The organism is Thalassomonas sp. RHCl1 (assembly GCF_947387555.1).
Taxonomy (GTDB): Bacteria; Pseudomonadota; Gammaproteobacteria; order Enterobacterales; family Alteromonadaceae; genus Thalassomonas.
This window is the reverse complement of sequence record NZ_CANDNZ010000003.1, coordinates 173,015-288,357: the sequence shown is the minus strand read 5'-3', so window position 1 is coordinate 288,357 and position 115,343 is coordinate 173,015. Positions and strand designations below refer to the sequence as shown.

The 115,343-nt window shown below is 45.1% G+C and carries 104 protein-coding genes (2 of these 104 running past the window's edge); 58 read left to right on the top strand and 46 right to left on the bottom strand.

Annotation, left to right across the window (positions count from 1 at the left end):
- Positions 1-488, top strand: partial view of an SDR family oxidoreductase gene (locus QL234_RS11665; protein WP_281558013.1) — the 3' portion only. The gene continues 265 nt to the left of window position 1, outside the view; only the last 488 of its 753 coding nucleotides appear in the window; the start codon falls outside the window, past its left edge; the stop codon is at positions 486-488.
- 67 nt (positions 489-555) lie between these two features.
- Here the strand turns inward: QL234_RS11665 and QL234_RS11660 are convergent, their stop codons facing one another.
- The 4 genes from QL234_RS11660 to QL234_RS11645 all read right to left on the bottom strand — a co-directional run bounded on the left by QL234_RS11660 (position 556) and on the right by QL234_RS11645 (position 5,190).
- Entirely contained in the window at positions 556-1,314 is a 759-nt protein-coding gene (locus QL234_RS11660; protein WP_281558012.1) for a zinc-dependent metalloprotease family protein, read from the bottom strand.
- 48 nt (positions 1,315-1,362) lie between these two features.
- Complete coding sequence (locus QL234_RS11655) at positions 1,363-2,115, bottom strand: hypothetical protein (RefSeq protein WP_281558011.1); 753 nt, start codon at positions 2,113-2,115, stop codon at positions 1,363-1,365.
- A gap of 389 nt (positions 2,116-2,504) precedes the next feature.
- Positions 2,505-2,720, bottom strand: coding sequence for a LuxR C-terminal-related transcriptional regulator (locus QL234_RS11650; protein ID WP_281558010.1), 216 nt, complete (start codon positions 2,718-2,720; stop codon positions 2,505-2,507).
- 628 nt (positions 2,721-3,348) lie between these two features.
- Positions 3,349-5,190 carry an alpha/beta hydrolase gene (locus tag QL234_RS11645; protein ID WP_281558009.1) on the bottom strand — a complete coding sequence of 614 codons (1,842 nt, stop codon included), beginning with the start codon at positions 5,188-5,190 and terminating at the stop codon, positions 3,349-3,351.
- A 139-nt stretch (positions 5,191-5,329) separates the two neighbouring features.
- On the opposite strand from QL234_RS11645, the gene QL234_RS11640 reads away from it, so the two are divergent.
- The 4 genes from QL234_RS11640 (at position 5,330) to QL234_RS11625 (ending at position 10,527) form a co-directional block, all read left to right on the top strand.
- Positions 5,330-7,432, top strand: coding sequence for a winged helix-turn-helix domain-containing protein (locus QL234_RS11640; RefSeq protein WP_281558008.1), 2,103 nt, complete (start codon positions 5,330-5,332; stop codon positions 7,430-7,432).
- 141 nt (positions 7,433-7,573) lie between these two features.
- On the top strand, positions 7,574-8,122 hold the full coding sequence (locus QL234_RS11635) for an outer membrane beta-barrel protein (RefSeq protein ID WP_281558007.1): 549 nt from the start codon (positions 7,574-7,576) through the stop codon (positions 8,120-8,122).
- A 51-nt stretch (positions 8,123-8,173) separates the two neighbouring features.
- Entirely contained in the window at positions 8,174-9,463 is a 1,290-nt protein-coding gene (locus QL234_RS11630; protein WP_281558006.1) for an Ig-like domain-containing protein, read from the top strand.
- 152 nt (positions 9,464-9,615) lie between these two features.
- On the top strand, positions 9,616-10,527 hold the full coding sequence (locus tag QL234_RS11625) for a prenyltransferase (RefSeq protein WP_281558005.1): 912 nt from the start codon (positions 9,616-9,618) through the stop codon (positions 10,525-10,527).
- Here QL234_RS11625 and QL234_RS11620 read toward each other — a convergent pair.
- Positions 10,516-11,235: a tRNA (adenine(22)-N(1))-methyltransferase TrmK gene (locus QL234_RS11620; protein WP_281558004.1), complete on the bottom strand. Its 720-nt coding sequence runs from the start codon at positions 11,233-11,235 to the stop codon at positions 10,516-10,518. The genes QL234_RS11625 and QL234_RS11620 overlap by 12 nt on opposite strands.
- Positions 11,236-11,258: 23 nt before the next feature.
- Positions 11,259-13,313 (bottom strand): S9 family peptidase, encoded by a 2,055-nt coding sequence (locus tag QL234_RS11615; RefSeq protein WP_281558003.1) that lies wholly within the window; start codon positions 13,311-13,313, stop codon positions 11,259-11,261.
- A gap of 344 nt (positions 13,314-13,657) precedes the next feature.
- On the opposite strand from QL234_RS11615, the gene QL234_RS11610 reads away from it, so the two are divergent.
- The 6 genes from QL234_RS11610 to QL234_RS11585 all read left to right on the top strand — a co-directional run bounded on the left by QL234_RS11610 (position 13,658) and on the right by QL234_RS11585 (position 19,982).
- Complete coding sequence (locus QL234_RS11610) at positions 13,658-16,351, top strand: CARDB domain-containing protein (protein WP_281558002.1); 2,694 nt, start codon at positions 13,658-13,660, stop codon at positions 16,349-16,351.
- 243 nt (positions 16,352-16,594) lie between these two features.
- Positions 16,595-16,957 carry an SH3 domain-containing protein gene (locus QL234_RS11605; protein ID WP_281558001.1) on the top strand — a complete coding sequence of 121 codons (363 nt, stop codon included), beginning with the start codon at positions 16,595-16,597 and terminating at the stop codon, positions 16,955-16,957.
- Complete coding sequence (locus tag QL234_RS11600; protein ID WP_281558000.1) at positions 16,935-17,450, top strand: ClbS/DfsB family four-helix bundle protein; 516 nt, start codon at positions 16,935-16,937, stop codon at positions 17,448-17,450. The genes QL234_RS11605 and QL234_RS11600 overlap by 23 nt, the downstream gene beginning before the upstream one ends.
- Before the next feature lie 240 nt (positions 17,451-17,690).
- Entirely contained in the window at positions 17,691-18,026 is a 336-nt protein-coding gene (locus QL234_RS11595) for a zinc ribbon domain-containing protein YjdM (RefSeq protein WP_281557999.1), read from the top strand.
- 622 nt (positions 18,027-18,648) lie between these two features.
- A complete protein-coding gene (locus tag QL234_RS11590; protein WP_281557998.1) occupies positions 18,649-19,116 on the top strand; it encodes a hypothetical protein in 468 nt (155 codons plus the stop codon).
- 116 nt (positions 19,117-19,232) lie between these two features.
- On the top strand, positions 19,233-19,982 hold the full coding sequence (locus QL234_RS11585; RefSeq protein WP_281557997.1) for a hypothetical protein: 750 nt from the start codon (positions 19,233-19,235) through the stop codon (positions 19,980-19,982).
- 134 nt (positions 19,983-20,116) lie between these two features.
- On the opposite strand, the gene QL234_RS11580 is transcribed toward QL234_RS11585, so the two are convergent.
- Together QL234_RS11580 and QL234_RS11575 are read right to left on the bottom strand one after the other, a co-directional pair.
- Positions 20,117-20,293, bottom strand: a complete 177-nt coding sequence (locus QL234_RS11580; RefSeq protein WP_169749403.1) for a hypothetical protein — start codon at positions 20,291-20,293, stop codon at positions 20,117-20,119.
- Between the two features lie 644 nt (positions 20,294-20,937).
- Positions 20,938-21,219, bottom strand: a complete 282-nt coding sequence (locus QL234_RS11575) for a hypothetical protein (RefSeq protein ID WP_281557996.1) — start codon at positions 21,217-21,219, stop codon at positions 20,938-20,940.
- Positions 21,220-22,176: 957 nt separating this feature from the next.
- Between QL234_RS11575 and QL234_RS11570 the strand changes: the two genes are divergently transcribed.
- Together QL234_RS11570 and QL234_RS11565 are read left to right on the top strand one after the other, a co-directional pair.
- Entirely contained in the window at positions 22,177-23,964 is a 1,788-nt protein-coding gene (locus tag QL234_RS11570; protein ID WP_281557995.1) for a jacalin-like lectin, read from the top strand.
- Positions 23,965-24,177: 213 nt separating this feature from the next.
- Positions 24,178-25,188 (top strand): helix-turn-helix transcriptional regulator, encoded by a 1,011-nt coding sequence (locus QL234_RS11565; protein ID WP_281557994.1) that lies wholly within the window; start codon positions 24,178-24,180, stop codon positions 25,186-25,188.
- Positions 25,189-25,216: 28 nt separating this feature from the next.
- Here the strand turns inward: QL234_RS11565 and QL234_RS11560 are convergent, their stop codons facing one another.
- The gene (locus QL234_RS11560) at positions 25,217-25,759 is read right to left on the bottom strand and encodes a hypothetical protein (RefSeq protein ID WP_281557993.1); all 543 of its coding nucleotides are present in this window, start codon (positions 25,757-25,759) and stop codon (positions 25,217-25,219) included.
- Positions 25,760-26,417: 658 nt separating this feature from the next.
- On the opposite strand from QL234_RS11560, the gene QL234_RS11555 reads away from it, so the two are divergent.
- Complete coding sequence (locus QL234_RS11555) at positions 26,418-26,762, top strand: hypothetical protein (RefSeq protein WP_281557992.1); 345 nt, start codon at positions 26,418-26,420, stop codon at positions 26,760-26,762.
- Positions 26,763-26,793: 31 nt separating this feature from the next.
- Here the strand turns inward: QL234_RS11555 and QL234_RS11550 are convergent, their stop codons facing one another.
- The 3 genes from QL234_RS11550 to QL234_RS11540 all read right to left on the bottom strand — a co-directional run bounded on the left by QL234_RS11550 (position 26,794) and on the right by QL234_RS11540 (position 31,385).
- On the bottom strand, positions 26,794-27,933 hold the full coding sequence (locus QL234_RS11550; protein WP_281557991.1) for an ABC transporter substrate-binding protein: 1,140 nt from the start codon (positions 27,931-27,933) through the stop codon (positions 26,794-26,796).
- Positions 27,934-28,071: 138 nt separating this feature from the next.
- Positions 28,072-29,157 carry an FAD-dependent monooxygenase gene (locus QL234_RS11545; protein WP_281557990.1) on the bottom strand — a complete coding sequence of 362 codons (1,086 nt, stop codon included), beginning with the start codon at positions 29,155-29,157 and terminating at the stop codon, positions 28,072-28,074.
- On the bottom strand, positions 29,157-31,385 hold the full coding sequence (locus QL234_RS11540) for a LodA/GoxA family CTQ-dependent oxidase (protein ID WP_281557989.1): 2,229 nt from the start codon (positions 31,383-31,385) through the stop codon (positions 29,157-29,159). Before QL234_RS11540 ends, QL234_RS11545 begins: the two co-directional genes overlap by 1 nt.
- Before the next feature lie 454 nt (positions 31,386-31,839).
- Between QL234_RS11540 and QL234_RS11535 the strand changes: the two genes are divergently transcribed.
- Positions 31,840-32,952: an NF038122 family metalloprotease gene (locus QL234_RS11535; protein ID WP_281557988.1), complete on the top strand. Its 1,113-nt coding sequence runs from the start codon at positions 31,840-31,842 to the stop codon at positions 32,950-32,952.
- Between the two features lie 86 nt (positions 32,953-33,038).
- Here the strand turns inward: QL234_RS11535 and QL234_RS11530 are convergent, their stop codons facing one another.
- The 3 genes from QL234_RS11530 to QL234_RS11520 all read right to left on the bottom strand — a co-directional run bounded on the left by QL234_RS11530 (position 33,039) and on the right by QL234_RS11520 (position 36,310).
- Positions 33,039-33,953: an alpha/beta hydrolase gene (locus QL234_RS11530; RefSeq protein ID WP_281557987.1), complete on the bottom strand. Its 915-nt coding sequence runs from the start codon at positions 33,951-33,953 to the stop codon at positions 33,039-33,041.
- 391 nt (positions 33,954-34,344) lie between these two features.
- Complete coding sequence (locus tag QL234_RS11525; RefSeq protein ID WP_281557986.1) at positions 34,345-35,919, bottom strand: peptidoglycan-binding domain-containing protein; 1,575 nt, start codon at positions 35,917-35,919, stop codon at positions 34,345-34,347.
- Positions 35,920-35,950: 31 nt separating this feature from the next.
- A complete protein-coding gene (locus QL234_RS11520; protein ID WP_281557985.1) occupies positions 35,951-36,310 on the bottom strand; it encodes a hypothetical protein in 360 nt (119 codons plus the stop codon).
- A 390-nt stretch (positions 36,311-36,700) separates the two neighbouring features.
- On the opposite strand from QL234_RS11520, the gene QL234_RS11515 reads away from it, so the two are divergent.
- A complete protein-coding gene (locus QL234_RS11515; RefSeq protein WP_281557984.1) occupies positions 36,701-37,279 on the top strand; it encodes a hypothetical protein in 579 nt (192 codons plus the stop codon).
- A gap of 204 nt (positions 37,280-37,483) precedes the next feature.
- Here QL234_RS11515 and QL234_RS11510 read toward each other — a convergent pair whose 3' ends face one another.
- Positions 37,484-38,638, bottom strand: coding sequence for an FAD-dependent oxidoreductase (locus QL234_RS11510; RefSeq protein ID WP_281557983.1), 1,155 nt, complete (start codon positions 38,636-38,638; stop codon positions 37,484-37,486).
- Between the two features lie 591 nt (positions 38,639-39,229).
- On the opposite strand from QL234_RS11510, the gene QL234_RS11505 reads away from it, so the two are divergent.
- The 3 genes from QL234_RS11505 to QL234_RS11495 all read left to right on the top strand — a co-directional run bounded on the left by QL234_RS11505 (position 39,230) and on the right by QL234_RS11495 (position 41,261).
- The gene (locus QL234_RS11505) at positions 39,230-40,108 is read left to right on the top strand and encodes a TIGR02285 family protein (protein ID WP_281557982.1); all 879 of its coding nucleotides are present in this window, start codon (positions 39,230-39,232) and stop codon (positions 40,106-40,108) included.
- 167 nt (positions 40,109-40,275) lie between these two features.
- Positions 40,276-40,638: a hypothetical protein gene (locus tag QL234_RS11500; protein ID WP_281557981.1), complete on the top strand. Its 363-nt coding sequence runs from the start codon at positions 40,276-40,278 to the stop codon at positions 40,636-40,638.
- 155 nt (positions 40,639-40,793) lie between these two features.
- Positions 40,794-41,261 (top strand): GNAT family N-acetyltransferase, encoded by a 468-nt coding sequence (locus QL234_RS11495; RefSeq protein ID WP_281557980.1) that lies wholly within the window; start codon positions 40,794-40,796, stop codon positions 41,259-41,261.
- Between the two features lie 45 nt (positions 41,262-41,306).
- On the opposite strand, the gene QL234_RS11490 is transcribed toward QL234_RS11495, so the two are convergent.
- The 4 genes from QL234_RS11490 to QL234_RS11475 form a co-directional block, all read right to left on the bottom strand.
- Positions 41,307-41,678 carry a GNAT family N-acetyltransferase gene (locus tag QL234_RS11490; protein ID WP_281557979.1) on the bottom strand — a complete coding sequence of 124 codons (372 nt, stop codon included), beginning with the start codon at positions 41,676-41,678 and terminating at the stop codon, positions 41,307-41,309.
- Positions 41,679-41,756: 78 nt separating this feature from the next.
- Complete coding sequence (locus QL234_RS11485; protein WP_281557978.1) at positions 41,757-42,203, bottom strand: YtoQ family protein; 447 nt, start codon at positions 42,201-42,203, stop codon at positions 41,757-41,759.
- Between the two features lie 283 nt (positions 42,204-42,486).
- Positions 42,487-43,419 carry a glutaminase B gene (glsB, locus tag QL234_RS11480; RefSeq protein ID WP_281557977.1) on the bottom strand — a complete coding sequence of 311 codons (933 nt, stop codon included), beginning with the start codon at positions 43,417-43,419 and terminating at the stop codon, positions 42,487-42,489.
- 241 nt (positions 43,420-43,660) lie between these two features.
- Positions 43,661-43,966, bottom strand: a complete 306-nt coding sequence (locus QL234_RS11475; RefSeq protein WP_281557976.1) for a hypothetical protein — start codon at positions 43,964-43,966, stop codon at positions 43,661-43,663.
- A gap of 344 nt (positions 43,967-44,310) precedes the next feature.
- On the opposite strand from QL234_RS11475, the gene QL234_RS11470 reads away from it, so the two are divergent.
- From QL234_RS11470 to QL234_RS11460, 3 genes are all read left to right on the top strand, one after another.
- Positions 44,311-44,943, top strand: coding sequence for a TetR/AcrR family transcriptional regulator (locus tag QL234_RS11470; protein WP_281557975.1), 633 nt, complete (start codon positions 44,311-44,313; stop codon positions 44,941-44,943).
- A 44-nt stretch (positions 44,944-44,987) separates the two neighbouring features.
- A complete protein-coding gene (locus QL234_RS11465) occupies positions 44,988-46,253 on the top strand; it encodes an NADH:flavin oxidoreductase/NADH oxidase family protein (protein ID WP_281557974.1) in 1,266 nt (421 codons plus the stop codon).
- Positions 46,254-46,438: 185 nt separating this feature from the next.
- The gene (locus QL234_RS11460; protein WP_281557973.1) at positions 46,439-46,960 is read left to right on the top strand and encodes a YbaK/EbsC family protein; all 522 of its coding nucleotides are present in this window, start codon (positions 46,439-46,441) and stop codon (positions 46,958-46,960) included.
- A 76-nt stretch (positions 46,961-47,036) separates the two neighbouring features.
- On the opposite strand, the gene QL234_RS11455 is transcribed toward QL234_RS11460, so the two are convergent.
- Positions 47,037-47,798 carry an ABC transporter permease gene (locus tag QL234_RS11455; RefSeq protein ID WP_281557972.1) on the bottom strand — a complete coding sequence of 254 codons (762 nt, stop codon included), beginning with the start codon at positions 47,796-47,798 and terminating at the stop codon, positions 47,037-47,039.
- Positions 47,795-48,721, bottom strand: coding sequence for an ABC transporter ATP-binding protein (locus tag QL234_RS11450; RefSeq protein WP_281557971.1), 927 nt, complete (start codon positions 48,719-48,721; stop codon positions 47,795-47,797). The genes QL234_RS11455 and QL234_RS11450 overlap by 4 nt, the downstream gene beginning before the upstream one ends.
- A 614-nt stretch (positions 48,722-49,335) precedes the next feature.
- Here QL234_RS11450 and QL234_RS11445 point away from each other — a divergent pair.
- Complete coding sequence (locus tag QL234_RS11445) at positions 49,336-50,331, top strand: prolyl oligopeptidase family serine peptidase (RefSeq protein WP_281557970.1); 996 nt, start codon at positions 49,336-49,338, stop codon at positions 50,329-50,331.
- Between the two features lie 135 nt (positions 50,332-50,466).
- A complete protein-coding gene (locus tag QL234_RS11440) occupies positions 50,467-52,386 on the top strand; it encodes a S9 family peptidase (RefSeq protein WP_281557969.1) in 1,920 nt (639 codons plus the stop codon).
- Positions 52,387-52,498: 112 nt separating this feature from the next.
- On the opposite strand, the gene QL234_RS11435 is transcribed toward QL234_RS11440, so the two are convergent.
- The 5 genes from QL234_RS11435 to QL234_RS11415 all read right to left on the bottom strand — a co-directional run bounded on the left by QL234_RS11435 (position 52,499) and on the right by QL234_RS11415 (position 60,586).
- A complete protein-coding gene (locus QL234_RS11435) occupies positions 52,499-52,915 on the bottom strand; it encodes a hypothetical protein (protein WP_281557968.1) in 417 nt (138 codons plus the stop codon).
- A 377-nt stretch (positions 52,916-53,292) separates the two neighbouring features.
- Positions 53,293-55,641: an alkaline phosphatase D family protein gene (locus tag QL234_RS11430; RefSeq protein WP_281557967.1), complete on the bottom strand. Its 2,349-nt coding sequence runs from the start codon at positions 55,639-55,641 to the stop codon at positions 53,293-53,295.
- Between the two features lie 64 nt (positions 55,642-55,705).
- Entirely contained in the window at positions 55,706-57,310 is a 1,605-nt protein-coding gene (locus tag QL234_RS11425; RefSeq protein ID WP_281557966.1) for an FGGY-family carbohydrate kinase, read from the bottom strand.
- A 17-nt stretch (positions 57,311-57,327) separates the two neighbouring features.
- Positions 57,328-58,998: a glycerol-3-phosphate dehydrogenase/oxidase gene (locus tag QL234_RS11420; protein ID WP_281557965.1), complete on the bottom strand. Its 1,671-nt coding sequence runs from the start codon at positions 58,996-58,998 to the stop codon at positions 57,328-57,330.
- Positions 58,991-60,586 (bottom strand): FAD-binding oxidoreductase, encoded by a 1,596-nt coding sequence (locus QL234_RS11415; RefSeq protein WP_281557964.1) that lies wholly within the window; start codon positions 60,584-60,586, stop codon positions 58,991-58,993. The genes QL234_RS11420 and QL234_RS11415 overlap by 8 nt, the downstream gene beginning before the upstream one ends.
- Before the next feature lie 163 nt (positions 60,587-60,749).
- Between QL234_RS11415 and QL234_RS11410 the strand changes: the two genes are divergently transcribed.
- Both QL234_RS11410 and QL234_RS11405 read left to right on the top strand, forming a co-directional pair.
- Positions 60,750-61,769: an AraC family transcriptional regulator gene (locus QL234_RS11410; RefSeq protein WP_281557963.1), complete on the top strand. Its 1,020-nt coding sequence runs from the start codon at positions 60,750-60,752 to the stop codon at positions 61,767-61,769.
- A gap of 120 nt (positions 61,770-61,889) precedes the next feature.
- Positions 61,890-63,503, top strand: a complete 1,614-nt coding sequence (locus QL234_RS11405) for a choline dehydrogenase (RefSeq protein ID WP_281557962.1) — start codon at positions 61,890-61,892, stop codon at positions 63,501-63,503.
- Between the two features lie 547 nt (positions 63,504-64,050).
- Here QL234_RS11405 and QL234_RS11400 read toward each other — a convergent pair.
- The 4 genes from QL234_RS11400 to QL234_RS11385 form a co-directional block, all read right to left on the bottom strand.
- Positions 64,051-64,608, bottom strand: a complete 558-nt coding sequence (locus tag QL234_RS11400; protein ID WP_281557961.1) for a hypothetical protein — start codon at positions 64,606-64,608, stop codon at positions 64,051-64,053.
- A gap of 237 nt (positions 64,609-64,845) precedes the next feature.
- Positions 64,846-65,856, bottom strand: a complete 1,011-nt coding sequence (locus QL234_RS11395) for a fatty acid desaturase (protein WP_281557960.1) — start codon at positions 65,854-65,856, stop codon at positions 64,846-64,848.
- A 233-nt stretch (positions 65,857-66,089) separates the two neighbouring features.
- A complete protein-coding gene (gene sctV, locus QL234_RS11390; protein WP_281557959.1) occupies positions 66,090-68,168 on the bottom strand; it encodes a type III secretion system export apparatus subunit SctV in 2,079 nt (692 codons plus the stop codon).
- Between the two features lie 99 nt (positions 68,169-68,267).
- Positions 68,268-68,582, bottom strand: a complete 315-nt coding sequence (locus tag QL234_RS11385) for an STAS domain-containing protein (protein WP_281557958.1) — start codon at positions 68,580-68,582, stop codon at positions 68,268-68,270.
- Positions 68,583-68,726: 144 nt separating this feature from the next.
- On the opposite strand from QL234_RS11385, the gene QL234_RS11380 reads away from it, so the two are divergent.
- From QL234_RS11380 to QL234_RS11320, 13 genes are all read left to right on the top strand, one after another.
- Positions 68,727-69,923, top strand: a complete 1,197-nt coding sequence (locus tag QL234_RS11380; protein WP_281557957.1) for an SET domain-containing protein — start codon at positions 68,727-68,729, stop codon at positions 69,921-69,923.
- A gap of 303 nt (positions 69,924-70,226) precedes the next feature.
- Positions 70,227-71,366 carry a type III secretion system gatekeeper subunit SctW gene (sctW, locus tag QL234_RS11375; RefSeq protein WP_281557956.1) on the top strand — a complete coding sequence of 380 codons (1,140 nt, stop codon included), beginning with the start codon at positions 70,227-70,229 and terminating at the stop codon, positions 71,364-71,366.
- Positions 71,363-71,725, top strand: coding sequence for a hypothetical protein (locus QL234_RS11370; RefSeq protein ID WP_281557955.1), 363 nt, complete (start codon positions 71,363-71,365; stop codon positions 71,723-71,725). Before sctW ends, QL234_RS11370 begins: the two co-directional genes overlap by 4 nt.
- A 57-nt stretch (positions 71,726-71,782) precedes the next feature.
- Positions 71,783-72,256: a GNAT family N-acetyltransferase gene (locus QL234_RS11365; RefSeq protein ID WP_281557954.1), complete on the top strand. Its 474-nt coding sequence runs from the start codon at positions 71,783-71,785 to the stop codon at positions 72,254-72,256.
- Positions 72,257-72,297: 41 nt separating this feature from the next.
- Positions 72,298-72,558: a hypothetical protein gene (locus QL234_RS11360; RefSeq protein ID WP_281557953.1), complete on the top strand. Its 261-nt coding sequence runs from the start codon at positions 72,298-72,300 to the stop codon at positions 72,556-72,558.
- Positions 72,559-72,643: 85 nt separating this feature from the next.
- The gene (locus QL234_RS11355) at positions 72,644-73,111 is read left to right on the top strand and encodes a YscO family type III secretion system apparatus protein (protein ID WP_281557952.1); all 468 of its coding nucleotides are present in this window, start codon (positions 72,644-72,646) and stop codon (positions 73,109-73,111) included.
- A gap of 196 nt (positions 73,112-73,307) precedes the next feature.
- Positions 73,308-73,670, top strand: a complete 363-nt coding sequence (locus QL234_RS11350) for a hypothetical protein (protein ID WP_281557951.1) — start codon at positions 73,308-73,310, stop codon at positions 73,668-73,670.
- 2 nt (positions 73,671-73,672) lie between these two features.
- Positions 73,673-74,017 carry a hypothetical protein gene (locus QL234_RS11345; protein WP_281557950.1) on the top strand — a complete coding sequence of 115 codons (345 nt, stop codon included), beginning with the start codon at positions 73,673-73,675 and terminating at the stop codon, positions 74,015-74,017.
- A gap of 430 nt (positions 74,018-74,447) precedes the next feature.
- Positions 74,448-74,849: a hypothetical protein gene (locus QL234_RS11340; RefSeq protein ID WP_281557949.1), complete on the top strand. Its 402-nt coding sequence runs from the start codon at positions 74,448-74,450 to the stop codon at positions 74,847-74,849.
- A 368-nt stretch (positions 74,850-75,217) separates the two neighbouring features.
- Positions 75,218-76,513 (top strand): uracil-xanthine permease family protein, encoded by a 1,296-nt coding sequence (locus tag QL234_RS11335; RefSeq protein ID WP_281557948.1) that lies wholly within the window; start codon positions 75,218-75,220, stop codon positions 76,511-76,513.
- 141 nt (positions 76,514-76,654) lie between these two features.
- A complete protein-coding gene (locus QL234_RS11330; RefSeq protein WP_281557947.1) occupies positions 76,655-77,476 on the top strand; it encodes a M90 family metallopeptidase in 822 nt (273 codons plus the stop codon).
- Positions 77,477-77,583: 107 nt separating this feature from the next.
- Positions 77,584-78,348 carry a DNA/RNA non-specific endonuclease gene (locus QL234_RS11325; protein WP_281557946.1) on the top strand — a complete coding sequence of 255 codons (765 nt, stop codon included), beginning with the start codon at positions 77,584-77,586 and terminating at the stop codon, positions 78,346-78,348.
- A gap of 182 nt (positions 78,349-78,530) precedes the next feature.
- A complete protein-coding gene (locus tag QL234_RS11320; RefSeq protein ID WP_281557945.1) occupies positions 78,531-79,307 on the top strand; it encodes a hypothetical protein in 777 nt (258 codons plus the stop codon).
- A gap of 72 nt (positions 79,308-79,379) precedes the next feature.
- On the opposite strand, the gene QL234_RS11315 is transcribed toward QL234_RS11320, so the two are convergent.
- The gene (locus QL234_RS11315; protein WP_281557944.1) at positions 79,380-80,588 is read right to left on the bottom strand and encodes an IS256 family transposase; all 1,209 of its coding nucleotides are present in this window, start codon (positions 80,586-80,588) and stop codon (positions 79,380-79,382) included.
- Positions 80,589-80,735: 147 nt separating this feature from the next.
- Positions 80,736-81,548, bottom strand: coding sequence for an enoyl-CoA hydratase/isomerase family protein (locus QL234_RS11310; protein ID WP_281557943.1), 813 nt, complete (start codon positions 81,546-81,548; stop codon positions 80,736-80,738).
- Between the two features lie 143 nt (positions 81,549-81,691).
- Here QL234_RS11310 and QL234_RS11305 point away from each other — a divergent pair, with 143 nt between their 5' ends.
- Positions 81,692-82,642: a LysR family transcriptional regulator gene (locus tag QL234_RS11305; protein WP_281558239.1), complete on the top strand. Its 951-nt coding sequence runs from the start codon at positions 81,692-81,694 to the stop codon at positions 82,640-82,642.
- A gap of 165 nt (positions 82,643-82,807) precedes the next feature.
- Complete coding sequence (locus QL234_RS11300) at positions 82,808-83,377, top strand: fasciclin domain-containing protein (protein WP_281557942.1); 570 nt, start codon at positions 82,808-82,810, stop codon at positions 83,375-83,377.
- Between the two features lie 360 nt (positions 83,378-83,737).
- On the opposite strand, the gene QL234_RS11295 is transcribed toward QL234_RS11300, so the two are convergent.
- A complete protein-coding gene (locus tag QL234_RS11295; RefSeq protein ID WP_281557941.1) occupies positions 83,738-86,461 on the bottom strand; it encodes a hypothetical protein in 2,724 nt (907 codons plus the stop codon).
- 789 nt (positions 86,462-87,250) lie between these two features.
- Here QL234_RS11295 and QL234_RS11290 point away from each other — a divergent pair.
- Positions 87,251-88,588: a neprosin family prolyl endopeptidase gene (locus QL234_RS11290; RefSeq protein ID WP_281557940.1), complete on the top strand. Its 1,338-nt coding sequence runs from the start codon at positions 87,251-87,253 to the stop codon at positions 88,586-88,588.
- Positions 88,589-88,662: 74 nt separating this feature from the next.
- On the opposite strand, the gene QL234_RS11285 is transcribed toward QL234_RS11290, so the two are convergent.
- Entirely contained in the window at positions 88,663-89,592 is a 930-nt protein-coding gene (locus QL234_RS11285) for a hypothetical protein (RefSeq protein ID WP_281557939.1), read from the bottom strand.
- Positions 89,593-90,073: 481 nt separating this feature from the next.
- On the opposite strand from QL234_RS11285, the gene QL234_RS11280 reads away from it, so the two are divergent.
- Positions 90,074-91,336: a phosphatidylserine decarboxylase gene (locus tag QL234_RS11280; protein WP_281557938.1), complete on the top strand. Its 1,263-nt coding sequence runs from the start codon at positions 90,074-90,076 to the stop codon at positions 91,334-91,336.
- Positions 91,337-91,500: 164 nt separating this feature from the next.
- On the opposite strand, the gene QL234_RS11275 is transcribed toward QL234_RS11280, so the two are convergent.
- The 5 genes from QL234_RS11275 to QL234_RS11255 all read right to left on the bottom strand — a co-directional run bounded on the left by QL234_RS11275 (position 91,501) and on the right by QL234_RS11255 (position 99,635).
- Positions 91,501-92,286, bottom strand: coding sequence for a hypothetical protein (locus QL234_RS11275; RefSeq protein ID WP_281557937.1), 786 nt, complete (start codon positions 92,284-92,286; stop codon positions 91,501-91,503).
- Positions 92,287-92,654: 368 nt separating this feature from the next.
- Complete coding sequence (locus tag QL234_RS11270; protein WP_281557936.1) at positions 92,655-93,041, bottom strand: hypothetical protein; 387 nt, start codon at positions 93,039-93,041, stop codon at positions 92,655-92,657.
- A gap of 355 nt (positions 93,042-93,396) precedes the next feature.
- Positions 93,397-94,245, bottom strand: a complete 849-nt coding sequence (locus QL234_RS11265; protein ID WP_281557935.1) for an immunity 49 family protein — start codon at positions 94,243-94,245, stop codon at positions 93,397-93,399.
- The gene (locus QL234_RS11260; protein WP_281557934.1) at positions 94,226-99,127 is read right to left on the bottom strand and encodes an RHS repeat-associated core domain-containing protein; all 4,902 of its coding nucleotides are present in this window, start codon (positions 99,125-99,127) and stop codon (positions 94,226-94,228) included. The genes QL234_RS11265 and QL234_RS11260 overlap by 20 nt, the downstream gene beginning before the upstream one ends.
- A gap of 286 nt (positions 99,128-99,413) precedes the next feature.
- Positions 99,414-99,635 (bottom strand): helix-turn-helix transcriptional regulator, encoded by a 222-nt coding sequence (locus tag QL234_RS11255; RefSeq protein WP_281557933.1) that lies wholly within the window; start codon positions 99,633-99,635, stop codon positions 99,414-99,416.
- A gap of 310 nt (positions 99,636-99,945) precedes the next feature.
- On the opposite strand from QL234_RS11255, the gene QL234_RS11250 reads away from it, so the two are divergent.
- From QL234_RS11250 to QL234_RS11235, 4 genes are all read left to right on the top strand, one after another.
- Positions 99,946-100,236 (top strand): helix-turn-helix transcriptional regulator, encoded by a 291-nt coding sequence (locus QL234_RS11250; RefSeq protein ID WP_281557932.1) that lies wholly within the window; start codon positions 99,946-99,948, stop codon positions 100,234-100,236.
- Positions 100,237-100,687: 451 nt separating this feature from the next.
- Positions 100,688-101,356, top strand: a complete 669-nt coding sequence (locus tag QL234_RS11245) for a hypothetical protein (protein ID WP_281557931.1) — start codon at positions 100,688-100,690, stop codon at positions 101,354-101,356.
- Between the two features lie 467 nt (positions 101,357-101,823).
- Positions 101,824-102,024, top strand: a complete 201-nt coding sequence (locus tag QL234_RS11240; RefSeq protein WP_281557930.1) for a hypothetical protein — start codon at positions 101,824-101,826, stop codon at positions 102,022-102,024.
- Positions 102,017-102,373, top strand: coding sequence for a hypothetical protein (locus tag QL234_RS11235; RefSeq protein WP_281557929.1), 357 nt, complete (start codon positions 102,017-102,019; stop codon positions 102,371-102,373). Before QL234_RS11240 ends, QL234_RS11235 begins: the two co-directional genes overlap by 8 nt.
- A gap of 98 nt (positions 102,374-102,471) precedes the next feature.
- On the opposite strand, the gene QL234_RS11230 is transcribed toward QL234_RS11235, so the two are convergent.
- From QL234_RS11230 to QL234_RS11215, 4 genes are all read right to left on the bottom strand, one after another.
- Entirely contained in the window at positions 102,472-102,981 is a 510-nt protein-coding gene (locus QL234_RS11230; protein WP_281557928.1) for a hypothetical protein, read from the bottom strand.
- Positions 102,982-102,983: 2 nt separating this feature from the next.
- Positions 102,984-103,484 (bottom strand): type VI secretion system amidase effector protein Tae4, encoded by a 501-nt coding sequence (locus QL234_RS11225; RefSeq protein WP_281557927.1) that lies wholly within the window; start codon positions 103,482-103,484, stop codon positions 102,984-102,986.
- Between the two features lie 368 nt (positions 103,485-103,852).
- Positions 103,853-104,728: an SDR family oxidoreductase gene (locus QL234_RS11220; RefSeq protein WP_281557926.1), complete on the bottom strand. Its 876-nt coding sequence runs from the start codon at positions 104,726-104,728 to the stop codon at positions 103,853-103,855.
- 87 nt (positions 104,729-104,815) lie between these two features.
- Positions 104,816-105,658, bottom strand: a complete 843-nt coding sequence (locus tag QL234_RS11215; protein WP_281557925.1) for a type 1 glutamine amidotransferase domain-containing protein — start codon at positions 105,656-105,658, stop codon at positions 104,816-104,818.
- Positions 105,659-105,785: 127 nt separating this feature from the next.
- On the opposite strand from QL234_RS11215, the gene QL234_RS11210 reads away from it, so the two are divergent.
- Both QL234_RS11210 and QL234_RS11205 read left to right on the top strand, forming a co-directional pair.
- The gene (locus QL234_RS11210; protein ID WP_281557924.1) at positions 105,786-106,712 is read left to right on the top strand and encodes a LysR family transcriptional regulator; all 927 of its coding nucleotides are present in this window, start codon (positions 105,786-105,788) and stop codon (positions 106,710-106,712) included.
- An 81-nt stretch (positions 106,713-106,793) separates the two neighbouring features.
- The gene (locus tag QL234_RS11205) at positions 106,794-106,943 is read left to right on the top strand and encodes a hypothetical protein (RefSeq protein WP_281557923.1); all 150 of its coding nucleotides are present in this window, start codon (positions 106,794-106,796) and stop codon (positions 106,941-106,943) included.
- On the opposite strand, the gene QL234_RS11200 is transcribed toward QL234_RS11205, so the two are convergent.
- A complete protein-coding gene (locus tag QL234_RS11200; RefSeq protein ID WP_281557922.1) occupies positions 106,926-107,468 on the bottom strand; it encodes a nuclear transport factor 2 family protein in 543 nt (180 codons plus the stop codon). The two genes, QL234_RS11205 and QL234_RS11200, sit on opposite strands and share 18 nt — an antisense overlap.
- A gap of 126 nt (positions 107,469-107,594) precedes the next feature.
- On the opposite strand from QL234_RS11200, the gene QL234_RS11195 reads away from it, so the two are divergent.
- Both QL234_RS11195 and QL234_RS11190 read left to right on the top strand, forming a co-directional pair.
- Positions 107,595-108,011 (top strand): helix-turn-helix domain-containing protein, encoded by a 417-nt coding sequence (locus tag QL234_RS11195; RefSeq protein ID WP_281557921.1) that lies wholly within the window; start codon positions 107,595-107,597, stop codon positions 108,009-108,011.
- A gap of 366 nt (positions 108,012-108,377) precedes the next feature.
- Positions 108,378-110,057, top strand: coding sequence for a methyl-accepting chemotaxis protein (locus tag QL234_RS11190; protein ID WP_281557920.1), 1,680 nt, complete (start codon positions 108,378-108,380; stop codon positions 110,055-110,057).
- Positions 110,058-110,269: 212 nt separating this feature from the next.
- Here QL234_RS11190 and QL234_RS11185 read toward each other — a convergent pair whose 3' ends face one another.
- Positions 110,270-111,037 carry a hypothetical protein gene (locus tag QL234_RS11185; protein ID WP_281557919.1) on the bottom strand — a complete coding sequence of 256 codons (768 nt, stop codon included), beginning with the start codon at positions 111,035-111,037 and terminating at the stop codon, positions 110,270-110,272.
- A gap of 798 nt (positions 111,038-111,835) precedes the next feature.
- Between QL234_RS11185 and QL234_RS11180 the strand changes: the two genes are divergently transcribed.
- From QL234_RS11180 to QL234_RS11150, 7 genes are all read left to right on the top strand, one after another.
- Positions 111,836-112,588: a PEP-CTERM sorting domain-containing protein gene (locus tag QL234_RS11180; protein WP_281557918.1), complete on the top strand. Its 753-nt coding sequence runs from the start codon at positions 111,836-111,838 to the stop codon at positions 112,586-112,588.
- Positions 112,589-112,813: 225 nt separating this feature from the next.
- Positions 112,814-113,047 (top strand): hypothetical protein, encoded by a 234-nt coding sequence (locus QL234_RS11175; RefSeq protein WP_348650709.1) that lies wholly within the window; start codon positions 112,814-112,816, stop codon positions 113,045-113,047.
- Between the two features lie 178 nt (positions 113,048-113,225).
- Entirely contained in the window at positions 113,226-113,555 is a 330-nt protein-coding gene (locus QL234_RS11170) for a DUF6795 domain-containing protein (protein ID WP_281557917.1), read from the top strand.
- Complete coding sequence (locus QL234_RS11165) at positions 113,533-113,853, top strand: DUF6795 domain-containing protein (protein ID WP_281557916.1); 321 nt, start codon at positions 113,533-113,535, stop codon at positions 113,851-113,853. Before QL234_RS11170 ends, QL234_RS11165 begins: the two co-directional genes overlap by 23 nt.
- Before the next feature lie 3 nt (positions 113,854-113,856).
- Positions 113,857-114,498 carry a lipase family protein gene (locus tag QL234_RS11160; RefSeq protein ID WP_281557915.1) on the top strand — a complete coding sequence of 214 codons (642 nt, stop codon included), beginning with the start codon at positions 113,857-113,859 and terminating at the stop codon, positions 114,496-114,498.
- Positions 114,499-114,543: 45 nt separating this feature from the next.
- Positions 114,544-115,005, top strand: coding sequence for a hypothetical protein (locus QL234_RS11155; RefSeq protein WP_281557914.1), 462 nt, complete (start codon positions 114,544-114,546; stop codon positions 115,003-115,005).
- 155 nt (positions 115,006-115,160) lie between these two features.
- Positions 115,161-115,343, top strand: partial view of a hypothetical protein gene (locus QL234_RS11150; protein WP_281557913.1) — the 5' portion only. Its footprint extends 828 nt past the window's final position; the window shows 183 of its 1,011 coding nt (coding positions 1-183); it begins with the start codon at positions 115,161-115,163; its stop codon lies off the right edge, out of view.

The window sequence follows — 115,343 nt, the reverse complement described above, 5'->3', positions numbered from 1 at the left end:
ACGCCGGTATCTTAAAACCGCAAATGCGGCTGGAAGATATGAGCGCCGAGCGTATCAACGCAATATTAACCAACAATGTTACCGGTTATTTCTTATGCTGCCGCGAAGCGGTCAAGAGAATGTCGACAAAACATGGCGGTAAGGGCGGCACTATAGTCAATGTCTCATCCGGGGCGGCCCGCAGCGGCTCCCCCAATGAATATATAGATTATGCCGCTTCCAAAGGCGCGGTAGATACCTTAACCAAAGGCTTGTCACTGGAAGTGGCGGATGAAGGGATCAGGGTAAATTGTGTCCGTCCCGGGCTTATTTATACCGAAATGCATAGCGATGGCGGCGAGCCGGGCCGTATCGAACGGCTGCAAAGCAAAATCCCGATGCAAAGGGGCGGACAGCCGGAAGAAGTGGCAGAAGCCATCTATTGGCTGGCTTCTGAAAAGTCTTCTTTTTCCACCGGAAATTTCCTCGATTTAGCCGGCGGCTTGTAGCGGCAGAGCAAGAAAAAAGGCTGCCGAGGGAGATCGGCAGCCTGGCTAGCAAAGTCCAGAAGTTTGCTTACCTGAAATTGGCAATAGTATTGGTGATGTTATCCAGGGCACGTTGCGAATCTGCTACGTTACTGACACCACAGCTATAAGAGTTGTTACAGGTTCTGCCCGGATCGGAAAAGACCGGTAAATGGGTCGAGGTATTGAATTCCTGAGGGTAGGCCATAATAGTGGCAAACTCATAGTCAACGCCGTAACCGACACCGTATTTGTAAACACCGCCTTCGGCGCCTTGTCTTACCGAGTGACCTAAGCCCATGTTGTGGCCAAGCTCATGCATAAAAGTTAACGTGGTATTGCCGCAGTCATTGGCGGTGATATTGTAGGCATAACTTTCATAGTTATCATGATCCGGGAAGATTTTCAGGCCGTAAATGTCACCGGCGATACCACAGGTAGTGCCTTGCCAGGTACTGTTTTTAGAGCCAAGCACAACCACGAAGTCTGCATTGAACTGATCGCGCCAGCTTCTGATCTGGCTATCCTTGTAAACACTTTGCAGGTCGGAGTGAGAAGCAACAACGTCGCTGCCTAACTGGTAAGGCGTAGCTGCCAGTACCAGGTTAATGGATAAGCCGTTATCGGCGTAATAGCGGTTGGAAGCCGCCACCATTTGCGTGATTTCTGACTGAATATCAAAGCTTCTTGACGCCGCCGATGCCGTGTAATAAACATCAACAACAACATCTGTCGCCATGGCTGAGGCACTGAATAATGCCGATAATGAGAGTCCTAATAATGTCTTCTTAGATAGAGATTTCAACATAACATTTTCCTTTTGTTTTATGTTTGATTTGTGTTTTTATTATTCGGGTTAATGGGTACTGCTGCGCTTACCGTTACCCGTATCGATAGGCGCATGGTTGTGGTTTTCGCTATCTATGCTGCCACCACCAATCTGGTCTTGAATCACACCGTCGAGCAAACCTGCGGTTTCGGCTATCCAGGCATATTGACCATTTCCTTCAATGGCATAGATGCCGTGGGGCGTTGTGATATTGCCGTAAATGGAACGCTCGCTGACAGTGATAATCGAGCTGTATTTACCTTCTTCATCCGGCAATACTGCTTCTATGGTTTGGTTGCCAAATTGATCCTCGCGGGTTTGATCCACTTGAATGTCGTAGAACATATCCAGTGCCGGTATTTCCAGTTTGAAGGTATCGCCGACTGCCAGCGACTTGATTTCGTTGCTGCTGATTTCTATATACACTTCCCCTTGTAAATTCTCCCTGAGCTTGCCTGATGCCTGTAAAAACTCTTTGGCTTTTTGTGACTCGACGAACAGGGATTCGCTGGCATTGTTTTCCGTGCTGGTGTCTTCAACCCCGGCATTTTTATCAACCGTTATTTCACGTGTCGGGGTCATTTGGGTCACGGATAATGGCGGTTTGTCGGCAGTGGTTTTAGATTTTACAGCCTGTTTAAGCAGCATTCTTTTGGCCGTTACCGCTTTATCGGCTGCAGTTACACTTGTGCTGTACTGCTTAGTGGTATCACGATTAAAGTAATACAGGGCAGTAACAGCAAAAGTCGATATCAGTAAGAGGGCAATACCTTTTTTCAATGTTGATCTTCCATGCTTGAAAATAATGGCATCACTATAATTAGGGTTTTGTCCGTGGCATATACCTAAAATTAGGTATATTGACTATTTCCCCACTTTTCAGGGCAAATAAGCAAGACCAAATACACTTTAAAATCAATTAATTAACTAGCCCCTTGGCTGAAAGATATTTTTTCGTCCTGTTTTTTCACATGCCGTCATATAGCTAGTATTTGTGCACGCTTTGCCGTTTCATCGGCCTGAAGAGGTCTTTTATTTATCCCGGAATAAATAAAAGACGCATCAAGATATTGACCGCTGAAGATCAGTTGCCAGTTTTGCTTTAGTGGGGAACTAAGGGCTTTAAAAATAGGGACTTTAGTGGGGGTAAAGTCTTGATTAGCCAGTGACTACTTTGTTTGACGGATTAAATGCTCGTAGGCGGCTTCAGCACGAGAGTTTACATTTAATTTTTTATAAATATTTCGAGTATGGGTGATCACCGTATGCACACTTAAATACAGGGTTTTGGCGATTTCTTTATTGCTTAAACCTTTTGAGAGCAGGCTAATAATTTCAGCCTCTCTTGAAGATAATGAGTTGTTGATGTTTTTTGTAGATTCCATGCTGCTGCTCCATTTTGATTGCTCATCTATTTCCTTCGGATATTTAAATATCTCTTTTTATAATTTCCACTTCTCTACTTGGTGAAAAGTTCGTCGAATATAGACATTTATTTAAACAATGCAAGTGGTTTTTTTGTATACAAATATTGGAGGGAAAGTCGGACCAGATAGAAACCTTATTTCAGGATTTGTTTTAACGTGCTGATTTATAATTATTTTAATAAATATTGACCACATGGTAAGCTGAGTTGATTTTATATTAACCTCAGTTTGGCTGTTTTTTTTGTTAACTTCTTGTGAACGTCGCTAAAGCGGTTGTTCTGGTAAATAAACAACAATTTTTTCTTAGTTTTTGTTGTCACATTAGATAAAACAGATATATCTTGTAACCAAATGATATTAGCCTGATATTATCTATGCTCGCTTGAGATAACAGATACAGCGGCCTAATCACCGGTAGATAACCTGAAATCGACTGCCAAGACTCGTCCTAATCAATTGTTATAACTAAATTTTATTCAGGCATAAGATTTTGCCTCCTGCCGGGGTTATTGACAATACCTGCCGAAAAGAACTTGTTGTTCTTAAGCTCCTAACGGCAGTGTTTATTTAATACTTGCCTAGGTGTTTATTCCAGTAAATAGGCCAATGCATCCAAGATCACCCGGGGATGTTCAAACACCACTAAGTGACTGCTGTCGGTTAACGGCAGGTACTGGCCTTGTGAGTTCTCACTGATTTCTTGACTCCACTGGCTACCTTCTTGTTGCCATTGAGTCATCTCGGCGATTTCTTCTTCACTGAAACCTTCAATGTCATGTAATTCAAAATCACTGTCGATCACCGAAATCGGGATCGTCTGCGATATTTGGCTATCCCGCAAAGCTTCCAGATCATCATGGTAATTAATGATTTCATTGGCGCGCGTCAGTTGATAAGCAATGCTTGCCCGCGACTCACTTACCTGGTTAAAATAAGGCCAGTCCATATCCTTTTGCAAGGCTTGGGGAGTAAGACTTTCAACGGTGATTTTTTCATCTGCCAGTTTGCCTAAGGTGCGATCGGTCCAGTTACCTGCTGCGATATGGGGGATAATATCTTCTTCGTAGGCCCGGTATACATCTACGGGATAACCCTGATAGAAATCTATTGAGTAAGGCAATAAGATGTCAGGATCTATCCATAACATGCCTTTTAGCGTTATTTCCGTTGTATCCAGGTAGTCTTGCTGCCATAAGTGGGCAAGGATATTACCGCTGGCAAAACTGAGCAGTATTATTTCACTTTCACCCAGGGCCAGCAGGGTTTGATGAAGAGGCTCGACAAATGCCTGATAGGAAGGTTGCTCAACTGCCGAACTAAAGGCATTACCAAAGCGGTCGATGGCATGTACCCTGTGGGTTTTCGCGATCAGCGGCTGCAACAAGGAAAACCAGGCGCTGTCGCTATGGAAGTTTTTGTTTGGTCCTGAAAGCAGTACTATGGCCGGCCCTTCATGCTCAAGTCCCATGCTCCTGACATGTATGTCTTTATCGTCAATGCGGTACAGGGAAGAAGCCGGGGGCAGGGGCATGTGGCTGACAGAATCAAAAAATGCCATTACTTCATTTGAAGTGTCAAACTCACTGTAACTCCAGGCGTGGCCGCCCTGAATGACAGAAACCAGCTCATTGGTGTGACTGGCATTTTGATAGCTGTCGCGGACAAAGTTTTCATTTTGCTGTTGCTGTTTTTCCCCGGTAATACCATTTAATGAGGCAATCAGGGCAATACTCTCTTTACTGGCAAGAAACTCTCTGTCAGCAACACTTTCACCGCCGAGGCTCTTTCCGCCAAGACTCTTTCCGCCAAGGTATGGCAACACAGTATCTGCGGTGCCATGGACCAGCATATAATTGGTGGCATGACTGATCTGGCAGCTTTGCGCCAGATCAGCTGACATAGGAGCAGCGACCGAAACAATGCCGTTAAAGGCCAGGGGGCTATTGCACATTAAGTTTTGCACAAACAATCCCCCCTGGGCATAACCGACGGCATAGAGTTCGCTGTCGATAAGGTTAAACTTGTCTTCAATATCAGTGACCAGGTCTTCAACAAACGCTAAGTCATCAATATTTAATTCAGACGCGGGGCTGCAATCGCAGCCGTCATTCCAGGTTTCATTTGATGCTTGCGGATAGGCCACTATATAATTTTCTGAGTAGCGCTCCAGCTCAGCCAGTTGCTGCATGTCATCCGGGGTTGATGCTGCATCATGAAAAGCCAGCAGTAATTTATAGGATTTATTTTCATTAAAACCTGAATCCGGCAAGGCCAGGTAATACTCCCGATCCCCCAGCGTAAAATGCTGCAAATTCGAGTTATTTTCTTGCCCGGTTTCTTTGTTAATGACGACTTCATGATTGTTATTACAGCCACCAACAAGCAAGAGAGTTGCAAGCAGGGGCGCACATAAACGCATTTTGAACATAGTGTTATCACCTATTTATTAATCAGGCCGTTAATGCAGCATTTTTGCTGATAAGGTGAAACATCTTGAGCTTATGTTTTCATTATGATTATGTTACCCTTTAAAAATAATCATATATTTCAGTGGTATAGATATATTCATGGAAGTGGTCATTGCCGGGGTTAAATTTGACGCTCAGCAGCGCTGGCTGCAAAAAGAGCACGAATACCGTCATTTGGAACCTAAAGTTTTCTCGTTATTAACGGTATTGCTAGGCGCAAACGGCGCTTTAGTCACCCGGGATGAGCTGATTAAAGAAGTCTGGCAGGGGCGTATTGTCGGGGAGGGGGCGGTAAACCGTGCCATCTCTCTACTGCGGGGACATTTCAGCGCCTTAGGTTGTGAAAGTGTCATTGAAACCGTACCTACCCAGGGATACCGCTTAACAGCCAAACTTATCCAGCCAATAAGCACTGATACCGCGGACGAAGAAGCAGTGGTTACTCACTGCGTCGATGCTGATGAGCCAACAAGGGCCGGTGGCAATAACACAAGCGTTCAAGTTCATGAGGCGCCGGAAAAAGGTAAGTTTAAGGTAATATTCACCCTTAGCACGCTGATCTTGATCATCACCTTTTTATTGTGGCTGCTCTTTTCAAAGTTTAGCGAGCAACAGCCACTTTCCTTGCTTGGTGAGCCGATTATCAGCCTTGACGGCTGGCAATATAGATTATCTGCCAGCGACGATGGCGGGCAAATCCTCTACCACCACAGGGATAAACATAAACAGGATAAGGTCTATCTATACGATAGCCATAGTCATGAAAGCCGTCCGATTTTGCAGGATGTACGGGCTACCTTAAGTCCTGACGGCACTAAAGTTGTTTATTTCGAAGAAGAAAATGATAGCTGCTTTGTGCGCTTATACACGCTTGCCACAAAAGAAACACAGCCCCTGTTCCAATGCCAAAAATGGCCAACCCGATTGGCCTGGGGGCCGGACAACCTGATTTATTATAATCAAAGGCTCAGTAAGTCATACCCCTACCAGATGTTTAGTTTTGATATTAATACCAAAACCATCAGCCAGCTCAGCATGCCAACAGGCCATAGCAACCTAAAAGGGGACTTTGATTTTGCCTTTAACTCCGACAGTGCGCAGCTGGCGGTATTAAGGTATAAAGATGAACAGGCAACCGAGCTGTTGTTGTTTTCAGGCAAGCAAGCTGACCAGGCGACTCCGGCTGTTTATCCCCTGCCACTAAAAGTTAAAACACTGGCCTGGCTGGCAAACGGGCAAGAGTTGCTGCTGGTCAGTGATGATCGTTTATATAGTTTCAACCCCAAAAACGGACAGCTTACCCTGGCAGGGCAAGTTGGCAAAAAAATCAACTCACTGGCGGTGGTAAACCATCAAGGGCAGGAGCAAATCTTAATAAGTGAAACCCGAATTTCCAGTGAGATCTTTCAATATGATATCAATACAGGGACAAATACCTTGTGGCAAACCAGCTCCCGGTTGGAGCTGCTACCGCGTTTTTCCGCCGATGTTGCAGCGTTAATCTCCACCCGGCATAAATCACATAACTTATGGCTGGTAAAAGATAATAAATCCCGGCTGCTGGAGCTTGATCTGCCGTTTGAACTTGAATTTTCCCGCTATGAATTTTCTCCTGACGGCAAAAAAATCCTGTTGTCTAAATCAGGGGCAGTATTTGAAATCGATATCGAAAGTCAAAGCTATACCCGGCTGTTGCCTGAGTCCAGCCAGGCTTATGTGGTTAATTACGGCGAACATCATGATGTGATCTATAGCAGTACCCGCTCCGGCCAATGGCAATTATGGCAATATCGCCGGGATTTGGACCAGCACCGGCAACTGACCACCCGGGGAGGTTATAGTGGCCGGGTGAAGGAAGGAGTGCTTTATTTTAGCAAATTTAACCAGGATGGCCTGTGGCGCATGGCTCTTGGTGATAGTGGAAGTAAAGAAAATGAAGAGCAACTCATTATTGAAGACTTTCCCCTGATAAACTGGCTCAACTGGCAGTTACTTGCCAACCGGGTTTATTTTTTCCGGCCATCTTCCGGGATTTGGCAATACCATCTCGCCGACGGCAAGGAAAAGCTGTTGATGGCAAAGCCGGATAACTTTATCCATCAGTTTGCTGTCTCGCCTGATCAGCAGCAGCTTTACTGGGTGAAACAAAAACCGGTGACCGGAGATATTTACCGTTATGCTTTTGTTGAGAGCCGGCAATAAAAGCGCTCCCTTGCAAGCTGATTGCAGTAAAGCAGGTAAAGATAAAGAAAAGTCTCTTTTTACCGGTTATTTGGTAGATAATTTATGACTAACTGGTTAATATGCAATCCTTTTTCCAATAAGGACACTTTGGCCTCCGTTATGAAAAGATCTATTCCCCTGTTATTGCTGCTCAGCAGCGCTTTTCCCAGTTTTGCTGCTTCAAGCTGGACCGATTTTCGCCTCGGCGACTCCAGCTTTGTCGGTGTCGATTATATGTTCTCCAGTGTCAAACTTTCCGGTGAAGATGCCAAGCCCAAATTAGCGGGCCTGAAGGCGGGTTTTAGCCTCTATGAGCAAATCTCCCTTGAAGCAGACTATTTACAAGGCACCAGCACAGATGATGTTGTTGGTTTAGAGTTTGATGTTGAAGACAGCAAAGGCTTATACCTGCTGTTTAAATCCGGCGATGACACCTCCTTTGGTGTCGATGTTACCCTGGGTTACGCCAGTACTAAACTCACCGTGACCGGTGATGAAAACGACTACCGCAGCAGCGAAGAATATAATGGCTTTTCCTGGGGCATTTCCTTTTATGACTCATTTCCTGCCTATAAAAACCTGCAAATGAAATTAGGTTATAAATCCCTCTATGATGACAACAATATAAAAATCGACGGTTTTACCCTGGGTTTTAACTATTACTTCTAGCTATTGCCTTTAAGTAACAGACTTCTAATTTATTAAATAAGGTATTTTCAAATGAACTCAGGAAAAAACGCTGCCTGGCCAAAAGTAAAAACACTTGCCCTGCTTATGCCAGGCCTGTTGTTGGCCGGTTGCAATTCAAGCAGCAGTGAATCCGAAGATTTAGCTACCGCAGTCGAGGTGGCAGCACAAACCGAGAAAGGCACGCTTATTGAGTCGTTCACAATTTCAGAGAGCGAAATTATTCTCAAAGAGGATGAGCAGTACCAGCTAAGCGCCGAAGGAACAGATCAAAACGGCGACAACCGGGACATTACCCAGGAGCTGACCTGGACATCCAGCAATAAAGACATTGCCAAAGTAAGCAGTAAAGGCCAGGTGACCGGGGTGAGTTATTCAACCGAGCCTGTCACTATCACAGCAACAACTAATACCGGCATCGCCGCCGAGGTTGAAGTCTTGGTACAGGATCTGACGGTACAGTCGGTTGCCATCAGGCAAGAATCGCCGGCAAGTGGCGATGTCTTAACTTGTATTGATGCCAGCTTTGCCCTGGATGTGACTTATACCAATGGCACTACCTTTGAAAGAACAAGTGATATTACCTGGTCGGTAGATGATAACACCACAGCGACCATAGACAGCGACGGTACCTTGCATACCTATAGCGATGAAGTTGAAGAAACCACCATCAGCGCGACTTACGAAGAGGTAAGCACAACCAAGAAAGTATCCGCCGATCCGGTTAACCTCAACACTATTGACATCCGCAGCCAGGACAGCACCACCAGTATCGCTTTGGCTGTCGGCGAAAGGCTGCAATTGCAATCCCGGGCAACACTTTCCGGAGATGAAACCGAGTACAATGCCGATTTGAATATCAACTGGCAGCTTACTGACAGCACACTGGCCGGTGTTACCAATTCAGGCGCGAACAACGGCCAGCTGTTGGCGTTGAAACCCGGTATCACCGCCATTACCGCCAACTGCGGCGGCAAAACCGCCACTGCCACTTTAACCGTTAGCGGCGATGCGACTTTGTCGGCCTTAACCCTGAACCAAGGAGATAGCGCCATAGCAGATGACGTTGAATCCATCAGCATTAATGCGGAAGAGTCAGTGGAATTATCCCTGGATGCTAATTTTGACGGCAGCACCACAGGGTTGAATGTTACGGAATTTGCCACCTGGAGCATTAGCAGCACCCTGGTCAGTAGCGAAATAACTTCGGCCGGCACGGAAGATGCGCGTTATAAATTAACCAGCACGTCAACAACCGGCGAAGTAGTGATCACCGCAACTTATGACGGTTCGAGTAAAACCATTAAACTGCTGATAGAATAGCGATTTATAGATAACTCATATAGAAGTGAAGCCGGGCTAGGCAGGATAAATTTTTATCGGACAGAAGCTGTTTAGCCCTTGCGTTTTTTTAAGCTGCTCCGGCGCTTTTCAGTATTGCCGGGCGAAGAAATCATTTACGGCGCAGGAGGGCAATGATGGCATTTCAAACCCTGTTTAAAGCAGCCCGTCTGCCTTTTTTGGCATTAACCCCGGTATGCCTGTTACTGGCTTATGCTCTTGCCAGCAGGCAAAAAACGGATGTCAGCCTGCTCGATACCGGTTTAGTATTTATCGGCGCGCTGGCAGCACATCTGGCGGTGAACCTGTTCAACGAATATCAGGACTTTCGCAGTGGTCTTGATTTAATCACCCACAGAACGCCTTTTAGCGGCGGCAGCGGCGCTTTACCCGGCGATCCCCAAAGTGCGCCCCTGGTATTAAAGGCAAGTTATGTCTGCCTGTTGCTGATGTGTCTGGTGGGGGGGTATTTTTTATTTCAGGCACCGCTGCAAGTGCATACCCGGCTGATGTTATTCATAATAGGTTTAACCGGACTCGGCGTTATCGTCAGTTATACCCGCATTCTTAACCGCTTTCCCTGGCTTTGCCTGATAGCTCCCGGACTGGGATTTGGTCTTTTAATGGTCCCCGGGGCGGTGTTATTACTGGCAGGGGAGATAACAATTCAGACGCTGCTCTTGTCCCTGGTGCCCTTTTTCCATATCAACAACTTATTGCTGATTAACCAATACCCGGATATCGAAGCGGACAAATCGGTTGGCCGCAACCACTTTGCTATTGCCTACGGCATAACAAGCAGTAACCGAGTTTTTGCCATCTTTATGCTGCTGCCGTTTTTGTTGTTGGGATTGTTCATTTCGGCCGGGTTATTACCTTTGTTATCAACTATTGCACTTTTACCCTTACTGCCGGGGTTGGTAGTGGCGGTCAAACTTGCCCGTCTACGGGAAAATATTGCCGACAGTCCCCAATATTTGGCTTTAAATGTGGCCGTGACCTTAGCAACAACCTTGTTATTGGCGCTCTCGCTGTTATTTGCTTAATTCCCCCAACAGCGCCTGGTAAGCGTGAATAATATGCGTAACTTCCTGGCGCGGATTTTTCTGCATCCGCTGATAGTGGCTGATGGTTTGCTGTAAATATTGCCGGTGCTCTGCCTGGCTGAAATCCCACATTTTATGCCCCACCGGGGAAACCGCCGCAAGGGCATGTCCTGATGCAGTGGCTGTCGTGACATGGAGTATTTCATAAAAGCGGCGGTTTTCTTTGACTAAAACCTCATGAATCAGGCCAAAGTCAAGCTGCTGCAACGCCTGACGCACTTTATAGTTGTGATGGACCGGGCATAGGATAAACTCCAGCGACCGGTTCGGGTTTGCCCCGATTATCTTCTCCACCAGCTCTGTCAACAGGTCGCCGCCGACCCCGGCAATAATGATCAGCGGAGTATCCCCACTGCCGGCTTTGCTATCGTTAGCGGTGCACAGTGGCAATTGTGCGACATCTTCGCAATATACCCGCCAGCGGCTTTGCCCGCTATCGTGTTCAGTTTGTGGAAAATGTTGTAAGAGCTGTGCCTCTAATTGACTGATAATCGGCGCGTTAATATCAACAAAGTGGATGGTGCCTGCCGCCTGGCGCTTGAGCAGCGACATGCCCAAAAAACCGTGATCGCAGCAGCAATCCCAGATATCCGGATAATGCGCTGTGATCATCTGATCTATCTGGCTTAAACGTTTGCCTGTTTTCATTGCCGCGACCTCCCCAGAAAGGGCTATTTGGCCAGATCAATTAAAAAGGCAAACTCCCGGGCAACATCTACCAGGTGCTGGAAGCGACCGGATTTTCCGCCATGTCCGGCTTCCATGTCTGTGTATAACAGCAATTGCTTATCGTCGGTTTTGTGCTGGCGTAATTTGGCCACCCATTTGGCCGGCTCCCAGTATTGTACCTGGGAATCATGCAACCCCGAGGTCACCAGCATATGAGGGTAGGCCTGTTCGCTTACCTGATCATAAGGGCTGTAGGAGTGGATATAGTGGTAATAATCCGCATCGTTGGGGTTACCCCATTCGTCGTATTCCCCTGTGGTCAGCGGAATGGACTCATCAAGCATGGTCGAAACTACATCGACAAAAGGCACCGAGGCGACCACCCCTTTATAAAGCTCGGGCGCCTGGTTGATAACGGCGCCAATCAATAAACCGCCGGCACTGCCGCCTGCGGCAAACAGTTTGTCTTTTGCGCCATAACCTTGTTCAACCAAGGCCTGGCTGACATCGATAAAATCATTAAAGGTATTTTTCTTGTTCAGCAACTTACCGTCTTCATACCAGTGCCTGCCCAATTCTTCGCCGCCGCGAACATGGGCCACGGCATAAACAAAGCCGCGGTCAAGCAGGCTTAAATTTGACGGGCTGAAGCTGACATCCATACTTTCGCCATAGGCGCCATAGGCGTATACCAGCAGGGGATTTTCATGGTTAAACAGGGCTTTTTTATAAACCAGGGAAACCGGCACCTTGACCTGGTCACGCACGCTCACCCAAAGCCGTTCACTTTGGTAATCGTCGCTGGCAAAGTCTCCCATGACCTTGCTTTGTTTGAGCAACCTGGTTTCTCCGCTGTCGAGATCCAGCTCATAAATGCTTGATGGCGTAGTAAAAGAAGTATATTGATAACGGAATTTATTGCTGTTGCCGTCCGGGTTGTAATGACTGAATACCGTATAGACGGGATCATTAAATTGCAGTGTTTTTGCTTCGCCGCTTTTATAGTGGATTTGCCGCAGCAGGGGGAGGCCTGCCTGGCGCTCTTCAACGACCAGGTAGTCGTGCATCAGATCAAAACCTTCAAGCAATACCTCTTCACGGGCAGGCACAACACTCGTCCAGTTATTGCCGTCTTGTTGTGTTTGTTGCGTGGAGGTCATCAGCGCGAAGTTTTTGCCGGTTTTATTGGTAAGGACATAAAACTTGTCTCTGAAATGGTCCACCGTATATTCATGACCGCGCTCACGCGGTAAAAAGGCGGCAAATTCACCATCGGGTTTATCGGCATCAAGCAGCAAACAGTCGCAGGTAGTGGTACTGTTAATGCCCAGTACCAGGTATTTTTCCGAACGGGTTTTATACAGGTGCAGGTAAAAGGACTCATCGTCTTCCTGATAAACCAGCTGATCCTGGCTAGCATCCGTGCCTAAGGTGTGGCGGTAAACCTGATAGGGCAATAAGGTTTCCGGATGCTGTTTGACATAAAAAATCGTTTCATTATCGTTGGCCCAAACCGCGCCAGCAGTCTCTTCGATGACTTCGGGATAATCTTCCCCTGTGGCCAGGTTTTTGAACCTGAGGGTGTACTGGCGGCGACTGACGGTATCTTCGCTGTAGGCCATCAGCATGGCATTGCTGGATAAGGTTAACTCCCCCAACTCATAATAGCTTTTGTCTTTGGCGCGCTCGTTACAGTCTAAAATCACCTGCTCGGGGGCGTCCATATCTCCTTTGCGCCGGGCATAGACGGTAAAGTCTTTACCCTCGTCGAACCGGGAGATATACCAAAAGCCGTTCTTAAAATAAGGGACAGATTCCAGCGCCGGCTCCTGACGGGCAACCATTTCGTCATAGAGCTGTTTTTGCAAAGACGCCAGCGGCGCCATCACAGCTTCGGTAAAGGTATTTTCTTCGTTTAGATAGGCCAAGACTTCCGGCGCCTGACGCTCGTCATCGCGTAACCAGAAATAATCATCCCGGCGCTTGTGGCCGTGTATTTCATGTTGATGTGTTTTTTTCGCAGCAACAGGGGCTTGGTGTGTGTTTTTTAAATTCATAGTGGCTTCTAAACGGTAATGATGGGCAGATGTTAGCATTGCCTTGGATGCCGAGGAAGACCCCGTTATTAATTTAGCCTGGCATTCATGCATGAGCGCTATCCGGGTAAGGGCAGCAAGGCCTCTTTACCTCAGCCCCGACAAACATTTATCAGGCGATTCTCAGGTGAAATATTTTTTATTTCAGAGTTAATACTTTGTTACAAGATATCGGGTGATGGAAATATAAGCAAAGCATAATATGGAAAGGTTCCGGTTGTTTTCTAACCACCTCTTCACTGGCAGTAATGGATTTATTAAGAGGAAGGAACGCAATATAACAATAATAGCTAATGGAGATAACTATGATGTATAGCAATAAGCTTCGCCCCTTATCAAGGCCATTGAAAGGCGGCGGACAACAAGTCTCATTCACCTCTGCTTATTCCCTTAAACAAAAACTGAAACCGTTAACTTTGCTCCTGGCCGCCTGTGCTTTTTCCCAAGGCGCCATGGCCGCGACGTTAGCGCAGGGCACAACACTTTCCCCGGCGGGAGATGTTTATGATCTGACCCCGACTTTTGAGTGGAATGCCATTGACGGCGCGGCTTACTATCGCCTGAGTATTCAAAAAAACAGCGGCGGATATGCCATTTTACCAGAGCCTTTACCGTCGGCGACCTCCCATACCGATCCCCAGAGCCTGACCGCCGGGCAATGTTACAACTGGTGGATCCGGGGAGAGCGGAAAATCGGCGATTACGGTCCCTGGTCGTCAACAAAAACCTTTTGCGTAAAACAACCCTTACCGGATGTGGTGGTAAGGGATATTAACTGGAGCCCGATCTCTCCCGAGCCGGGAGAGACGGTGACTTTTTCCGCCACCTTGAAAAATAAAGGCACGGCCGCCACTCCGGCCGGGGTAGCCGTCGGCACAGGTTTGCAGGTAAGCGGCGGTTATGTCGGTGCGTTTTTTGTCCGCAATGATAGCGGCCAAACAACCTCGCTGGCAGTAGATGAAGAATATAGCGCCAGCTTCAGCGGCACCTGGCCGGCAAGCAGCGGCAATTATTCGGTTAAAGCGATAGTGGATGACATTAACCGCTTCACCGAGAGTAACGAAGATAACAACAGCCTGACCTACGCCATAGAAGTGGCGGCCAACGACACTTGCCATATGGTGGTAGAACCCGCCGATTTTGGCAGCGGCGGCAGTTTGAACCCGGATCCCGCCATCAATGCCCATTTAAACAGCGCCTCGTGCAGCAAGGTCAGTTTACGACTTAAACCGGGCAATTATATATTTGATCAGGCCATTGATTTTCGGGGCAACCTCAGCGGCGGCAAGCCGGATGTCAGCTTTGAATTTGATCAGGGAGATTATCATTTCAGCCATGAACTGATGTTCAGCTATTTTAATACCGCCGCCCAGGACGTGGTGATCAAAGGCGCGGGCAAGGAAAATACCCGGCTGAAATTCTGTATGACCTCGGCGACGTGCAGCACCGACGGTTGGGGCATGCTGCATTTCAGGCAAAACCCCGAAGGCATCGCCATCAGCGATTTGAGCATAGAAGGCAAGAAGCACTCAACCACAAGTTGGACTTTTGACGGCGCCATTATGCTCAGCCTGGACGCCACTTTGGCCAAAGATATCTCGATTGAAGATGTGTCACTCAAAGGGGCTGAATACGGCGTTTTTGCCAAGCACTCGCAAAACCTGAGTATTCAACATTCCCATATTGAAGATACCCATATCGGCATTTACCTGCATAACAACGAGCACCACAAAGTATTGATTTACGATAATGTCATCACCAACGACTCGCAAACATCCGGCGGCCGCTACGGTATTTTTTCCACCACGGCCATGGTGGATGCGGCGATCGTGAAAAACGATATCAGCAACCTCAGCGAACGGGGCATCTACCCGGGACCTGGCTCTGAGCGTCTGTGGATCCATGATAACAGCGTGAAAAATGCCGGTTTAGGCGGCAACGGCGCCGGCATCAATATAAATAAAGAGGACTTGAACGATATTCTGGTGAGTAAAAATGTCATCACGAATATCGGCGGCGGGGTGACTCAGCCGGGCCTTGGCAGCTTGCCGATTTCCGATACTGATGAAGATAAATACACCAAAAATTCAACTTCTGTCAGCTCCACCACCATCTGGCCCAACCGCCAGTGGAACGGTTACGGGATTTCCACCTCCGGCGCCACCACCGGCGGCGTTGCTTTAGTGGATAACGACATCACCGGAGTCGGCTCCCACGGTATCAAGGTTAATCCCGGGGCTGAGAATGTGTTAATCTACAAAAATACGGTGGAAAACAGCGGCGTCAACGGTTTAAGCATAGTGCCGGGATATGCCTATGCCGGGCAGTTCGGTTATACCGGCCAGGGCGGTATTTATGATGTCTGGGTACAGGATAACAGCTTTAACAACAGCGGCCGGGCGGGCATAGAAATTTTGTCCCGGGGCACGCCGTTATTTGCGGTGCCGTCAAGCTGTGAAGTCGGCACGACCTGCGCTATGTCCCAGACCAGTTACGGGGTGTGCTCGGAAGTCGGCGGCGATCCCTGTGTTGACCTTTACACCACCAGCAACTGCGGCAATAACTGTTATTCGCCCACCTGGCAGGATTTCCAGGTTGATCTGCATGCCAATACCACTCAAGGTAATGATATCGCCAATATGATCATCAACCCGCAGCGGGTCGCCAGCTCAAGTGCGAATTTGTATTATGCCATTTCCGGCATGACCTCAGGCCATATGGACAGCAACAACACTGATAATTACCACCTGTACCCCAGCGGCCATATTCAGCAAAGCTCGATACCAGGCACATGTTTAAGTTATAACTCGGCAGGGACAACCAGCCGCTCTGATAATACTGCGGTTAGCAAGTATAATTCCCTGGTTTCCAAGATTAACGGTTTGTCTTTTTCGCTTTATGATGAAACTAGTAGCAGCTGGAAGTCTGTGAGCTTAGATGATGAAAACAGGTTTGTGTTTGAGCGCATTGACTTTGGCATTTCGGCGCCGGGCTGTTAAAAAGAAAAGATCGATGAATCTTGCTGTGCTTTGATGTTTGTATCAACACGGCATAGCGTTTATCCTGAACTTAGAAGCCGCTGCTGGTCTGTAGCGGTTTTTAATTTTCGGGTTGAAAGCTGGCATTTGCAGACTAGATATTGCCTAATAAAATGCCTTATCAGGTGTTAAAAAATCGTATTTACTGTGCCAAGCCATTATCTAGAAATTCATTGCTGCTGGCATAATACTAAGAGGAAATAGATGAAAGCAATCGTGACTCAAGCACATGAGTCTAACTACCCAGATCCTGTCAAGTTCAAGTGTGGTGACACTTTAGTGTTAGGAGAAGTGGATATTGAGTTCCCTAATTGGATTAAAGTGACGACAACCGATGGCAATACCGGTTGGGCTCCCTTGCAATATATTTCTGCTTGTTCAGATGGGGAAGCCGGGGTGGCACAGTCAGATTATGATGCCAATGAATTAAATACTGTGCCAGGCGAAGAATTGAAGGTGATGTTCGAATTAAATGAGTGGTTTAGGGTGATGAACTCTCGCGGTGTCCTTGGTTGGGTCCCGGTAAAAACGGTAAAATGCTGCCATGACATCTGTACCCCGGAATAAGCAGGAATTGTATCAGGCCGTCAGCCAGGCTTTTGATAAGCTTAACGCTGATTACTTGTCTGTACCTGAAAATTATGTTCGCATAACAGGTGTCGAAGGCAATGTTAAGGGAACAGAGATCAGCGTCAGTGATACCCTGGCTTACCTTATCGGCTGGGGGAAGCTGGTTTTAAAGTGGTATAAACGAAAAGCTGCCGGCCAAGCGGTGGATTTACCGGAGACGGGTTATAAGTGGAATGAATTGGGCAGGCTGGCGCAAGACTTTCACCGGCAATATCAAAACTGGACTTACCGGGATCTCATGAGCGAATTTAAAAGCACTACCGATGAGTTACTGGCTCTGATCGATTCATTGAGCAATCATGAGCTTTACCATGAAACTTGGTATGAAAAATATACTTTGGGGAAAATGATCCAGTTCAATACATCATCACCAATGAAGAACATGCGCAGTAAAGTGAGAAAGTTCAAAAAGATAAATGGCCTGGCATAAATAAAACTGTGGTCATCGACATCTTGTATTGGCTCCTTTATAGGTTATATCGGAATTATCGTTTAATCTGTCGAGTCTCAACTCTTTGTATTCTTTATCAGTATTAACTTTTCCATAAAATAACCCCAATAACTTAGCGCCGCCTTACCTGGTTGATAAATACCACCTTCTTTGATTAACCATTGCGAGCAATTAGGCTATAATCTGCGATTAATTTTATTTAGTGCTTAGAGCAGATCAATGACAGATACTTTACCACCATGTCCGCAATGTAATTCCGAATACGCTTACCCAGATCAAAATTTACTGATTTGTCCCGAATGTGGCCACGAGTGGGATCCCAATGCCGCCGATGAAGACGCGATCGTATTAAAAGACAGTGTCGGGAATCTCCTGGCTGAGGGTGATAAAGTGACGCTTATCAAAGATCTTAAAGTAAAAGGCACTTCAACTACGTTAAAAGTTGGTACTAAAGCAGTAATCAAGCGCTTTGTAGATGGCGATCATGATATTGACTGTAAAGTCGATGGCGCAGGTGCGATGATGCTGAAATCGAAATTTGTTAAAAAAGCCTGATATTAGTTATTGAACTTTAAGGAAAATAAAAAGGTTGCTCAGGCAACCTTTTTTATACTGTTAACTCCCGTTTATCTCCTTCCGTTAAACCTCACCTTCAACTAAAGCTGCAATCATCTGCTAGCTCTGTCAAATATCATAAAAAATATTTTCCGTCTCTACTGAGATCATTTTTACTCACAACGCACTAGTTATAGTAATGATGCTCGGCTCAGGCCATTGATAATCCTGTTTACCGGGAACATTGAAACATAAACGTTCAATTGCAGGTATAAAAACCAAGCATCTACAACATGGAAAGTGAGTGTATAACAGCTCAGTTTCTATTGATTTAGCCACAACCTAGACCCTTAACACAGGAGAGCCAAATGTCTGAAAAGCTTCAAATACAAAAGTGAAAATACTCCACTAAACCCCGGTTATCACTCAGGTTTTTAATTTACAGGTGTAGCTCCTTGTTTCGATGTGTTGCTCTTTAAGCGTCACCATAAGCTTTGCCATATTTTTGTGGTTACATGCTTGTTTATCTGCACAGCAGGTTAAATCGGATGGTTGTTTGAGTGGGTATCCAATATCCCTGCACAGCGATGTGGAGATAAACCTTTAGCAATAAGGAATTATTATGAAAAACTTAATTATTAAATCGATTTGTAGCGCAGCCTTGGCTGCTTTTGTAACCTCAGCACATGCCGACGATGAAAAAATGTATCCCGGCTCCATGTGCAGTTTTGCCGACTTTCCATTGGCTTCTCACAATAAAATGCATCACCGGCATAAAAACCTCTCAGGCAGGGGCCAGTGGGTGACATGTCCTATTGTTAGAGACAGTGTGCTCAATGGGGTCGAGTACCTGTCGCTTGACATGGTTGGCACCGCAACCAATGTCCGCTTTGAGCAGCGTGCGCCGGGTAATGGCTCCCTGTCCGGATGGAACTCCAGCGGATTAAGTTTTGTTGGCGGCGGAGTGCAGTATTACTGGTTTAGCGGCAATGCTTGGGCCAGCCCTATTAATAGAGCGTCTTTAAACCTTGAGCTGTACCTTTACAACAACGCTTATATCAATGCTTACCGGGTAAAAGAGCGCACTTAACTGCTTTTGTGATGGTTAATATGCAGCCGTCTTGCTACAGGTTTTGCAATAAATTCCGCAAGGCATATTAACCACCCGACAATTTAAACATTTTTTATATTAGAGGATGTGCAGTCATGCTGACAAAACATATTTACATATTGGGCATTGGTGCGGCAGCCTTGGTTATTATGCTGATCATTGCGGCAACTTCACGGCAAAATGATTTAGCTCCGGCAAAAATTACAATCCGCCCGATAACTTCACCCGCAATTGAACAGCCAACTACAGATGCCAACACACTGTTAACGATAGAAAATGCGCTTATAGCTATCCAAGATGCTATACCGGCACTTAAAGGTGTGGTTGAACAAAACCAGTTAGCCAATGAAAAGCGGATAAAGACTCTTGAACAAAATATCCAGCAATTACAATCGACCTTACAACATAAAGGTGATACGCCTGAACACCCCCTTGTAAGTGAACCTCAAGTGTTTTCGCCAGAATACGAGCAAGCCTTGGCCGAGGAGCGGGCTCAGGCGCAAGTGGCGGCATTTGATCATGCGCTTGATCAGGAAGTCCGGGATGAAGGCTGGGCAGCAGAAATGGAAAACATGATCTCTTTTGCTTCACAAGGGGAGTTATACCAAGGCTCTACTATCACTAGCCCAAGTTGTAAATCAACCTTTTGCCGTTTTGAAGCCTCTCATGACGACATCGGCAGCAAAGATAATTTTGAGCTGATCCGGCGTGAATTACCCAATAGTTATCATATGCAGCATTTTAACCTCGGAGGCGGCAGTTCCCGTACGGTGATGTATATTATCCGTCAGGGGGAGGAAATGAATAACGTTATTTTTAATACCCTAAATCCGGGTTCGGAATAGGCGCTGTTTAAGTAAGGAATGTAACAAAGCTATACTTACCTGTTCAAAGACGTTATCTCTAAAAAGTCGACCAGGATGAGGCAACCGAGCCTTCTCCCGGCCGATATTATTTAATGATACTATAAATCAGCTTGTTAACATAAATATGAGGTTTGACAGCCACAAGTTTCGGTATAAGGACAAGTAGCGTAGTCATCGGCAGAAAAACGGGTATCACGGCCGCCGGCGATCTGTGGCGTCATTGCTGCCGGCAGGGCATTTTTATCTTTTGACAGGTTTTTTAGTTTCTTTTTGTTTAATTGAAGTTTCATCAACGATTCCTTTTGTTCAATGTTATTGCCTTGGCCTTCAAGGCAGGGTCAAGTTAAGGCGCAACTATACGCCAGTCATAGTTAATCGCTTGTATCTGAAAGAATCAACCCTTTGTATCTTATATGATTATCTTGTTTGTTTTAGCTCAATAAAAGGGAGTTACATTGTTACTCCCCTCTTTCGAAAAGCATTTAAGCAAGCGGGTGTCATAGTGAGATAACGCCCTTTAAATGGAGAAAACCGGCTTTGTTTGCGTTTAGGGCTGCTGTTAATTATTCACTGCGGTATGAAAAGTTCAGCTATACGGGGGATTATCACGACATCAGGATTGGTAACCAGTAGCGATCAAATGTATTAATTGCTAGTGACTGCAGTTATCAATTATCGCAGTGTAGATCCCAATATTACTGGCAGGGCTTCCAGAAATGTATTTCCCGGAAGGCGTAATTTTACCTATACCGTTATACATTCGCGGCAAAGTGCAGAAGTCACTAAAGCGCTTAAGTTAAAATGCGCTAACAGGAAGGCAATTCCTCTCAGGGGGCCAGAATTGCAGTTAATACCGGGCGGGTCACTGACATAGCTAAAATTCTTATTGCCGTTGACTCGCCCGCCTTTTGCTCCGTTTAAGTTGTACTTAACATTACTTCTTGCGGCTGAGCACTCTCCAGCGTTCTTGCATCTCGCCTATTTTCTCCCGGTAGCCGATAACCTGATATTTGAGCCAAAAACATAGGTGCCTGATACCTTCACTGGTGTGCTCCGTGATGCATTCTGGTTCGCGGGTAATCGCCGCGAATGCATCGAACAGGAAGGCGCATTCTTCACTGAATTTGCTAAAGTCTTCACGCAGGTTGGCAAAATCGTCCGACAGCTGCTCCCTTTTGACTGCATCCTCCGTCAGGGGTAACTTTGATTCAGACATGACAGCTTCCTCCCTTGCCGGTTAACTGCGTATAGCTGTTGTCATAGACTGGCGGTGGAAACTTGGTTATGGGGACTGGTATATTTTCTGTTAAACTTTCTGTTAGGTAAGCTTTAACCGAGTGAAACTCTGGCATATCATTAGGATTAGCCATGATAGATACCTCTAGTTATCTGTTGTGGTTAGCTGTCTCTGAGTGTTTCCGGCACTTAGGGGCAGCGCTTGGTTTATCTGCTGGTTCTCTTCTTTAAACACCTCCGCTGACGGGGAATTCACCTGTTAGTGATAGTACAAAATACCGGAAAAATCTCCCTGGGTTGGTATTTAATGTTTATGCCAATTGCCCACACTGTATTAATAGCTGTACGAAAACATCAACTATATGAAATGTATGGATAAAAACAGGGGTTGATGGCTTGTTACAGGGCTGCAACAGTCAACGCAAACACAGCCGGAAAATCACAATCAATTGCCGAGTGCAGTCAGGACAAATTATCATGGCCAAATTTACTAAAACCACTTTTGAACAGGTGTTTTTTGTGCCTGTACATTCCAGACAAAAAAAATAGCCGGGTATAAATTTACCATTGACTTAAAGCATTTAGTTGAAGGTAAAGGAAATCTTGTTTCTTACTGTGATCTCATGTTCTTTCATTGCTACGATCAACCAGGGATATTTCCGGATTCAAGGGGATTATAGGCTAAATTGCGAGGGAATAAGGGATCTTTTTTGTTAGCTGATTTACACATCCCCCCATTTTTCAACTCAGTTTTTGTAAAGATAGGTAACTTTACCCGGCTAAAATTTGTTCCCTGAAATCATTTTTGATTTAATCGATTAAGTTCCAGGTTTCACCCGCACCATTTAGCGATACTGAATACCGGGAGCTGAAGATAAAGTGAATATTCACTTCATCTTCGCATCAATAAAAAAATAATGAGAAAAGGAACTTATGCATGAACACCTCCCTAGTAAAAGCATTTTCACTGTCAGTGCTTGCCCCGGTAATGGCGTCCACTTTGATTTCTTCCCAGGTTGTAGCCGAAACCTGGGGGGAGCGGGCCTTGTTGCTCCAAAACATGCTGGATAAAGATGTTCCCCTGTCGCAGAGCACCTGGGTTGGCACCCATAATTCGTTCGCCAATGCCGATGATGATGACTACCTGGATGTTAACCAGGGGGATTCGGTTAAAAACCAGCTTCGGGCCGGAGTGCGGGAAATTGTTTTTGATGTCCATTATGCTGCCGATGTTGTGGGAGATCTGATCAATGTCAATAAGGCGGTGCGCGTTTGCCATAACGGCGGTAGCTTTGGCGGTTGTACCGACGGCATCACAGGCAACCGTAAATTTAAGAATGCCCTGGATGATATTGCCGAATGGCTCAATGAAGGTAACCGCGATCAGGTGGTGTTGCTGAAACTGGAATTACAGGATAGCGCCCGCCGCAACATCAATAAGGTGGAAGATAAAATTGATAACCATATCGCCGATTATCTTTATAAGCCCGAAAACAGAAGTTATCACGGCGATCTGGATAATTCCACCGGCTGTACCGAACTGGCAACGGCACAAATCAGTAAAAAAGATGTGTTAAATGCCGGTAAAAATGTCATCGCTTTTGTCACCGAGAGTTGTCAGAGCGATAACGGTTTTAATGATGTGGTGTTTTATGGCGGCGATGCCGCAGAAGATGTCAACAGTATTGACAAACTTACGGCCTGGAGCGCTGATGACAAGCTCAATAAAATGAGCCGGGTAAAGGATGCAGTCACCAAGAGCCAGATCCTCAGTACCAAAGATTATGCGAAAATGGTGCCGGGTAATGTCGAACAATGGCTTGATGCCGGTTTGAATATTTTTGAACTGTACGGCTTTAACGCCGCCGGCAGCGAATGGCGGGTGGATGATGAAAATGGCGTCAAGGATTACCCCGTAAACCAGGAAAATATGGTATGGAGCTGGTCTGCCAATCAGCCGGATGACTATAACGGCGAAGACTGTGCCATGGTGCGCAGCGACGGTAAGTTTAACGACGCCTCTTGCAGCAATAGCTATCAATATGCCTGTTACAGTGATAGCACAGGTTGGTCACTAAGCTCAGGCAGCGGTAGCTGGCAGGATGGCTTTGCCGTTTGTAGTGGCGGCAATGGGGTTTTTAAAGCACCGGTAAACAAGGTGCAGCTAAATGCTCTGAATGCCGTACTGGCCGGCAACTCGGCCTGGATTAACTATTCGGACCAGGCGATGGAAGGGGAGTGGGTAGCCAATTTTGCTTCCCTGGACGAGGCACAGTCGCGTTTTTACCGCACCGGCAGTGTGGTTGGCGGCTCCGGCGGCAGCAGTTTTGATGATATTGAACAGCTGACCTTAGATCAGTATCGCGATAAGCGCCGTATAACCAAAATTCAGATGAGTGCCGGTAACCGGGTGGATAAGGTTGGCTTTACTTATAGTGACGGTCAGTCGGTGTCTCACGGTGGCAACGGTTTTGACCGGGAGCTGAATTTAAGCTCGGGTGAGTATATCTATAAAGCCAAAGCCTGCGTGGATAGCAAAAACGGCTCAGACCGCATCTTTTACCTGTATTTCGAAACCAATACAGGTAAAAGCCTCAGCGGCGGCAGTGAGCAGGGGGGATGTACGACGACTACTGCTTACGGCGGCTATGAAATATTTGCCATGAAAGGCCGTTCGGGCAACGAGCTGGATGCGGTGGGCTTTTACTCGCGTCAGTTTAACTAATCTGTCGTAACCACTTAGTTAGCTAAGTGGTTGAATCAATAAAACAGGGGAAAGGAGGCTTTCCCCTGCTATGCTCCCGGTCTCAACTAATTACCAGCTTCAATGTTAACTATCCCCTGATTTTGTCGCTGTGAAGCAGCAATACCCGGGCTTGTTTTTGTAATATTTTCTTGGTTATAGTGAAGCTTCATTAAACCAAGCTTGCCCTTATTTATGGTCGAATTACCCCACTTATTGTCATCAGCGGGCAAAGATTTTCAATTGTCACCTTCCGCTTTGGCCCGGTGCCGATACTGGCTGGAACAAGTCAATTTAGATCAGGACTATCATTCTCAAATTCAGCCTATCGGTCACTTTTTCTCCCAACTGGCCGAATATATCCGGGATCCCGACTGGATATGGCAACAGGGAGCCCAGCGCATGCCTTCTGATTTTAGCGTCTTTGGCATGGCCATCGCCCTGGCCGATACCCTGCAAGAGAGCCTGCAGCTGTTAATGGAGTTCTCTTCTGCTGCCTTTCCCGTGTCTGTCAGCCGCACGCAAGACAGTGATTATGTATATTTTCATGTGCATTTTCCCGAGGCTTTCGCGCCGAGTTTATGGTTACATGTCAATTATGCGGTTGCCGGATTTTGCCGGTTTTTACAAACCTACTTTGATCTTGGCCGGGAACAAGTTGCTATCGCCATTCCTCTGCCCGAAGGAGCATCCGGGACAAAGAAGTTGCTGGCCAAGCACCTGCTGGCGATGAAACCTTATTATGGTGCTGATGAACTGACCTTTCGTCTGCGCAGGGAATATCTCAATATCAATAATCTCAGGCCGGATATGACCACAAAAACCGAGTTGCTGTCTTTATGCCGGTTAAAGGTTTTAGCGTTAAAAGAGTCGCGTAATTTTCGCGATAAAGTCTGCAACCTGCTGCAGGGGGATTTGGCTGCCTGTCCATCGATGGCACAAGTGGCGGATAAATTGTGCATGAGCCCGAGAAACCTGCGCAAAAAGCTGGCAGATGAAAACACCACTTTTACCGCCTTGCTGACCGGGCTGAAAATGCGCCGGGCCAGTTATCTGCTTGAGCATAGCCGGGATAATATTGAACAGGTGGCTTTGCAAACCGGCTATCAGGATGTAGGCCATTTTCGCAAGGTTTTTAAGCAGGCGACAGGCATGACGGCAACGCAGTTTCGACAAACGAAAGCCCTGCAGTCAATACAGGAATAAGCCTGTTTGTATCAAGATCGTCTGCCGCTCAGCCCTTAGTATCATCAAGCTTGCTTTGAAAGTAACTCATCTGGCGGTTGTAGTCGGAAGTTGACAGTAAACTACGTTTCCTTTGGATGTCGGCCATCTCCATTTTGATGCCTTCACTTCTCAGTTGGTCGGTATGGGCTTGATCTTCCATGGCTGATTTTTGTGCCCAGGGAGATGTTCCCGGGGAATAACTGGTTTTAAACACCGAGAGAGGGGTAAAAGGGATATCGACCGTAGTTGTTTGCCCACCCAGATGATCTTCCGAGTGGCCGATACCGCCTCCGAAGGTTTTCACACCAATGCCGCCGCCATAAGTAGTGTCCTGGTTCATCGGCATGCCGACTTTTACACCGCCCAGGCTGCCTGATGCTCCGGTATAGTCATTGCCGATGCCGCGACTTGCTGACGGCCCTTCCACCTTGACATAGGAGCCATGCTCTGAGGTAAATTGTCCGCTGCCAGTTGATGCGGTATGTGAGTCAAGAGGTGTATAGCTGTGAGAGGGCGTTGTCGTTGAAAATTTGCTTTTAAACCAATCCATAAGGAGCTCCGGGCAGATGAAAATATAGCAGAAAATGCAAACCGGGTGCCATTCCATAAAAAAGGTATAAGTCCAATATAATTAAATACTTAACACTTTCCTTTTTCATAAGTGGGGCCGGGAAGTGATGGTTTTTATGTAAAACGGCAGAAAAGTACCCGAGTCAGGGTAAAAAATCCCCCGCTTTAATAGCGCAACTCGCCATCATCAATCCAGTGTATTTAGGAATTGCAGCAAAGCTTTTAATCGCTGGATATGCACCATGATCAGAAGTTTTATCCTGACTTTACCTGAGCCTTACCGGTAAAGGCGATTACCGGTGAGATAAAAACCGGATTGGCGGCACATAATCAATAAAGTCATTTTGTCGGGGTAACATTGATGAGCGCATTGAAAATAGAAAAATCGCTGGGCGCCAAAGGTGAGCAGCCGTGCCTGATAAACCGATTCATTGCTGTAGTCGGCTGGATATCCACGCCGCTAATCTGGCTTTATATTATCCTTTATTTACTTGTCTGTGGTATTAGCCGTAAGTTTAAAGCGAGAAAATTTTCATAAAAATCATGTTAATTTTGCATATTCATGACTAGGCTAACAAGAATAAACAAATTGCTTAAAACCTGTAAATTGTCCGGCTAAAACGCTTGGGCAAAGTAATATGTATAAATACCTGTTAATTTTCATTTTATCGGCGCCATTAATTGGCTGTTATAACAAATGGCAAGAACTGGAATTATATGCCGGAAAAATAGCCTGTGATGACAGCCGGACTGTGATTATCAAACGTGCAGCAAGTTATCAGGCCAAAGTGCTTATTGATGATGAAAGCCAATCCGTTCAGGTAAGTAAGGGGGTTGAAACCGTCGTTATCCAGTTCGATAACAACAATAAGATCACCCTGGTTTCTGTTTTTCAGATTGAGCTTAAATTTTTTGGTTTGCACCGACGCCAGTTAACCCCCTATATTTTACTCGACTGCCAAAGTAAAAGCCGAAATCAGTAATACTGACAGCAAGACTAAGCGGTTTAACGTCTTATTTCGCTGATTTATCACTTACGGGTTTTAGCCCTGCTGATGTTATTTGATTTAAATAGGCTTTGTTGAGTCCCTGATGATCATACTCTGAAAAATATATCGGCAGCCCGCCAAGATCCATTCTTAGCTGCTCGGCGTACCTGATAAAAGAGTTATGGGTGATTTCCCCCTTGATACTGCTCACTATGGCTGCAAAGACCGCGGCATCGACATAACCTTCCAGCGACTCATGGCTTAAGGTTTGCCCCATCATGGCTTTTCTATAGTCTTTGACAATAGGCAACTGTGAATCATGGGGATCCTGCATCACCAGGGTTACATAAACGTTATTAAAGTACTTAAGTCGCTTGATTAACGACTGTGCGCCGACAAAAGATAACATAACGATATGACTGTCGATGTTAGCGGCTCTTAAATCATTGATTAACTTCGCGATAGGTTCATAAGTACCGACACAAAAAATAACCTCGGGATTCAGTTGTTTAAGACGCTCGGTGGCGAGTGCAATATTTGAGGTATTACGCTTGTACCTGAGCTGTTCTATGGCGGTGATCCCCCTGGCACTTAAGGCATTTTTATAACCTTTACTCGCGGCCAGGCCAAAGGCATCTGCCTGGATAAATAACGCGGCTTTGGATAAATTCAACTGGTCGATAAAATATTCCACCTGGGTTTCGGCTTCGGTGTAATAGCTGGCCCTGATATTAAAGATATTTTTCTTAATTGGCGATCTGAGAAAGTCGGCGCCGGTATAGGGGGAAAAATAGATGATCTTGTGCTCTTCCAGCAAGGGCATAATGGCTTTTGATGTAGGGGTGCCAACATAACCGAAAAGGGCAAAAACCTTATCATCCTCTATCAGTTTGATCGTATTTATCACAGTATTGCGGGGCTCATAACCGTCATCGTAGCTGATCAGGGTGATAGGGTTCTTTCGTCCTTTCTCGCTTTGATTATATTGTTTGAAATAAACTTCGGCTCCTTGCCTTACCTGCAGGCCGAGGTTTTTTGTCGGTCCGCTCAGGGCCGTAGACATGCCCAGCTTAATTTCTGTCGACGATAAACTAAACGAGGCAAGCAATAAGCAAGCTGTGCTTATCAATTGAACCGGGGATAATAGACTGCTGGTTTCTTGCATATTGACTAAAGCATGACCTAACAGGCGAATAATTAAGACGATTAGTTTTAATATATACAAGATCTATGGCAGGAAAGCGAATGCTGGCCACAAGTTCCGGCGAAACAACATACAGCTTTATGCCTGGATGATATCTGATCAGGCCGCAGCACCTTGTTGGCGGCGTTGCCAAAAAGGACTGTTATAACCGGCAACCTGCTCATATTGCTGGTAACGTTTCTCCAGATAGGCAAGAAAGTTTTTCTGCATCAGCTGTTGGTAAGTTTGCAGATATTGCGGCTGGTGATTGAAATAGCGTTTCAGCGCCTGGCTGGCATAAAAGGCGCCGGACAGGGCCGAAGTCATACCGTAAGAGGACAGGGGATCAAAACTGGCGGCGGCATCACCCAAAGCCAGCCAGTTTTCCCCAACACAGCTTTGCAAAGCGGATGAATAAGCGGCGCTGCGTTTAAAGGTTGATGTCATGGGTCTGGCGTCGGCTAACAACGGCACCAATAAATTCTGTTTATTTGCCTGCGCTAATAAGGTTTTCGGGCCGTCGGGCAAAGGCAAATCACCATCGGAGAAATAGCATAAACAGCCCCGGGTATCGGAATATTTTGCATAGTACCACCAGCCCTGATAATCGCTGGCAATCGTGGCGGTGGCGGCCGATAACTCACTGACGCTGTGAATATGACAGCTGGTGGCGACCATTTTATCCAGCCGCTGGCTATTGATGCCCAAATGCCGGGTAAATGCCCGGGCGCGGCCGCTGGCATCAAGCACAAACCTGGCACTGAGACATAATTTTTCGGGATTTTTCAGCTGTAGTTGCCAGTAACCGCTGTTATCTCTTGCTATAGCTTGCAGCGAGTTTTGCCAAAACATCTCTACCTGTTGTTGCTGACAGTGCTTTAACAGCATGCCATCAAAGTGCTGGCGGTTGACTATCCAGCCGGCCCCCATAGGACTGGTCAGCAGATGACGCTGATAGCTGCTTTGCTGGCCCCAGTTCACGTGATAAGCCTGTAATGATCTGTGGTTCGCCGCGATAAAGTCTTCACTTAACCCCAGGCGCTTCATGATCTTAAGGGCATCTGCCATCAGGCATTCCCCGGGTTTAAGCACATCCGGTGAGCCCTTGTCGATAATGGCAATGCGCAGTCCCTGTTTGGCCAGGGCAGAGGCCGCCGCCATACCTGCGACCCCGGCACCGACTATGATGGCGTCGTATAAGGGCATCAATCTTTTTCACCGAACAACTGCTGACGGGTAAAGGTTGGCCGTTTCGGCTCTGCGTTGTCGGCAAAGTCACAGTCGTTCCGCTCAAGTTCACGCAAGTTTTCAAGATAAGTTTTATTCTGATCCGGCGGGGTTACTTCACCGCTTGCATTGGCCAGGTTTTCCATATGCAACAGCTGGCGATAGCTTGGGTCGTTCACAGTGAATTTTTTATTAACTTCCGACTCCACCCAGAGTGAGCTTAATTCGTAGTTTTCAATCTTTAACGGCGGATCCAGTTTTTTCTCTTTCACGATGCCGATTTTACTCCAGTCGCTGACCATGCCATTGATCTGGGTTTGATATACGGTTGAGTTAAAAAAACGCAGCCAGTCCTGGCGATAATCCAGGTGTTTCAGCCGCTGCAGCGGCGGTAAGTTTTTATCACTAAGGCGAGCAAAACTGCGCTCGCTTAATACCTGGTTCGGCACCCGGGCCGACCAAAAACTGGCTAAAGGTAAATAATAAGCGGGATCGTAATCTTGCCCCGAACGACAGCTGCCCTCATCCGTTTGCCATGGCACGCCCATAAAACGCGTTAGAGTACCGGGGCCGCTGGCATTAAACATTTGGGCCAGGGCAACAGCCGGCGTTAATACCGGGCCAAAATAATCCTGCACCGGCTGATCTTTTGCCAAGATGTTTAAACGCATCTTATCCAGGGGATCTTTTGTATTCCACATGCTGATGCGGCGCAAAAACCAGGTCAGCTCTATGCCCGGATGAAAGGGGCCTCCCAGACATTGAGCTAGATGGCCCTGAGTTAATGCCTGGGGTTGTTGTTGCAGTGGCAACTGCTCAAGACACTTTATAGGCGGTTCAGGAACATCACAGTTAAAATAACCTTCAGACCAGCACTTTAATGCTTGATATTGCCGATCGGTCAGGCTGAGGTTTGCCAGCGGGTTATCGGTATAATCGGCATAGGCATCGCCATAAAAGGGCGGCAGTTGATCGGCTTCTATCGCTTCCTGGCTGGCGGATATCGCCTGGCGGGCAATCTCTCCTACCTGCAGGGATAAAGCGGAATGCTTCGCTTGGTGCTGTTGGTAAATATCGGCAAGCGCCTTAATGCGTTTCACCTTAGCCGCAGTCACCGATGGCCTGAACTGGTCAAACAGGTATTGCCGTAATTCCCGGTTAGCACTGCTGTTATCTGATATTTTTTCCAGTAGTTGCCCGCTGGTGAAGTTCCCCGGGGCATTTTCCCCGAAAAGAAAATAAAAACCGGCATTAACTGCCTGGTTATCCACCAGGCTTTTAAATATCGGGTAGATATCACGGTAGAAAGAGACATTTTTTATTGGTTCGAGCAAACCTTGTTTTTCGAACAGGTCTTGTACCACATCCAATAAGGTGACCGTGCCCTCAATACCGGGAGCAAAGTTGGGAGGGGTTACCGCCACCATGGCCGGCTCAGCAGTAAATTTTTCACCGTCGATAATGATTTTGGCCCGGACCGTACCGTCGGCGACATCATCATGCCAGCCGTTATTGTTGGCAAAGGTTACCGCAGGCTGGCCGTCAAAACTGGCGGATTTTCCGCGGCCCCCCAAGACCAGCAAACGTCCCTGCTCATCGGTTTGCAGTTCACCTAAATAAACATCTTGCTGGTGGCGGGTACCTTGATAAAACTTGGCGCTGTCAAAGGTAAAGTTCTCTTTTTTCCCGGCATTGCCCTGGTGACGGGATTTACCGGCAATTTTGCGCTTGCCCGGATCCAGTAACAGCAGCTGTTTGCGTTTTTCAAGATCAACGATGTCAGGGTTGCGTAAGTTGCAATCCATGGCCAGGTTGCCGGGCTCGGTGAATAAATTTTTCAACTCATCGGGTAACTTTGCTAATGCCTTGGCCAGTTGTTTGTCATCTAAAGGCAGGTCGTCGACATCCATGGCGTTATTAAATTGATAATTAATGGCCTTGCGGTTTGCCAGGTGCACACTCCACTCTATCTGCACCTTGTCACTGCAGACCATCTCTTCCAATACCTTGCCGTTTTCATCCAGGGCATAGATACGAAACTTTGCCGCCTGACGTTTAACCTTGCCTGCTTTATCTTTGTAATCCTGATCGGCGTCAAGTTGCTGGTTGATCACTTCCGGGGAGATTAAATATTCGCTTTCACTATTGCCGACACGGGCGATACCAATGGCAGGATATATATAATAATGTCTTGCTAGCTTAGTCATCTCGTCTTCCTTTACGCTATGTAATTATCGGTTAACGGCAATGGCAACTTAGCTGCCATGGTCTTCGCTATAGTAGTAAAGCTGATAATAAACAAAAGATATTCCCCCGGTCGTTACCATCAGATCTGGTCAATTAGCATACCATTTGGGGAATTTAAAAATATTACCCGTTATTACACCCGGGCAGGCTTGGTATCTTTCATGAGCGCAAAGCAGAAAAAGAAAGTTTAAAACAGCAGGTGATGCGTTAAGGTAATGATAGCGGCATACTCCCTTTGTCTTGATTTTACATAAAATTGTCTTTTTATTATCTTGAATGTCATCTCTTCCCTTGATTATTTCACTTCTATTAACTTTATTTATCTAAGTGTACGGCAGGAAAATTGTCCGTGATGTCACAGGCCTTGGTTTGCAATAAACCAATAAAAAAATAATAAAATTAAAAGGAATTCGCATGTATATCAATAAAATGTCTGCCATTGCAGCAGTGATCCTTGCTGCGAGTATTAACATTTCAACTGCTTTTGCAACCACTATCGAATTAACCTATAACGACTCTGACTTTGCCGATGCCCAGGGACAGCAGGCCCTGGCCGGCTTTCGTCAGGCGGCCAATTTTTGGTCGTCAACTTTTGTTGATGATGTCACCATCAACCTGGATATCGGCTTTGCCGCCTTAGCCCCTAATGTTATCGGCTCTACCGGCTCTAACCGGGCGGTATTTCTGTATGACGATATCATACAAAGCATGGCCAATGACGCCACTTCGGCGGCGGATGCCTCTGCGGTTAATCATCTAGGCTGTGATGATCAAAGCATTGGCGTTTGTGCGATTAGTTTTTTAGATCAAGAAGCCGATACCGCATCCCCCGGCCTGGATAACGATGGCTCCGCCGATAATTATGCCCTGGCACTGACGCAGGCCAATGCTAAGGCATTGGGGTTTTCCGCCAACTCCTGGGGCACGGCGTTCTTGGACTCGGATGCGTCAATCACCTTTAGCAATGCCTTTGCTTTTGATTTTGATCCTTCCGACGGCATCGACAGCGACAAAATGGACTTTGTCGGGGTTGCCATTCATGAAATAGGGCATGCGCTCGGTTTCACCAGCGGTGTTGATACCTATGACTACTGGTATAATGGCCAGGCATCTCCGCTGGATTTAGACAATTATGCCATCATCAATACCCTGGATTTATTTCGCTATTCCGATGAAAGCCTGGCGGCCGGCGACGGGGTATTAGATTTTCGGCCGGGCGCCGACAGTTATTTTTCCATTGATGGCGGGCAAACCTCGCTTGCCCAGTTTTCATCCGGCTCTTTTGGCGGCGATGGCCGCCAGGCAAGCCACTGGAAAGATCATCTTGGCCTGGGCACTATGGATCCCACCACGGGATTTGGTGAATATCAACAAGTCTCTACCCTGGATATTTTAGCCTTTGATGTTATGGGCTGGGATTTAGCATCAACTTCGCAGGTACCTGAACCGGCATCTGTTGCTTTATTTGGCCTGGCCGGTGTTGGCCTGCTACTTGGGCGCCGTAAAAAAGCGTCGATGAATCACTAAACCTTCCCTTTAATGCCATTCATAAATAGCTAAAGAGCAAGCAACAATGTTGTCTCTTTAGCTATCTTTCATCTGAGAATAACGTTTCAAGCACCGGCGCAGTTTTTCTGTATCAGGGTGGTTTGGCTCGTTAGCATTGACGCTATGCCTGAACTTAGTTTTTTAAGGAAATCATCAACATCCTTGGTATAGCAAGAGTCTTTGCCAAGTTCTGAATTGATTTCTCCATGAGATAAATCTACAGGTAGCAATTCTGCATAGGTACCAAGGTTTTTGGCTTTTCCAATGAAATTTTCAGCTTGAGTACAGGCATCATCACTTCGCCGTGAGCATATTGCCAGAAATGGAGGAATTTTGTCGGTAAGGGCATAAAAGGGGGATGCCTTTTTCAAATAATCAGGATTCTCACCAAACTTTTTCTTATAAAATTCAGAAGGGTTTGGACCAATTACCTTTTTCACTATGTCGTAGCCGGAAATATCCAGTGAAATCGTGCCTAACCAGGGCATGATGCCATCTCCGATGATAGTATGGTAATTAGCTGATACCAGAGACACCAAGTGCGCTCCTGATGAATGGCCCATCAATAGGAACTTCTCCGCAGAACCTCCCCATTTATATGCCCTTTCTTGAGCAAAAAATAAAGCCGCGGCTATATCTTTGGTTTGTTCAACCGGCCCGACTTGCGGCAGGGTACGATAGTTGGTAGAAACCAGGATAAAACCTCTTGTCACCCAGTGAGCTATCTTGTTTTCAACTTCTGATTTAATCGCCTTATCGCCTCCTTGCCACGCACCACCATGCACCATGAAGATTACCGGGACATCTTTTGCGTCGGCAGGAATATAAACATCTAAAGTGTGCTTTGCATCCCGGCCATAGGCAAGGTCAGCCAAGACTTTAATGCCGGAAGGAAGGGGATAGGTATTTAAGGTGGTTTTTGCAAGAGCTGACCAACTCATAGTAACGGCCAATAATCCAAGTAATAATTTTGTGTACATCTATTGTCTCCTTGCGCTTAACTGAGTTTGTTAATTTACGCTTTCTATTTTTGGGAGTTCAGCTTTGCAAAACACTCCGTTATTTTTACCCGGATTCTATAACCCATGCCAAATAAAAAACGTTGAGGTTTACCTAGTAGTATCGTTGAACGAAGATGCCAAGGACTGCTAGTCCCGTTTTCAAGCGGACAGTCTTAACTGGGGCTAATATAGCTCTTCGTTTTAGGTTATAGCAGGCATGTTATGTAAAAATGCGGGGCATAAAATTATACAAATCTTTACATTGGATTTTTCCGTAGCCCGGTATCTCTTGAGGAAATTGTTGTATGCAGTAGCAATAACAGAGGCGCACTGATTCACCGCAACACTTTTTTATAATAAAAACAGGTTATCAGGATGAGGGAAGGAGTAACTGTAAATCGGGAGCAAACGCCTGGCTGAGAATATGCTTGTCTTGTTCATCAAAAAGCTCATTGATATTGATCAGCGACTGGATCAACTTCCACCAGCCAACCGGATTACTGAGCTGAAACAGCGATAATGCCATTTCCATCGCTTTGCTGATAATTTCAAAAACCCGCAGGGCAGCGCGTGTCATCAGGCGTTTATGGGCCACGATACGGGAAAACAATGAAATGTCCTCACGGGTCACCTGTTCGCCGATAAACACCTTATAATCAAAATCCCGATCCCGCTGCATATGCAGCTGTTCATTTGAGCCGGGCACGGTTTTACACAGCAGAAATTCCAGCCCCTGTTCAAGCACGTAAAATGCCCGTTGCAGATAAAACAGGCCATTGCTGATCACCTGCTTCATGCCGCGGATAAGATATTTGGCCGTTTCCAGAACATCGCTTAACAGGTTTTTAATGGCATGCCAGATGCGTTTCAGGCCGTCAAAAACCCAGCTGAACCAGCCCACCGACTGCCATTGCTCGCTAATATGCTGGCTGTATTGCTGATCATTGGATTTTTCTCTGAGTTCCTGGGTGATTTGTTCTTTACTTATGCTCTGGGTGTTAACCGCTTCGACTCCCTGAGCGAGAAAGCGCATGCTATAAATAAAGCGCTCGATATCACTCTTTTTTTCATTAAAATCAAGAGTGCTGAGCCCTTTTTGCTCAAGATCTTTCCAGAAAACTTTAATGGCATCGTTAAGGCCACTGGTGAACCAGATATGCCTTTTACTGGACATATGATGCTGTTTTCTCTTAAGAATACGGCTGCTTAATGCTGCATCCTTATAGCCACTTAACCAGAGCTCAGCCCGTAATAAACCGCCAAAATAGGACAACATCGACTGGTTGTTTACCTGCTGGTACTTTTTCGCAATTGCCCGGATATATTCGGGGGATAAGGAGCCGATGTGCCTGGTTTGGCAGTCAATATCAAACAAATAGTCTAATAAGAAGGTTTGTTCATTTGTCTTGTCGACTGTTATGCCCAGGTGGCTCAGTATTTGCCCGAATTTAGCCAGATCTTTTGAAAAATCATCATTATCAGCCTGTGAGCGCCGGCGACTGATACCAAGGACCATCAACCTCAGGTTCACCGCCCGTCTTAAAAACAGCGAGGGCTGCCCGGCCCGGTACCATTTTTCCAGCTCGGTTGGCTCTTCGAAAGTAAACAGCTGCTGTAATGCCTGCCAGGTGACTTCGCCGATCCAGCCGTCAGTTTTTAACCCCGCTTCTTTTTGCAGCTGTTTAATGGCCTTGACCAGTTTGCCATTGCTGATGTCATCTGTGTCTTCTTCATCCAGATAACCCAGGCGGTAAAGGCGGGTACACAGCAAGGGACGAAATTGCGGTGACAGGGCTTTTTTATCTTTAGGCGTCCCGGAAAATCCCGGCGTGTCGAGTAAAACCCCCTGGTCTACCGCACTGCGGATACAGGATTGGTAGCTGGTAAGCTTATCAATGTTCAGGGATTGCTCTACGGCAAAGCGGATATCCAGAGTATCTGACATGGGCTGAAGTTAAGTTATCTGCGGCTGGCTGTTATTTCTTGATTGCTTCAAAGATTAACTTGAATAAATCGGCTTTCATCTCCCGGGCGGTTTGCACCGCTTCATCATGGGCGGCTTTAATGTCCGGGCGTAGCTCTTCTGAGGAGTCCCGGTACAAATTGGCGTCGCCGTCTAAACTGTATTCCGAACTCATCACCAGCTTAATGCTGCTGTCTTTTTTGTCCGACTCTTCAAACAGCTTTTTAAAATCAATTTTTCCGCTGGCGTCATCTTTGAGCATACCGCGGATGTCGCCGGTATAAGAATTAACGGTCGTGGTGGTAAAGTCTTGCACACCGTCAACAATTTTATCCATCAGGGTTTGTAGGCCTTTTTCACTGCTTTTTGGCATTAGGGGGCTCCTTTTCTTATAGTTATCCTGCCTGGTCAATAACTTACGATCTATGTGGTGCGATTGCAATAACATTGAGCCAGTAATGGCCTGCAAGTAATGACAAACTAACCTTTATTTTTCTAATAAACACTTTTATCCAGTACCCGAAATTCCTGATTAAAAGGTTATTTCGCTGTAGCAGTCTCAGGTGCCCGGTTGAAGTCTTGCCAGTAAACACAAGCAACTTACAATTAATTCAAAGGTTATGCCGGAGGCGGCTCTCATTGCAGAATGCATTTATTTAATGCACTGGAATACCGTTATTTTGTAACTATATTTTCAATATAGTTTTATAGCTTGAAAGATACCGGATATTAGCCACTATTAGATAACAAAGGTAGATAAGTCATGGCCGATGAAACAGATGAAACAGATGAATATTTAAGAGAATTACAACAAATTTTGATGGAACAAATAGGAAAACGAGGAGCAGGAGGGAAACAAGCACCGACCTCAGCGCTATGCTGGGCCAGTCACTTCCCTAAACAGCTCATAGGAGCAACACAAAAAGGCCCATTTAAAATAAAGGAGATACCAGGGTACGATAGTATTATTGACGGCAGAAGCCCTGAATGTATCCAAACAACTATTTGCAATGTGACCCAATGGACCGGGTATCATGCGGAAATGATCACTTTGGCAGCATTACTTTTTAAGCACAGGATTATTGAAAAACTTAATACTGCCAAAGGAGATAAAAATCCGGACTATAGCGCCTGTCAAACTGAATTGAAAAATACTTGTGGTGAGGTATATATAGCTGCAAATGCGCCTTGTTGTAAACATTGCCATAATCTACTGACTAAGCTGGGAGTTAAACATTCCCCGGTGGAAGGTGCTCCGGGGAATACGGGGTGGTGGAACCCGCTCAATGATACCGTTTATGAGAATGGGAGCCCGGCCTTCCAAAAGGACCTTCCGCCTTAGGTATTATTACGCTCAGGTAATAAGGAGCAGACAAAGCTGAGCAATCACGCAAAAATATACGCAAGAGTAGAGCGTATCAAAAAAGTAAACAGACACATTGCCTTGCTGTAAAGGCTTCTCCAGAGATCATCGCGGCATTTGCATTAAAATCGCAGCCAAGATCTAAAGGCACTGCCTGTGTATAAGCAATTACAGCTGATTTAGCTAGTCCAACTTTCTTTTATTGGCCAGCTTGGCCTGTGTGGCAAGCTTTTTCCAACCGAAGACATTGAAAGGCCCCAGCAAGCGGATCAGGGTATTTCGGATAAAACGCGGCAGCGCCTTCTCCATTTTTTTTATGCTGGCCAAAGGCTTATCTGAATAATTAATGATCCATTCTATCCGTGTCCGGCGCGCCTGCTTATATTGTTCCAATGCCGGGCCGATGTTTTCGTCTTTGATGAGGGACTCTACCAGGCAGATAGCATCTTCAAATGCGGCGGCGGCCCCCTGTTGTAATAGCGGCGAACAGGCATTGGCGGCATCACCGATAAAAACGATACGATCTTTATAATAGCGGGCCTGGTCGACCGATTTTAATTCGCCGCAGATCACTTCAACATCGTCCAGGGCCTGTAAAATCTTGCCTACCGGGCCGCCATAAGTACAAAAGATAGCTCTCAGATCTTTTTTTGCGTCGCCGCTTAGCGGATGTGAATCATTGTCTTCATGAATATGGGCGTAGCAGTACAACTCGTCTTCACTTAACGGATAAGCCATAAACAAGTCGCTCTTGCCCAACATATAAAGCGGCTGAAGCTGGTGCTGCTCCACCTTAATCACAAAACGCCAACCGGGTAATTTATGGCGGTAAAGGGTATGTCTGTTCGGATATTGTTCAGCTCTAAGCCCTGAGTTGATACCGTCTGCGGCAATGACCAGATCATAACGGCCATCAATGTCGCCGTTATTACTGTTAACCTTGACCCCATGTATCTGGTTATCTACTGCGGTCAGCTCAGTGGCATAACGGATTTTATCTTCCAGTCCGGACAGCAGGACATCTTGTAACTGCTTTCTTTTCAGGGCGATAAACTTGTCCTGCGCAAAAGGAGGGGCGGTTAAATCGGCCTGTGCCAGCAGTTTACCTTGCGCCGTGGTATAGTGGATTTCCCGTACCTGGTGAGCATGAGCCATAACCTCATCATAAACCCCGATTTCTTTTAGCGCCCTTAAAGCATTAAAAGGCAGGGCGATACCTGCACCGACGGTACTGGCGGCAGGCTTTTTCTCTATGATGGTAAAATCCAGCCCTTGCTTTTGCAGCAGGCGCGCCATTGACAAACCGGCAATACCTGCTCCGACAATTAATATTTTCATTATGATTTCCTAGCCAATATTCCAGATATTTACTTTCGCCTGACTTCGCATATCAAGTCGGACGTACTGCTCTTTCTATATCCTGAATCAACTCAGGAGCATGAAGGTAAGCTATTTTATTAATGGTTGACCCACCTTATGGTGGCAACAGTAATGATAGCGTCACTCATCATCAATTTTATGGCAAATGATGCGGCCTTCCAATAGCATCTCAAAAATCTTTATTCAGTGAAAAAACTAAAGATTAAATTCACCGCAATACACAGGTTTTAAAGAGGGTTTGGCTCTTACTGGTTAAATATCATTATAATATTGCCTCTTTTAGCTTTGACTTAGTGGGGAAGTGAGTAACCACGGCTATTTTGGCAAAAACAGCCTATCACCACTATATTCTTAACAAAAGGCGAGGTATTTACCGACTTTGTGCCGATAATAAACAAATTATCTGAACTTAGCTTTGAATTAAGTTATTTTTGTTAAAGCGAGAAAGTTTATTCATTCACTGCGGCCTTATTTCCATAGCTGCAGATGATGGATAGCGGAATATCTCTTTATTGTCTAAAACCGAGCAAAAAGGTCACAATAAGAGGCATGTATAAAAGTTTATTTGCTTTATTCCTCTGTAATCTTTTTGTGTGCTTGCAATCTATTGCCCAAGAGAGCAAGGCAACAGATAAGATCACCTGGCGAACCATTGACTGGCCTCCCTTTTATATTCTTGATGCTGAAAACAAAGGTCAGGGGATCTATGACCAACTTATCAGCAAACTTGCCAGCGGCCTTCCTGAGTACAAGCATTATCGATTAAAAATGAATACCATCAGGGCTCAAAAACTCCTGAGTGCAGGTAAAAAAATTTGCCATCCTTCCACGATAAAAAAAACTGAGAATCAAGAGAATTTTCAACTCTCCCTGCTCAACAGCATTGTACTTCCCCATCGCATTATCATCCGTGCCAGCAAAGCGGATCTGTTACCTAAAGGCAAAAGTCTCAGCTTAAAAGCTTTATTTAAAATCAATTCATTAAGAATCGGCGTCAGTGAAGATAGCTATACCCAAACGATTAACCATATTGTCAATCAAAACAAAAATCAGCCTAATGTTTTGATTAACAATAATTATGATGTGCTGATCACTTTACTACTGAACAACAGGCTGGATGTGATCATTCAGTATCCGGTTGTGTTCTCCTATAGAGCAAGGCAGGCCGCTGTAAGCGATAAGTTTTTAACGTATTTAATCGATGAGGAAGCAGCCAGCAGCTATATTCCGGTTTATATTGCCTGCCCGAAGAACGAATGGGGAAAAAAGCTGATAACGAAAATAAATAAAATTTTGATTGAAGAAAGCCTGTCTCCCTCTTTTTTACATTCACGCTTGTACTGGTACGGTGAAGAAGAGAAAGCAATTCTTCGACGGTTTTACCGGGAATTTTACTTTATTGATAAAACCACAACAAAACACCAGTAAAAAGTTTTGAATTTTTATATCAGCAGCCCTTTAGTTTTGCGCCTGAAGGCATACTGCAAGATTTCGGCTTTCTTATTAATTCCACCAAAACCGACAGTAATGCCGATTTTGGCATTGAACACGATGTCCGCAGCTCCGGTTTATCCTCCTCAAGCCATAATGCTTCATTGTATTATGACGACGGCAAACTCGATGCCAAGCTCTCATATATCTGGCGTGAATGCTACCTGGCAGAAACCTCGGCTGACTTCAGTGAGCCTAGTTATATCGACGACTTTGGCCAGCTTGATTTTTCAAAAAATTACAACCTGAATGACCAGCTACAACTCCAATTTCAAATGCTCAATGTGAGCGACGAAAACATGATAGGCCAAACCTTTCGCCAGGAGGTGGTTTTCTTGCCTTATGGGGTAACGGATCTGAACCGCCGCTTCTTACCAGGTATCAGGTATCAGGTATCAGGTATCAGGTATCAGGTATTCATTGTAAAGAAATCACTTAAACCAGCCACTATAAATTTCTCGCTGTAATAGCGTGTGCCATTAGCATGGGCATTGCCTAACTAAAGTTAATTTTGAAAAAGAACTTTTAGCTAACTCCAACATAATATAACTATTGTGCTTCAGGAAAAGGGTTCGTAATATTTGTGAATTGAATTTATAGCCAATGCAATTAAAAGGTTTATATGACAGACAATATTACGATACGAAACGCGCTGGAGACAGATCGGGCTTTTATTTTCGAACTTTCTCCGCGCTTGGCTGAAGTAGCGGCTTTAACTTGGCATACCAACAGTATCGTTCAAAAAATGCAGGACGATTACATCACTGAAATGCTTGAGCAAACATCAATCCCCCGGGCAACCTTGATTGCAGAAAAAAACGAGATACCACTCGGCTTTGTCCATGCCCGTGCCCATAAGGACAGCATATCGGATGAAACCTGCGGCACAGTCCCTTTATTAGCGGTTGCGCCAGCAGCACAGGGCATGGGGGTTGGGCAGTTGTTGATGCAGGCTGCAGAAGCTTGGGCTAAAGAGCAGGGTTATCGTTTGTTGCATCTGGAAGTTTTTGCCAATAATGACAAGGCGCGAGGTTTTTATCAAAATCTGGGGTTTGAAGCTGAAACTCTGCATATGATCAAACCGCTTTGAGTTGAAATGGCATATTTCTTAAATTAGCGATCAACAGGTTGTGCTTTAGTTAATTTTTGGGGTGAAACACAGGCTATATTCACTATCGCTTTCTGACGCCACGACAAAACCTAACCTGCGGTATAAATGAATAGCCGGGTTCCCTTTAAGCACACTGAGGGTAACAGCTTTACCCTCCCTGGTAGCCTGTGCTAAAAGATTATTGAGTATTTTCGCCCCCAGGCCTTTGCCCTGATGCTCTGGCGCCAGTTGTACCTGAACAATCACCCAGCAAGATTTATCGCGATAATATTTGAGCAAACCCGCTGCTTTATTATTTATCAGTATCAGATTAGCTGCGTCAAAGCGGTATAAAATGCGCGCCAGGTGAGACTGTTCATCTATGGCCCCACCGGTATTTTGTAAATAGCTGTCCATGGTCTTTCTCCTTAAATCAAGGAGAAAGTCCAGATCTGCATCCTTTGCCGGGCGAAAGCCTACTTTCATTGTTGGCGGTTAGAACTCGTTGCTGACAACATATTTCAACATTTCGATAACCTGCTCCGGTGTTTGTGCCCAGGCCATGGCCGAGGCATCCACTTCCTTGAGCGGGTGTATAATATCTTCATCATGTAAAGTGATATAGGGCTTGCCCAGGGCGGCGCAATAACCGGCATCAAAGGCGGCATTCCATTGTTTGTATTTATTGCCAAAGCGCACCACGGCAATATCGCATTGCTCAATCAGGGTCTTGGTTCTGATATTATTCACTTTTGCCGACTTATGATCGCGCCAGAAGTTGCTTTGTTCAGCGCCCAGCAAATCGCCGGCACTGTCGCTCGCCTCATGATCTGTCACCGCGGAAGTGAATTTCACCGGCAAGTTGTTCGCCTGACACCCCTGGATTAATTGTTGTCTCCAGTCGGTATGTATTTCACCTGAGAGGTACACTTTCCATTCCATCTTTATTTCCTGTTTTTCTAAGTAAGCACTTTATTATGTTTGCAGTTTATCGTTTTCTTTATTCGGACAAGCCAAACGCCAGCTATTATACGGACATGTTTTGCTTTTACAAAACTGATGGTGTCAGCGCTCGTTTCTGTCTGGAAATGCACATTGGCAACATGTTATCGCATGTAAAAACGGCCTCTAAACGGAGTATTTAGATACCAAAGCAGGTATTGCAGAATTTCATGATAGTAGGCCGTTTCACTTATCAATACACATTTTGAAATTGCGAGTAAAATCAATAGTAGATTGATAAACCCAACTCTTCTGTAATATCAGCCATCAGGTTCATGCCGACAACTGAATTCCCATAATCGTTTAACGGCGGGCTCCAGGTACAAATAACACCATAACCCGGCACAATAGCAATAACGCCTCCACCGACACCACTTTTGGCAGGCAAACCTACAGAAAAGGCAAACTCTCCCGACTGATCATACATACCGCTGGTAGATAATATAGCATTCACCTTATGTGCGTTTCGTACAGTACAGATGGTATCTTTTGTTCGGGGATCTATGCCTTTGTTGGCTAAAAAAAGTAAACTTTTTGCCAATTGCTCGCAGTTCATGGATATTGAACATTGGGTAAAATAGTGACTTAATACATCTGGTACTTCAGCTTCTATATTGCCAAAGCTCTTCATTAAATAGGCTAATGCTGCATTAAGGTTACCATGCTTCAATTCTGACAGATAAACCTGGTTATCTACGTATATATTGTCATTCTCCGCCAGCTTTCTAACAAAAGATAAAAAGGCGAGTTTACTTGCCGAAAAATGACTTGTTAAGATATCTGATACCAGTATGGCGCCGGCATTTATCACCGGGTTTCGTGGGATCCCTTTTTCCCATTCCAGTTGAATGATAGAGTTAAACGGCTGGCCAGAAGGCTCCATTCTGACTCTTTGCCATATGGAATCCCCGATCCGGTTCATGGCCATGACCAAACCAAACACTTTTGAAATACTCTGGATTGAAAAAGGATGTTGATAATCGCCCGCACCAAAAACCTGGCCATCAATGGTTGCCACTGATATACCCATTAAGTCAGGTTTTACGCTAGCCAGTGCAGGTATATAGTCTGCCACTTTGCCTTGGAGAAAGTTATCGCGCTGTGCAAGCAATAACTCCTGCAGCTTTTCTTGTAAATCAATCGTGTTTTTTTTCATTTAATCGTTTGGTATTTTACTGCTTAAGAGCTGCCTATTATGCACAATATAAATGAGTCGTATAGCGATAAAAATATACCTATCTAAATTAGATAGATACCTGGCATGTATTAGCAAATGAACTTGATTTACCGATATCGTAAGCACACTGACTAAGGTAGCAAAACTGCGTATTTAACGGTCAAGTCTCAAAGTAATATTCAAAACATGGTTTGATAAAGACAGGAGTCGTCAGAAATTATCATAATCTTTTGGGTTGCCAGTCCCACCACTCATGCTCACCTTCTGTTCTCACTTCTTGTAGCCTATAGACCAGCCAATTTACATGAAGCATATTATTTTCATCACGCCAACATGCCTCTGTAGATGGCGGGATCACGGTAACAGTACTTTTGTCCTCTTCAGGCTGTATGGTGATCCCCCCTTGCGGATCAACTTTTAACACGCGGCCATTAAATTTATTCTCGTGCAGAACTGTAGACTTATCTGTATCTATGTATTGGATCTGAACGTAAATTTTTTCATTGAGTAGGTCATTTAAAGTCATAGTTTCATGTCCTTATAATATTTTAAATTGACTCTGCGGGTATAAATTTCTACTGAGTTTTTATGCCCGGTTAAGAAGCAATACTATAGTTGGCTACAATATTTCGCGAAGCGAAAAAGCAGCTGTATTTTGCCCCGCTTGAATAACTTATATTACGAGTATAAGCATTACAGCTTCGATAGCGAATGTAGGCAGACAATAAGCTTGGGCAGCCAAAAACTAAATATATCTCCCAATATCACACATACCATAAAAGACAGGGATAGAGGCTATTTTACTGAGAAAGCATCCTGTTTCAGTGAAAAAGTCTTTCATTCCAAGACGACCGGTCATATACTAACTCAATGCCAAGACCAAGACGCAGTGAATCAACCCGGGAAGCCTTAATAACGGCTGGTATCAACCAGCTGTCTATCTATGGTTATCACGGTACCGGAATAAAGCAGATCCTTGATGAAGTTAAAGTGCCTAAGGGATCCTTTTATAATTTTTTTGCCAGTAAAGAGGCCTTTGTCGCAGAACTGATCAAGCATTACAGTGACGATTTGCTGGCCCGGTTAGCAGATTATTTTCAACATCAGGCGAAGGCCTTAACACCGCTGGATAAATTGAAAGCCATTAATCATTTAAGCTTGCAAAAATTTGCCGATTCCGAATTTCAAACCAGCTGCTTAATTGCCACGATTTCAGCCGATATAGATGCTGATAACCGCTTATGTCAACAGGCTTTGAATCAGGCGGTGGACGATTGCCTGGCAGTTATCACCAGTTTATTTGCACAAGGCCAACAAAGCCTGGAAATACGCCGTGATATCCCCGCAAGTCAGTTGGCACAACTTTACTGGTCTGCCTGGCAAGGGGCGTTATTGAGAACCAAGGTGATTAAAGATAAGCAAGAGGCACAGCTGTGCATGGATGTATTGCTGGACACCTTATGTGGCAATGCCTTAAAGACAAAACCTGATCTTCAGGTTTAATGCTCAAGGCTTATTTTATCAAACTGACTTTACAAGGAAAAAAGATGCAACCCTCTGTCGCCGAAGAAAAAACCAAGCAACCAAATACATTAACGCTTGCCAGCCCTTTTATCCTTAAAAGCGGTCAGCGCATTAAAAACCGCCTGTTTAAGTCGGCGATGAGCGAACAGTTAGGCACTCGGGAGCATAATCCCACTTCCGGTCTGACAACCTTATATAGCCGTTGGGCCGATGGCGGTATTGGCCTGTCCATTACCGGCAATATCATGATTGACCGCACAGCGTTGGGGGAGCCGAAAAACGTTGTACTCGATGAGAAGTCAGATTTAACCTTATTTAAAACCTGGGCCAGTGCCGGCAAAAATAATGATAGCCAAATTTGGGCGCAACTTAATCACCCCGGCAAACAAATTCCCAATTTTATCAGTAAGGAGCCGGTGGCTCCTTCAGCGATCGCTTTAGCACGAGGCCTGGAAAAAGGTTTTAATAAACCCCGGGCATTAAACGAAAGTGAAATTTTGCAGATTATTGAAAAATTTGCCTTAAGCGCAGGCCTGGCCAAAGAAGCCGGCTTTACCGGGGTGCAGATTCATGGTGCCCATGGTTATCTGGTGAGCCAGTTCTTGTCTTCAAGGCATAACCAGCGCCAGGACAAATGGGGCGGCAGCCTGGAAAACCGTATGCGCTTTGTACTTGCGGTATATCAGGGGATACGTGACAAAGTAGGACAGGATTTCCCGGTGGGCATCAAATTAAACTCCGCCGATTTTATGGATGGCAGTTTCAGTGAAGAAGACTCAATGGAAGTGGTCAAATCCTTAAGCGCAGCCGGTATCGATCTGATTGAAATTTCCGGCGGCACCTATGAAAGCCCGTCGATGATGGGGCATAAGGTCAAAGCTTCTACCTTAAAACGCGAAGCCTATTTCCTCGATTACATTGAAAAAGTCAGGCACCTGGTGGATACCCCGCTGGTACTGACCGGCGGTTTCCGTTCGGCAGCGGCCATGCAGGGAGCCTTGGATACCGGGGCGACCGATTTTATCGGTCTTGCCCGCACCACGGCCGTCGACCCGGACTTTCCGAATAAGTTACTGAATAACCAGGAACATAAGCAAGAGTTAAAAATACTGACCACAGGGGTTAAAGCGGTTGACAGTATGGCGATGCTGAATATCACCTGGTATGAACAACAACTGGCCCGCATGGCCAAAGGTAAACAGCCCAAAGCCAATTTAAGCGAGTGGAAAACCTTTTTTAAAGTACTGCTCGGCGCCGGTATCTACTCCTTTAGAAAACGCAGGGCATAAGGTGCCAACGGAAAAGCCTTAATTTTAATCGCCTTAGCCGCCACTTTGGCTGAGGTGATTTTTTAAATAAAAGTGCCTTTTAAATGTTCTGAAAAAGTTTGCTTTTTACTGCGCTGTTATAGTGCTTGAAAGGTGATCTTCCTGCTAAGCTTAGCGTGTATCCTGTTCTTTTTTAGGAGGCAATCATGGCCATTGCAATCACGCTGAAGGAATATTTGGATAAAAACAACACCCACTATGACTTTATCAAGCACCGCACCACAGTAACCGCATTAGATTCATCCCGGGCAGCCCATCTCCCCGCCAAGCAAGTGAGTAAGGCGGTGATATTAGAAAGTGATAACGGGGATTACCTGATGGCTTCCCTGCCGGCAAATAGCCGCCTGTCTTTAACCGAAGTTAATAATATCACCGGCCAGCATTATAAGTTGGTCAGTGAAGAGAAATTGCTGGAATTATTCCCGGATTGTACGGTAGGCGCTATACCGGCAATGGGCAATCCTTACCATATGAAAATGCTGGTTGATGACAGTTTATTAGCGGCTGAAGACGTTTATATCGAGTCTGGTGACCATCAAAATTTACTGAAATTTGAACATCATGATTATGCCAATTTAGTGGCAAAAATGTCGCACGGTAATATCAGGGGAGCGAATCTTGGCGCTCCGAGAATTTGGGAAAGAACCGGTAGGGATTGGTCGATATAAAAGTAGCGGAATAAGTTACTTGTCTGCTTTACCAGTTATTTTGCCAATACCTGGTAAAGCACCCGGTCGTTTTGGGCTATTGCTTGATATGGTAACCGGTTTTAAAGATCCACCACACGGTTAACAGGCACAGGGCCAAAAAGCCGCTGATCACTGCCAGGCTGATCATCACGCTGACATCGGCAATTTCATTAAAACTCCAGCGAAAACCGCTGATCAAATAAAACACCGGGTTAAACATAGTCACGGTTTGCCAGAACGGCGGCAGCATATTCACCGAATAAAAGGTGCCGCCAAGAAACACCAGCGGCGTGATCACCAGTAAGGGAATGATCTGTAACTTTTCAAAATTATCCGCCCAAATCCCGATAATAAAGCCAAACAGACAAAAACTTATTGCGGTCATAAACAGAAACAGCAGCATCCACCAAGGGTGGGCGATTTCCAATGGTACAAACAAACCTGCGGTGGCCAAAATAAGGAAGCTCAGCAGGATAGACTTAGTAGCGGCAGCACCGACATAACCGAGCAAAACTTCAAAATAAGAAACCGGGGCGGACAACAATTCATAAATGGTGCCGGTAAACTTGGGAAAGTAGATACCAAAAGAGGCGTTGGCGATGCTCTGGGTTAACAGGGATAACATGATCAAGCCAGGCACGATAAAGGCGCCATAACTGACCCCGTCAATTTCTGTGATACGCGAGCCTATCGCCGAGCCGAACACGATAAAATATAGCGAGGTGGAAATAACCGGCGACAGGATACTTTGAAAAATGGTGCGTTTCATACGGGCCATCTCGAATTTGTAGATGGCGGCAACGGCGTAACGGTTCATATGGACTCCTTCACAAGCGAGACAAAGATGTCTTCCAGCGAGCTTTGATCGGTTTTTAAATCTTTAAATTGAATTCCCGCCTGTGACAAGTGTTGCATCAGTGATGCAATACCTGTGTGCTCCCGGGTGGCATCATAGGTATAAACCAGGTGCCTGCCGTCCTCCTTAAGGCAAAGTTCAAAAGTCTCCAGCTCCGGCGGCAGCTCTGTCAACGCTTGCTTTAATTCCAGCAACAATTGTTTTTTACCCAGTTTAGCCATCAGGGTACTTTTTTCTTCCACCAGAATAAGCTGGCCGTTTTTAATAACCCCGATGCGATCGGCAATAGCCTCGGCTTCTTCAATATAATGCGTGGTTAATATGATGGTGACGCCGTTTTCGCGCAATTGTTTAACTAACTGCCACATGTCCTGGCGCAATTCAACATCGACACCTGCAGTGGGCTCATCCAGAAATAAAATGCGCGGCTCATGGGACAGGGCTTTGGCAATCAATACCCGGCGTTTCATGCCGCCGGACAATTCCATCATTTTATTGTCTTTTTTCTCCCACAAAGACAAGTCCTTGAGGACTTTCTCTATATATCCGGGATCAGGTTTTTTACCGAACAATCCGCGGCTAAAAGAGACAGTATCCCAGACGGTTTCAAAAGCGTCTGTGGTCAGCTCTTGCGGTACCAGGCCGATCATTTCCCGGGTATGGCGGTAGCCGGAGATAATGTCTTTTCCGTCCACGGTAATAGTGCCTGAGCTTGGATCGATAATGCCGCAGATGGTGCTGATCAAAGTGGTTTTCCCTGCGCCGTTGGGGCCGAGCAGCGCCAGGATCTCTGCCTGTTCGATTGTCAGGCTAATATTATCCAGTGCCTGAAACCCGCCTTTATAAATCTTATTCAGTTTGGTAACTTGAATGATAGGTTGCAAAATTTCACTCATATTTTCAAATAGATAACTGCTAATTTATACGATTTACCCTGTGAATAGCCAGCAAAATGATGAAACTGCCTTTTATTTTCTCTGCTAAGAGTTACTTAATCCCGATGTAAAATAACCCGGGGATATTTCTCCCGGTCATGCTCAATTATAGAGTCTATTCATTTCATTCAAGCAAAGTGCGCAAGTTTTGCCGTTCAGATAGACAACAAAGTGGGAGCGCCAGCTTTTGGTTGACGTATGCTTTTTGATTAACTGGCTGATCCTGCCGACCATTTCCCTGCCCATTCATTAGGACTGCAATAGGTGTGACTCGGAATAAAATTGTCATTTTCTTCGGTTAAAGACAAAGACCCAATCGCCAACCTTCTCTTTCACTGTGTTATAACTGATCGCCCGGGGGTTATCGAGGAAAAATAGCCTCCTCCCGCTTTTCAGCTGGCCTTTTTTATCTTTTAATAATTTACTTAACGAGACAAACTCAGGCTTACCCATAACCTGTAAAACGCTAACTGACTCCCTCATGCTAGCAATTTGATTTAACAATGTTTCTTACGGTAAAGTAAGAGGTTATTGCTTATTCTCATGACCTGAAGGACTCAACCATGAAGCTTTACAACATCATTTGTTGTTCAATATTCTTGTTACTTATTCCCCAAGTAAATGCCGAAACCACCTCACTGATGCAAGGCGCCAAATCTTGTTTTAGCGGCCCTTTTAAAAGCCATGAAAAGTGGCTGAACCTGCTTGGCCAAAAGAAGAAAAAATTCAACCGGGAAATGTTTGCAAAACGCTTTCCCAAGGAAAAATTTGATACTTTAAAAAATAACCTCGAATGTAAGGACTTTGTCTATAAAGTTGACGGCCACCTTATCGAAGGGTATTACCTGAAACCTAAAAAACCGGGCAATAAAAAGCTTCCCGTTGTTATTTATAACCGGGGAGGAAATGGCCCGTTTGGTTATGTGGTCTTCGGCAAAAAACTGGGATTGATTGCTGATCTTGCCATGGACGGCTTTATTGTTATTGGTAGTCAATATCGCGGCGGCAGTGCTAAGCGCATCAATAACAATGGCCGGGATGAATTTGGCGGTGCAGATGTTAATGATGTGATTAAGTTACTGGACGTTGCCAAAGAAATCCCCGAAGCCGATACTTCTCAGGTAGGCATGGTGGGCTGGAGCAGGGGGGCGATGCAATCCTATATTGCCTCTCAGTCAATGCCTGCCTTAAAAACCATAGTAGCTATTGCCGGAAACAGTGACGCCGAAAAGGCCTTGCAATGGCGACCGCAAATGGAAAAAGTCTATCATGGCAGGATCCCGGGATTTAAAGAAAACAGACAAGCGGAACTTACACAAAGATCCGTGAGTAAATGGATAAGCAAGCTGCCGGCAAAAATCCCGCTGCTGTTGATCCACGGCGATCTAGACAAGAGGGTCAATGTTGAACAGTCAAAGTCTCTGGCGATGATACTGGAAAAAGAGCAACATCCGCATAAATTAGTAATCTACCCGGAGGACAATCACGGACTAAGAAAGCATAAAACTGAATTAAAAGCGGAAGTCGCTGCCTGGCTGAAAAAATATTTATCCAGTTAGATGGGTAAATCTTTTAACATACTGTAGTAAATCAGAGGGTGCTGTTAAGGCATAGTCGACATAGGCAAACTAACTTTCAGTCCCGGTAGAAATGTTGATATAATTGCCGGCCTGTAATGTTTAATGGTCTAATGAATGCGCACCCTTTTTTTCCTCATCATATTATTGATGAACCCTGCTTACCTTTATGCTCAATCACAATCACAACAACCGCCACTTGAAGCTTATGGCAAACTAGCCAGTAAAAGTATGATGGTGATCTCTCCAAATGCACAGCGGATGGCTTATAGAGATACCTCTAAAAACCGCGATCTGATGATAGTGATTGATTTAAAAACCAAATCACCGATAACGGCAATCGATGTCTCGGCAGTCAATCCTACTAACGCCTATTTTATCGATAATGAAAGACTTATCCTTGTTGCTTCAGATAATTTACGTCTTTGGGGTTTTAAGGGACGCCACGATGTCAGTGCTGCCTATGCTTTCAACATAAGCACCAATGAGATACATCTGCTGCTAGTCCCCGGCTATGGCATATACAAAGGACAAACTCAATTGGGCAAAATTATTGGCATTTCAGCCGATAAAAAATATGCCTACATGCCTGCTTATAAAAATGCCGGCTCATATAACTTGTATAAAGTGGATTTGGAGAGGAAAAAAAAGCCCAGGTTATACCAGCGCGGGACTTCCGACACGATAGACTTCTTTTTAGATGAAAACAATGAAGTTATTGCCCGTGAGCGCTATAACAATAAAAAAGATTTACACAAGGTTGAAGCCTTGATTGATGATAAGTGGCAAGAAATATTCAGGGAAGAAACTCCCTATCGAACAAAATCATTCAATGGTTTAACACCCGATCGAAAAAGCCTGGTCATGATCAGCCAGGACCAGGCACATGGACGCTGGGCTTATTACACTATGTCGCTGGCTGACGGTAAAATTTCAGGGCCAATCTTTAGTCACGACCATAAAGATATTGAAAATGTATTGACCGATATAAAACGCGTGGTCCATGGCGTGCAATACTCGGGGTTTACGCCGACGTATGAATTTTTTGACGAAAAATTAAATGCCCGCATGCGTGGCCTTAAACAGGCCCTGCCAAACAACACCTTTACCATTACGGACTATACCCCTGACTGGAAAAGTATGATTTTCTATATGGATGGTGAACTAAGTTCCGGCGATTACGTTTTTTATCAAAATGGCACACTGAACATGTTAGCAGCGGCGCGACCTGGCATTCCGGGACAAGCGGTTCACCCGGTAAAAGAGTATCAGTTTAAAGCGAGGGACGGATTAACAATTCCGACCCTGATCACAACCCCTGCAGGCCAAACGGCGAAAAAGCTTCCTGCCATAATGCTGCCTCATGGAGGGCCGGAGTCTTACGATAAGCAGGGCTTTGACTGGATGAGCCAGTACTTTGCCAGTCAAGGTTATTTAATTATTCAACCGCAATTCAGGGGATCTAAGGGCTTTGGCTCTGAGCACTTATTAAGTGGCCGGGGTGAATGGGGCCGTAAAATGCAGGACGATTTGACCGATGCCGTAAATCATCTGGCTGATGAAGGCATGATCGATAAAGATCGAGTCTGCATCGTTGGCGCCAGTTATGGGGGCTATGCCGCATTGGCAGGAGCCACTTTTACTCCCGACTTATATAAGTGTGTCGTCGCTATTAATGGCGTGTCTGATGTGGAGCGGATGCTAAGGACCGAAAAGCGCAATTATGGCAAGAACCATTGGGTAGTATCCTATTGGCAAGATGTAATATCAAAAGGAAATGTCAAAGAAGATCACTTGGAAAAGATATCTCCGATCAATCACATTGAAAAAGTCAAAGCACCTGTATTATTAATTCATGGTGAATTGGATCAAACGGTACCAGTAACACAATCTGAAGATATGTTTGATGAACTCGATGACGCTGACAAAAATGTGACTTTTATAGAGCTGGAAGAGGGGGAGCATAATTTGAGCAAAGGAAAAAACCGGCTCAAGGCATTAAAAGCTATCGATAAATTTATCAAACAACACATTTGAGTCAGCTGATGACTCTCCTTGCTTTTCTGCATTGTGATGTTTGTATATTAATCACCCCGTTGACCCGTGATTAAAAGGGGCTAACGGGGTACTCATCAATGAGGAAAACAGATCAGCTACGGCTTTGAATCTCGAAACTGAGCATAATGTGTTTTAAAGTCGCTATATATACACCTTGCTTGTCGACTCTTAAACGCACATCTCTATATTTATTTGTCATTTCGCCATAGCCAGCCAGAAGCTCATTTCTGTTGTCTGAATCAACTCCAACGGCCATATCACTACAAGTAACAGTCATGTCGACACCGTAGTAAAAGTTCTTTCCGGGTACAATGACATGCGGATATTCAGGTGGAATACTGATATAACAAAATTCAAAAAGAGTTTGTTCACGATAGTCTATTGCCCCGCCAGGCAAGTAATGTGGGCATAAGCGAATGTCTGGCTGATAACCATTACCCCAAACAGCCACATCCAGGTCGAATAAAAGTGCTTGTCCCTCATCACCTCTAACTTGAAATTCAGCCACATAAGTATCTTTGGTAATGGGGCCATATTCCCAGGAACGACCGGGGATTAAAGTAAAATCTGATTCGGTAAAGGTATAACGGTCACCAAAAAAACAGTTGTATCACCCGCAGTTGCAGTGACGGAAAACAGACTAAAGATTAGCGGTAAATAGCTTAACAATTTCATTGAACTTCCTTATTTAATTATGTGTATTTCTCACAATAAAATTGTAACGTTTTTGTTTTTATTGATATCAAAAAGTTAACCCCCTGTGAGTGCAACACGCAAGGTATAACAATTGAGTGATCATAAAATACCGGAGGTGAGGGGGTTGATACCCATTAAGACTCAGGAAGCAAGAGCTAATGGAGTATCAACAAAAGTTAAAAGTTAATACTACAGCTCTTCCAATTCACCATTGGCCACCCTGAATTTATGTTGATGGACCAGAGCCAGAAAATCTTCCGGATTATTATAGTAACTGCGCTCAACAATTCCGGCATTCTTCAATTTACTGTTAACATTATGGAAATTCACCAGCATTTCATTGGCGTTCACTTCAACGATGGCAACACCATGCTCCCACATGCGTGAAAACACCAGGTCATCGCTGATATCATCGCGCTTGGTGGCGCTTTCAGCCAATGTATCAAAGTACACCGGCAAACTTGACAGCGCCGGGCTAACTTCGCCGGTTTGCGCCAGCACCTGGTTCATACCATTTTCCAAAAACGAGCCAAAGGTACCGGACGATACCGAAGAAGTGGTAAAGTTAAACGACTTATTACCGGTCACGCTGCTGGCTTTGTGCTCGGTGACATAACAGCTGTGCACATCGCCGCCCAAACTTATCACACCGAACTGGCTGAGTACATCTTCAACAAAGTTCGACTTATACTGCGGAAAGCCGTCCCATTGATCTGCTTCCAGATAAAAGCGCTGCTTTAACGCCGCCGGTACTATATCTGAATCCAGCACCCCTTCGATCAGGGTACCTGAGTCGGCGCGGCTGGCGGATAAATCAAATATTAACGGAGTAAAGGAGACCGAGCTGCCGAGCATTTTCCAGGTACTACTTGATGTGGCAAAAGTTTGCCCAAGCCAGGTCGTTTGCGCATCATCAAAGCCGCCCTGTACCGAGGTGCCCTGTAGCTGAGCGACATATTCCTTATAACCGGCATAAATATCATAGGTGTCTTTGATCACAAAATAACGGCTGCCGAGGTAATTAAATAACGAAGTTTTACCTAAGGTATAAAACGCTATGCCTTGCTCAACACCGGTTTCCGGCAGGGCCGGTAATTGTTGAATGGCATGTTCCGCCGGCAGACTTTCCTGGGCACTGGCTAATACCTGGTTCAAGTAGCTGGTGGCCAGCTTGCCTTGCACCACAGTAACTGCTCTTTGCTGTCCCTGGGCCAGAGCATCGGTTTGCGTAATATCAATTCTGGCCATAAGCTCCTGCATATATAAACCGGTAAAGACCTCGACAAAAGCTGCTTTATAGGGGGCGTAAATAGCATCATCAATATCGACATAAGGAGACATTTGTGCAACTACGCCATCCACCATGGCCTGGGGCATGCCAGTTGCCAGTAAAAAGTCATTAAGGCTTGCCTGATCCATTTCTACGCCGCCAGGAAAAGCATCTTCGGGAATGATATGATCCGGGCGGTTAGTACGAAAATCGGTCATCGCCAGGTGCAGGTGTTTGCCAAAATGGAAATCACGGTAAATACGGGTATTAGGATATAAATGACTGTCGTCGATACCCAGCAAACCGGCAGGCAGGTCATCTGCAAGATGCGGCTGCTCATGATCAATCGGCATATATTCAAAATAAGCAATTTCGGAATTTTTCCTGCGCTGGGTTTGCTGTTCATCGGCGGCGCCGTCTAAATAAGTGGCGTGATCGCCCCAGCTGTCATCTGAAAATTCGTGATCGTCCCAGATAGCGATCATCGGAAAACGCTCGTGCACTTTTTGCAGCAATTCATCGGTGCGGTAGGTTTTATAGAGCTGACGGTAATTATCTAAACTGTTGGCCGCCTGGGTCGCGCTTTCGCCCACACCTATGGTTAATGCACCTTCCTGATCGGTAAAGGTAATGCTGCGCTCGCTGCCGGTATTTTGGAACAGGGCATCCCCCGTGGTCTCATAAATATAATCGCCAAGGTGGATAACAAAATCGAGATCGTCGTTATCCAGTATTGATAAATAATTGTTGTAGTAGCGGCCGATATAATCCTGACAGGAGACATAGGCAAACTTGACATTAGTATCGGCATCGATTGCCGGTGCGGTTTTGGTTCTGCCGGTGCGACTGGCGTAGTTGCTGCTGCCGCTTTGGTAGATAAAGCGGTAATAATAATGCTGCCCGGGTTTAAGTTCGGTAACGCGGATTTTTAAACAGTGATCTGAGCTTGCCAGGGCGTCGAAGTTTTCTTCTACTACCAAAGTGTTAAAGGCTTCATCAGTAGCAACCTGTAACATTAAGGGGATGTCTGCTTCAGTGCCTGTATCTACCCGGGTCCATAAAATTACTGAGTCAGGTCTGGGATCGCCGGATACCACAGATTGCGGAAAGTACTCGCTGCCATCTAAGATGCTTGGCGTAACCGGGGCGGGATCGGTTTCAGATTTATTGGAATTGCTTGAGCCGCCACAGCCCACCAGGCTTGAACTGACCACTGCACCGGCGCTGATCACCAGGGTTTTGATAAATTTTCGACGGTTATACACCATAATATTTTCCTTCCTGCCTGTTGTTATCTTTATTTGAGTTATTGTTATAAATTGGCTGCCGCAATTATTCGGGATAGCCGGTTATTTTCTTAATTTGTTGATAAATAGGTTTTAATTGCCGGTACATTTTCCGGTAAACCTGACGGTATAACTTGTTATATAAAGCCACATCCTGCTTGTTTGGGGTAAAGGTTTGCTCTATACGGGTCATCGCGGCTATCGCCTGTTGGTAATCGCTAAAATAACCACAGCCCACAGCGGCATTGATGGCGGCGCCCAGCCCGGAAGTTTCATAGGTATGGGGGCGGCAGGCGGGCAGATTAAAAATATCTGCGGTAAGCTGCATCGCCGCATCTGACTGCGAGCCGCCGCCGGAGACCATCAAGCGGGTGATTTTTTTACCCTGGCGTTTTTCCAGGGTTTCCTTGCCTTCCCTTAACGCATAAGCCAGGCCTTCGAGGATAGAGCGGTAAATATGGGCCCGGGTGTGGACATCGCCAAAGCCGATGATAGCGCCTTTGGCTTCAAGATTTTTAAGGCCCGGCGACCAGTAGGGCTGTAGCATCAAGCCCATAGAGCCCGGCGGCACCTGGCTCACCAGTTCATCAAATAAACTTTCCGGACTGACACCGAGTTCTTTTGCCCGCTCCATTTCCCTCAGGCCAAATTCCTGCTTAAACCAGTTCACCATCCAGAAACCGCGGTAGATCATCACTTCGCTGTTATATTGCTTTGGGATTGCCGAGGTATAGGGAGGAATAAAAGGCTGGGGTTCGACATAACGGGCGTTATTGGTATTGATGGTGGCCGTGGTGCCGTAACTCAAACTGGCGGTTTCCGGGGAAATACAGCCGGATCCTAAGACTTCACAGGCCTTATCCGAAGCGGAGGCGATAAGTTTGGTGCCGGCTTTTATACCGGTAAATGCTGCGGCCTGTTCGGTAATTTCTCCTAATATCTCTCCCGGTTCTACCAGCTCAGACAGCATGCTCTCTTTGACCGGCAGCGCATGCCATTTCCAGTCGTGACGTCCGGCCCAGCGCTGCTTCTTATAATCAAAAGGCAAATAGGCGACGATACTGCCGGCAGAGTCTTTAAAATTACCGGTCAGGCGGTAGGTCAGATAACCGGACAGCAATAAAAACTTATCCGTTTTTTGCCAGATCTCTGGCTGATTTTGCGCCAGCCAGTTGACCTGGGCTTTACGGCGGAAATAATCAATCACCTGGGTCTGGCGGATACAGGAAAAAATCAAACGCCAGTACCAGGGCATCTGCTCCTTAATCTCTGCCAGGCGCTGATCCAGCCACAAAATCGCGGGCCGCAGCGGCTGGCCGTTTTTATCAAGATTGATCACGGTTCCCCGCTGGGTGGTAACGGTTACCGCAACCACTTTTTCCCACAGGTTTTGCTCGATAACCTCTTTTTGCTGCCACAAGGCCTGACAGGCTTTACCCAGCATTTGCCAGAAGTAGTCCGGCTCCTGCTCCGCCCAGCCGGGATTTTTGGAAAAATAGGCTTGAAGTTCAATCCGGCTTTTCGCCACCAGGTTACCTTTGAGATCAAACAACAAGGCCCGAATACTCTGGGTACCGTTATCCAGGGTTAAGATGAGTTTTTCCTGCTCGGGAATACTGTTTACTTGCTGATGAGAAGTGTTATCTGTCATTACTACTGGCTTATTTATTATTGTGGTATTACAAGAGCGGGGTCAGGCATTGCGGTTTGCGGCATATCTTTGCCCGGGCAGCTGTAACTTTCCTGCCAAAGCTTCTTATAACGGTTGCTTTCCAGCTGCCAGCGTGCCTCATCCCAGGGTAAAAACTCCGCGCACAGTGCTTTAATCTCGCTAAGGTAGTCAAGACCACCCTCGGGTAAAACATTACCTAAACGGGTACGCCTGAGCAAGAGATCATCTAAGTGCACCACTTGCTCATATTTAACCGCCCACAGCAGCTCACCCCATAAGTGGCGGCTATAAGAAATAGTCTGACACAACTCTCTGTTTTGCTCGGTAAAAACCTGACTGAGGGCGCCGTAACAGGCATTAATCTGCTTTTGAATATGCCGGGGAAGCCTGGCGCTTGCAAGGTAGTCCTTTGCTTTACCCTGTTCAAAAATAGGCTGGCTTAACAATTCGTTGTCAAAGCCAAAGTCACTTTGCACCTTATGCAAAACCTGCTGGGCAATTAATTTAAAGGTGGTTAACTTGCCCCCGGCAACGGTGATCAAACCCGGACTTTGCCAGATGCCATGCTCACGTTTTTCCTTTGAAGGGGAAATAATGCCGCCACTGGCGATCACCGGGCGAACGCCCGAATAGCTGGAAATAACATCATCGACGCTAATTTTCATTGAAGGAAACTGATGAGTAATGCATTGCATCAGGTAATCAAATTCCTGCACGCTTATCTGCGGTTCAAAATTGAGATCCTGGTGATGCTCAACATCTGTGGTGCCAACCACAGTAACATTTTGCCAGGGATAGATTTGTACCGGCCTTTTATCTTTGGGGTGTAATACCGCTATCACACTAGCGACCGGCAAGCGCCAGCTAGGCAAAATAATATGGCTTCCCCGCAGCGGCCGCATTTTAAAAGGCAATGCTGTTTTGTCCGCTGTTGTCGGCAACAACGCATCTGACCAGGCCCCGGTGGCGTTCACGACCACTTTGGCGTTGATGGTAAAGGTTTGGGCATTTTCTGCCGCCTGTACTTTAACCCCAGTCACTTGTTCGCCAGTGGTGAGCAAATCAAGTACTCTGACATAGTTAACCGCCTGCGCCCCCAATAATTTCGCTTCCTGGATTAACCTTTGCACCAGCCGGGCATCTTCGGTCAGGGCATCGCTAAACTGGCTGCCGCCAAGCAAATCCTGCTCTTTGGCTTTGGGTACTAAACTTAAGTATTTTAATTTCGACCAGAACTTACGCTTTTTGATACCGGCAAAAACATCATATGCGGCCAGAAGGGCATTAAAGAGCCAGGGCCAGGGAAATTCACGCTGATAATGGCTCATCACAAAGCTGTGATCCGTAACCAGATCCTGCGCCTCTTTGAGCAGTTTTTGCCGCTCCCGTACCGACTCTACCGTCAATTTAACCTGTCCCTGGGCCATATATCTTAAGCCTCCGTGCACCATTTTTGATGAACGGCTGGAGCTGCCCCAGGCAAAGTCTTTTTGCTCTAACAGCAGCACCTTAAGTTTTAACTTGCTCGCCAGCTTTAAAATGCCGGCCCCGGTGATCCCCCCGCCGATAATAATCATATCCCAGCACCGGCCGTCTTTAAGTTCGGCTAAGCGCTGCTGGCGCGTCATCTTAAAATTTGATGACAGGGGATCAAATTCACTAGTCATCGAGTAAGGTGCCCGGGTTCAACTGTTTATGGGGGTCAAAATGCCGGCATAACTTGGCAATCACATTCATGCCCAGCTCGCCTTTTTCCTGCGACAGGTAAGGGGCATGATCTTTACCGACCCCGTGCTGATGGCTGATGGTGCCGCCGTTATTGACGATAACGTCACTGGCGCTGTGCTTTAACTGCTGCCAGCGCTGCAAGGTTTGCTGATAATCCTTGCCGTTGCGGTAAATATAGGTGGTATAGAGACTGCAACCTTGCCCGTAGACATGGGATAAATGGGTAAAAACATGAATATTTTCATTCTGCCCGGCTAAGGCCTGGGAAAGGGCGGTTTCTATTCTCATCATCAGAGCGTCAACATTGCCCCAATCGGTGGCGGTTTCCAGGGTGTCCACTACATAACCCTGCTGCCATAAGGCATCCCTTAAATACGGGAAACGGAAACGGTTTTGCTGCCACTTTTTCCCCAGCAGCTTGCCGGTTGAGACCCCACAAAACTGACTCAGCTGTTTTTTCAACTGTTTTTTGGTGGCGCTAAGCTGGAGCTTGCTACCGGTGATGCCTAGGGTCAGCATGCATTTATTGTCTTTACAGCCACGCAGCGCCAGATAACGCTCAAGCCACTTGATGCCGTTTTCATGTCCGGCAAGTTTCAACTGGGTTTGGGTTTCAACAGCGTTGCTGACCCTGAGCATGGAAAGGGGAATACGGCTTTGTACCACCTGCTTGCAAAATCCGGCGGCCTGTTGCCAGCTCGGGAAGAAAAATACCGAGAACTCTTCACGCTCCGGCAACTTGCTTACCCTGACCTTAATTTCCGTTAATATGCCAAAGCGTCCTTCGGAGCCGAGTAATAACTCCCTTAAGTCCGGTCCCGCCGAAGAGGCAGGGAAAGTGGGCACATCCATGGAGCCTTCAAAGGTTTCTAAATTGCCGCCGGCAAACATCTGCTCTATCCGGCCATAACGCAGCGACTGCTGGCCGCTGGAGCGGCTGGCGACCCAACCGCCGATAGTGGAAAGTTCAAACGACTGGGGAAAATGCCCTAAGGTATAACCTTTGGCCCTGAGCTGGGCTTCCACCATAGGCCCCGGGGTGCCGGCGCCGAAGGTGGCGATGTTGCTGTCGGGATCTAAATCCAACAGCTGATTCATATGCCCCATATCCACGGTAAGAACGGGCCGCGTGGATATTTTCGGGTTGATGTGCCCGGCGACGCTGGTACCGCCGCCGTAAGGAATAAGTTCAACATCATTTTCGCGGGCATAAGCCAAAATGTCTTTGACGTCCTGGCGGTTTTTTGGGAAACAAACACCGTCTGGAAAGGCATGAATATCACCGCTGCGCATCGCCAGCCAGTCGGGTAAGGACTGTCCACGGGCATGGCGTACACGCTGCTCTTTATCCAGGGATATGAGTTTATGCTCGGCCAGGCGGCTGGCAGGCACTTTATCCATGACCTGCTGCAGGCTTGCATCTGCCAGGCAGTCGGCCTTGTCTATTAAGCTTTGTAAAAACTGCCCCGCAGACTGAGGTAACTCCATGCTGGTACTTTCATCACCCCAGCCATTCCAACGTCTCATACCCGTACACCTAACTTTTAATTGATTACGGCTTATGATAAAACACTTGTTTGATGGAAATAATGTCCTAAAAAGACACCCAAGGTGACATTTCGGGACAGCATTTTTGAGCCAAGAAAATGAATCAGGCACAACAAAAATACAACCAAGTAAGACTAGGGCAATGGATAAAAATTTAGGAAAAGCCTCGGTTCCTGCCGTAAACCAGTACCTGGCATTAGCCAAGGAGCAAGGCATTGATATCGACAGTGTGCTTGAACGGGCCGGTATTCCCAGCGAGTTAATCAAAGACAACAGCCGGCACATTACGGGACTGGCGTTTCAAACCCTGATCGCTTTGCTGATTGACGAGTCTGATGATGAACTGTTTGGTTTACACACGGCCAAATTTGTCCAGCCTGGCTCTTACAGCGTGTTGGGCTATATTTCCATGAATTGCGACACCCTGGGACAGGCGATCACCAAAATCGCCCCCTTTGAAAAACTGGTGGGGGATATGGGCACCACAGGTTTTGGCCAGACAGGTCCTTATGTCAAACTCAGCTGGCGCTGCCAGTTTCCCGATTTAGCGGTCAGACGGCACATGATAGATAACTGCCTGGCCTCCTGGATCACCTTTGCCCGCTATCTGGTGGATCATAAGGGCGACCCGGTAAAAGTGCTGTTAAGCCGCAATACCCCGGCTCTAGCCCAACAGACAGAATATCAGCATATTTTCGGTTGTCCTGTGGTCTATAACCAGGATGAAGATGCCATTTTATTCGAACCGGAATTGCTGTCTCACCCGTTAAACAAAGGGGATCAACAACTGCTCTCGACCCTGGAATCCCATGCCAACAAGCTGATCACCGATTTAACTTCCCCGGATACCTTACTGGTTCAGGTAGTCTCAGCCATTGAAAAATCCCTGAGTACGGGAAATTATCATCAACAGGATATCGCCGCCCAGCTGGAGATGTCCGGCAAAACCCTGCAAAGAAGACTGGCAAAAGAAAATACCAGCTTTCAGCTCTTGCTCGATAAGACCCGTTTGCGCCTGGCCAAAGAGTTTTTAGCCGATCCCGAGCTAAACCTCGACCAGATAAGCAGCGAGCTTGGTTTTTCAGAACCAAGATCCTTTTATCGCTGGTTTCAAAAACTGACCGGTTCAACTCCAGGTAACTATAGGAAAATAAAGGAATAAATCTAGCTTCAACCTTGTCAAATTTGTAACTTAGCTGAAAACATGCTGTAAAAAATTAATATTTGACATAGAAAAATAATAATCTAGAGTGGTCCGACATGCCCGAGGGGAGAGGTGATTATGACGACATTCGATTTTATTATTATTGGCGGCGGATCCGCCGGTTGTGTCCTGGCCGAACGCTTATCGGCCTGCGGTAAATACCAGGTTTGCCTGCTGGAAGCCGGTCCGAAGGACAGTTCGAATAATATCCATGTGCCCCTTGGCGTGATCAATTTAATGCGCAGCAAAACCCTCAACTGGCAATATAACTCCCATACCGAACCCAGCCAGAACCAAAGGCAAATATTCAACCCCAGGGGAAAAACTCTCGGCGGCAGCAGCTCTATCAATGCCATGTTATACGTGCGGGGACAAAAAGAAGATTATGATCACTGGGCTGAATTAGGTAATGATCTTTGGAGTTTCGATCAGGTATTACCCTACTTTAAAAGCACTCAATTTCAGGAGCGCGGCGCAAGCGAATTTCATGGTACAGACGGCCAGTTAAATGTTGCCGATTCCCGCTCTAAGTTACCGGTTTTTGACGACTTTATTCAGTCGGCGCAAAGTGCCGGCTTTAAAGCCAACGATGATTTTAACGGTGCAGATCAGGAAGGGGTAGGGTATTACCAGTTGACCCAAAAAGACGGTCAGCGTTTTAGTGCCGCCAAAGGCTTTTTAACGCCAAATCTGAGCCGGTCAAACCTCACGGTATTAACCGATGTTTCGGTCACTAAACTCATTATCGACAATAAGCGGGTAACGGGTGTTTTTTACCGGGAAAAAGGCAAGGAAAATAACAGCCTAAAACAGCTTCATGCCAGCAAAGAAGTACTGTTAAGCGCCGGGGCTTTTAACTCACCGCAACTGTTGATGCTCTCGGGCATAGGGCCAAAAGAAGAACTCATCAAACATGGTATTTCCCTGGAACATGAACTACCGGGAGTGGGGCAAAATTTGCAGGATCATGTGGATGTCATGGTGGTAAACAAGCACAAGCGCAACGACTTGCTGGCATTAAGACCCAAAGCCGCCTGGTGGGCAGTAAAAGATGCAATGAAATTTATCGGCGGCAAGCGCGGCGTACTCACATCCCCGGTCGCCGAAGCCGGTGGTTTTATTAAGTCAGAGCCGGATTTATCGCGACCGGACTTACAATTACATTTTATTCCCGCCGCTATGGATGATCACGGCAGGAATTTCAAGATGTTAACTAACTACGCCGTCTCCTTGCATGTCTGTTTGCTACGTCCAAAAAGCCGGGGCTGTGTCACGCTTTACAGCGCTGATATCAACGCAGATCCGAAAATTCAACTGAACATGCTGGATGAAACAGACGATCAGCAAATCATGATCAAGGGGCTAAAACTCGCCCGGGAAATTTTAGCCCGGGAGCCGCTGGCAGAAAAAAATGGTGATGAGATCCTGCCCGGTCAAGCCTGTCAAGATGATGAAGCGATATTGGAATTTTTAAAGGAAAAATGCAATACCATTTACCACCCGGTAGGCACCTGTAAGATGGGCAATGACGACCTGGCCGTGGTCGATCAAACCCTTAAAGTACATGGCCTGGAGCAATTACGTGTGATTGATGCCTCGGTAATGCCAACCTTGATTAGCGGCAATACCAATGCTCCCACTATCATGATTGCTGCCAAGGCTGCGGATATGATTTTGGCTGATTATGCTTAACCAAAATGATAAAAGATTATCTCTTAGGCTGGCCAGATGGTTGTTAACTGTGCTGCATGAGATGAAATTGCGCTGACACTCAAAACACACGGTAATGCCAGAGAAGTAACCTTTTTATTAAACATATTCGTCCTTAATTTAATTGATATATTTTGGCAAACTCTTGTTGTTATCAGGCACTTGAGTGCTCGACAAGATTTGAGAACAACAAACTTAATAAAAGTTATAACAGTAACAAGAGGCAGTAAGTCGTATCACGACCTCAAGACCGTTAACATTATTTTAACCAGACATCTAAAGAGATTATGCATTATCCTGTTTTATATCAAAGATGGCTTTACTCATGAGCTAATATTTTTCCATGGCAATCCTTGGGATGATTTTGTCATGCTCACAACGAGGTTCTCGTCAGCAAAGGTTATCTCCACCAGTCAAAATATATTGCAGGTATATAATGTTTTTACCAATAAAGTCAATTAACTATGTTATTTCCGAGGAATCTTCTTATCCATTTAGCTTAATAAAAACTCCTCAGCTCCTGTCATATTCAATGTAATGAGCACAGATGCCAATGCTTTGTCTCATCCCAAACTTCAGCATTGGTTTTTAAAGAAATGGTCTCAGCCATAGGCACTTCAGTCAGGTAGGGTTGCCATTGCCGTAGATTAGCATTTTCAGAATACCAGCCTGTTATTTTGACTTTTACGCTTTCGCCTTCAGGCGATAAAGCTAAAGCAATGCCCTGTGCCTGTACTTTTGCCGCATAGCTTCCTTTTGTGCCGTTTGAGTGGCTGACACGATATTTGACATTTACATCTTCCCGGCAAACTTGCTTGTTGATTAAGCGTGAAGAGGTCTGCTGTAAATTATCATCACTGGCAACTGACGTTTTCTGATTCGGTACCTGAAAATCATCACTGTCGGCGGCAAGCGCTGTTTCTTGATCTTGAATAAGCACTTTCTGCTCTAAACCGGTAAAAGCAATATCACTTTTGCTGATTTTGGGATTAGCCAACTCAATCCCTGAAAGGTCCTGTGGTATGTCCTTGTTCTCTGGTGTTGATTGACAACCGACTAAAAAACAAAATGAAAATAAAAAATACAACCTGGAAATAACGGTATTCCTCTATCTTGAAACTCAATCAGCAACGATTAAGCCTATTTGGTAACGGATGATACGAAGCGGCGATCATCCCATGTTGCAGCCTAATTACAAGTAAAAATGATCGCAGCTTTAGAGACAGATGCTGTTTTTTAGCTATGCTCCCTGTTATTAGCTCTTGGCTAATAACAGGCAAGATTATTGATTAACAAGTTTTCATTCCCGGCTAAGCGCTTTCTCTTACTGCTTTTTGATGGCGAATAAATTAGCACGAAGGAGGCTATGAAAATCATTAAAGCGGATCCCCTGTTCACGCATTACCGGGTGTATCCTTTTTGCTATTAACTGTCTTATATAAAACGGCTGGCGGACATAGAAATGATGGATAATATGGGTGCTGCCGAAGTTGCAGCAAAATAGCTGCATTGGGAACAAGGCCCAGTGATTTAGCACCTGGCATTGCTTATTTAAGTGATCAACATCGCCGTAATAATGTAAGGCAGCACTGATCCCGTGCAGACAGATTGCCCGCAAGGCATTGGGCAATAACCAGACAACCGCAACTACATCTAGCAATTCTACCGAGGTTAGCAACCAGTGCGGGTAATTAACCGGTAAGCCTGTGGCGGTGGCAATAACATGATAGCCATGAAAGATTAGAAAACTGTATAAAGCTAACAGATAAATATGGGCGAGGGGCGCCCCTTTTAATACAAAGTTAAAGTAGCTAAATTGCTTTAACTTCCCTAATTCTTTCGCCCTCAGACTAATCGAAATAAAGGTATCTAGAGAGATAAGCAATCGGAAAAAGCCAAACTTCATGCCATTGCCTAAAATGCGCTCCTCGAGATCGTTTTCTGTACCCGATGTTTTGTGGTGATTAAGGTGCATTTCCCGGCGATACCAGGGATTAACGGTATTGGGGCGCATTAACCAAACCAGTGACATCATCAAATGATAAATAACGGCATGCTTGCGAAAATATAATCTGTGGATCAAGTCATGTTCAATTTCATGCGACAGGCCGGCAAAAAAAGCGCTGCAGACAATGGCCAGCCAGGCGGGTAAGCCCCATAAAATATAACCTAAGCCGGAAATTATCATACCGGTAAGTGCTATGGTTAGCATCATCAGCCCGATAGCATCCTGATATTTTAATATTGGCCAGCGAGCACGGCAATTGCTGTCGGTACTTGCTATTGCCTGCTGAATAATATTTGCCGCCTGGCTGTCGCTGGATGTTTGCTGCATAGGAAATAAAATAGCTTAAAGACTGATTCAGTCTGTGATAATAACAACTTATCCTATTGCATAGTAATTTATTCGAATAACTTCATTTACTTTTAATGATAGAAACTAGCCAGAGGGACGACTAAGTGAAGATGAGACCGCTGCCCGAAAGCAGCGGTGAATGCAGTAACAAGGAGAGCTTCTTTTTGGGTTCTTGCTTAAACGCTCGTGATTAAGCCCTCAGCAAGTAAGAATTACTCACCAACCCGTGCCAGCGGCTGTACATTAATATCCTGGGTAAGCTCCTGGAAAGAGAGTACCGCCAGATCATAGAAATCCCGTTCAACCAATTTGCGAATGTAGCGCCTGATATCAAGCGACACCACCAGTACAGGTTTGTGTACCACGGAAGTAATGTCGCCGACATTTTTTTGGATCTGATCGATGATCTCTTTTGATTCAGCAGGCTCCAGGGCAAGATAAGCGCCCGAGGACGTTTGCCGTATGCCTGCCCGTACCGTTTCTTCCAGATCCTGGGTCAGCAGGTACGCCGACAGTATGTTGGTGTCATTACTGTATTTGTAACTGATCTGGCGATTCAGTGCCCCGCGCACATACTCGGTTAATAAGATGGTATCTTTTTCTTTCTGGGCCCATTCCACCAGGGATTCAAAAATACAGCGTAAACTGCGGATAGAAATATCTTCGGTGACCAGGCGCTGGAAAATATCGGTGATCTTTTGCAGCGGCAGCAAACGTTGCACCTCTTTCACCAACTCACCGAATTCTTTTTCCATGTTTTCAATGATCTGCCTGGTTTCCTGAATGCCGATAAAATCTCCGGCGTAACGTTTAAGCACATAAGACAAGTGGAAGCAGACAGATTCTGCGGTATCCATAGCATGTATCCCGGCCTCTTCCAGGCGATCTTGATACTCTTTTTCTACCCAAATCACTTTACCGGGAATAGTGCATTCCTCAGGACTTTCATGGGGAATAGCCAAAATGTCGAGATCATCTTCTGCTTCACGCACAATCAGGTGATCTACCGGCAAGATGCCTTCGGCTACCGGAATTTCCTGCAGTAAAATCTGATACTGGCGCTCTTTCAGCCCGGCATTATAACGCAGGTGTATACCGGGGAAAGGCACGCCAAGATCCATATAAAGGGCATGACGTACCCGCTTAAGTTGCTCGTTCAGCTGGGCAACCGCCAGATAGTCCTTACAGGAGGCATCGATATCTAAAATCAAAGGAGCTGTGATCGACTGCAGATCATTGGTATCTGTTTCTACCGTCATCTCGGGGATATCATCGCTTTTACCGCCCGCTGCCGAGCCCGCGCCTTCGCCGTTCTGGTTTCGCTTGGTCAGGTAGAAACCCGAACCACCTATGATGCCGGCAATGGCTAAAAACGCCAGGGTAGGGAACCCGGGAATAAAGGCAAAGCCCGCCAGTAAAATACCGCCGATCATTAACGCTTTGGGGTGGCCGGTTAACTGCTGGCCCATATCGTTACCTAAGTTAAGTTTATCTTCGGACTTCACCCGGGTAACAATAAAACCGGCGGTAATGGAGATGAATAACGAAGGAATTTGCGCTACCAGGCCATCACCGATAGTTAAAATAGAATAAATGTGCAGGGCTTCGCCGCCGCTCAGGCCCAGTTGCCCCATACCGATAGCGATGCCGCCGATAATATTAACCGCGGTAATGACCAAACCGGCAATGGCATCGCCTTTAACAAACTTCATCGCCCCGTCCATAGAACCGTACAGCTGGCTTTCCCGCTGAACCATGGAACGTAGTTGGGTTGCTTCTTCTTGGTCAATCACACCGGCGCGCATATCACCGTCGATACTCATTTGCTTGCCCGGCATAGAATCGAGAGAGAAACGGGCACTGACCTCGGCTACCCGTTCGGAGCCCTTGGTAATAACTAAAAACTGCACTACGGTGAGGATCAAAAAGATCACCCCGCCAACCACCAGGTTGCCGCCGACGACAAAATTACCGAAAGCCTCAACGATTTTCCCGGCATCCGCTTCAAGCAGAATCAAGCGGGTTGTGGTGATCGACAGTGCCAGACGGAATAAGGTGGTGGCCAATAAAATGCCCGGGAATACCGACAGCTCTAACGGGCTTTGTATATAGACCGCCAACATCAACAGGGTGACGGCAATACTCATATTGGTGGCAATAAGTACATCCACCAGCCAGGTGGGTAAGGGCATGATCATCATAAAGATGACCGAGACTAAAAACACCGCTAACAAGACATCGTTACGTTGGCTTATCAGGGTGAAAAAACGTGATAAGGGTGAGTGGTTCATGGGCGCTAATGCTCCGTGAGTTGTTTATTAACTTATTAGTGATCCGGTTGCGCTGCATGGCTTAATGCCAACAAGCGCCGGTATTAGCGGTAAAACCGGCTAAAGTTGCCGGCTTATCCGGGGCGATGACGGAGTTATTCCACACAAGTGTAATAATGCGGCGACCGGCTCGGGCACCTGGGTTAGCCGCAATTGGCTATATCGAGTGAGCAGGGCATTAATTTGCCCGGCACCTGCCCCGGTCATAGATCTCAACCGGGAACAATTAAGTTCGATTACCTCTACGCCGTTATCGGCAAGGCGTTCAATGTTGTATTTAAGGGCATCGCACTGACTGTTGTCCAATTGCCCGTTAAGCATTACTTGCGAGCCGGTTTCATCCAGGTTGGGAATAATATCCATAATCGTTATCACTAAAATCCAAAGGTGCAACTAAGAAACGCCAATGCCGACCTTGTTGCTATGCTTGGCACTTTTAAGAAAAATAAATTTATGACCAACAGTTTTTAAAAACAGGAGACTCAGTGTGAACAAAAATTGATTAAATGAGACAAGACTATGAATTCACTATCTCCAACGCAGGTCACAAATTCATTCCCTGGCTTTGATAAATTATTTCAGTGGGCCACAGATCGTGGTGCCGACATAGCGCATGTTTGTGTGGCAGAAAATAAGCTGGGGATAAAGGGGATTTTTGCCACCAAAGACTTTGAGCCGGGGGAGCAGATCATGTATATACCCGGGCCCTGCATACTCACCTCAAACACCGCCCGGGCTTCGGCCATTGGCCAGGCCATCAGTGAGGCAAATGTGGCCGATCAATCAGACCATGCCTACCTGGCGATGTTTATGCTGGCAGATCAGGCTTCACATATCTCCAGATGGCATCATTACTACAATAATTTACCCCGGGACTTTACCGACCATCCATTATTTTTTGAAGAGGCGCAATTGGCCCGGCTAAGGGGCTCCCGCGCCCTGGAGATTATTTATCGCCGCCGCTTTACTTTGCAGCAGTCCTATCAAGCTATGACCGATGCCTTAGGGGATACCTTCCGTTTTACCTTACCCGATTATCAGGTAGCAAGAACCGCCATTAATACCCGTTGCTTTGGCGTCAATTTTGGCGGCAGCGATCAGGTGGCAATGATCCCTATCATCGACATGCTCAATCACGGCGACGACGACAGCTGCCAATGGGGTTGTGATGGCGATGGTTACGGGGTCTGGGCGAAAAAGGCCATTGCCAAAGGTGATGAAATTACCCATAGCTACGGGCAAAAATGCCAGCAACGCTATTTTGCCAATTACGGCTTTTTACGCGAATCTACCATAGATGACGAGTGTCGGGTCACCATCCAGCTGGACAGCTACAGCCCGTCATTATCAGCCCAAATGGCACTGCTGAATATTTCACAACCAGTAATAGAGTTGGCGCTGGGCAATGACCTGAACGATACCCTTGAGCAGGTCATGCCGCTATTGAGGATTGCGGCAAGCGAAGCCGGTTTACAGGATGAGATTGAGCTTAGTGGCGAACAAAACCGGGCCAGGGAGCTAGCGGCGTTATCTTTGCTAAAAACCGCCCTGAAAAAAAAGCTGGCCTGTTACCAGGTCAACAATCAGCCCCATAGCCGTTTTGCCGGTACTGATACCTCTATGATAACGGCCTTCTTGCAACGTGAACAACAGCTGTTACGGAACTACCTCGAATTTTGTTCACAGGGAGAATCCAAACTCAGTGAGCTGGCGTGAATTAAAGAAAAACAAAGGATGATACCTGGTTTCTTATTGCCAGGGACAGGTTTGTAGCAGCGAATTGTACACATAAACCCAGTCAGTATTTGAGACGAAACGATAAGCCTGAGCGCTGTTGCCGGGAGCGTTAAGTCTCAATTATCAGCTTCACATTATAAAGGGTTCGATTAATGAAAATGACTAAAAAAAAGAACATGGATAAGCATGAAGTTCTCGGCCAGGCCAATGGCGCTATAAAAGTAAAACGCCCGTCAGGCCAGGCAAATATGTTCCAACAAAACCGTTAACCGAGATTTTTTTATGTCCGATTCTCTTGTCGTTTCCACCGTCGCGCAACATATGTCGCAGCTCAATATGGGCAGCGAAGCAAGTCAAACCATCCGCGGCCAGTTGCGCGGTGAAACTCTGGTGTTGCTGCCGCCGTCGCAGCAAAGCCTGATAGAGTCAGCCCAGGAAGAGCTGACCTTTGCCGTGGCTGATAGGATGGGCCAGGGGTTAAAGAAACGTAAATTTAAAGCGGAAACCCGCATAAAAACCGAGCTTATCGAACAGGCCGACTCTTACCTGAAAAAGGTACCCGACCTTGATAAACAGCATAAGTTAAAACGCTTTGTGCAACAGCTGCTGCGCAACCCGCAGCAAGGCGTCAGGGAGCTGAAACAGCAGGCCCGGCGCATGTACCATGATCCCAGTTTGCAGTATGCGGCAATGGCCGAAGCCCGGAATATCCTCGGTCAGGGGGCGAATGCGCAAAGCCTGCAAGCAGGTTTGCTCGACCAGCTCGACATAGCCAAAGAACAACTGATGCAAGAGCAGGGAGAAGCAGTGCGGGCCGGGCTCAATGTCTCGACAACCGCTGCCGAGTTCTCCCGCTCCGATCAGGGAGTGCAAACCCTGCGTAATTTTTACCGGGATGCGGTGCTGGATTACCAAAATGTGACCCAGGGCTTTCACCATATTCTCAAACGCTTCGGCGAGAAGGGTTTTGCCAAATCATTAGCCTTTTTATTAAAGGCATTAGGGGCCGATTTAAAGGCACAAGGGCCTTCCATCGAGCCGGGGCAATTGCGCCTGATCATAGATGACATGTATATCATCAAAACACTCGGCGGCATTTTGGAGCAAGTTAGGGCACTTGTTGACAACATGCGCCGCCGCTACCAGCAAAGCACAATTAAAAACAGCTTGTTTTTGATGGAAAAAATGCTCGACCTCAAAGATGAGCCGTTTCCAAAACCCGAGCTGTTTTTAAAGTTAAACCGGGACATGGCTATCAGCGGTTTGGTGAATCAAATCTATTTTACCCAGGAGCTGATCAAGCTGTTTCGCAAGCTTCCCGATAAAGCCTATGAAGAAGATCTTGATGCCAAACGGGACTTGTTGCACATGGCACAAATAGCACTGGATAACATGATCAAACATGAAGAGGAGCAAGAATGAACACTCAATGGATAGCTGAATTGATAGCACAATGGCTGGCAAGCGTCGGCATAGAAGCCCAGGGCATGCAGGGGCAGGAGCGACTGCATATGGCATTTGAAAACAGTGATCGCTTATGCATAGAGCCAATTGAAGAGCAATGCCGTGTCTCTGTGATCCATAAATTAGCGGTTCACGATCGCCTCAAAGTCGTTGAAAACATCTTAGGACGCACCAGTTTTCGCCAACGGGGTCCGTTTCGCATATGTGCCGCGATGCAGGGGGAAAACCTGTTGATACTAAGCGTGTTTTTTACCAGAGAGCAAGGCGGTTTATCTCAACTGCAACAAGCGTTGGATCACCTGCGTAAACATCTCTGACGAGATAATTTTTAACCCAAATAATTTTTAAGTATTCATAAACAATAAGGTGAAACTATGAGTTCAGAGCATGCAATTTTGCCGATCTCGGTGAATGACTGGAGCGCATTTAAAGGCATTGAGTTACACGACTGGCAAAAGAAATATGTACCGGCTCCCGATGAATTGATCCGGCAAAAAGTGTTTGAACGCCGCCCCGAGCAGCAATTTTTACTTTACGGCATTCATTACCAGCAACATCTGGTGGGGGGATTCTCTTTATCTGTCACCGAAAATAACGAACTTTGGTTAGGGGCGATACAAATAGACAAAGCGTATCAGTCAAAAGGGCTGGCTTCCTATGTTTTTGCCAAAGTCATCGAATACCTGTGTAGCGACCCCAAATTTACCGGTTTGTCCCTGGATGTGCACTGCAACAACTTAGCGGCACTTGAATTTTATCAACGCCAGGGATTGAGAATTTGCGGCATGCTTGAACGTAACGGCGAGCAGATCTGGCTGATGAACAACAAACGTGAGCACTGGCTTTAATCTTTTTTTAACAGTAATACCAATACACAAGAGAGAAAACTATGAGCAATGTTAATACCGTAAGTAATCAAAGTAGCAGCGCATACTCACAGGATGCGACAACACATGCCACTGCCAGTCAGGACGATGTGGAATCCTTTGACAAGTCCATGCAGAAGGCGCTCGATGAAATAGAAACCGAGCAGTTCAGCCCGGAAGAAACAACCGAGGCTTTAATTAACGGCATGATCAAAATGAGTATGGGCGGGGTGCAGGAGTTATTTAAAAAGCAGATGATCGAAAAGCCCGAGAATAAGCTGTAACTGGCCCGGCATCCCCCTTGGTAAAATTTATGTCTCGATCACTGATTTCAGGCAGTGATCGAGACAACGAGCATGTGAGCCACTGATGTTAGAGCAAATATTCACAATCAAAGAGCTGCGCGAGCGCAAAGCCGCAGGCAAAGTGACTGAATGTCGCCACGCACTTAAGCAACATGAACAAGCGCTGCAGGATGCAAAGCAAAAACTTAATGAGTATATCCAGTGGCGCAGCCAGGAAGAGAGCCGACAGTTTAAATCACTGATGGGGCAGGTAAGCACTTACCGTAAACTGGAATTAATCAACCAGGATATCAGCCATTTACGGCTAAAAGACGGCGATTACCAAGAGGCCATCCTCAAAGCTGAGGCCGCTTTGCAGCAAGTGCAGCAGGCATTAGAGCAGGCGCAGCTGGCACATGTTTTAGCGCAGCGGGCCGTTGAAAAGTTTCACGAGCTGCGCACGCAAGCACAGGAAAAAATAGCAAAAGAGCAGCAAAGAAAAGAGGAATTGGAATTAGAAGAATTCACCAAGCCCCAGCAAAGTATTGCCTGATTTCAGCTTCCTCCAGGACGTACTTTGCGGCGGTTTTTCAAGCATTTTAAAAAGTAAAAACAAGGTCAAATTAGTTGTGTCTTATAAAAACCTTAATCTTATATCTGGCAGACATTCATATGATCTTATCTGTAAAGTCTTATCCGCTAAATGATGCTGTTACGCCTGCATCATTTTTTTGCCCGGGAGTATTGAGATGACAGTTGCAGCTATCCAGCGCGGTATTGACCGCATCAGCCATCAGACAAACATAACCCCGAGTGAGTTCGTCGATAATGAGCGATGGCATTCTCCCATCGGCAGCCCGACGGTGCATTTAACCCAGGTCTTTAAAGGCCAGTGCTTAAAGCAGGAGCTGCAAGAGTTTGTTCGTCCTCAGCTCAGTGCCTGGTCTTTGTTGTTGCCGGCAAGTTTTACCCTGGTGCGCGGGCAATTATTGGCACAACTTAAAAAGCACCGGGACCAGCTAGAGTTTGCCCGGGCGCTGTCGATACTTCAGGGGCAAGATAATATGGAACATCAATTACGCACCTATATTTTTGCGTTACTAAAGGCTTAACTATGTTTAAAAAACTGCAAATTGACTGGCTGGTATTAATGGCCAACCTGTATATCCAACAGGAGAAGTTTACTAAGGCATTATGTCTGCTGGAAGCCGCTCAGCTGCAAGCTCCCGAGCGGGCAGATATTAACAAAGCCCTGGCTTTTACCTTATTGGAATTAGGGGAAGGGCAGCGCTGTTTGGATGTTTTAAAAAGGTTACGTGACCAGCCTTTTAGCAAGGGGGAGAAAGCCAGTTTATTATTGCTGCAAAGCCGGGCCTTATGGAGCTGTGGTGATCACGACAAAGCACAGCAGGCCATTAAGGCACGTATTGCGATGCTTGCACCGGAAAGTAGCGGTTAAAGACACCGGGAAGCTCACCCGCAGCAATACAAGGTTAAATGGCCCGTGATAGAAGCAGCTCTGCTAAAAACAGCCGATATTATGGAGAAGCGGTTAAACCGATAAGGCGGTTGAGCACGTCCTGCCTCCAGATATCATCCCCATAATTCACAAAATTCTCCCTGTAGGGGATTAACTCACCGTTAGCCCCTCACTGGGGGAAACAAGTGCCAATCACACCGAGAAAACTTCCCGTTTACTCAGGCATACCCAAAGATCCGCAAAATGATGAAAACACTTTTGCAGAGCAGGTTTCCTACAAAGCAGGATAAATTGCGACCTGTTGATAGTACGCCGTGTAAACCCGCCAGAGTAACTATCTCATCCCGGCTGCCATAACCTTTGATAAATAAACGCTGAGCAAAACAGGAAATAACAAAGGAAATATATTGTGAAAAGTAAATTTATAAATGCAGCCTTAGCGCTATTTGTTTTGTTTGCAGCCAGCCCGGTGAGTAAAGCCCACGGAGGGTTAATACATGGCGATCTTTATGCCGGCCACTTCAGCGCAACGGGACAAATAGCTAATATTGTTAATTTACCCAACGCCCGCTACTGGCATCGGGTGCTTCATGATTTTTGGGATGCTTCAGCATATGCGCCTGAGCAAACCATATCAACAAAGAATATCCCAGCCGTGAAAGCGACCAGCGTTTCAAATCCTTCAGCAATTGCGCTGCTCGGCCTGCTCTTAATCACCTTGGCAACACAACGCTTTAAACGCCAGCAAGGTCGTAAAGCTGTAGTTAAAGCAAATTGTGCTGCCGGACACCACTGTCCTTTGCCCGTTTAACCGGCAGACATCAAGCCAAAAGAAAAAAGATTTACTGACACTTAGCCGTACCAGGCGGCTGCGTAAGATCACAGCAGCGTCGATTTTAAAGACAAACTTTCTTTGCCTGCTCAATAAGGACTGCGGTTAAAAATCATTTAGTTTTACCTGTTTTTTAGCTATCATAGCCCGCCGTGAGCTTAAAGGATTAAGCATTACCAGGGGGCAGAAACGCCGATGTGGCTATCTATACTCCATCGGCAAACTGCCACCTGAATCGAACAAGCTTATATCATCTCTGAATTGGCTTATGCCGGTGACAAAATTATTGCCACCCCAATTTGCTTATAAAAAATACATTTTACTTTTAAACCAAAGTTAGGTTGTTTATGACAAATACCACTGAACAATTCCGCGGCTGGCGTACGGTGCTGGCCGGTTTACAGATGCTCTTTGTGGCCTTTGGCGCCCTGGTGCTGATGCCGTTAATCACGGGCCTAGACCCCAGTGTTGCACTGTTTACCGCGGGTATTGGTACCCTGATCTTTCAATTTGTGACCAAGCGTCAGGTGCCGGTTTTCCTGGCGTCTTCATTTGTTTTTATTGCACCGATCAGTTACGCGGTACAAACCTGGGGCATGGCCGCAGCTATGGGGGCCTTATGTGCTGCGGGTTTAATGTATGTGGTGTTGGCGGCTATTGTGGCCGTGCGCGGCGCAGGTTTCCTGCATAAGATCATGCCGCCGGTGGTCACCGGCCCGATTATCATGGTCATAGGTTTAAGCCTGGCACCCATTGCCGTTAATATGGCCATGGGGAAAACAGGCGACGGCGCGGTGGAATTGTTTGCCTATGGCGATGCCTTACTGGTTTCCATGTCAGCCCTGATCACTACTTTGCTGGTGGCAACCTTAGGTAAGGGTATTTTCCGCCTGGTACCTATTCTGGCGGGGGTTTTTGTCGGTTATATCATGGCCTATATCATGGGCATGGTGAATTTTGAAAGTGTCGGCCCGGTAGCCTGGTTTGCCGTTCCCAACTTTACTACCCCGGAATTTAACCTGGCCGCCATCTTATTTATGTTGCCTGTGGCCATAGCGCCGGCAATTGAACATGTCGGGGACGTTCTTGCCATCGGCAGCGTGACCGGCAAGGATTATGTCAAAAAACCCGGCTTGCACCGCACCTTATTAGGTGATGGTTTAGCAACCTCGGCTGCTTCTTTATTTGGCGGGCCGCCAAACACCACCTACTCGGAAGTCACAGGCGCGGTCATGCTCACTAAAATGTTTAACCCGGTGATCATGATTTGGGCGGCTATTTTTGCCATTGGCCTGGCTTTTGTCGCCAAATTTGGCGTGATCTTACAAACTATTCCCGCACCTGTTATGGGCGGTATCTTGATCTTGTTATTCGGCTCCATCGCCGGGGTTGGCATGAACATTCTGATCAAAGCCAAAGTCGACATGGCCGAGCAACGCAACCTGGTGATCACTTCAACCACCTTGATATTCGGCATTGGCGGCATGGCCATTGGCAACGCCGATTTCAGCTTGCAGGGCGTTAGCCTGTGCGGCCTGGTAGCCATAGGCTTGAACCTGGTATTACCCAACAAAAACAAGCAAGAAAACAACCTGCAGCAAGAACAGGAAATCGTAGACGACGCCGTCTCCCACAACCGTTAATTACAGTTTAACATCATCAAGAAACCATGCTTTGGCCACATTGCATGGTTTTTTATATCAAGAAATAAGTAAGTCGCCCCGACTTGAAATTTCCCCTCCCTGTACCTACCTCATAATAAACCTTACTAACTGAAGTCCATTATGCTGTCTTATGTGTTGCCCCTGATCATCGGCGTATTACTCATTGGTTACTTTGCCGGGAAACCCTATTGGCGTGAGTACCAGCGCAATAAAATCAGGCGCTTGCCTTTTAAGAAAGAGTGGCGAAAAATCCTCCAGCAAAGAATGCCTTATTTCAGGCAGATGCCGGCTGATTTACAGTTGCAGCTAAAGCAGCACATTCAGGTATTTCTTGCAGAAAAAAATTTCATTGGTTGTAACGGGGTAAAAATTACCGATGAAATAAAAATTACCATAGCGGCACAAGCCTGTTTGTTATTGCTTAACCGTAAAACAGATTACTATCCTCAGTTGCAAACCATATTGGTTTATCCAAGGGCTTTTGTTAAAGAGCAAAATAAACAAAATGCCGACGGCGTACACTATACGCAAAATATGGCGTTGTCGGGGGAGTCCTGGGATTTTGGAAAAATCGTGTTATCCTGGCAAGACACTTTGCAAGGCGCTGAAATTCCCGATGATGGTCGCAATGTGGTGATCCATGAATTTGCCCACCAACTCGATCAGGAAAACGGTAAAGCAAACGGTGTCCCTATTTTAGGCAGGGGCCATAGCTATAAATCCTGGTCGGCAGTATTTTCAGCCCAATTTGAACAACTAAAACATCAAGCAAGGACAGGAACTCCTTCATTGTTTGATTATTATGGCGCCACAGAGCCAGCAGAATTTTTTGCTGTTGCCAGTGAAGTCTTTTTTGAGCAATCTCAGCAATTCTGCCATGAGTATCCGGGGCTTTATCAACAATTGAAACAGTATTACCAGGTAGATCCTGTGCTTTGGTAATAAGGCCTTTTTAATATCCATCCCCGTATCACCGACAGAAAAAAACCTTAACTATTCAATATTATTCATGTAAATTCACCTAAAAGTTTCTTTTAGGTAACATATTTTTGAAGTATCCAGTTTTATTGGCCGCAGCGCTTGGCCTGATAGTTTCCGGCTGCGGCGACACGATAGCGCACTCAGCATCATCAACCACCGAACAATGCTCACACCTTAAATACGGCACCCCAAAACAAAGCGATGAAGTGCTTTGTCGCGAAGGTTACGCCCTGGGATATAACAATCAGCTTAAGTCGGCTGAATGGGTGTCTTATGTGCTTGATAAAGAAACATCACCGGGCGTGCCCAGGCGAAATGATTTCAGGCTTGATGAAGATATTCCGCCAGCTTACCGCACCACACCGGAAGACTACGAAGAACCAGTCTATTCCAAAGGCCATCTTGCCAACAGCGAATCGATAGACCGTACCCGGCGGGCAAACAGTGAAACCTTTCTGATGTCAAATATGACGCCGCAACTGCCCGGGCATAACCGAGCCATTTGGAAAGGCCTGGAAAATCGCGAACGTAAATGGGCAAACGCCAGGGGCAGGGTAGTGGTATTAGCCGGGCCCGGTTATTCTGCGCGGCCAAAGCATATTGGTAATAATGTACCTGTGCCTGATGAATACTGGAAAGTGATCTATGATCCGGCGGTTGAGGAAGCAATCGCCTTTATTATCCCGCATAAAAACTTAAAAACCGCCCAGCTCAATAAATATCTGAGCTCCGTTGATGAGGTAGAAAGCAGGTTTGGCCTGGATTTACTCAGCTCGCTCGAGGATGCCGCCGAGGTCAGGGTAGAGAAGCGAAAGTTATCAAAACAGTGGTAAATATTTCTACATACACGGGATTATCTTATATATGAACAAGATCAGCAGATTTTAAAAAGAGCTGTTGAGATGCTGCTGTTATAGAAATAGACATTAGTTCCATGAGGGCGCACATAAGGTTTGTTCTTTTTTAAGCACTCTGTTGCTACTACTTGTAATTTAAATAAATGGTAAGGGGAAATATGATGAAAAAATTTAACTTTACCGTTTTAGCCGGTATTTGTGCTTCTGCATTTATTTTACAAACTTATACTTTTGCTAACGAGATCATAGGCGACAGCAACCCCTTTATCGAAGAACAAGTGAATAACCCACAACTTGAGCCAAAAGATTTAGTGGTATATTCCTTTGCTAAAAACCCAAGCAAGTTAAGCCAAAGTAATGAGTATCTTACTCGGGCAAGAGCAACCAGGGAGTATGGTTTTACTCGGGTTCATTCTTCACAGATTCGTGTATTCGATAATGTTATCCGCCGCTATAAAGATGGCGACCAAGAATTCCAGCGCAGCTTTAAACGCCAGATACTTGCCGGGCAATCTAAAGCTGATCTCGAAAAATTCTCAATGTTATTTGCCGGTGATACGGTTAATTTAGATATAGCACTTACAAGCAAGTTTGATTTGTTGCACTCATCCGTCGGCGGTAACTTTATTCCTGATAAAGGCTGGGATCAATTAACCAGGATAGTTAAAAGTAAGGAGCTGGGTAATGTCATCATAGAAATTATGGCCTTTACCGGAGATAACGGCTTACTGATGGATAAGGATGCGGTGAACTTTGATGTTAACGGTAATCCGGGTATTTTAATCGTGATGGAAGATGAAACAGGACGTGCAGAAACATCTCTGACATGGGCCGACAATGAAAAAGCCTACACCATTCAGCTTGATAGGAATGTTAATGCCAATGGGGTAATGGCATCATTCAAAAACTTAACACAAATAATATCAGGATCTTGATAATAACAATTAAAATTGCTCAACAGCGAAAAATAAAAAGAGACTGTCTCGTATTTTGTGTAACTGCCAGTTTTATATATAGTCTTTTAAACGGTCTTCGAACTCGATCATAAATCGATTTAAGGCCGTTTTCCAATTTCTTATGGGCATGGTCCATTTTTTTGAAGCCTCCCGTATTGCCAGGTAAACAACCTTTTTCGCTGAATCATCGGTGGGAAACAGCTTACGTTTATTGATGGCTTTACGGATCACACTGTTCAATGATTCAATCGCATTCGTGGTATAAATGGCTTTTCTGATGTCCTCGGGATATTTAAAGAGTGCATTCAGGTTTGCCCAGTGAGCACGCCAGGAGCGACTGATTTGGGGATATTTCTCATCCCACTTTTCGCTAAACAATTCCAGCTCCAGCAAGGCTTCTTCTTCGGTCACTGACTGGTATATTTTCTTTAAATCAGTCGTTACTGTCCTGTAGTCTTTCCAAGGCACATATTTCATCGAGTTACGCACCATATGCACAATACAGAGCTGAATTTGAGCTTGCGGGTACACTGTATTAATCGCATCAGGGAAGCCTTTAAGACCGTCAACACAGGCAATTAAAATATCTTTAACGCCACGATTTTGTATTTCAGTTAAGACGCTAAGCCAGAACTTAGCCCCTTCATTTTCAGAGAGCCACATGCCCAGCAGCTCTTTACGGCCTTCAAGGTTGACGCCTAGCGCCAGGTAAATAGCTTTGTTGATGACACGTTTATCTTGCCTGATTTTAACGACAATGCAGTCCAAGTAAACAATCGGGTAAACCGCATCAAGTGGCCGGGATTGCCATTCAACGACCTGTTCAATGACGGCATCAGTGACACGGGAAATGAGTGTTGGCGAGACATCGGCATCGTACATTTCCTTGAAGGTTTCAACAATTTCTCGGGTGGTCATGCCCTTGGCATAAAGGTGAAGGATTTTATCATCCATCATGGTCAGGCGAGTCTGGCTTTTTTTAACGAGCTTAGGCTCAAAACTACCTTGCCGGTCTCGGGGCGTTTCAAGTTCTACGTGGCCGTCTTCGGTTCTGACGGTCTTGGAAGAATAACCATTACGGCTATTCTTTGAATGGGACTGCTCATGCCGGGCATAACCCAAGTGCTCTTCAAGCTCAGCATTTAGCGCAGCTTCAACGGTTACTTTGGTGAGCATCTTTCTAAAATCAGTTAAGTCTTTTTCAGAACGAATGCTTTTGGCTGCTTCCTTGGCAAATGCCTCTAGTTCTTTTTTATTCATAGTCTGCCTATCCTTAAACTCTGGTTAGAGTATCGTGTGATAGGCAGTTACACAAAATTATTTACAGTCTCAATAAAAACGTTGGAATTATATGTAGGAGTTGTGACAACTGCTTCCGGTCAATTATCACAACTTCCATTACTACTCTTATTTCGATAGCTCTTCTGCCGTATCTACAAAAATTCCTTGAATATCTTTTGCTTCGCGTTCAGTTTGACCGCCATGCTTTAAAAATGCTGCGATGATAGCTTGTGTTTTATCTTCTTTGGCTCGTTCCAGGAAGTACCTCAATTCTATTTCTGTGCCGGCATCTTCGTCTATGATAGAAGCAGCAATGATTTCTTTGTACATAACGATGTCACGTACTTCCCAACCGCTAACAATCGATAACAAGTGTTCCAAAAACTCATTCACCTCATTTTTAGGGACATATTGAGTGATGATGTTTAATTGCTCGGCTTGTTGAGGCGTAAAGTCTGCTCCTGTTAATAAAGCTTGTAGAGCTTTCCCTTTACCTAAGCGACGGGCAAATTGTACCGCACCTTGACCGCCGGTAGGGATATTGACATATAGCTCTGGTTGAGCGAACGCAGAGTTCTCAGTGCCATAAGCCAAATCACATGCCATAACAAATTCGTTACCACCGCCACGGGCAACACCGTCAACAATTGCAATTGAAAGCTGTTTCATGGCTTTAATGTTTGCAATCATGTGATTAAATTCTATTGATGCTGCTTGTCCTCCCTGAGTTCCATTTATAACGTTAAGGTCCAGATGGGCAATAAAAAATGCGTCGTGAAATGACTTGAATACAACGGCTTTTATTTCTCGGTCATCTTTTAGCGACAAGATAAACTGGTTCAACTCGTTAATTAGATCAATCGTTAGAATATTTACAGGTGGGTTTTTAATTAAAACTGTCGCAATGCCTGCTTCCTTTGTGATGGTTAGTTTGTTCATAGCCATGCCCTCTTTGCTTTAGCATGCGTAACTCGGTATTGGTCACGCTACGTTTGTGAGGCTAATTTACTGTGATTTTTGGCATCTAAAAACAGACAAAAATGAATTATAATGTTGCCAAGTTGGAATCAATAGGTGGTTTTATGGATCTCGCTAGTCGGCTACTGTTATTACTAGAGGTCTCTGAGTTAGGGAGTTTTGCTAAAGTATCGGAACACAGGAATGTCAACAGGTCTGCCATTTCTAAGCAAATAGTAAAGCTTGAAGATGAGCTAGGGGTTCAGCTATTAAACAGAACAACACGTTCATTATCGCTAACTGCTGCAGGCAGTGAAATGGTTAGCCAAGCAAGACAATTGAGAGACTTACTAAATAATTCAAAGCGTTTAGCTGAAAATTATCATAGTGAGCCAAGGGGAGAGCTAAAAATTTCCAGCTCAACATTGTTTGGTCGCCAATATGTACAACAGGCAATACTAAAGTTTCAGGCTCTATACCCAGATGTTAAAGTGGAGTTGCTGCTTGAAGACAGGTTGGTCGATATAGTAGGTGAAGGTTTTGATATAGGGTTTCGTATTGGAGAGCCGAAAGAATCAAATCTTATTTCTAAACAGATAGCTAGAAACAGGTTGTTGATTGTCGCTGCGCCTGAATTTATCAGAAAGCATGGACTTCCTAAAACTATCCCTAAATTGGAAAGCATGCCTGCCGTTGTTTATTCTACCCAGGGGCTGGTTATTGACAGATTCAAGTATTTAGATAATTCAGGGAATGAGGCATATTTTCAGTTAACACCCGGCTATAAAGTTAACGAAGTTGAAATGCTTATTAATACGGCACTTGCAGGAAACATGCTTACTGTTACCACTGCTCAAATGATCGAAAACGAAATAATGGACGGTAAGCTCGTACCTATAATGACGCATATTAATTTAGCTGACTATGGTACATTTTACGCTGTCTATCCTCATCGAAACGCTCCATTGAAAACTACACTGTTCATACAAACCCTCAAAGAGGTGGTTGGTGAAAAGATACCTATATGGGAAACCAGAATACCTGATTTTGATAACATGTATGGGCATTACTGTTAAGTCTGCTATTGGCACATATACGACTGTCAGATGTGACTGACTCCTATTAATCACACCTGCCAGGTAATACCAATCCCGTCCCAAAATATTGATCTTTTTTTACACAAAGCTCGTATTAGAGAGCAGAGCAGACATCATGCTGTAGTTTGCACTAACAGGTCTCGTGTGAAGTTAACAAGCAGTGCTGTTTTAAATGTTATTTTGGAGGTCAAAATGAAATATTTTTATACCACTTTTTTGATGTTTGCGATTATCTTAAGTGCAACTGCGCAAGCCAGTTGGAATAAAGGCAAGTTTCAATGTTTAAAAATCCAGGCAGTAGAATTTGACGGCACAATTGCCGAAGCGGCAATTGCCACCCCGGCATTAAGTACTTTAGTAACGGCACTTACTGCAGCAGGATTGGTTGACGCCGTAAATGGCGATGGCAACCTTACCGTATTTGCGCCAACTAACGAAGCCTTTAACAATGTACCAGCCCCGATATTGCAAGCTCTTTTAGATGACACGGACCTGTTGACCAGCGTTTTACTCTATCATGTAGTAGACCGCAAAATAGATGCCCGCCGCTCATACTTTACTAAAAAGGTATCGACATTAGCCGAACAAAAAGTATTTTTAAACCGTCAAAACGGCGCGCCACATGTTAATCAGTCCGAAGTGAACTGCCAGGGCGTCAAGACCAGCAACGGCATCGTATGGATTATTGACAGTGTGCTGCTTCCCCAGTTTTAATCGGAGCTATTTTTAGTGACATTCGCCGATAATGAGCGCGACATTATCGGCTAACATTCAGTATATAAGCAGCGCTTAAACCGCTCTGTTCCCAGATAACGGTTTAACCAGTCTAATAATACTCTGGCCATCAGCATATTTATCAGCTCTGCAAACAACTTATGAACTTTTCTGTCTGTCAAACGGTAGGGCAATATAATCAGCGATATGTAAGCTTTATTAAGATAATAAAAAACAACGTTTGCCACTGCCACCAATATCAGCTCTTGGTATTTTTATCCCGGAGCAGGAAAAATGTTGTTAGTGTTATCCCTGGTGGTTCATTTTCTTCCCCCAGGGATAAGGTTTACCTTTATTTAATTAATAACAAACTGAACTTCTTGCTTCATCCAAAAGACTGCCGGAAAAATAGGCGACATCATAGTTAGCTTCAACATAACACACTAGTGGTAAACTCTTTTGAGCTTCACCGTCAAAATGAATTTCATATCTATCTTTAATATTTGAGACATTTTCATTAATGATGATTTTATCCATTCTTCTATCTTGGTTTACATCCAGCTCTAAAGTTAATTCGCCACTGGTGATATAACTGGCAGCGGCATTAGCTTCATCACAGACATTATCTTGCGTTATCTCTGTGATATTTTGCTCATCTCTTACTTTTCCTTTTTCAATTGCTCCGCTTAGCTCGGAGTAAGAAAAATTATCTTTATAACAAACAGTTTGCTCCGGATCTGTATACATTTGCCATGTTTCGTTCTTAGGTACATGAAAAATGCCGTCTCTGCGGTTTTCCGGGGAAAGTCCTAGCTCCTTTCTATTGACAACCAGTTTATGAAAATAATTATTTTCTACTTTAGTACTGTGCTTGCCATCAGATTTCCCCCTGATTTGAATAGGCATGTCTAATCCGGCATAACTTCTGCTGACCAGCATATCCATCCAGATGTTGTTTGACACCGTCATTTGCTTACCTGCAGTGTCTACCGTACCATCACCTTTACCATGCATATCGAAATTCTTACTGGTGGTCGCAGCATATCCTGTTTGGTGAATAATGTTGTGAGTGGCAAAATATGATTGTTGTGAATTTCCCCCGCCAGCAATATCATGACGATTATCTTCAAAATAATTACGCAATGCTAACACCGTAGCCCCTTCAGCTTCGGGAGCAATACCGTATCCCATACCGGAACCTGAACCATTTCCCGGAATTTTTAGCCCGGGATCGTACATCACATTACCATTGACCGTTTTCCTATACATCGCATACAAGTCTAAGTTATTTGCATGAATGTAATTTCCCTTGATAATCGCATGATAATCCGGCAATGATGATACAGAGTTAATCACCTTAATCGCTCTGCTCCAGTGATGTAAGTCATTATTAATAACAAGGTTATCCTTACCTTTTATATTTATGGCACTTGATGTGTCAGCGGAACAACCATTCAGCTCTGGTTTCAGTAATGTAGTGTTATTACTGAAATCATTAATAGCTTTTTCATACGGCCCGGCAAATTCTAAGCCATGAATAACAACATCATCTGTATTTACCGTTAACAGAGACTTTCCGTTATATGTGCATCTATTAGCGCTTGTTAATTCAATATCAGAACTCGCAGCTAAAATTCTTGTGCCTTTAGCCGTAATATCAAGTGTGCTACCGGTAAAACTGATGTCATTTGTGATAACAACAGAAGCCGTTTTTTGCTCAGATGCCCGACAATCGCTGATGGCTTCATTGTTCAAGCTTAAAACTATACTTGAAAGCTCATCATAGTTGCCGACAAAGAAGACACATGCCATGTCCGTTTCAAGGTATGTAGCAGGCGATGAATTGGGCTTGAGGCACACATCTTCAGAGCAAACCTCATATGAGTAACCCGATTGATTCAGACGATAATCCAAACTATGGTTAACCGTATTTTTTCCTGATTCTCCGACAACAATAGATTGATTATCCAATGTATTGTTGATGTATTCTTTTAGTAAATAAACATTATTACCAAAGGCATCCCAGGTTAATTGGTTTGTACCCGGACTCGCACCGGGTTTATCTGCAACAGTGAAGCTTGGACCAACTTCTACGGTGACATAATTTGGATCACCACAGCCGGCATCACCTGGATTACAGGCATAAACAGAGTAGGTATATTTTCCAATAGGATCTGTAAATGTTTGACTGCCACTTGTTGTGGTCTTTAAAACCTTGCTCCAGGTACTGCCTGAGTTTAAGCGCCTATCAAGGTGGATTTCCCCTCCTGAAATAAGGTTGGACGCACTTCCCCAATTGATTGTATAACTTGCTCCGTTATTAACCGATGTCGATGAAGAAGATAAAGCCACAGCACCGGGAGTAAGGACGGCATTTACCACCACGGAGGTTGGATTCGAACGGCTACAGTCGCCACCGTTCGGATTACAGGCATAGGCAATGTAATGATATTTCCCTACCGGGTCATTGAAGGTACGACTACCGCTGGATGTTGCATGTAAAACATTCGTCCAGCTAGTGCTGCCTTCTAAACGCCTGTCCAGATGAATTTTCCCTCCGGAGATCAAATCAGAAGCATTGCCCCAACTGATTGTATAACTCTCTCCGTTATTTACGGATGAAGGTGATGAGGATATAGACGGCATACCGGGAGTAGGAACTGGATTTACCACCACAGAGACTGAATTTGAACTGCTACAACCGCCCCCGTTAGGATTGCAGGCATAGGCTAAGTAATGATACTTCCCTATAGGGTCATTAAAGGTACGACTGCCGCTGGATGTTGCGTGTAAGACATTGGTCCAGGTACTGCTGCCTTCCAAGCGTCTGTCCAGATGAATTTTTCCCCCGCTAATCAGCTCAGAAACATTCCCCCAACTGATTGTATAACTCTCTCCGTAGGTAACAGATGAAGGTGATGAAGATAAAGACGGCTTACCGGGAGTAGGGACTGCTCTAACTTCGACTTTGGTTGAAATCGCACTGCTACAGCCGCCCCCGTTAGGAATACAGGCGTAGGTTAAATAAGTATATGTTCCTATCGGATCGTTAAATGTCTGGCTGCCGCCAGATGTCGCATGCAAAACATTGGTCCAGGTACTGCTGCCTGTGACTTTCCTATCCAGATGGATTTTCCCTTCAGATGTTAGGTTTGATGAATTCCCCCAAGTGATCGTATAGGGACTTCCGCTATAAACCCAAGAACTACTTCTAGCCAAGGTGGGAGTTGAAGGGGCTGCATAACATGGTTGTATAACTGTTAGCATGGTAATAAAGGAAAACAATAGGGATATATATCGTTTCCTTAGGGTATTTATTATTATCATCTAAAACCTTTTGAGTATGAGTTATTTTTATTAGCAGAAAAGATATAAACCTATGAAAAATAGGAGTCTTTTCTTCCTTTAATTATACACACCTTCAAATGTTAATATATTGTTGTGTAATGCTCTGTAATATATAACGGTGAAGTAACCCACGAGAATAGAGCACTTCAGTTTGTCCTCAGTTGCATTGCCTCCAGAAGATATGAAGCTCATTATTGTTAAAACGACAAAATAGTCTGGAAAACAGCACTAGCTATACAAACTCAAATACTGATTAATAAACATAGTGAGCCACCACAAAAACCAACCTTTATTTAACTTTATTTTTACTTTTATTGTACTGCTCTGATAGTATCTCGGTAGTGCTATAGCCCGGTCTAATATTGGTAACCATCTGGTTCTAAATCGTTAGCAAGACAAAAAGCTATTATTTATTACCAATAAATAACTACTTATACTAATTCAGCACAGGGTTATGGTGCTGTCATGCCTCTCCAGTCTATGCCTGGGGACGACTATTTGTTTTTTATTTAATAAGGAAGATTAATGAAGAACGTCACAAAAATTAGTTCATTGGCGATTATCAGCGCCTTAACACTCTCTATATCTGCTGCTTCATCGCATGCCGTTGAATATTACAGCGATCAATCGCAGGATGTAGAGCTTGTCAACGAGCTAAATACCTTAGCGAAAGCAAACAGCAATATCCGTGTAAAAGATGTTGCAGCCTACAAGGAAATGAAGCGCTATCTTGAGAAAAGAAACTCGCAAATCGCCGAAAAGCACATTAAAAAGAGATACAAAGATTTTGATGGCGCAGACATTCACTGTATTGACATCGAGCACCAGCCGGCCCTTAAGCGAAAGGGCATGGAGAATCATCAAATCCAATACAGACCCCCTGTTGTGACTGACAGTCACCAGGTGGTATACGATGAAAAATACTCTGAAGACAAAGAAGCCCATCTTGATAAACAAACCGTTCAGGCAACAACAACCAGTCAATGTGACCAAGGCACTATCCCGCTCAGGCGTTTAAGCATAAAGCAGCTCACCCGCTTTAAAACCCTGAATGATTTTATGAAAAAGAAAGCAGATCATTTAACTGCTCCTCTTACCGATGGCCCTACCGATTTACACCAATATGCCGTGGCCGGAAAAACGGCGGACAACTTAGGCATTATCTCATCCATGAGTGCTTTCAACCCTTATGTTGAGCAAAGCTCTGAATTCAGCCTGACCCAGATTTGGGCGGTAGGGGGCAGCGGCGACAACCGTGAAACCGTAGAAGCCGGCATCCAAAAATACAGGGACCTGTACGGTGATGACTGGCCGCGTATCTTTATCTATTTTACCCCCGACAACTACGGCAGCGGCGGTTGTTATAACTTAAGCTGCTCCGGTTTTGTGCAAACCAATAACAGCATCACCATCGGCAGCCGGTTATCTACCTATAACCAGATAGACGGCGATCAAGTGGAAATGACCATGTCTTTGATCCGGGAGCAAACCCTAGGACACTGGTGGCTGCAGGTTAACGGCACCTATCTCGGGTATTGGCCCAACAACCTTTTTGATGCCAGCGGAATAGGTGAGAAGGCTGAAAGAACATCCGCCGGTGGCGAGATAATCCATAAACATACCAGTCGCCATACCTTAACCGACATGGGGTCAGGGCGGTTTGCCAGCGAGGGATGGAAAAAAGCGGCGTATCACAGAATGATCAGATACATTAATACCAGCAACCAATACGTGAACTACGCTTCTCCTTATTTTGCAGTAACTGACAGTGACTGCTATTCCATCGACTTTACCGCAAGCTCAGGAAACTGGAAATCTTATTTCTATTTCGGCGGGCCCGGATACAACAGCAACTGCCAATAGCGGTAAATGCAAGGTTATGCCTAAAGCATAACCTTGCAGTACTTTAGGATTTCTCTGGAGATAATACGCAGTAATTAACAGTAAGAGGTAACTAACCTTGGGTTAATCTGGCGTATGACAATATCACGCCATTGCTCTGTCTTACCGGACTTTACAGCACCTAATTGATACTTGTTACTGCATACGTTATAGGCACTGGTTAAATCAAATACCCCGTAGGTACTTCCCCCTTTTTTAAAGTCGGTGAAGATAGTCTTTTTACCGTTACGATAATCTAACTCTCCCGCAGTAGTGTTTGAACCTGCAGCTAATCCTGCCCCCAATGAAATCCCCCAATGAGTTACAGACTGATCCCCTTGAGCGTGAAAATTAAATAAATAACCCACAGGAATGCGGTCAATCTGATCAGGCCCGATCACCTCACCCTGTCCCAAAATTTCATTACAATTATTGGCTGTCAGGCTATAGCCGGTTGTTGCCATCCAGCGTAATGACACAAAACCAGCTTTATATAACCAACACCTTACCGCGTGAAAACACACCGGGGAGCTAGTTCCCATGCCCTTATCTGTGCGTAACGACTTCTCATAGGGGGTATTTTCCGTAGTGAGCATTTCATTGCCTGCGATACCGGCAAGCTCTTGAATAGTCGCGGTACTATCAGCTTCATAGCACTTGATGGCTTTTTTCAACAAATCTTCTGCTTTATTTAAATAATGATCTTTTGTCGTCTTTAAATCCACGCTCTCTCGTACAAACTTATCAACGTCAGCGTTTTTCAAAAAGACCTCCTGACACATACATAAGGCACGTACGGCCCAGTGTTGCTGCTTTGTTCCTGCGTTGCTATAACCGCGGCTTGCCAAAGAAATTTTGCCGCCAATGGATTTTTCCATTTCTGTTGTCGTGACTTTAAGCTGAATGACTCGGGCGAGATCGTTGCTTACTTTGGTTTTTATATAATCGAGCGCTCCGTCGTATCTTTGTTTGTTACTTCTGGACATATATTCCTCTTATCAATCAACTATTTTTTGCCATACAGAGCTAAAAGTTAACATCCATATGTACTTTGAGTTCCACTTTAACGCAACTTTGCTTTAACTGTAAGTTACTTGTAATGATTCAGTTCAGTAAAATAATGGGGCGATATGCTTAATGGTGCATCTCACTTTTTATTTATTATCTGGCAAAACTTACAGGAAGCTAGTGCAATACCGACACGAACACTTTGCCGGCATTAAAGCGGCAAAAGAGAAAATAGAAAAAATATTCAAGAGTAGCTCTAAACAGCAAAAATAGCCTGACAGTCGGTTGATTTTGAGTTTACCCACTACAGTCAGATCAAATCTGTCCTATAAATAAGTTGTTATACATGAAGGTATAAGCGCATAAATGGAGTATGCGTTAAAAGGAGAATCTTTTAGAGCTGCATCAATATCGCTGGCCAAAAGCATAATTTTAACTAACAGCTAAGGACAAACCACCATGAGCAATATCACCCCCATCACACTGCCCACGCCCATAGAATGGAGCACAAAAGTTGCTGCCGCCGAACAGCATATCGAGCAACTAGACGAAGTATTCAACCAAAACCCCGTTAACAAAGCCTCGTATATTGGCGCACTGGCCGAGGTATATTCAGAAAAGAACATACCAGAGCGGGAGGAAGTTGCTTCTTACTGGCAGCCATATCTATACCGAGAACCGGAATACACGCTAAAGCATTTCTTTCTGCAGTGGTTAACCTACACACCAACACCGGCTAATCCCGGAAAATATATCGAATACTGGGACTACCTGGTGAATACCACATCCGGATTGATGTTGGCCAACGACAAATATTTCAAACCCTGGTTCCGACAATTTCTTAATTTCCATGGCGACTGGATCAACAGCACTTCGTCAACAATAACGCTGAGCGAATGGGTGAAGTATAAGGGCACAGCAGCGCATCCATTTAATATCGACAATTATGAGCAGCCAGATCCGAATAGCCCCACGGGTGGTTTCCTGTCTTTCAATCAGTTTTTCCTGCGTAACCTGAAACCGGGACAAAGGCCACTTTGCTGTGCCCAGCCCGCAGGCGATGTGATTGTCGCTCCCTGCGATGGCGGTGTTTTTTATCTTACCCGTGGTGGGGTACGCGACAACACCGAGCATACTCCGGGCAACGGCTATCTCTTACCAGGCAAATCAGGGGATCGATTTGATTTACTGGAAGCTATACCTGGATATGGCCGGCATTTCCTTGGCGGTGCGCTGCTTGATATTCTGCTTTGGTTCACCGACTACCACCACTTTCACGCGCCGGTTTCAGGTACAGTGATTGACCAGGGGTTGTATGAAGGCTCTTATAATTACGACTTCGACGACTACAATCCAAAGGATCATTATGCGCCAAGCCTGCCGGGCGACAGCGACAAAGTTGGCTGGTATAAAAAACTCGGTAAGCACCAGCGTTATGTCTGGGTCATTAAAACAGAGAACCTTGGCTTGGTGGCAATGATCGCCATAGGTTTTTGGGGCGTCGGCAGCATTATTAATGCGGTAGACAACGGTGCTACCCTTGAGAAAGGTCAATATATGGGACACTTTGGCTATGGCGGCTCATCGATAGTGCTGGCGTTCGAACCCGATCTGGAAGTGCAGTTCAAGATCGGCGATCAGCCGGTCAGGGACGCCAATCACCCTGTGCTCATGGAAGTAAGGCAGTGCTTGGGAAAAGGCACCGAGGTGCTTAATTGGTAATTATCAAAACAGTAAAAGGGCAGATCTTGTTTTTCAAAGCTAAGAGAAATGCAAAATACAAGATCTACACCTGACAGTATGCTCCGGGGCGCAACCTTTGGCTCAGCACACTCACGCCGATAAAGCACCAAAGATCCGCCCCCATTTAAAGGATAATCGCTGACTTAATCCAGGCGATTAAAAATCAAGTGCATACCATGGTTATCATCACTGACAAAGATAAAGTAACCGGTATTAGTGCCGTCTAAGGTACAGTATTGCACGCCATTGCTGGTGCTGTTGCAGTTCATATCTGATGCCGCGATAGCTTGGGGCGAGTAATCACAAGAGGCATTTCTTGCACTTAAGTTTTGAACCAGATCTCTGGCTGTTCTTGCCATCAAAAAGCGGTAATCGCCAAAGTAACGGTAATCATAAGCATCGATGTAATAAGCTTGAGAATCGCCGCCGGTGCCAAGCAAATCAGAATAACATAGCTCAGGGTTTGGCATATACAAATAGTCACTGTCGTTACCGGCAGAAATGGCTGGCCAGCTTTGATTGTCGTGGGCTACTGCCACCACATTAGTGGAATCTACGTAGTCTTTTGCGACAATAAAATCGCCGCTGTCGCTTTCAATGGCACATACCGGTGCGCCGTTAATGCGGGTGTCACATTGCACATCTTCAAGCTTGATTGCCACTTGCTTTTGCATGCAATCAGAATCTCTGTTGTGAAATTGTTTAGCCCAGGCCCTTACGGCTGTGATGGCATATTCACGCTCATCTTCAATCTCGTAAAAAAACTCAGATCGCAGCTGAAATACATCATGGTTTTCAGTGTTGCTTCTTAAGGTGCTCGCTTCACATTGGCTAAATACAGGCACGTTAAATGTGTCGGCCTTTGCCTGTGCAGAAAAGAATGGAACAGCAAGTGCCACAGCGATAATAGTCTTTGAAAATGATTTCATCAAAATCCTCCTTGTTTGGACTATGGTTGGGAAAAAAGGCGCGGATTTTAGCACAGGGATTGTAAAGTGGAAGAGCAAAACCGGACTTTTTTGACACTTGTGACAGGTTTTTGGTTCTGTTCGCTAGTTTTTTGCGCTAAAGCAACAAATAAACAGCGAGATAGCTTGGGCTAACCGGGCAGACTTTGTTGTTTACACGCTGTTCTTTTTGAAAAATACCGAGCAAAAAAGCCCCCCTTATCGCCCCCTAACTGGCCATTTCTAGGCAAAAAGTTTCAAAACTAATACGCACAATGCTCAACAGTTTCACCCTGATAATTCAAATAATCATAATATTCCTTATTGCCAACCTTATTGCGATTCGCCAGTTAATGCCTGGCGGTAATATGCCACATGCGTACAGGCACCCAGATAAACTCCCCAAGCTCTTCTAGGTAGCGGCACTTATATTTAAAGGTTTTTAACAAGTCGGTGAGCACATTTTTGAGATCGCCTTTAAAATAAAAACGTAATTCAGACCAGCGAAACACGGGATGGTCAAAGATGAAACAGCCAAGCGCCTCTTTTAGCTCCTGTGCCGCGGTCAGGCCTCTGTCCAACGGGTAATAGACACCAGCCCTTATTTCTACCATAGCGCTGACACTGATACCGTAAACACCAGCATGGTTTAATATTTCTTCGACTGAAAGCCAGGGCTGTTTCACCTGTTCCTGTAATACCGAGGCTGTTAAGTGGTATATCAGCTTGTTATTCAAGTTCGCAAACTTCAGTTTATTGAACGGTAAGCCATTGTAGCCAGGCGGTTGAAAACTTTTCTTTGCATAAACAAAAGTTGATCATTGAACAAAGCGGGGCAGGCACAATACCCTAAGGCAACAGCTTTGTCGGCGTTACCTCCAGCGCATCCATCAGTTTATATAAGGTACCAGGCTGACAGTAATAACGAAACCAGTTGTACTATAGGCCGTTCTCGCTATCATAAAATTACTCTTGAAAACACAGCCGAATTGATATGTGCCCCGGAATTAGCACTGATGATCACCAGTAACCAGTCCCGGGTTTATAAGCATCAATTATTCGAAATATCTGCCATTGTCTTTTAACGTTAAGTTAAAGTGTAAAGTCTCTTGTAACTAGCCAGTTGGGGATGTAATCAGTTTCAAAATTCAGTTGATACCCTTTTTGATCATAAGCGTGGGCGGCAGCAGCCATTAAAGGTAAGGAGATCCAACCCCGAATTTCATAGTTATCCTTTTTCCAATAAGCTTTATGCTTCTCAAGCGCAGCCCGCATGGCCTCATTAAATTCATTTTCGGCATCCGGGCTATAAATACAGCGGTAAACTGAAAGTAACGGCAGTAAAATATGACTGACATAAGGCCTGCGACCGCTGTCAATTTTATCCGGGTCGGCTGCAAGCAAAGCATTTTCGAGTAAGTCTCCAACATCGACATCGCCAATAAATAGCCCCTGAAACATCTGTACTAAGGCAAGGTCGAACTGATCACATTTTATATTCGCATGGGTAAAAACCGTTTCATCAACCAAGGCTAATGTCTCGATAGCCGCACCATCCCGTAACACCAGGGCGCTGTAAAAAGCTTTTTCCCAGGTATTGGTATCTACATAAACACTTGTGGCAGCACCGGTTAGCTCAAAACTCTCACCATTAATAGTAACTGCAAAGGTTTCACCTTTACGGCTGGCATAAGCAAAGTTGGCGGCGCCAAATTCTTTTAACAAGATTAAGTAACGCAATACACTTTCATGTGGCTGCTCCGCTAATACCGACTCGGCAAAGGCTTTTAACGCCTTTTGAATATTTCGGCCAAGCACTTCCTGGCTATTAGGTGCTTGCGCTTTAATTGTATTTACGCCTGTCGGCAATCTTTTATCAAAGCCTTCAATGGCTTTAATAATTACGGCTATTTTTTTTGCTTTATAATGTCTTGCTATCATGTTTTGGGTCCGTATAGGTATTACTAAAAGTACTTAATTCTGCATGTGTCATTAAAGAGCCGTCTTTATTGAGTCGTTGCCTGACACACACCGACTTCATCGGAATAATATCTTCACTTCCTATCATCTCCTGTGCATCTAATAATTTATCGTAAGTTGCGATTAACGCATCGATTTCAGTAGTGAAGCAATCATCTTCACCGTATTTCTCATCATTCTGTGCAGTAATAATTTTCTTTTCCATATTCTCAATGATACTATCTCGATATTCCGGTGAACCTTGCTCTACCTGTCTGCCATCAAGCCCTTTACGATTCCCTAATCCACCTCCGCCGCCTTTAGCTTCAACGGTAATGATTTCACCGGTTTTCGGGTTATGATACAAAAGATCAAATTGTCCCTGTTTACCGTCACCCGGCAGTTCACATTCAATCCATTTAAATTCGGGATATTCATCTTTCATCACCAGCCGCGCAGATTTCATCCCAATTTTTTCACTGATTTTGCGAATTTCTTGAGTTGCCGCATTAAATGCAGCTTTATCCGTAGGATCAAGTTCTTCTCTTTTATTAAAAGCTTCTTCGCGATCTGCCACTAATTTTTTAAGTTCATTATTTTTCGTAACCTCCACATCTTTTTTGTTGGTCGTTTTGGCTTCCACTTCGACTTTTGGCTTATCTTTCTTATTGATCTTATTATAAGAATGGGTCTGGGTATTATAATAAAATGTTTTTTCATCAATATTCGCTAGCTCGCTACCACGTTCGGCAAAGCGTTCCGCGATGGTTTGCCCGTTAACAGGAATACAGGCAATAATTTCATCTGCACTGTCGGTACAATCAGGCAAAATGGCATTCGAAAATATTTGATCACTTAATGCCTGAGTGATTTCCCCCTTAATAACACTTAACGCCAATGCCTTGGCAACTCTCTCTTTTCCGTCATCACACAATAAACCAAAGGGATCAATCCAGTTCACGGGGTTGGGGGCATACTGGTACGGGTTGATGCCGCCTGCCAGGCCGATTGGGTCCTGATGAATAAAACGTCCTTGCCGGGGACAGTAATAACGAAAACGATTGTAATGTAAACCGCTCTCACTGTCATAATATTGTCCCTGAAAACGCAACGGGTTAGTTATGCTGTTTTCTGAGTTAGTCGTTCCTGTGAAATTGCCACAGCTACAGCTATTTTTTTGTTCACCTGTGTTTTCATTGACATGACCGGCCTGTTGCCCGTCAGTTAAAGCCGCGCCAAAGACATCAGTGTTGTTACGCCATACCGCTTTAGCACTTTTATCTGTCAGGCATATCGGCGTGCCTAACAAGTCGAGGTGATAATAATAAATCTGCCCCGCTTTAATTAAAGCAAGGGGTAAAAAACTGCCCGGATGGTAGATATACCAGGTAAACTTGCCCTTATGATGCTCGCCAATTAACTGATTGTTATCCCAGATAAAATCCGTGCGACCCTGTTCGGTAGTTTTTGCAGTGCGCCGCCTCAGGGCATCGTATTCATAATGGGTTAAATTGCCATTGACGTTTATCCGTTGCAGCTGGTTCAGGCCATCAAAAAATCGCTGTTGTTTTTCTCCCTTCGCCAGGCTCGATATCTGATTGCCGCAGGGATCATAACCATAATCTGTACCGGCAAAGCTTAATAACCTGTCTTGGTATACGTTAATGTCAGTTTCCAAAGCAGCCATAGTTTTCGCGGTCTGGCTCTGAGGCGGGGGTTGCCGGTCATTATTTTGACTTTGGCTATGCGTGCTAGCATCAGGGGCTGCGGCAGGATTACCAAATGCATCCCAATGATGCTGGCTATGCTGTTGATCTTCCGTGGTACTTATCAGCTGGCTGATACGGTTATAACAAAACGATTTTTCTTGTGTTTTTCCGGCAGCATTCTTGCTGGCAACTTGACTACCGGCATCGGTAGCACCTTCAGTCCCCGGCACACTTTGCTCGCTATGAATCAGCTGGTGCCTGTTATCATATTGATAACGGCAAATCTCATCAAAACCTTGTTCGCTGCTATCTTCACCCGGTGCTTGCCACTGCTGAACACTTAACCGGGAATAAACATCAAAGGCTTGACTGAGCACAATACCATTACCCAGCATTTGGCCCGTTAACAGCCCTGATTTATTATATTGGCATTGGATCAGCGGCTGCGTCTGGTTCTGTGCTTTTTCCTGGCCATCAGCACTGAGATAATCAAGCTGCTTTAGCTGCCCGTTGCGATCATATTCATAAAGTAACACACTGCCGTCAGGCAGTTTAAGGCTGGCTCGCTGTCCCTTGTTGTTATAACCGTAATCCAGTGACCAGTTTCCCTGTTGCACCTGTTTAAGCTGGCCGGTGCCCGGCCCTTGATAGTGATAACTGAGTTGAACCGTACGCTGGCTGTTATGGGCGCGCCTTAACCGCCCCAGCAGATCATATTGATAAAAATTATGGCTATGACACTGGCTGCTGACACCGACACCCGGTCCGGGTATCGTGTTTTGTCCGGCACTTTTTTCGACATTCGTTCCGGCTTTTTTATCAACAACAGCACAAATCTGCTCGGTGATACGACCCATGTTATCGCGTTTTAAGCGGATAAAACGCTCGTCGCTGTCATTGATCGCAATCAGCTTATCGTTTTTATCATATTGATATTGCTGCTCGCGGCCGTCAAAGCCGGTCAGCTTTATCGGTTTCTCGCTCGGGCTGTAGTCGATTTCATAGCGGGCGCCGTCACTGCGGGTAATACCGGTAAGGTTTCTTTCCTGATCGTAGTGGTATTTGAGGTAGCTGCCGTCAGCAAAGGTTTTCTGCTCTGGCTGGGCAAGTCCCTGGTAGTGATAAAGCGTGTCAAACGCCCCCGCAGACTCGGCATCGGTTGTTTCGACCCCGTCCGAAATCTGCTCTTTGATAAAGCGACCGGCCTGGTCATAACTAAATTTTTGACTGATCTTATTATCCGGCTTTGCCTGGTCATAACTTAACAGTTCAACCAGTTGGCCTTTTGCATCGCGGATATACTCGATGATCAGCCCTTGGGCATCAATGCTGGCATTTATACGGCCAAGCGGATCATAACTGTAGCGGGTGAGTTTATCTCCTTGCTGCAGCGCCAGCAGCTCTCCTGAGTCAGACCAGTGATATAAGCTCACTACGCCGTCAGCAGCAATGATTTGCTTTAACTGCCCCTGGTCTGTGTAGCTATAGCTGATGCTGCGGCCATCGGGACCGGTTTGAGATAACAGCCGCCCGGTACCGTCAAACTGACGTTTATGCTGCTGTCCCAATGCATCCAATGTTAGAATGCGTTTGCCCAGGGTATTGTAATAATAACGGGTTTTACCGCCATCGGCGGCGGTCACTTCACTGAGCTGTCCCTGCTCGTTATAACGATAATAGGTGGCATTGCCTGAAGCATCGGTTTGCCTGACTTTACGTCCCGCACCGTCATAATCAAATTCTGTGGTAAATCCCGTAAGCGCGGTATGGGCAACAAGAAGGCCCTGGCGGTTATGAACAAACTGCTCAACATTACCTAAGCTGTCGGTGCATGTCGTTAACTGCCCCTTAGGGTGATCCCGATAAGCAAAGCGGTATTGATAAGTGTCATCATCCCCCCATTGTCTAATGCATTTTGCCTCTGGCCCTTGCCCCTGCCATTGAAAGTGATGACTGAAACCCGAAGCCCGGGTACGGCGTTTTAACAGGCAATGGTCAATATACTGATAACGTTCCACCAAGCCGCGGCTGTCGGTGGCGGCGATCAGCGCCTGGTTATCATCATAGTGATAACTGGCCATAAATCCCGGCTGCAGCTCTTGCTTGCCCTTGTCATCCATCACATAAGCAGCAATGCGTAATAAGTTATTGTCCTGGTTATAGTGCAACACTATGCCCCGCTTTGGGCTACAGGCAATACGCACCAGCCGGTGCTGCTTGTCATAATACAAGGCGTGATACTGGCCATGGTAATTACTGATGCTTTCCAATAACCAGCACCCGCTGTCTTGCCCGTTCAGTGCAGGGGCTTTAACAAAGGTCCAGTGGCTGTCATCGGGCTTGATCAGCACCTGTTTTCCATCTTCCTGATAATAAAGCGATAATCCGGAAGATAACTGAACGCTGGTTTGTCCGCGTTTCACCTGTTCAAACAGGTGTAACCGGCCTTCTTCATCGATAAGCTCGAATAAGTGTCTACCGGGCTTTTTCGGGCCAACTTTTGGCGGCGGGATATATTTTTCCACCAGTTGCAGGCTAAAATTGTGACGCCAGCCATAACCTAGCCCCAGATTTACAGCTGTTTTGCTGCTGCGGTATAAACGCCGCCAACTCAGCGGCAGCACCCCACTGAGTTCGAAATCCACCAAGGGCAAGATCTCTTCCCCGGTAAGCATAGAAATGGGATCTGAGCGGCACTCCTGCTGAGCTATCGGCACTTCGGTAGTGGTATGGTTAGTGCTGGTGCCCGTTTGCACGCTATTTTCATCCTGCTTACCCTGGCTTTTCGGCAGCACTTTTTCTTTTGCGCCACTGGCAGATGTCTGGGGGCTATCGGTATTGCTTTCTTCACCGGCATGAAGTGCGGGCTTTTCTTGTTCGACATAAAGACTAAGCAGCCCCCGGCTTAAACTTTCGCTCAGCTTAGGCGTCACTGCCCGGGCATTAGGGGCTACCGATATGCCGATTGTTTGCAATAAGCTACAAGCATGGCTTAAAGCATGAAAATTTTGTGCTAAATGTGGGGAGATTTCCCGCACCAGCAGTTGGGCATCCGCCTGGGAGCTGCCGCCGAGCTTAAAACCCACAGGAGCAGGAGCGCTTCGAGGCAAAATAATGATATGGCGGTTGTTGCCGCGAAAGAGGAACTTATTCACATCCGTGTCAATCCTGTTTATTCCCAATCCATGAGTATAATCCAGCGGCCAAATAAGGCGATTCGACCAACTAATAGAGTATCAGTTTATGTCCTTACTGGTATAGTATTTTGTTGTTTGTTTTTTCACCTAATCAATAATAACTCACTCTGGCCCTTAACTGTTGCCATGAACAACAATAGCCCGGGCACTGCAATAAAACCATACTAACCGCGCCGGGAAGATTACCCTTTGAAAACACTGCTGTGCCGCCATCAATATCCTTAAGCAGATTAAGCACAACCCCCTAAGGCAACAACTCCGACGGCGTTACCTCCAGCGCATTAGCCAGTTTATACAAGGTTGCCAGGCTGACATTAATTTTGCCCCGGTCGATCCGACCGATATAACTGCGGGTTAACCCGGACTTTTCCGCCAGTACTTCCTGGGAAACTTTCTTTTGCGTTCTCACCCGCCTTAACTTCTCGCCAAAGCGCATATCCAGGTTTGCTAACAAGGCTGCATCCATAGTGTTACTCCCTCCAGAATCATCAAGTGAAGCTATCCTGTCACAATGAACACCATAAGACCACGTACTATAGTACTCAAATTTATCGTGACAGGTACTATAGTACTCATTATAATAAAATCCACATAACAACTTAGCCCGGCCCAAACAATAAAAAAGGCTGGAAAAAGTTAAGGCAAAGCAGATGTTTGGCTAATGCAAAGCCAAGCAAGAGCTAAACCTTTCACGGAAGCAATCCGGTGAGCCCGGTTGCATTTACAGAGCTTATGCTCAGGTTTTTATTGAAAAAATAACTATAGAGGGAATTACCATGTTTGATATTATGGGTGAGGATTTGCGTAACATGCGCCTGAGTGTAGATAAAACTACCAAGGAAATGGCTAAAAAAGCAGGGGTCAGCCGTATTACCTACGAAAATTGGGAATGTGGCATTGGTGAGCCAAGGATGAATCAATTTATCGACATAGGTCATGCTTGCTCGCTGAATCTGGCTCCCTTATTTGAGCAAATCTCATTACTTAGAGAACAATTTAAAGAAAGGGACGAAAATGAAACACACAGAAAAGTTCGAAAACGCGCCTCAAGAAGGTTCAAAAATTGAGGCCTCAACTAAATTCACAGCCAACATGCTCGCCGCAATTACCGGCGGCGTTGGCAGTAGCGGTGATACACCACCCAGACCACAAGCAATCATTCCGTTAACGGATAACAACGAAACTTTATTATCGGCCACCGGCAACTAAAGCTGATTTAACCGTATGCAGGCCAACTGTTTTACAAAGCAGTTGATATAAGCCCGCCTTAAACAAGTTTTGCCAGGATTCACTGAAACAGTGTACCTGCCGCAGACTTGTCCGGAGAAAACAGCAACAACTGCCGCCAGGCCGTTAGTCGAATAAATCCAAATGAAATAAAAGGATCATTATGAAGACGCAAGCTGTTTTTTTCCGGGTGAACCATTACCCGCAGCAACACCAGCCCCCGTACTTAACCCGGCAACCCTGTCTGCCAGGCAAACAAGTGACAAATCCCACCAGGGGAGGGCGCTTGCTGTGAGTGCGATAAAAAATGAGAGTATCCTCAAGCTGGCACTGATCTTTGCCATCATAGCTTTTGCTATTGTCAGCAAAAATACCTTACTGATCACTATTGTTTTTTGTGTCAGCATATTAGCGGTGATGTTTGTTAACCGTCACGATATCAATATCGTTTATTTATGCGCCGGTTTTATTCTCATAAAAATCATAGAAAGAGCCATTTTTGTATTTGCCATTGAACCCGGTTTCAGTGATGTTTATACCGACGAAACCAAAAGCACGGTTTGGCTTGGCGCGGCCATGTTCACCACCCACTTTATTGCCGATCTGATGCTGTTTTATATGGTGCTGCTCAGGGCACCCTTTACCCGGGCAAGGTTGGCCGCCCGGAACAAACCCGTTGACAAGGTGCGTTTGTATAAAGCAGAAGTCGCCTTTGCCAGTTTGTTTTCAGTGTTTATGTTTATCGACTTGCTGGCGCTGGCAGAAAACTTTATCCGCCACCTGGACGAAATCGGTTTCAGCGTGGAAATCGCGCAACTATTTAGCCATTGGAACTGGGTTTTTTACCATTACCTGGAGTTGAAAAGTTTCCTAACCGGCTGTGCCTTTATGCTGCTGTGGTCTATGTCGACAGAAATTGCCCGCGAGCAATACCATCGCCAGTTTGAATTAAATGCTTAGCCCCCTTTGGCGACACTATTTTCGCTGACACGTCCACAACGATTGTTTCGTTTTCATCTGTTCATAAATAACGGGCGGGCAACACATCACTAACGATAAAAACCCTAGCCGGGTTTCAGCAGCAGGAAACCCGGCTAATAATGCCAAGATTTCTTACCAGAAATCGGTTTATCATTTAATTTATCAGCGAGTTACGGTGATATTTCCATTCGCTGCCCCCTCCCGGACAGCAGGTAGAAAAGAACCCGGTAGGCAGGGGAGAACAAGGCAAAAAAATAGCGGTTTTTTATCATCAATAAGTCAACAAAACTGTAGATTTATCCAGTTTTTCAGTCTATAAATTAAGGGGAATTACAATCATAGGAGCAACGAAAAAAGCATATTTTAAATAAACAACATGAGCGCTACCCCTGAGTGCTGTAACACACAGAGGCAGCTAACCACAACCGATATACAAGGTATCCATTATGGCTAAAGTTAATGATAAGCCAGAGTTTTTCTCGGTTAAAGTTTTTTTAACAACTAAAAGTGACAGCACCGCCTGTCACCAGATGTTAAAAACACGCAGCACTAACCACCACCCCAAGCATACGCCCCCATATTCCAGCCACCAACAAGCAGCAAAATATTTATCAGCAGTGGCCACAGGAGGGCAGTGTGATGTCTGAATCAAACCCAAAAACCGGCTCCGCACCGGCCCAAAAAGCCAAACCTTCCGGGACAATGGCCGAAAAAACGAGCGAAGAACCAAGTAAAGAGCTGGGCAAAGAGCCAAGCAAAGAACAGCACACAGCAAAGCAGCTCAAAGCCGATATGCTACTGCTGTGCGATGAATTCTCCCAATTCAATGAAGAATGCGCCTTCATCTGCGACGCCTTTGCCGCCATAGTCAGGGAACCAGAAGCCCTGGACCAGGCCACCATCGCCGGCTTTAGCCATTACAGCATTTGGCTGAAAGAACAGGTGGCAGGTTTTAAACACAGAATACATGAGGTTCATAAGGGCTTTAACAATTAACCTTGGCTGCTCCCGGTTAAGGATAATCCCGGGAGCTAGGCGCTTCCTACCAACAAGGTTTTATCCCGCTCTACGGACATCAATAAAATTCAGTACGATTAGTTTTGGCAAGCGGTCGCTGATCTATTGATATTTTGAAGATCAATATGCTTTAAAAATGCTATGGCTTCCTCCGTGGCCGGAATTTCAAAGCCATTATCAGGCGCATAATAACCATTTTCAGATCGACATAAGGCAACAAAAACAGGGTAGGCGGGTAACGAAGAACTGGCTGAATAATAAATAATCGAGTTATGGTGCTCCCCCATTATTGTTTGTTCCACATCCGCTCTTATTTTATAAAAAGTACTTTCAACTGGATTTCCTAAAATGTACCTGTGAAACAAACTATTAGGGTAGGCTAAGCTTGCCTGTGGATAAACAACTGCGGCATAGTCAACCTGGGTGACGAACGCTAAAATCCGGGATTTTGAATTTAGCTCAAAGTAATCCTGCTCATGAACCGTTATTCTTTGCTGCTGATTGTTGGTCCAGCTTTTAGAGTTATAAAACAACCCTGTTGCCACCCCTAACGTGATCAATAAAATTAAGATAAATTTCTTAAGCATGCTTACACTTCCCAAAACCAAACTTCAGCTGAGCGGCCAAAATCACTGAATGTGCCATCCCAACTAAGACCAAGCTGGATCCGAAGCCATGACTTCCAGTCAGTTAATCTAGTACCATTCCATAAATCAATGTGATCACCCGTTCTATTACCATCAGATCGGACCCAGAAATTTTTAAAAAAGATAATGCCTCTTTTATCTTTGATAATGTTTTTAAAATTTTTTGGATCAACATTCTGTCGTTGTTCCATACCACCTAATGGCTGATTACTTAACCCTAGAGCGAGTTCTTGCGCCGCTAAAATATGGCCCTGTATTTTTTTATGATGCCAACAATGACGAGCACCCGCTATATAGGCAGTATTTACGCCACATTTAGCCAGTGCAACTCCGAGCCGGATAGCGCATTGATCTGAGAAATGGATGACACCGTTTGTTGAGCATGGATATTCATTTCCGGATATGGTGGGGTGATTATCCCAGAGTTTTTTGAATGTAAGCATAAAAATCCTTTTTTGTTGCTAACCTTCATGTATTTACTAGATTAACAGGGCAAATGAAAATAGCAAAGATAGTCCTTAAAACATGGTTGTCCCAAATTACTCTTATCGGAAATTTTCGGTCAAGCTCCACACCGCACAATCCAAAGAAGAAATACCTCGCGGTTGTGAACAGTTCCTCCAAAATCAAAGCTCTCAGAGCTAATCCCTTTAATTTGCATAAGCTTTGTAGAATCAGAAGGGAGCAGGTCTTTCATTTTGCAATCACTTAAAGTTCACTTCGTAGACCCCTTGGTTAAGAGGCACCCGATAACCTAATGTGAAATTACAATAAAATTAAAAGGTGCGCCTTAAAGAGTTAATAGTGCAACTTAGCTCTGTTTAAGTTGAAACAAATTATCCATTGAGTAAGTGGCATAAATTTCTTGCATTGCATTTTCAGTGGCTTGGTTAACGCCCTCTATAGCCGGATTCAAGCCAGTGCCATCAACAGTGGTTCTAAAAGGGCGCTCTTCAGGCGCTGTCTTCAATAGCTTTAGCACTGCATCCGCAACCATCTGCGGATCCGGCGCATCTTCGGCGTCATGGCTTTGCTCGGTGCCAGCCCACATTTGTTCAGGGGCATCGGCATATTCTCCATAGCTCTGGGCCACAGCCTTATCACTGGCTTTTAACAGGTTTGCGCCAAAGTCCGTGCCAAACCCGCCAGGCTGAATAATTAAAGACTGCACGCCAAACTGTGAAAGCTCTACACGATAATTTTCTGCCAGCCCTTCTACAGCATGTTTGGTGGCATTGTAAGAGCCTAAGAAAGGCAAAACAAACTTACCTAATATGCTCGAGATCTGGATTAAGGTGCCATGACCCCGCTGCTTCATTTGTGGCAACACCGCGCGTGTTAACCGCTGAACCCCAAAAACATTGATGTCAAAAACCTTTTTAAAATCTTCAATGTTAAAGCTTTCCTGCCAACCGAGTGTGCCCACGCCGGCATTGTTTATTAATACATCAATTGCACCTGCGGCTTCGGTTGCTTTAGCGACTCCCTTGGCAACACTTTCATCATCCGTTACGTCTATATCGACAACAATAATGCCTTTGGCTTTTAACTCATTGGCGATAGAGGCATTACGTCCTTGAGGATCGCGCATTGAGCCAATCACCTTGTAGCCATTGGTTGCCAAGGTATTGGCGATAAGGTAGCCAAAGCCACTGTTTGAACCGGTAATAAGAACTGATTTAGTCATGATGGTTTCCTAATTGGTAAATGTGTTTATGTTAAATTTTGTCTGAACAGGTTGTTGCTATGTGTTTGATGCTTAAGCAAAGACTTATCAGTTCAATAGGGTTAGCAATGCCTGAGCAACCCCCACTGAGGATTTGTTGTTTTGCCCTGTGATTAATTCACGGTCGACAACTATGTGCGGCTGCCAATCTTCCTGGCTGCGAGAGTAGTTACCACCGGCGTTGGTTAATGCCGCTTGCGGCCAGTAGAATAATTCGTCCTCGCCTAAGTAGTATTTTGTGGCAACGGTTTCTTCTGCGTTGCTGAAGGTGGTCATGTTGTAGCCGTCGTAAATCCAATCCTTCGCCGGTTTGGCCTTTTTACCTGCTTTCATTTGCACTTCAAAATCAGCGTTGTTTGCCAGTGCAGAAAGCAGAGCAACCGGGCCGTGGCACACCAGTCCCGTCGGCTTGGACTCGGCGTTAAAGTGACGTAAAAAGTTACCCAATTGGTCATTAGCCACTAAATCGCCTAATGGTGCGTGACCGCCCGGCACAAACACGGCATCAAAGTGCTCAATACCGACTTGTTCAATACGGGAAAAACTTAATACCGGGCTGTGTGTTTTGTCGGTCAGCTTTAACTTATTGAAAAGCATTTTATGGGCCTTGTAGTTTGCTTTACTTACGTCAAGGAAGTGCTCTGGTGTATCAGAAACAGGATCTAAGGTTGGCGCCAAGCCGGTTGGCGTAGCAAAGGTCAGTGTATGCCCTGCATCCATAAACAGCTTAACTGGCTCCATAAGCTCATTCAGGTAAAAGCCGGTTTTGTAGTTATAACCATTCTTGAGCTTCATTTCTGAGATATCAGACATTACAACTAAGATGTTGTCTGCCATGGTTACCGGGCTGATCACTAAAGCCGCGACAGCAAGGAGTTTTTTCAGTTTCATTATCATTACCTTAAAATTGATTGTGATTGTGTTCGATTCACAAACAGAATAAGGCTTGCATGTTCATTAATGAAATTAATTGAGCTAATATAGCCATGAACAAGATTAATGACCTAGGTTTGTCATCATGAGTAATATTTCTGACATAGAGTTGAACCAGCTAAGGCTGCTGCAACTGATATTCGAAACAAAAAATCTAACGCGTGCCGGTGAGCGTGCCGGGTTGACGCAATCAGCGGTCAGTCATACCTTGAAAAAACTTCGTCACAGTTTCAATGACTCATTAGTGATCCGTCAGGGGAATAAATTAGTATTGACGCCCAGAGCAGAGTCGATGCAAACCCGTTTAAATCGCTGGTTAAATGATTTTGAACGCAATATATTGCTCCAGGAGGAATTTGAACCATTACATTCCAGCCGTACTTTTTATATTGCGACCAGTGATCTGGTTGAGCAGGTTATCGCGGCACCTTTGATAAAGCACCTTAGTAAAGTAGCTCCCAATATTCATCTGATTTTCAATAAATTGGATAAACACAGTCTCGCCAGTCAAATTGAGAGCGGTGAGGTTGATTTTACCATTAGTGTGGTAGAGTCGAGTCACCCGAGCTTGATGGTAACAACCCTGTATCGTGACGATTTCCTCTCAGCAACAAGAAATGAGCATCCCTTTTTAGGCACGAAACGTGATGCACATAGTTTTTGTCAATACCCCCATATTTTAGCGGGAACCGGGAAAGACAACCGCGGCATGGTTGATGACGCGTTAGAAAAAATGGGCTTATCCAGGGATGTACAGTTTAAAGTAGCTAACTTCTCAAGCGCTCCCCATATTCTGGAATCGAGTGACGCCATACTGACGGCACCACGAAAATTTATGGAGGTCATCGCGGATAGATTCGATATCACAGCCTTTAAAACACCTGTCAGCTTAACGAGTTTTTCCATGAAGCTATATTGGCATGTTAAAAATAAAGATGATCAAAGCAACCGATGGTTACGGGAACAAATTGTTCAAATAGCTCGTGATGAAGAGCATATGCTGGTGTTTTGAGTATTTCGACAATAGCTTTCAATTAATATGGCATTATGAGTTTATCCTGATGCCCGTTATTCACACTCTGCAGGATAGTGTTTGCAGGAGAAAGGCAGGCAGCGTTATGCCAAGGCAAAACAAGACTTACCCCTTGACGATACGGCTAACTTTAAAGGTGTTGGTGGTCAGGACGAAAGAACCCTAACCACCAAGATACTTTATTGCCAGATGCTAAAATACGCCGTTTGAGTTTCGGATATTGCCGCCACTGACCAGGGAATAGGATCGCATAAAAAAATCAAGCGCTTGAATGGAGTCCCAATGTTCAACAATTTTTCCATTTTCAATCCGCCAGGTATCAATAATATTCAAGCCTTTTTGGTCATTTCCTCTATCTTCTTTTTTTAAGGTGGCGTGAGAATGGAAGATAACGAAATCGCCATCTACATAGATATGCTTCACGTCATAAGAGTATTCTGGATAACTATCGACAAACTCTTGCAAAAAACCAACCAAACCAATTATTTTATCAGGGATGTTTCTGTTGTGCTGAATGTAGGAGCTGTCGTTAAAGTGCTCCAAAACATAGCCGAAGTTATGATCGTTCATTAGGTTTTGTACAAAATCAGTGATCTGTTTTGCATTTTTTAACTCTTGCTGTGACCAGCTTGACTTTTTCAGTGACTGAAAATCAATCGTTGGCTTATCAACACTTTGCGCAAATGACGTAACACTGACCAAAAATAGTAATGAAAATGTAATGGTTTTCCACATAGATAACTCCTGAAAATTTTTAATAAGTAACCAGTGTGCACCATAGTAATTAAAAGTAACCAAGGTTACAATTAGGTACCAAAACCTGCTCTAGGCACAAAAAGGTAACCTGTGCAAAGGCGGATAATGAGAAAAGAAGAAAAGAAGAGGTGTGTAGTGGCAGAAAAAAACAAAACAGAAAGGCGAAAGTTCTACAACGATGATGAGTGTCCCATTCGTAATGTTGTCGCTCAAATAGGAGATAAGTGGTCTATGTTAATTCTATTTGCCTTGGTGGATGGTTCTGACAGGTTTAACTCACTTAAATCAAGAATCATAGGCATCTCCCAGCGGATGTTAACGCAAACGCTGCGAGACTTAGAACGAGAAGGTTATGTGAAAAGAACCGTCTTTCCAGAAGTCCCCGTAAGAGTTGAATACGAGCTCACTGAAATGGGCAGTGGCATCGTTAAACCTTTGTATCAATTAGTATCTTGGGCGGGCGAACATCATGACGATATTAAGCATTGTCGTAAAATCTATGACGACAGGGTTAGCTCATAGGGTTCAAATGTTTTAGGTATCGGCAACTGGCGCCAAATCACTTAAGTATCAATAGAATAACTTTAATTCTGTTCGGGCCTCAGAGAAAGTGCCTTACTTATAAAACACCTGTTAAGCTCCAGAATTAAATGTGTGGAGTACTTTCAAATTGCACCAGGGGCCGTTTATCAGGCACTTGGAGAGCCAGGTCTTTCATTACGCACAAAAGAGATTTGTCAGTAGAATCCAATGGATGGATCCTTCACGGCACTCACCTGCGCATAAAAAAGAGAAGGAATGTTAAAGATAATTTTTAAAATAATTAAATGAAAAGTAGCAAATTATCTTCTAACTTTAGGTAAGTATTATTCAGGCAGTTACCTTTCTATGACCATCAGAAAACTCCTTCAAATCATGTTTACCAGCGCCGGCGTCATATTATTCGGCATCCTTACTTTAACCTTCATGTTATCGTCTTCTCAAGAAGCGTCGGTTACCAGTGCCAACGAACGGCTTAACTCATACAAATTAGCCCAAGAAGTTCAGCTCGATTCAGACGCGCTAACGCGATTAGCGCGAACTTACGTGGCAACCTTAGACCCTAAATTCAAAGATGAATATTTTTCAATTGTAGACAAAATCGAAGGTAAAGCTCCTCGCCCGGACGGCCGAAAAATTCCATTTAGGGAACTATTGGTAGAGAATGAGTTTACAAAACAGGAACTGCAATTACTGGATAAATCCGTCGATTTGTCTTTCAAATTAATTACCACGGAAGAAGAAGCATTTAATTTAATAGAGCCATTTGAAAACAAAGTACCGGAACAGCTCACCGGGGAAGAAATAAAGCAATGGAAAAAAGCGATAAATTTACTGTTTGACCATAGCTATCATCAAGAGCGCAACAAGATTTTTGCCCCGGTTGATAAGTTCATGACAATGCTTAGCAAGAGAAAACTAGAAGAGTTTAACCTGGTTTCTGATCAAGTCAGTTCAAAGGTAACGATTGCCATTGCCTTTGTGGTCATTTTATTAATCTTTTTCATGGCGTGTTACACCTTTATCATTGCAAAAGTGGTTAAGCCAATCGAAAGGTTAAGGCAGGCGGCGCTGGTTGTGGCTAAAGGAGATTTAACAAGTAGCGGCAACAGAACCATTCAATCTGACAATGAATTAGGCCAGCTAAATGATGCTCTGGATGTGATGGTTGATTCATTAAGTAAGATTATTTCTGACGTCAAACATAGCTCAGAGTCAACTTCTAAAGCGTCACACCAGTTATCCGGCAGTGCATCTTTGGGCATGGAATTGGTGGACTCTCAAAAACAATCCACCGACTTAATAGCCACCGCCATTGAAGAATTGTCGCACAGTGCCAGTGAAGTAGCAGGGGTGTGTGAAAATGCCATTGGCATAGTTTCTAAAGCCAAAAAAGAAATTGAAAATGGGCGTCACGCCATGGAGCAAGCCGACAACTCGGTTGGCAATATTCGTAATAATTTAGAAACAGCAGATACAGCCATAGCTGAGCTGAGTGAAACAGTAACCAGTGTTAACCAGGTTGTTGACGTGATTAACGGCATTGCGGAACAAACCAATTTACTCGCTTTAAATGCGGCCATTGAAGCTGCCAGGGCGGGCGAGCAGGGCAGGGGGTTTGCTGTAGTGGCCGATGAAGTCCGCTCTCTCGCTCAACGCACTCAGTTATCCACCAAAGAAATTTCACAGACCATAGAAACGCTCAAATCAAAAGCTCAGGAAGTATCATCAGGCATGGAAGAAACAAAAGGTGAATTTACTTGTTTGATGGACAACTCTGATAAAGTAGGAAGCTCTATTAGCAGTATCAGCGACGGTTTTGTCGCGGTGAACGATGTCACAACACAGATAGCGACTGCCGCACAAGAGCAGTCGGTAGTCTCTCTGGATATTAGCAAACAGGTTAATGAACTGGTTATTAAAGTGGATGACGTTAATTCACTGAGCCAAGAGCTGAACCAACACTCAAGTGAAATTACCGACATTTCGAATACGCTTAATGCTTCTATTTCGAAATTTAAAGTTTAAAAACTTTGGGCTCAGGTTAGCTTTATAACACAATCACTTACGGGGTCAGGTCTTGTTTGTTGCACTGTCAGTTTCTAAAGGCTTTCAGCATTGCAAAGAGCAGGGCCTGACTCTTCTGACCTCATTTTTAATCCAATGTTTTAATTAGCATATGATCGATTTTAGCAACCAGTGCCGAAGTAAGCCTTGCTAATAGCCATAGTCCCCTTTCGCTAGCTAAAGGTCCATGATGAAAACTCAGAAGATAAAACACTTTGGTGACTCGTCAAGGTCACGGATGTAGGCTGAACAAGGGTGACGGTACCAGCACTATCGAGTTTAAAGCCATAAGAGATCGCATCAAATGCCGTCACTTTCTTTTTAGCATCATCTACGCCATTTAAAGCTAGAGTTGCAGTCCACCAAGTTGTCCCGGATGCCGGTACAGGTCGCCATGGTTTATCTGTAAAGGTAGAAGGGCTGCTGGCATGCTCCGCATCGGTCCAATAAAAGGGTTTGCTATCATCATTTGGCCGTGGGTCTACATAAGGGGTTGATGTACCACCTAACGGCGCATTGGTATCAATGGTTTGCGTCCAACGAAAACCTCCCGGGTAATCAGTGGATGAAAAAAGATTTTCTCCTTCTACCTCTATCGACAATCCTTTTTGAGTTGGCGATTTGGTAAATTTTGTCATGCTGGTCACTGATGTATTTTGATCTTGCCCGTCAGGCTCTTCCCTGCCAATTTTATCGGCGCTAGTCAGCATCGGCCCGCCGAAAGACTGAGCCATTGAACCAGCCTTGGCAGGCTCTTTAACACCGCGGGTTCGATGTCTTGCTACGTTCTTCTCCCCATCCATTGGCAAATGGCTATCATTGAGAATATTTTGAATCGCAATACGGCTTTTACTGATATGCGGAATAGCATTTACTCTGCCCAGAGTACGATTAGTTAGCTTGTGAAAGCTGCTTTTGCCTTTCTTCTGTAACTCAAACATGCCTTGCTCCTTTACCAACATAGAGACTTTTCATATGTAACTATAGTTAATCTATAAGAGTGGGAAAATAATATATTGATGCACCTCTTATTGAATGGGCCAGGAGAGAGACATGGACAACCGAACTTAAAATATGCCTACGACAACATCAGCTAGTCAACACAAGACAAGGTTAACAAGGCTGGACATCCGCAAACTGTGGTATACCTTATTGTTACTGGCAGGATATCCAGCTTGAACGTAGGTTCAGTGTTTGGCTTATACAATTTTTGGGTGTCCACGCCTACAGTACACACGCTTACATGTGAGCACCTAAAAAATATTATATGAGGCTTTCTATTGTTATTTCATGGCCTTGTCGGAACATTGTACTTGTCCTCCTAATCTCCTGGCTGGCAGCTGACGGCCCAAACCAATGCCGATAAAACTTTTCTCACGATAAAACCTGCGAATAAAACCTTCAAATTCATCAGTAACAAAACCGAACATCCATAAACTAGAACAGCACAAACCAAAATACGCAAGAATTGCATATTACCTAGGTGTAATATCGGTGTAATACATTTGTTTAAGCCTAAAAATTATAATTGTTCAGGTATAAATCGTTGTAATAAAAGGAGGGTAACAATTTTATATATGCCTTCTAATCTATTTTTATTTTTTTATACCAAAACACAAAGAGCAAATCGGGAAGCAAACAAGGCCCCCACAAATTGAATGCTTTTCTGGGTCAACATTTGACTATTCTTCACTCAACCGTTTGCTTTATTTAAAACACACAACTTTAGGGACAAAACTATGAATAATAAAACTCTCTGCACTTTACTCTCTGCTCTTTTGTTTACGGGTACTGCCGGTGCGAGTTTAATCCAAGATAATCTGACCGATAATCATTTTCTTAATTCAAATGGCAGTAATAACAGTATTTCCGGGCAATTTGATTTAAGCGGACAAGTTTATGACAATCTCGTCGTGACTTTTTCATTTGTTGATGAGACTTATATGGCAGATGATGACGATCCCTGGGAGGATGGCGAATGGGATAGCACTATTGGACAGTTCGAGTACCGATCCGATAGTTGGGGTTACTCAAGGTTTCCTAAATATTCCGAGCATATCTATTATTACTACCAAGATATTATGGAAACCGCCAATATCAATATTGCAAATATAGCGTCGGGAAATGCAAGTGCAAGCCATATGGATCGCCATGAAGTTGTTCATGAGCATTATGAGCCGGGACACACATGGCAGTCTTTTGGACAAGACTGTGGTACAACTTGTGCAGATGGCTACTATGTCAGACACAGTATCGATACTGCTGGATATACCGGCTTTTTTTCCTTCGAAGCTGTGATCCCCAAGAGCCTGGTTGATGCCAATAGCACAAATGGTCTGTTAGAATTTGATGTTAGTGCAATATCGGGGGATTTTAAACTGATATCTGCTACCGCGGAGACTATTGTCGGAGAAGTTCCTGAGCCTGCAAGTGCAAGTTTATTGGCATTGGCACTAATGGGCCTTTACAGCCGGAGAAAACGATTTAATTAATCGTTACTATATAAAGAAACAAAGCAGGCTTTCACCTACCGGTAGAGCCAGATTTTGTTTTCATTAATCACTCGGTCTTAGCTGATATAAAAAAGGCCGGCCACTGACGAATCCCTCAAGCTTGTGTAAGTTAGGGGGATTTTTACAAGTTATCGCCATGACCTGGGAAATAAATTACACTGCACCTGAAGAACACTTGAAAGGGCATTTAACAAGGTTATAGGAATGACACTAAAGCAATGCCAGCCAATTAATAAACTAGAGGCATTGCTTGAGCATTTGTATCAAAGAGATATAGGTGATATTGATTGGGTAGAAACCTCCTATCAATTTGGTTTTAGCGCTCAACCCCACCTTATTAGATATTTAAAAAGCCAGCTAGGTTGGTGTTACCCGCAAAAAATAGACACTAAGCACCATGAAAGAATCAATTTGAGTTTGATAGGTATCAGTAATTGATTAAAGCTATTCAAATGTTGTTTGGTGTCAAACACAATAATTAAGTGGCTAAAAGAAGACCAATTATAATTTTTAGGTTTCTAAGTCTGTTTTGAGCCGTTTATTTAATAGACGAAAAGAATTGCTTAGATAAACTTAATAGCACAACGTTAAAAACTACCAGTAGCAAGGAAAGCTAATGTCTGACAGTAAGGAGCGCCGTTCTTCGTATTTCCGTTTTCGCTCCGTGCACTTGCTTATTCTGCCTTGTCTACTTTCTTTATCTATATTTAGTATAGGAGCCGATATGTTTGGCTGGTTAAAGAAAAAAGATGCCTACTTATGCCCTGAAGTTAAAGGTGTCGTCAAAGAAAATGGAATACCTGTCGCCAATATCCAAGTGTCACGTCAACTCATTTACATGGACGATAAAAAACGGCTGAATCATGTAATAACCGATAGTAGCGGCCTCTTTACCTTTCCTGAGATCATTATTCAATCCAGAATTGCCCGCAACCCGCTTTTCTGAGCAGCGGGTAACTCAAAATATTTATATTGAACGAGATGAAGAAATATACCGCCTTTGGGGCGCTGCCCAAACAGCTTTTAAAGAAGTACCTGAATACAGCAAAAAACTGTCATTTTTAAACTGTGAACTCACCAATAAGCGCGTTGATTTTGAATTTACCCACTACAACGCCAACCGAAAAAATATTGCCACCAGCATCTGCCGCAGGGAAGAAGATTTCACCCCCAATATGCTTTACGACGGCGATAAAGAGTATGTAGTCAATAACGGAAATATCAATAAGTTAACGGAGTATTAACCAATGGAAGGAACGCTCTCTCCCGCTGTAGCGGCAAGTGTTACTGCACAGATTTACGATATTAAATATGCTGATAACTTTAAACTGCCACTGCACAGTAACTTTGTACAAAATTTCAAACTCACCAACGCCCAAATAAAAGGCACCAGCGGCGGCTTGATTAATCAATTGCTCTACAGAAGCACAGGTTTTGCCATCACAGCCAAAGGTAAAAACCCGCAATTTAAAGATCACCATGTTATTGCCATTCGCGGCACAGAATTTAGTTCAGCCTCCGACCGGCTAACAAACTTTCATATAGGAATCACTAATGGACCCAAAAACATCGGGGTGCATGCAGGCTTTCAAAAAACATTCCGCAGTATGCGACCGGCATTTGACAGGTACGTGACAGAACACCGACCTAAATGTATGCACTGTGTTGGTCATAGTTTAGGAGGCGCACTGGCACAACTGACCGCTATATGGGCAAGTGAGCGCAGTATTCCCGCTAAGCTCTATACATTTGGCTCCCCAAGAGTTGTGCTAGGCCATTTTTCTCCCAAAGCTGCGTTAAACATTGAACACCACCGTATGGTACATGGCGCAGATCCCGTACCTTATGTGCCAACTTGGCCTTTTGCCCATACGGCAGGCAAATATTAGTTAGCGATGAGTCATAGTGCAAGGTTAAGCGCTTCAGCTCATCTTATGGAAAATGATGCCCCAGACTATATAAATACAGTAGGGGAACATCAAGACTTTAACAGTATGGCTAGTAGACTCCAAGCCATAAATATTGAGCCTGTGGCACTGCGTTATGAAAACCGTCATCAGGCAAACTTTAGCCAGCGCTGGCAACGCCGTATCACTAATGCACTTATCACCCTTCTTAAAATTACCGGGCAGTATAGTGCTATTTTGACACAAGCGTCATTGCCCGTAGGTTTAACGTTTTACGATATATTAGCTCGCTGCCTTAATGGTATCGCCCAAGTTTCCATAAAAGCAGGTGAGCAACTCAAAGGCATATTGGGGCATATCTTGGTTTTCGTTGGTAGGGCAGAGCAAAAAGTCGAAGCGCTTACTACGAAGTTCATTCGCTGGGTGCTGGAATTGATGATAAATACACTCTATAAGACCGCGAAAAATGCGATAGATAAAGTACTTTAGATACAGGCTCAGCATCTGCCACTAAAGATAAGCATACTGAAGAAAAACAGCCTTTTTATTCATTTCTGAAGCTATAATAAACTTTAAACTGTGGGACTATTAGTTTTTCATTAGTTATCAATATTTTTACCTTAACTTGAGTGGCGAAGAGGCATATGAAGAAAATAGAGCCAATAATTGTGGGTGTAGGAGCATTTGCGACGATTATAGGCTTGATTCTAATCTCATTTCCTATTGAAGATAGCTATCCAGTTACAGAAGAACTAAAAGGTGTAGTAACAATATTGGGAATAGGTACATTTCTAACAGGTGTAGTATTAACCTTATATAAATTGTAT

What these genes read in the sequence shown, in the direction of transcription:
- QL234_RS11660 (WP_281558012.1), bottom strand. Translation starts at nt 1,314, where the DNA reads ATGTTGAAATCTCTATCTAAGAAGACATTATTAGGACTCTCATTATCG.
- QL234_RS11650 (WP_281558010.1), bottom strand. Translation starts at nt 2,720, where the DNA reads ATGGAATCTACAAAAAACATCAACAACTCATTATCTTCAAGAGAGGCT.
- QL234_RS11645 (WP_281558009.1), bottom strand. Translation starts at nt 5,190, where the DNA reads ATGTTCAAAATGCGTTTATGTGCGCCCCTGCTTGCAACTCTCTTGCTT.
- QL234_RS11640 (WP_281558008.1), top strand. Translation starts at nt 5,330, where the DNA reads ATGGAAGTGGTCATTGCCGGGGTTAAATTTGACGCTCAGCAGCGCTGG.
- QL234_RS11635 (WP_281558007.1), top strand. Translation starts at nt 7,574, where the DNA reads ATGAAAAGATCTATTCCCCTGTTATTGCTGCTCAGCAGCGCTTTTCCC.
- QL234_RS11630 (WP_281558006.1), top strand. Translation starts at nt 8,174, where the DNA reads ATGAACTCAGGAAAAAACGCTGCCTGGCCAAAAGTAAAAACACTTGCC.
- QL234_RS11625 (WP_281558005.1), top strand. Translation starts at nt 9,616, where the DNA reads ATGATGGCATTTCAAACCCTGTTTAAAGCAGCCCGTCTGCCTTTTTTG.
- QL234_RS11620 (WP_281558004.1), bottom strand. Translation starts at nt 11,235, where the DNA reads ATGAAAACAGGCAAACGTTTAAGCCAGATAGATCAGATGATCACAGCG.
- QL234_RS11615 (WP_281558003.1), bottom strand. Translation starts at nt 13,313, where the DNA reads ATGAATTTAAAAAACACACACCAAGCCCCTGTTGCTGCGAAAAAAACA.
- QL234_RS11610 (WP_281558002.1), top strand. Translation starts at nt 13,658, where the DNA reads ATGATGTATAGCAATAAGCTTCGCCCCTTATCAAGGCCATTGAAAGGC.
- QL234_RS11605 (WP_281558001.1), top strand. Translation starts at nt 16,595, where the DNA reads ATGAAAGCAATCGTGACTCAAGCACATGAGTCTAACTACCCAGATCCT.
- QL234_RS11600 (WP_281558000.1), top strand. Translation starts at nt 16,935, where the DNA reads ATGACATCTGTACCCCGGAATAAGCAGGAATTGTATCAGGCCGTCAGC.
- QL234_RS11595 (WP_281557999.1), top strand. Translation starts at nt 17,691, where the DNA reads ATGACAGATACTTTACCACCATGTCCGCAATGTAATTCCGAATACGCT.
- QL234_RS11590 (WP_281557998.1), top strand. Translation starts at nt 18,649, where the DNA reads ATGAAAAACTTAATTATTAAATCGATTTGTAGCGCAGCCTTGGCTGCT.
- QL234_RS11585 (WP_281557997.1), top strand. Translation starts at nt 19,233, where the DNA reads ATGCTGACAAAACATATTTACATATTGGGCATTGGTGCGGCAGCCTTG.
- QL234_RS11580 (WP_169749403.1), bottom strand. Translation starts at nt 20,293, where the DNA reads ATGAAACTTCAATTAAACAAAAAGAAACTAAAAAACCTGTCAAAAGAT.
- QL234_RS11575 (WP_281557996.1), bottom strand. Translation starts at nt 21,219, where the DNA reads ATGTCTGAATCAAAGTTACCCCTGACGGAGGATGCAGTCAAAAGGGAG.
- QL234_RS11570 (WP_281557995.1), top strand. Translation starts at nt 22,177, where the DNA reads ATGAACACCTCCCTAGTAAAAGCATTTTCACTGTCAGTGCTTGCCCCG.
- QL234_RS11565 (WP_281557994.1), top strand. Translation starts at nt 24,178, where the DNA reads ATGGTCGAATTACCCCACTTATTGTCATCAGCGGGCAAAGATTTTCAA.
- QL234_RS11560 (WP_281557993.1), bottom strand. Translation starts at nt 25,759, where the DNA reads ATGGATTGGTTTAAAAGCAAATTTTCAACGACAACGCCCTCTCACAGC.
- QL234_RS11555 (WP_281557992.1), top strand. Translation starts at nt 26,418, where the DNA reads ATGTATAAATACCTGTTAATTTTCATTTTATCGGCGCCATTAATTGGC.
- QL234_RS11550 (WP_281557991.1), bottom strand. Translation starts at nt 27,933, where the DNA reads ATGCAAGAAACCAGCAGTCTATTATCCCCGGTTCAATTGATAAGCACA.
- QL234_RS11545 (WP_281557990.1), bottom strand. Translation starts at nt 29,157, where the DNA reads ATGCCCTTATACGACGCCATCATAGTCGGTGCCGGGGTCGCAGGTATG.
- QL234_RS11540 (WP_281557989.1), bottom strand. Translation starts at nt 31,385, where the DNA reads ATGACTAAGCTAGCAAGACATTATTATATATATCCTGCCATTGGTATC.
- QL234_RS11535 (WP_281557988.1), top strand. Translation starts at nt 31,840, where the DNA reads ATGTATATCAATAAAATGTCTGCCATTGCAGCAGTGATCCTTGCTGCG.
- QL234_RS11530 (WP_281557987.1), bottom strand. Translation starts at nt 33,953, where the DNA reads ATGTACACAAAATTATTACTTGGATTATTGGCCGTTACTATGAGTTGG.
- QL234_RS11525 (WP_281557986.1), bottom strand. Translation starts at nt 35,919, where the DNA reads ATGTCAGATACTCTGGATATCCGCTTTGCCGTAGAGCAATCCCTGAAC.
- QL234_RS11520 (WP_281557985.1), bottom strand. Translation starts at nt 36,310, where the DNA reads ATGCCAAAAAGCAGTGAAAAAGGCCTACAAACCCTGATGGATAAAATT.
- QL234_RS11515 (WP_281557984.1), top strand. Translation starts at nt 36,701, where the DNA reads ATGGCCGATGAAACAGATGAAACAGATGAATATTTAAGAGAATTACAA.
- QL234_RS11510 (WP_281557983.1), bottom strand. Translation starts at nt 38,638, where the DNA reads ATGAAAATATTAATTGTCGGAGCAGGTATTGCCGGTTTGTCAATGGCG.
- QL234_RS11505 (WP_281557982.1), top strand. Translation starts at nt 39,230, where the DNA reads ATGTATAAAAGTTTATTTGCTTTATTCCTCTGTAATCTTTTTGTGTGC.
- QL234_RS11495 (WP_281557980.1), top strand. Translation starts at nt 40,794, where the DNA reads ATGACAGACAATATTACGATACGAAACGCGCTGGAGACAGATCGGGCT.
- QL234_RS11490 (WP_281557979.1), bottom strand. Translation starts at nt 41,678, where the DNA reads ATGGACAGCTATTTACAAAATACCGGTGGGGCCATAGATGAACAGTCT.
- QL234_RS11485 (WP_281557978.1), bottom strand. Translation starts at nt 42,203, where the DNA reads ATGGAATGGAAAGTGTACCTCTCAGGTGAAATACATACCGACTGGAGA.
- glsB (WP_281557977.1), bottom strand. Translation starts at nt 43,419, where the DNA reads ATGAAAAAAAACACGATTGATTTACAAGAAAAGCTGCAGGAGTTATTG.
- QL234_RS11475 (WP_281557976.1), bottom strand. Translation starts at nt 43,966, where the DNA reads ATGACTTTAAATGACCTACTCAATGAAAAAATTTACGTTCAGATCCAA.
- QL234_RS11470 (WP_281557975.1), top strand. Translation starts at nt 44,311, where the DNA reads ATGCCAAGACCAAGACGCAGTGAATCAACCCGGGAAGCCTTAATAACG.
- QL234_RS11465 (WP_281557974.1), top strand. Translation starts at nt 44,988, where the DNA reads ATGCAACCCTCTGTCGCCGAAGAAAAAACCAAGCAACCAAATACATTA.
- QL234_RS11460 (WP_281557973.1), top strand. Translation starts at nt 46,439, where the DNA reads ATGGCCATTGCAATCACGCTGAAGGAATATTTGGATAAAAACAACACC.
- QL234_RS11455 (WP_281557972.1), bottom strand. Translation starts at nt 47,798, where the DNA reads ATGAACCGTTACGCCGTTGCCGCCATCTACAAATTCGAGATGGCCCGT.
- QL234_RS11445 (WP_281557970.1), top strand. Translation starts at nt 49,336, where the DNA reads ATGAAGCTTTACAACATCATTTGTTGTTCAATATTCTTGTTACTTATT.
- QL234_RS11440 (WP_281557969.1), top strand. Translation starts at nt 50,467, where the DNA reads ATGCGCACCCTTTTTTTCCTCATCATATTATTGATGAACCCTGCTTAC.
- QL234_RS11430 (WP_281557967.1), bottom strand. Translation starts at nt 55,641, where the DNA reads ATGGTGTATAACCGTCGAAAATTTATCAAAACCCTGGTGATCAGCGCC.
- QL234_RS11425 (WP_281557966.1), bottom strand. Translation starts at nt 57,310, where the DNA reads ATGACAGATAACACTTCTCATCAGCAAGTAAACAGTATTCCCGAGCAG.
- QL234_RS11420 (WP_281557965.1), bottom strand. Translation starts at nt 58,998, where the DNA reads ATGACTAGTGAATTTGATCCCCTGTCATCAAATTTTAAGATGACGCGC.
- QL234_RS11415 (WP_281557964.1), bottom strand. Translation starts at nt 60,586, where the DNA reads ATGAGACGTTGGAATGGCTGGGGTGATGAAAGTACCAGCATGGAGTTA.
- QL234_RS11410 (WP_281557963.1), top strand. Translation starts at nt 60,750, where the DNA reads ATGGATAAAAATTTAGGAAAAGCCTCGGTTCCTGCCGTAAACCAGTAC.
- QL234_RS11405 (WP_281557962.1), top strand. Translation starts at nt 61,890, where the DNA reads ATGACGACATTCGATTTTATTATTATTGGCGGCGGATCCGCCGGTTGT.
- QL234_RS11395 (WP_281557960.1), bottom strand. Translation starts at nt 65,856, where the DNA reads ATGCAGCAAACATCCAGCGACAGCCAGGCGGCAAATATTATTCAGCAG.
- sctV (WP_281557959.1), bottom strand. Translation starts at nt 68,168, where the DNA reads ATGAACCACTCACCCTTATCACGTTTTTTCACCCTGATAAGCCAACGT.
- QL234_RS11380 (WP_281557957.1), top strand. Translation starts at nt 68,727, where the DNA reads ATGAATTCACTATCTCCAACGCAGGTCACAAATTCATTCCCTGGCTTT.
- sctW (WP_281557956.1), top strand. Translation starts at nt 70,227, where the DNA reads ATGTCCGATTCTCTTGTCGTTTCCACCGTCGCGCAACATATGTCGCAG.
- QL234_RS11370 (WP_281557955.1), top strand. Translation starts at nt 71,363, where the DNA reads ATGAACACTCAATGGATAGCTGAATTGATAGCACAATGGCTGGCAAGC.
- QL234_RS11365 (WP_281557954.1), top strand. Translation starts at nt 71,783, where the DNA reads ATGAGTTCAGAGCATGCAATTTTGCCGATCTCGGTGAATGACTGGAGC.
- QL234_RS11360 (WP_281557953.1), top strand. Translation starts at nt 72,298, where the DNA reads ATGAGCAATGTTAATACCGTAAGTAATCAAAGTAGCAGCGCATACTCA.
- QL234_RS11355 (WP_281557952.1), top strand. Translation starts at nt 72,644, where the DNA reads ATGTTAGAGCAAATATTCACAATCAAAGAGCTGCGCGAGCGCAAAGCC.
- QL234_RS11350 (WP_281557951.1), top strand. Translation starts at nt 73,308, where the DNA reads ATGACAGTTGCAGCTATCCAGCGCGGTATTGACCGCATCAGCCATCAG.
- QL234_RS11345 (WP_281557950.1), top strand. Translation starts at nt 73,673, where the DNA reads ATGTTTAAAAAACTGCAAATTGACTGGCTGGTATTAATGGCCAACCTG.
- QL234_RS11335 (WP_281557948.1), top strand. Translation starts at nt 75,218, where the DNA reads ATGACAAATACCACTGAACAATTCCGCGGCTGGCGTACGGTGCTGGCC.
- QL234_RS11330 (WP_281557947.1), top strand. Translation starts at nt 76,655, where the DNA reads ATGCTGTCTTATGTGTTGCCCCTGATCATCGGCGTATTACTCATTGGT.
- QL234_RS11320 (WP_281557945.1), top strand. Translation starts at nt 78,531, where the DNA reads ATGATGAAAAAATTTAACTTTACCGTTTTAGCCGGTATTTGTGCTTCT.
- QL234_RS11315 (WP_281557944.1), bottom strand. Translation starts at nt 80,588, where the DNA reads ATGAATAAAAAAGAACTAGAGGCATTTGCCAAGGAAGCAGCCAAAAGC.
- QL234_RS11310 (WP_281557943.1), bottom strand. Translation starts at nt 81,548, where the DNA reads ATGAACAAACTAACCATCACAAAGGAAGCAGGCATTGCGACAGTTTTA.
- QL234_RS11305 (WP_281558239.1), top strand. Translation starts at nt 81,692, where the DNA reads ATGGATCTCGCTAGTCGGCTACTGTTATTACTAGAGGTCTCTGAGTTA.
- QL234_RS11290 (WP_281557940.1), top strand. Translation starts at nt 87,251, where the DNA reads ATGAAGAACGTCACAAAAATTAGTTCATTGGCGATTATCAGCGCCTTA.
- QL234_RS11285 (WP_281557939.1), bottom strand. Translation starts at nt 89,592, where the DNA reads ATGTCCAGAAGTAACAAACAAAGATACGACGGAGCGCTCGATTATATA.
- QL234_RS11280 (WP_281557938.1), top strand. Translation starts at nt 90,074, where the DNA reads ATGAGCAATATCACCCCCATCACACTGCCCACGCCCATAGAATGGAGC.
- QL234_RS11275 (WP_281557937.1), bottom strand. Translation starts at nt 92,286, where the DNA reads ATGAAATCATTTTCAAAGACTATTATCGCTGTGGCACTTGCTGTTCCA.
- QL234_RS11265 (WP_281557935.1), bottom strand. Translation starts at nt 94,245, where the DNA reads ATGATAGCAAGACATTATAAAGCAAAAAAAATAGCCGTAATTATTAAA.
- QL234_RS11255 (WP_281557933.1), bottom strand. Translation starts at nt 99,635, where the DNA reads ATGGATGCAGCCTTGTTAGCAAACCTGGATATGCGCTTTGGCGAGAAG.
- QL234_RS11250 (WP_281557932.1), top strand. Translation starts at nt 99,946, where the DNA reads ATGTTTGATATTATGGGTGAGGATTTGCGTAACATGCGCCTGAGTGTA.
- QL234_RS11240 (WP_281557930.1), top strand. Translation starts at nt 101,824, where the DNA reads ATGGCTAAAGTTAATGATAAGCCAGAGTTTTTCTCGGTTAAAGTTTTT.
- QL234_RS11235 (WP_281557929.1), top strand. Translation starts at nt 102,017, where the DNA reads ATGTCTGAATCAAACCCAAAAACCGGCTCCGCACCGGCCCAAAAAGCC.
- QL234_RS11230 (WP_281557928.1), bottom strand. Translation starts at nt 102,981, where the DNA reads ATGCTTAAGAAATTTATCTTAATTTTATTGATCACGTTAGGGGTGGCA.
- QL234_RS11225 (WP_281557927.1), bottom strand. Translation starts at nt 103,484, where the DNA reads ATGCTTACATTCAAAAAACTCTGGGATAATCACCCCACCATATCCGGA.
- QL234_RS11220 (WP_281557926.1), bottom strand. Translation starts at nt 104,728, where the DNA reads ATGACTAAATCAGTTCTTATTACCGGTTCAAACAGTGGCTTTGGCTAC.
- QL234_RS11215 (WP_281557925.1), bottom strand. Translation starts at nt 105,658, where the DNA reads ATGAAACTGAAAAAACTCCTTGCTGTCGCGGCTTTAGTGATCAGCCCG.
- QL234_RS11210 (WP_281557924.1), top strand. Translation starts at nt 105,786, where the DNA reads ATGAGTAATATTTCTGACATAGAGTTGAACCAGCTAAGGCTGCTGCAA.
- QL234_RS11200 (WP_281557922.1), bottom strand. Translation starts at nt 107,468, where the DNA reads ATGTGGAAAACCATTACATTTTCATTACTATTTTTGGTCAGTGTTACG.
- QL234_RS11195 (WP_281557921.1), top strand. Translation starts at nt 107,595, where the DNA reads ATGAGAAAAGAAGAAAAGAAGAGGTGTGTAGTGGCAGAAAAAAACAAA.
- QL234_RS11190 (WP_281557920.1), top strand. Translation starts at nt 108,378, where the DNA reads ATGACCATCAGAAAACTCCTTCAAATCATGTTTACCAGCGCCGGCGTC.
- QL234_RS11185 (WP_281557919.1), bottom strand. Translation starts at nt 111,037, where the DNA reads ATGTTTGAGTTACAGAAGAAAGGCAAAAGCAGCTTTCACAAGCTAACT.
- QL234_RS11180 (WP_281557918.1), top strand. Translation starts at nt 111,836, where the DNA reads ATGAATAATAAAACTCTCTGCACTTTACTCTCTGCTCTTTTGTTTACG.
- QL234_RS11175 (WP_348650709.1), top strand. Translation starts at nt 112,814, where the DNA reads ATGACACTAAAGCAATGCCAGCCAATTAATAAACTAGAGGCATTGCTT.
- QL234_RS11170 (WP_281557917.1), top strand. Translation starts at nt 113,226, where the DNA reads ATGTCTGACAGTAAGGAGCGCCGTTCTTCGTATTTCCGTTTTCGCTCC.
- QL234_RS11160 (WP_281557915.1), top strand. Translation starts at nt 113,857, where the DNA reads ATGGAAGGAACGCTCTCTCCCGCTGTAGCGGCAAGTGTTACTGCACAG.
- QL234_RS11155 (WP_281557914.1), top strand. Translation starts at nt 114,544, where the DNA reads ATGGAAAATGATGCCCCAGACTATATAAATACAGTAGGGGAACATCAA.